General features: G+C 56.6%; 116 protein-coding genes, 2 tRNA genes and 1 other RNA gene (1 of these 119 running past the window's edge). 59 read left to right on the forward strand and 60 right to left on the reverse strand.

From position 1 onward, the window contains the following. Positions 1–1,153, reverse strand: partial view of a class II fumarate hydratase gene (gene fumC / locus AC2FIR_RS05765; protein WP_170615100.1) — the 5' portion only. It extends 242 nt beyond the left edge of the window; the window shows 1,153 of its 1,395 coding nt (coding positions 1–1,153); it begins with the start codon at positions 1,151–1,153; its stop codon lies off the left edge, out of view. Positions 1,154–1,408: 255 nt separating this feature from the next. Here fumC and AC2FIR_RS05770 point away from each other — a divergent pair, with 255 nt between their 5' ends. After that, positions 1,409–1,924 (forward strand): hypothetical protein, encoded by a 516-nt coding sequence (locus tag AC2FIR_RS05770; protein ID WP_496744216.1) that lies wholly within the window; start codon positions 1,409–1,411, stop codon positions 1,922–1,924. A 39-nt stretch (positions 1,925–1,963) separates the two neighbouring features. Here AC2FIR_RS05770 and AC2FIR_RS05775 read toward each other — a convergent pair whose 3' ends face one another. The 9 genes from AC2FIR_RS05775 to AC2FIR_RS05815 form a co-directional block, all read right to left on the reverse strand. Then, the gene (locus AC2FIR_RS05775; protein ID WP_321253078.1) at positions 1,964–2,422 is read right to left on the reverse strand and encodes an SspB family protein; all 459 of its coding nucleotides are present in this window, start codon (positions 2,420–2,422) and stop codon (positions 1,964–1,966) included. 76 nt (positions 2,423–2,498) lie between these two features. Further along, entirely contained in the window at positions 2,499–3,752 is a 1,254-nt protein-coding gene (gene chrA / locus AC2FIR_RS05780) for a chromate efflux transporter (RefSeq protein WP_496744150.1), read from the reverse strand. Further along, positions 3,752–4,564, reverse strand: a complete 813-nt coding sequence (locus AC2FIR_RS05785) for a chromate resistance protein ChrB domain-containing protein (RefSeq protein WP_496744149.1) — start codon at positions 4,562–4,564, stop codon at positions 3,752–3,754. The genes chrA and AC2FIR_RS05785 overlap by 1 nt, the downstream gene beginning before the upstream one ends. 197 nt (positions 4,565–4,761) lie before the next feature. After that, positions 4,762–5,121 (reverse strand): ester cyclase, encoded by a 360-nt coding sequence (locus AC2FIR_RS05790; protein WP_496744147.1) that lies wholly within the window; start codon positions 5,119–5,121, stop codon positions 4,762–4,764. Positions 5,122–5,214: 93 nt separating this feature from the next. Next, positions 5,215–5,561: a transfer-messenger RNA gene (ssrA, locus tag AC2FIR_RS05795) on the reverse strand. Positions 5,562–5,597: 36 nt separating this feature from the next. Then, the gene (locus tag AC2FIR_RS05800; protein WP_496744145.1) at positions 5,598–5,960 is read right to left on the reverse strand and encodes a DUF4345 family protein; all 363 of its coding nucleotides are present in this window, start codon (positions 5,958–5,960) and stop codon (positions 5,598–5,600) included. Between the two features lie 62 nt (positions 5,961–6,022). Then, entirely contained in the window at positions 6,023–6,673 is a 651-nt protein-coding gene (locus AC2FIR_RS05805; RefSeq protein ID WP_170615093.1) for a hypothetical protein, read from the reverse strand. A 13-nt stretch (positions 6,674–6,686) separates the two neighbouring features. Next, complete coding sequence (locus AC2FIR_RS05810; RefSeq protein ID WP_170615092.1) at positions 6,687–8,087, reverse strand: selenium-binding protein SBP56-related protein; 1,401 nt, start codon at positions 8,085–8,087, stop codon at positions 6,687–6,689. A 128-nt stretch (positions 8,088–8,215) separates the two neighbouring features. Next, positions 8,216–8,947, reverse strand: coding sequence for a FadR/GntR family transcriptional regulator (locus AC2FIR_RS05815; protein WP_496744214.1), 732 nt, complete (start codon positions 8,945–8,947; stop codon positions 8,216–8,218). Between the two features lie 86 nt (positions 8,948–9,033). Here AC2FIR_RS05815 and AC2FIR_RS05820 point away from each other — a divergent pair, with 86 nt between their 5' ends. From AC2FIR_RS05820 to AC2FIR_RS05900, 17 genes are all read left to right on the forward strand, one after another. Further along, complete coding sequence (locus AC2FIR_RS05820; protein WP_496762023.1) at positions 9,034–9,837, forward strand: DUF2182 domain-containing protein; 804 nt, start codon at positions 9,034–9,036, stop codon at positions 9,835–9,837. Beyond that, a complete protein-coding gene (locus tag AC2FIR_RS05825) occupies positions 9,830–10,534 on the forward strand; it encodes a DUF1326 domain-containing protein (protein WP_496744143.1) in 705 nt (234 codons plus the stop codon). Before AC2FIR_RS05820 ends, AC2FIR_RS05825 begins: the two co-directional genes overlap by 8 nt. Further along, positions 10,534–11,040, forward strand: coding sequence for a DinB family protein (locus AC2FIR_RS05830; RefSeq protein ID WP_496762077.1), 507 nt, complete (start codon positions 10,534–10,536; stop codon positions 11,038–11,040). The genes AC2FIR_RS05825 and AC2FIR_RS05830 overlap by 1 nt, the downstream gene beginning before the upstream one ends. After that, a complete protein-coding gene (locus AC2FIR_RS05835) occupies positions 11,041–12,144 on the forward strand; it encodes a dimethylsulfoniopropionate demethylase (RefSeq protein ID WP_480910468.1) in 1,104 nt (367 codons plus the stop codon). It abuts the gene before it with no gap. A 95-nt stretch (positions 12,145–12,239) separates the two neighbouring features. After that, complete coding sequence (acuI, locus tag AC2FIR_RS05840; protein ID WP_496744139.1) at positions 12,240–13,235, forward strand: acryloyl-CoA reductase; 996 nt, start codon at positions 12,240–12,242, stop codon at positions 13,233–13,235. Positions 13,236–13,420: 185 nt separating this feature from the next. Then, on the forward strand, positions 13,421–13,984 hold the full coding sequence (gene frr / locus AC2FIR_RS05845) for a ribosome recycling factor (protein WP_170618994.1): 564 nt from the start codon (positions 13,421–13,423) through the stop codon (positions 13,982–13,984). A 9-nt stretch (positions 13,985–13,993) separates the two neighbouring features. Beyond that, on the forward strand, positions 13,994–14,725 hold the full coding sequence (uppS, locus tag AC2FIR_RS05850) for an undecaprenyl pyrophosphate synthase (protein ID WP_170615086.1): 732 nt from the start codon (positions 13,994–13,996) through the stop codon (positions 14,723–14,725). Next, positions 14,722–15,504 carry a phosphatidate cytidylyltransferase gene (locus AC2FIR_RS05855; RefSeq protein ID WP_170824552.1) on the forward strand — a complete coding sequence of 261 codons (783 nt, stop codon included), beginning with the start codon at positions 14,722–14,724 and terminating at the stop codon, positions 15,502–15,504. The genes uppS and AC2FIR_RS05855 overlap by 4 nt, the downstream gene beginning before the upstream one ends. After that, the gene (gene dxr / locus AC2FIR_RS05860; protein ID WP_496744136.1) at positions 15,504–16,676 is read left to right on the forward strand and encodes a 1-deoxy-D-xylulose-5-phosphate reductoisomerase; all 1,173 of its coding nucleotides are present in this window, start codon (positions 15,504–15,506) and stop codon (positions 16,674–16,676) included. Before AC2FIR_RS05855 ends, dxr begins: the two co-directional genes overlap by 1 nt. A 4-nt stretch (positions 16,677–16,680) precedes the next feature. Further along, positions 16,681–18,033: an RIP metalloprotease RseP gene (rseP, locus tag AC2FIR_RS05865; protein ID WP_496744134.1), complete on the forward strand. Its 1,353-nt coding sequence runs from the start codon at positions 16,681–16,683 to the stop codon at positions 18,031–18,033. Positions 18,034–18,379: 346 nt separating this feature from the next. Further along, the gene (gene bamA, locus AC2FIR_RS05870; RefSeq protein WP_170615082.1) at positions 18,380–20,740 is read left to right on the forward strand and encodes an outer membrane protein assembly factor BamA; all 2,361 of its coding nucleotides are present in this window, start codon (positions 18,380–18,382) and stop codon (positions 20,738–20,740) included. A 7-nt stretch (positions 20,741–20,747) separates the two neighbouring features. After that, positions 20,748–21,338 carry an OmpH family outer membrane protein gene (locus AC2FIR_RS05875; RefSeq protein WP_170615081.1) on the forward strand — a complete coding sequence of 197 codons (591 nt, stop codon included), beginning with the start codon at positions 20,748–20,750 and terminating at the stop codon, positions 21,336–21,338. A 72-nt stretch (positions 21,339–21,410) separates the two neighbouring features. Next, positions 21,411–21,884 (forward strand): 3-hydroxyacyl-ACP dehydratase FabZ, encoded by a 474-nt coding sequence (gene fabZ, locus AC2FIR_RS05880; RefSeq protein WP_170615080.1) that lies wholly within the window; start codon positions 21,411–21,413, stop codon positions 21,882–21,884. Next, entirely contained in the window at positions 21,881–22,666 is a 786-nt protein-coding gene (lpxA, locus tag AC2FIR_RS05885; RefSeq protein ID WP_170615079.1) for an acyl-ACP--UDP-N-acetylglucosamine O-acyltransferase, read from the forward strand. The genes fabZ and lpxA overlap by 4 nt, the downstream gene beginning before the upstream one ends. A gap of 4 nt (positions 22,667–22,670) precedes the next feature. After that, positions 22,671–23,465 (forward strand): LpxI family protein, encoded by a 795-nt coding sequence (locus AC2FIR_RS05890; RefSeq protein ID WP_496744132.1) that lies wholly within the window; start codon positions 22,671–22,673, stop codon positions 23,463–23,465. Continuing rightward, positions 23,465–24,631: a lipid-A-disaccharide synthase gene (lpxB, locus tag AC2FIR_RS05895; protein ID WP_496744130.1), complete on the forward strand. Its 1,167-nt coding sequence runs from the start codon at positions 23,465–23,467 to the stop codon at positions 24,629–24,631. The genes AC2FIR_RS05890 and lpxB overlap by 1 nt, the downstream gene beginning before the upstream one ends. Further along, positions 24,624–25,199: a hypothetical protein gene (locus AC2FIR_RS05900; protein WP_480910489.1), complete on the forward strand. Its 576-nt coding sequence runs from the start codon at positions 24,624–24,626 to the stop codon at positions 25,197–25,199. Before lpxB ends, AC2FIR_RS05900 begins: the two co-directional genes overlap by 8 nt. 30 nt (positions 25,200–25,229) lie before the next feature. On the opposite strand, the gene mnmA is transcribed toward AC2FIR_RS05900, so the two are convergent. Then, a complete protein-coding gene (mnmA, locus tag AC2FIR_RS05905; protein WP_480910492.1) occupies positions 25,230–26,375 on the reverse strand; it encodes a tRNA 2-thiouridine(34) synthase MnmA in 1,146 nt (381 codons plus the stop codon). Between the two features lie 129 nt (positions 26,376–26,504). Here mnmA and sciP point away from each other — a divergent pair, with 129 nt between their 5' ends. The 5 genes from sciP to AC2FIR_RS05930 all read left to right on the forward strand — a co-directional run bounded on the left by sciP (position 26,505) and on the right by AC2FIR_RS05930 (position 32,295). Next, positions 26,505–26,798 carry a CtrA inhibitor SciP gene (sciP, locus tag AC2FIR_RS05910; RefSeq protein WP_170619092.1) on the forward strand — a complete coding sequence of 98 codons (294 nt, stop codon included), beginning with the start codon at positions 26,505–26,507 and terminating at the stop codon, positions 26,796–26,798. Between the two features lie 83 nt (positions 26,799–26,881). Next, complete coding sequence (gene ctrA, locus AC2FIR_RS05915; RefSeq protein ID WP_496762027.1) at positions 26,882–27,598, forward strand: response regulator transcription factor CtrA; 717 nt, start codon at positions 26,882–26,884, stop codon at positions 27,596–27,598. 122 nt (positions 27,599–27,720) lie between these two features. Then, positions 27,721–29,973 carry an NAD-dependent DNA ligase LigA gene (gene ligA / locus AC2FIR_RS05920; RefSeq protein WP_496762031.1) on the forward strand — a complete coding sequence of 751 codons (2,253 nt, stop codon included), beginning with the start codon at positions 27,721–27,723 and terminating at the stop codon, positions 29,971–29,973. Next, complete coding sequence (recG, locus tag AC2FIR_RS05925; protein ID WP_496744124.1) at positions 29,970–32,060, forward strand: ATP-dependent DNA helicase RecG; 2,091 nt, start codon at positions 29,970–29,972, stop codon at positions 32,058–32,060. Before ligA ends, recG begins: the two co-directional genes overlap by 4 nt. Before the next feature lie 112 nt (positions 32,061–32,172). Then, entirely contained in the window at positions 32,173–32,295 is a 123-nt protein-coding gene (locus AC2FIR_RS05930; protein ID WP_321253024.1) for a hypothetical protein, read from the forward strand. 186 nt (positions 32,296–32,481) lie between these two features. On the opposite strand, the gene AC2FIR_RS05935 is transcribed toward AC2FIR_RS05930, so the two are convergent. Together AC2FIR_RS05935 and AC2FIR_RS05940 are read right to left on the reverse strand one after the other, a co-directional pair. Next, a complete protein-coding gene (locus AC2FIR_RS05935) occupies positions 32,482–33,120 on the reverse strand; it encodes a MarC family protein (RefSeq protein WP_170615071.1) in 639 nt (212 codons plus the stop codon). Positions 33,121–33,179: 59 nt separating this feature from the next. Further along, positions 33,180–33,632 carry an iron-sulfur cluster assembly scaffold protein gene (locus tag AC2FIR_RS05940; RefSeq protein WP_496744122.1) on the reverse strand — a complete coding sequence of 151 codons (453 nt, stop codon included), beginning with the start codon at positions 33,630–33,632 and terminating at the stop codon, positions 33,180–33,182. Positions 33,633–33,680: 48 nt separating this feature from the next. Here AC2FIR_RS05940 and hisI point away from each other — a divergent pair, with 48 nt between their 5' ends. After that, the gene (hisI, locus tag AC2FIR_RS05945) at positions 33,681–34,070 is read left to right on the forward strand and encodes a phosphoribosyl-AMP cyclohydrolase (protein WP_480910510.1); all 390 of its coding nucleotides are present in this window, start codon (positions 33,681–33,683) and stop codon (positions 34,068–34,070) included. A 6-nt stretch (positions 34,071–34,076) separates the two neighbouring features. Here the strand turns inward: hisI and gluQRS are convergent, their stop codons facing one another. The 4 genes from gluQRS to AC2FIR_RS05965 all read right to left on the reverse strand — a co-directional run bounded on the left by gluQRS (position 34,077) and on the right by AC2FIR_RS05965 (position 38,058). Further along, positions 34,077–34,994, reverse strand: coding sequence for a tRNA glutamyl-Q(34) synthetase GluQRS (gluQRS, locus tag AC2FIR_RS05950; RefSeq protein WP_496744118.1), 918 nt, complete (start codon positions 34,992–34,994; stop codon positions 34,077–34,079). Then, on the reverse strand, positions 34,991–35,605 hold the full coding sequence (locus AC2FIR_RS05955; protein WP_480524043.1) for a class I SAM-dependent DNA methyltransferase: 615 nt from the start codon (positions 35,603–35,605) through the stop codon (positions 34,991–34,993). Before AC2FIR_RS05955 ends, gluQRS begins: the two co-directional genes overlap by 4 nt. 37 nt (positions 35,606–35,642) lie before the next feature. Continuing rightward, on the reverse strand, positions 35,643–36,983 hold the full coding sequence (trmFO, locus tag AC2FIR_RS05960) for a methylenetetrahydrofolate--tRNA-(uracil(54)-C(5))-methyltransferase (FADH(2)-oxidizing) TrmFO (RefSeq protein WP_480910515.1): 1,341 nt from the start codon (positions 36,981–36,983) through the stop codon (positions 35,643–35,645). A gap of 262 nt (positions 36,984–37,245) precedes the next feature. Further along, on the reverse strand, positions 37,246–38,058 hold the full coding sequence (locus AC2FIR_RS05965) for an enoyl-CoA hydratase (RefSeq protein ID WP_480489837.1): 813 nt from the start codon (positions 38,056–38,058) through the stop codon (positions 37,246–37,248). Between the two features lie 30 nt (positions 38,059–38,088). Here AC2FIR_RS05965 and AC2FIR_RS05970 point away from each other — a divergent pair, with 30 nt between their 5' ends. After that, positions 38,089–38,532, forward strand: a complete 444-nt coding sequence (locus AC2FIR_RS05970; RefSeq protein ID WP_170615064.1) for a PaaI family thioesterase — start codon at positions 38,089–38,091, stop codon at positions 38,530–38,532. 59 nt (positions 38,533–38,591) lie between these two features. On the opposite strand, the gene AC2FIR_RS05975 is transcribed toward AC2FIR_RS05970, so the two are convergent. Then, positions 38,592–38,819, reverse strand: a complete 228-nt coding sequence (locus AC2FIR_RS05975; protein WP_170615063.1) for a DUF1127 domain-containing protein — start codon at positions 38,817–38,819, stop codon at positions 38,592–38,594. A gap of 99 nt (positions 38,820–38,918) precedes the next feature. Between AC2FIR_RS05975 and AC2FIR_RS05980 the strand changes: the two genes are divergently transcribed. Further along, the gene (locus AC2FIR_RS05980) at positions 38,919–40,322 is read left to right on the forward strand and encodes an aminotransferase-like domain-containing protein (RefSeq protein WP_170615062.1); all 1,404 of its coding nucleotides are present in this window, start codon (positions 38,919–38,921) and stop codon (positions 40,320–40,322) included. A gap of 3 nt (positions 40,323–40,325) precedes the next feature. On the opposite strand, the gene AC2FIR_RS05985 is transcribed toward AC2FIR_RS05980, so the two are convergent. Continuing rightward, positions 40,326–40,691, reverse strand: a complete 366-nt coding sequence (locus AC2FIR_RS05985) for a nuclear transport factor 2 family protein (protein ID WP_170615061.1) — start codon at positions 40,689–40,691, stop codon at positions 40,326–40,328. Between the two features lie 242 nt (positions 40,692–40,933). On the opposite strand from AC2FIR_RS05985, the gene rplM reads away from it, so the two are divergent. Together rplM and rpsI are read left to right on the forward strand one after the other, a co-directional pair. Beyond that, entirely contained in the window at positions 40,934–41,392 is a 459-nt protein-coding gene (gene rplM, locus AC2FIR_RS05990; protein WP_039536983.1) for a 50S ribosomal protein L13, read from the forward strand. A gap of 6 nt (positions 41,393–41,398) precedes the next feature. Further along, complete coding sequence (gene rpsI / locus AC2FIR_RS05995) at positions 41,399–41,884, forward strand: 30S ribosomal protein S9 (RefSeq protein ID WP_170615060.1); 486 nt, start codon at positions 41,399–41,401, stop codon at positions 41,882–41,884. A gap of 112 nt (positions 41,885–41,996) precedes the next feature. Here rpsI and AC2FIR_RS06000 read toward each other — a convergent pair whose 3' ends face one another. The 9 genes from AC2FIR_RS06000 to AC2FIR_RS06040 all read right to left on the reverse strand — a co-directional run bounded on the left by AC2FIR_RS06000 (position 41,997) and on the right by AC2FIR_RS06040 (position 50,627). Further along, on the reverse strand, positions 41,997–42,668 hold the full coding sequence (locus AC2FIR_RS06000) for a YrbL family protein (RefSeq protein ID WP_496744115.1): 672 nt from the start codon (positions 42,666–42,668) through the stop codon (positions 41,997–41,999). Between the two features lie 134 nt (positions 42,669–42,802). After that, a complete protein-coding gene (locus AC2FIR_RS06005) occupies positions 42,803–43,963 on the reverse strand; it encodes an ABC transporter substrate-binding protein (RefSeq protein WP_170806331.1) in 1,161 nt (386 codons plus the stop codon). A gap of 29 nt (positions 43,964–43,992) precedes the next feature. Then, positions 43,993–45,879, reverse strand: a complete 1,887-nt coding sequence (locus tag AC2FIR_RS06010; protein ID WP_496744113.1) for an AMP-dependent synthetase/ligase — start codon at positions 45,877–45,879, stop codon at positions 43,993–43,995. Positions 45,880–45,883: 4 nt separating this feature from the next. Further along, positions 45,884–46,657: an ABC transporter ATP-binding protein gene (locus AC2FIR_RS06015; protein WP_480910531.1), complete on the reverse strand. Its 774-nt coding sequence runs from the start codon at positions 46,655–46,657 to the stop codon at positions 45,884–45,886. After that, positions 46,654–47,418, reverse strand: a complete 765-nt coding sequence (locus AC2FIR_RS06020; protein WP_496744111.1) for an ABC transporter ATP-binding protein — start codon at positions 47,416–47,418, stop codon at positions 46,654–46,656. Before AC2FIR_RS06020 ends, AC2FIR_RS06015 begins: the two co-directional genes overlap by 4 nt. Beyond that, entirely contained in the window at positions 47,415–48,512 is a 1,098-nt protein-coding gene (locus tag AC2FIR_RS06025) for a branched-chain amino acid ABC transporter permease (protein ID WP_496744109.1), read from the reverse strand. The genes AC2FIR_RS06020 and AC2FIR_RS06025 overlap by 4 nt, the downstream gene beginning before the upstream one ends. A gap of 2 nt (positions 48,513–48,514) precedes the next feature. After that, the gene (locus AC2FIR_RS06030) at positions 48,515–49,390 is read right to left on the reverse strand and encodes a branched-chain amino acid ABC transporter permease (protein ID WP_496744107.1); all 876 of its coding nucleotides are present in this window, start codon (positions 49,388–49,390) and stop codon (positions 48,515–48,517) included. A gap of 272 nt (positions 49,391–49,662) precedes the next feature. Continuing rightward, positions 49,663–50,187 (reverse strand): hypothetical protein, encoded by a 525-nt coding sequence (locus tag AC2FIR_RS06035; RefSeq protein WP_496744105.1) that lies wholly within the window; start codon positions 50,185–50,187, stop codon positions 49,663–49,665. A 350-nt stretch (positions 50,188–50,537) separates the two neighbouring features. Beyond that, positions 50,538–50,627: transfer RNA gene (locus tag AC2FIR_RS06040), tRNA-Ser, on the reverse strand. 123 nt (positions 50,628–50,750) lie between these two features. Here AC2FIR_RS06040 and AC2FIR_RS06045 point away from each other — a divergent pair. From AC2FIR_RS06045 to AC2FIR_RS06085, 9 genes are all read left to right on the forward strand, one after another. Further along, positions 50,751–51,593 (forward strand): DUF2059 domain-containing protein, encoded by an 843-nt coding sequence (locus AC2FIR_RS06045; protein ID WP_496744103.1) that lies wholly within the window; start codon positions 50,751–50,753, stop codon positions 51,591–51,593. Then, complete coding sequence (locus AC2FIR_RS06050) at positions 51,593–52,393, forward strand: DUF2059 domain-containing protein (RefSeq protein ID WP_496744101.1); 801 nt, start codon at positions 51,593–51,595, stop codon at positions 52,391–52,393. The genes AC2FIR_RS06045 and AC2FIR_RS06050 overlap by 1 nt, the downstream gene beginning before the upstream one ends. A gap of 206 nt (positions 52,394–52,599) precedes the next feature. Then, positions 52,600–53,217, forward strand: coding sequence for a 50S ribosomal protein L21 (locus AC2FIR_RS06055; protein WP_321252996.1), 618 nt, complete (start codon positions 52,600–52,602; stop codon positions 53,215–53,217). Between the two features lie 11 nt (positions 53,218–53,228). After that, the gene (gene rpmA, locus AC2FIR_RS06060) at positions 53,229–53,498 is read left to right on the forward strand and encodes a 50S ribosomal protein L27 (RefSeq protein ID WP_010440093.1); all 270 of its coding nucleotides are present in this window, start codon (positions 53,229–53,231) and stop codon (positions 53,496–53,498) included. A 96-nt stretch (positions 53,499–53,594) separates the two neighbouring features. Beyond that, a complete protein-coding gene (locus tag AC2FIR_RS06065; protein WP_170615048.1) occupies positions 53,595–54,203 on the forward strand; it encodes a LysE family translocator in 609 nt (202 codons plus the stop codon). Then, the gene (locus tag AC2FIR_RS06070) at positions 54,200–54,736 is read left to right on the forward strand and encodes a GNAT family N-acetyltransferase (RefSeq protein WP_170615047.1); all 537 of its coding nucleotides are present in this window, start codon (positions 54,200–54,202) and stop codon (positions 54,734–54,736) included. The genes AC2FIR_RS06065 and AC2FIR_RS06070 overlap by 4 nt, the downstream gene beginning before the upstream one ends. A gap of 37 nt (positions 54,737–54,773) precedes the next feature. Then, positions 54,774–55,808, forward strand: coding sequence for a GTPase ObgE (gene obgE / locus AC2FIR_RS06075; protein WP_480910547.1), 1,035 nt, complete (start codon positions 54,774–54,776; stop codon positions 55,806–55,808). After that, positions 55,796–56,902: a glutamate 5-kinase gene (gene proB, locus AC2FIR_RS06080; RefSeq protein ID WP_496744098.1), complete on the forward strand. Its 1,107-nt coding sequence runs from the start codon at positions 55,796–55,798 to the stop codon at positions 56,900–56,902. The genes obgE and proB overlap by 13 nt, the downstream gene beginning before the upstream one ends. A 47-nt stretch (positions 56,903–56,949) precedes the next feature. After that, positions 56,950–58,212, forward strand: coding sequence for a glutamate-5-semialdehyde dehydrogenase (locus AC2FIR_RS06085; protein WP_496744212.1), 1,263 nt, complete (start codon positions 56,950–56,952; stop codon positions 58,210–58,212). On the opposite strand, the gene AC2FIR_RS06090 is transcribed toward AC2FIR_RS06085, so the two are convergent. After that, positions 58,209–58,805 carry a histidine phosphotransferase family protein gene (locus AC2FIR_RS06090; RefSeq protein ID WP_496744096.1) on the reverse strand — a complete coding sequence of 199 codons (597 nt, stop codon included), beginning with the start codon at positions 58,803–58,805 and terminating at the stop codon, positions 58,209–58,211. The two genes, AC2FIR_RS06085 and AC2FIR_RS06090, sit on opposite strands and share 4 nt — an antisense overlap. A 42-nt stretch (positions 58,806–58,847) precedes the next feature. On the opposite strand from AC2FIR_RS06090, the gene AC2FIR_RS06095 reads away from it, so the two are divergent. The 5 genes from AC2FIR_RS06095 to tsf all read left to right on the forward strand — a co-directional run bounded on the left by AC2FIR_RS06095 (position 58,848) and on the right by tsf (position 62,642). Next, positions 58,848–59,030, forward strand: a complete 183-nt coding sequence (locus AC2FIR_RS06095) for a DUF3553 domain-containing protein (RefSeq protein ID WP_496762037.1) — start codon at positions 58,848–58,850, stop codon at positions 59,028–59,030. Between the two features lie 109 nt (positions 59,031–59,139). Beyond that, entirely contained in the window at positions 59,140–59,895 is a 756-nt protein-coding gene (gene olsB, locus AC2FIR_RS06100; RefSeq protein WP_170615041.1) for an L-ornithine N(alpha)-acyltransferase, read from the forward strand. Between the two features lie 4 nt (positions 59,896–59,899). Next, complete coding sequence (olsA, locus tag AC2FIR_RS06105; protein WP_496762039.1) at positions 59,900–60,736, forward strand: lyso-ornithine lipid O-acyltransferase; 837 nt, start codon at positions 59,900–59,902, stop codon at positions 60,734–60,736. A 168-nt stretch (positions 60,737–60,904) separates the two neighbouring features. Next, positions 60,905–61,690, forward strand: coding sequence for a 30S ribosomal protein S2 (gene rpsB / locus AC2FIR_RS06110; protein ID WP_170615039.1), 786 nt, complete (start codon positions 60,905–60,907; stop codon positions 61,688–61,690). A 76-nt stretch (positions 61,691–61,766) separates the two neighbouring features. After that, positions 61,767–62,642, forward strand: a complete 876-nt coding sequence (gene tsf, locus AC2FIR_RS06115) for a translation elongation factor Ts (RefSeq protein ID WP_170615038.1) — start codon at positions 61,767–61,769, stop codon at positions 62,640–62,642. A gap of 384 nt (positions 62,643–63,026) precedes the next feature. Here the strand turns inward: tsf and AC2FIR_RS06120 are convergent, their stop codons facing one another. Together AC2FIR_RS06120 and aroQ are read right to left on the reverse strand one after the other, a co-directional pair. Further along, a complete protein-coding gene (locus AC2FIR_RS06120; RefSeq protein ID WP_170806349.1) occupies positions 63,027–63,782 on the reverse strand; it encodes an autoinducer binding domain-containing protein in 756 nt (251 codons plus the stop codon). Further along, positions 63,779–64,231 carry a type II 3-dehydroquinate dehydratase gene (gene aroQ, locus AC2FIR_RS06125; protein ID WP_496744090.1) on the reverse strand — a complete coding sequence of 151 codons (453 nt, stop codon included), beginning with the start codon at positions 64,229–64,231 and terminating at the stop codon, positions 63,779–63,781. The genes AC2FIR_RS06120 and aroQ overlap by 4 nt, the downstream gene beginning before the upstream one ends. A 175-nt stretch (positions 64,232–64,406) precedes the next feature. Between aroQ and AC2FIR_RS06130 the strand changes: the two genes are divergently transcribed. After that, a complete protein-coding gene (locus tag AC2FIR_RS06130; RefSeq protein ID WP_496744088.1) occupies positions 64,407–65,636 on the forward strand; it encodes a serine hydrolase domain-containing protein in 1,230 nt (409 codons plus the stop codon). Positions 65,637–65,687: 51 nt separating this feature from the next. Next, complete coding sequence (locus AC2FIR_RS06135; protein ID WP_170615034.1) at positions 65,688–66,557, forward strand: acyl-CoA thioesterase; 870 nt, start codon at positions 65,688–65,690, stop codon at positions 66,555–66,557. A gap of 252 nt (positions 66,558–66,809) precedes the next feature. Here AC2FIR_RS06135 and AC2FIR_RS06140 read toward each other — a convergent pair whose 3' ends face one another. From AC2FIR_RS06140 to AC2FIR_RS06190, 11 genes are all read right to left on the reverse strand, one after another. Beyond that, the gene (locus tag AC2FIR_RS06140; RefSeq protein ID WP_480811563.1) at positions 66,810–68,039 is read right to left on the reverse strand and encodes an acyl-CoA dehydrogenase; all 1,230 of its coding nucleotides are present in this window, start codon (positions 68,037–68,039) and stop codon (positions 66,810–66,812) included. Between the two features lie 125 nt (positions 68,040–68,164). Then, positions 68,165–68,854: a phosphate regulon transcriptional regulator PhoB gene (phoB, locus tag AC2FIR_RS06145; protein ID WP_496744085.1), complete on the reverse strand. Its 690-nt coding sequence runs from the start codon at positions 68,852–68,854 to the stop codon at positions 68,165–68,167. A 12-nt stretch (positions 68,855–68,866) separates the two neighbouring features. Further along, positions 68,867–69,568, reverse strand: coding sequence for a phosphate signaling complex protein PhoU (gene phoU, locus AC2FIR_RS06150; protein ID WP_170615031.1), 702 nt, complete (start codon positions 69,566–69,568; stop codon positions 68,867–68,869). Between the two features lie 16 nt (positions 69,569–69,584). After that, a complete protein-coding gene (gene pstB, locus AC2FIR_RS06155; protein ID WP_170677121.1) occupies positions 69,585–70,382 on the reverse strand; it encodes a phosphate ABC transporter ATP-binding protein PstB in 798 nt (265 codons plus the stop codon). A 12-nt stretch (positions 70,383–70,394) separates the two neighbouring features. Beyond that, the gene (gene pstA, locus AC2FIR_RS06160) at positions 70,395–71,756 is read right to left on the reverse strand and encodes a phosphate ABC transporter permease PstA (protein WP_496744083.1); all 1,362 of its coding nucleotides are present in this window, start codon (positions 71,754–71,756) and stop codon (positions 70,395–70,397) included. Further along, positions 71,753–73,225, reverse strand: a complete 1,473-nt coding sequence (gene pstC, locus AC2FIR_RS06165) for a phosphate ABC transporter permease subunit PstC (RefSeq protein WP_496744081.1) — start codon at positions 73,223–73,225, stop codon at positions 71,753–71,755. Before pstC ends, pstA begins: the two co-directional genes overlap by 4 nt. An 83-nt stretch (positions 73,226–73,308) precedes the next feature. Beyond that, positions 73,309–74,349 (reverse strand): substrate-binding domain-containing protein, encoded by a 1,041-nt coding sequence (locus AC2FIR_RS06170; protein ID WP_170615027.1) that lies wholly within the window; start codon positions 74,347–74,349, stop codon positions 73,309–73,311. Positions 74,350–74,531: 182 nt separating this feature from the next. Beyond that, positions 74,532–75,593, reverse strand: a complete 1,062-nt coding sequence (locus tag AC2FIR_RS06175; RefSeq protein WP_496744080.1) for a sensor histidine kinase — start codon at positions 75,591–75,593, stop codon at positions 74,532–74,534. A gap of 34 nt (positions 75,594–75,627) precedes the next feature. Beyond that, positions 75,628–76,152, reverse strand: coding sequence for a gamma carbonic anhydrase family protein (locus AC2FIR_RS06180; RefSeq protein WP_496744079.1), 525 nt, complete (start codon positions 76,150–76,152; stop codon positions 75,628–75,630). Continuing rightward, complete coding sequence (gene gmk / locus AC2FIR_RS06185; RefSeq protein ID WP_170615024.1) at positions 76,149–76,790, reverse strand: guanylate kinase; 642 nt, start codon at positions 76,788–76,790, stop codon at positions 76,149–76,151. The genes AC2FIR_RS06180 and gmk overlap by 4 nt, the downstream gene beginning before the upstream one ends. Before the next feature lie 17 nt (positions 76,791–76,807). Next, complete coding sequence (locus tag AC2FIR_RS06190; protein ID WP_496744077.1) at positions 76,808–77,698, reverse strand: YicC/YloC family endoribonuclease; 891 nt, start codon at positions 77,696–77,698, stop codon at positions 76,808–76,810. Positions 77,699–77,991: 293 nt separating this feature from the next. Here AC2FIR_RS06190 and AC2FIR_RS06195 point away from each other — a divergent pair, with 293 nt between their 5' ends. Beyond that, positions 77,992–78,612: a PAS domain-containing protein gene (locus AC2FIR_RS06195; RefSeq protein WP_496744075.1), complete on the forward strand. Its 621-nt coding sequence runs from the start codon at positions 77,992–77,994 to the stop codon at positions 78,610–78,612. A 66-nt stretch (positions 78,613–78,678) separates the two neighbouring features. On the opposite strand, the gene AC2FIR_RS06200 is transcribed toward AC2FIR_RS06195, so the two are convergent. Beyond that, a complete protein-coding gene (locus tag AC2FIR_RS06200; RefSeq protein WP_496744073.1) occupies positions 78,679–80,049 on the reverse strand; it encodes a class II 3-deoxy-7-phosphoheptulonate synthase in 1,371 nt (456 codons plus the stop codon). A 169-nt stretch (positions 80,050–80,218) separates the two neighbouring features. On the opposite strand from AC2FIR_RS06200, the gene AC2FIR_RS06205 reads away from it, so the two are divergent. Further along, on the forward strand, positions 80,219–81,223 hold the full coding sequence (locus tag AC2FIR_RS06205) for a GlxA family transcriptional regulator (RefSeq protein ID WP_496744072.1): 1,005 nt from the start codon (positions 80,219–80,221) through the stop codon (positions 81,221–81,223). Positions 81,224–81,243: 20 nt separating this feature from the next. On the opposite strand, the gene AC2FIR_RS06210 is transcribed toward AC2FIR_RS06205, so the two are convergent. After that, positions 81,244–82,335: a PQQ-dependent sugar dehydrogenase gene (locus AC2FIR_RS06210; RefSeq protein ID WP_496762079.1), complete on the reverse strand. Its 1,092-nt coding sequence runs from the start codon at positions 82,333–82,335 to the stop codon at positions 81,244–81,246. 163 nt (positions 82,336–82,498) lie between these two features. Here AC2FIR_RS06210 and AC2FIR_RS06215 point away from each other — a divergent pair, with 163 nt between their 5' ends. The 6 genes from AC2FIR_RS06215 (at position 82,499) to AC2FIR_RS06240 (ending at position 88,377) form a co-directional block, all read left to right on the forward strand. Then, complete coding sequence (locus AC2FIR_RS06215; protein WP_170615018.1) at positions 82,499–83,680, forward strand: ABC transporter substrate-binding protein; 1,182 nt, start codon at positions 82,499–82,501, stop codon at positions 83,678–83,680. A 128-nt stretch (positions 83,681–83,808) separates the two neighbouring features. After that, positions 83,809–84,597, forward strand: coding sequence for an ABC transporter ATP-binding protein (locus AC2FIR_RS06220; protein ID WP_480524111.1), 789 nt, complete (start codon positions 83,809–83,811; stop codon positions 84,595–84,597). Continuing rightward, positions 84,594–85,436, forward strand: coding sequence for an ABC transporter ATP-binding protein (locus AC2FIR_RS06225; protein WP_170806362.1), 843 nt, complete (start codon positions 84,594–84,596; stop codon positions 85,434–85,436). Before AC2FIR_RS06220 ends, AC2FIR_RS06225 begins: the two co-directional genes overlap by 4 nt. A 181-nt stretch (positions 85,437–85,617) precedes the next feature. Next, positions 85,618–86,628: a branched-chain amino acid ABC transporter permease gene (locus AC2FIR_RS06230; protein ID WP_170615015.1), complete on the forward strand. Its 1,011-nt coding sequence runs from the start codon at positions 85,618–85,620 to the stop codon at positions 86,626–86,628. Then, positions 86,625–87,938 carry a branched-chain amino acid ABC transporter permease gene (locus tag AC2FIR_RS06235; protein ID WP_496744069.1) on the forward strand — a complete coding sequence of 438 codons (1,314 nt, stop codon included), beginning with the start codon at positions 86,625–86,627 and terminating at the stop codon, positions 87,936–87,938. Before AC2FIR_RS06230 ends, AC2FIR_RS06235 begins: the two co-directional genes overlap by 4 nt. Positions 87,939–88,125: 187 nt before the next feature. Next, positions 88,126–88,377 (forward strand): hypothetical protein, encoded by a 252-nt coding sequence (locus AC2FIR_RS06240; RefSeq protein ID WP_170677152.1) that lies wholly within the window; start codon positions 88,126–88,128, stop codon positions 88,375–88,377. 15 nt (positions 88,378–88,392) lie between these two features. On the opposite strand, the gene AC2FIR_RS06245 is transcribed toward AC2FIR_RS06240, so the two are convergent. Further along, on the reverse strand, positions 88,393–89,940 hold the full coding sequence (locus tag AC2FIR_RS06245; protein WP_496744067.1) for a helicase HerA-like domain-containing protein: 1,548 nt from the start codon (positions 89,938–89,940) through the stop codon (positions 88,393–88,395). Between the two features lie 452 nt (positions 89,941–90,392). On the opposite strand from AC2FIR_RS06245, the gene AC2FIR_RS06250 reads away from it, so the two are divergent. Beyond that, positions 90,393–90,995: an invasion associated locus B family protein gene (locus tag AC2FIR_RS06250; protein ID WP_321252945.1), complete on the forward strand. Its 603-nt coding sequence runs from the start codon at positions 90,393–90,395 to the stop codon at positions 90,993–90,995. Between the two features lie 77 nt (positions 90,996–91,072). Here the strand turns inward: AC2FIR_RS06250 and AC2FIR_RS06255 are convergent, their stop codons facing one another. The 4 genes from AC2FIR_RS06255 to AC2FIR_RS06270 are packed head-to-tail and all read right to left on the reverse strand — an operon-like array spanning position 91,073 to position 95,312. Next, complete coding sequence (locus tag AC2FIR_RS06255; protein WP_480910594.1) at positions 91,073–92,281, reverse strand: beta-ketoacyl-[acyl-carrier-protein] synthase family protein; 1,209 nt, start codon at positions 92,279–92,281, stop codon at positions 91,073–91,075. A gap of 9 nt (positions 92,282–92,290) precedes the next feature. Further along, positions 92,291–92,548, reverse strand: coding sequence for an acyl carrier protein (locus AC2FIR_RS06260; protein ID WP_170806364.1), 258 nt, complete (start codon positions 92,546–92,548; stop codon positions 92,291–92,293). A 32-nt stretch (positions 92,549–92,580) separates the two neighbouring features. After that, entirely contained in the window at positions 92,581–93,672 is a 1,092-nt protein-coding gene (gene lpxD, locus AC2FIR_RS06265) for a UDP-3-O-(3-hydroxymyristoyl)glucosamine N-acyltransferase (RefSeq protein ID WP_496744064.1), read from the reverse strand. Positions 93,673–93,707: 35 nt separating this feature from the next. Further along, entirely contained in the window at positions 93,708–95,312 is a 1,605-nt protein-coding gene (locus AC2FIR_RS06270) for a L,D-transpeptidase family protein (RefSeq protein ID WP_496762044.1), read from the reverse strand. A gap of 356 nt (positions 95,313–95,668) precedes the next feature. On the opposite strand from AC2FIR_RS06270, the gene mepK reads away from it, so the two are divergent. Then, positions 95,669–96,238, forward strand: coding sequence for a peptidoglycan L,D-endopeptidase MepK (gene mepK / locus AC2FIR_RS06275; protein WP_480811577.1), 570 nt, complete (start codon positions 95,669–95,671; stop codon positions 96,236–96,238). A 472-nt stretch (positions 96,239–96,710) separates the two neighbouring features. Here the strand turns inward: mepK and AC2FIR_RS06280 are convergent, their stop codons facing one another. The 11 genes from AC2FIR_RS06280 to iscR form a co-directional block, all read right to left on the reverse strand. After that, a complete protein-coding gene (locus AC2FIR_RS06280; protein ID WP_496762047.1) occupies positions 96,711–97,949 on the reverse strand; it encodes a tyrosine-type recombinase/integrase in 1,239 nt (412 codons plus the stop codon). A 75-nt stretch (positions 97,950–98,024) separates the two neighbouring features. Next, positions 98,025–98,101 (reverse strand) — tRNA-Arg (locus tag AC2FIR_RS06285). Positions 98,102–98,167: 66 nt separating this feature from the next. Then, a complete protein-coding gene (locus AC2FIR_RS06290; RefSeq protein ID WP_170615005.1) occupies positions 98,168–99,388 on the reverse strand; it encodes a cysteine desulfurase in 1,221 nt (406 codons plus the stop codon). Between the two features lie 10 nt (positions 99,389–99,398). Further along, positions 99,399–99,965 carry a Yip1 family protein gene (locus tag AC2FIR_RS06295; RefSeq protein ID WP_480527373.1) on the reverse strand — a complete coding sequence of 189 codons (567 nt, stop codon included), beginning with the start codon at positions 99,963–99,965 and terminating at the stop codon, positions 99,399–99,401. Then, complete coding sequence (locus AC2FIR_RS06300) at positions 99,962–100,447, reverse strand: YIP1 family protein (RefSeq protein WP_480910602.1); 486 nt, start codon at positions 100,445–100,447, stop codon at positions 99,962–99,964. The genes AC2FIR_RS06295 and AC2FIR_RS06300 overlap by 4 nt, the downstream gene beginning before the upstream one ends. Beyond that, positions 100,447–101,727 carry a SufB/SufD family protein gene (locus AC2FIR_RS06305; RefSeq protein ID WP_170615002.1) on the reverse strand — a complete coding sequence of 427 codons (1,281 nt, stop codon included), beginning with the start codon at positions 101,725–101,727 and terminating at the stop codon, positions 100,447–100,449. Before AC2FIR_RS06305 ends, AC2FIR_RS06300 begins: the two co-directional genes overlap by 1 nt. Continuing rightward, entirely contained in the window at positions 101,727–102,482 is a 756-nt protein-coding gene (gene sufC, locus AC2FIR_RS06310; RefSeq protein ID WP_170805685.1) for a Fe-S cluster assembly ATPase SufC, read from the reverse strand. The genes AC2FIR_RS06305 and sufC overlap by 1 nt, the downstream gene beginning before the upstream one ends. Positions 102,483–102,533: 51 nt before the next feature. Next, on the reverse strand, positions 102,534–102,737 hold the full coding sequence (locus AC2FIR_RS06315) for a hypothetical protein (RefSeq protein WP_496744059.1): 204 nt from the start codon (positions 102,735–102,737) through the stop codon (positions 102,534–102,536). Beyond that, positions 102,737–104,257, reverse strand: a complete 1,521-nt coding sequence (gene sufB / locus AC2FIR_RS06320; protein ID WP_496744057.1) for a Fe-S cluster assembly protein SufB — start codon at positions 104,255–104,257, stop codon at positions 102,737–102,739. Before sufB ends, AC2FIR_RS06315 begins: the two co-directional genes overlap by 1 nt. 18 nt (positions 104,258–104,275) lie before the next feature. Next, complete coding sequence (locus tag AC2FIR_RS06325; RefSeq protein WP_496744055.1) at positions 104,276–105,319, reverse strand: cysteine desulfurase family protein; 1,044 nt, start codon at positions 105,317–105,319, stop codon at positions 104,276–104,278. Between the two features lie 59 nt (positions 105,320–105,378). Further along, positions 105,379–105,837, reverse strand: a complete 459-nt coding sequence (gene iscR, locus AC2FIR_RS06330) for a Fe-S cluster assembly transcriptional regulator IscR (protein WP_170614997.1) — start codon at positions 105,835–105,837, stop codon at positions 105,379–105,381. A 177-nt stretch (positions 105,838–106,014) separates the two neighbouring features. On the opposite strand from iscR, the gene AC2FIR_RS06335 reads away from it, so the two are divergent. The 5 genes from AC2FIR_RS06335 (at position 106,015) to typA (ending at position 110,682) form a co-directional block, all read left to right on the forward strand. Further along, positions 106,015–106,668 (forward strand): alpha/beta hydrolase, encoded by a 654-nt coding sequence (locus tag AC2FIR_RS06335; RefSeq protein WP_170614996.1) that lies wholly within the window; start codon positions 106,015–106,017, stop codon positions 106,666–106,668. Then, on the forward strand, positions 106,668–106,913 hold the full coding sequence (locus AC2FIR_RS06340; protein WP_170614995.1) for a hypothetical protein: 246 nt from the start codon (positions 106,668–106,670) through the stop codon (positions 106,911–106,913). Before AC2FIR_RS06335 ends, AC2FIR_RS06340 begins: the two co-directional genes overlap by 1 nt. Then, positions 106,910–108,067, forward strand: coding sequence for an HD domain-containing protein (locus tag AC2FIR_RS06345; RefSeq protein WP_170614994.1), 1,158 nt, complete (start codon positions 106,910–106,912; stop codon positions 108,065–108,067). Before AC2FIR_RS06340 ends, AC2FIR_RS06345 begins: the two co-directional genes overlap by 4 nt. A 385-nt stretch (positions 108,068–108,452) precedes the next feature. After that, on the forward strand, positions 108,453–108,788 hold the full coding sequence (locus AC2FIR_RS06350) for a DMT family transporter (protein WP_321252898.1): 336 nt from the start codon (positions 108,453–108,455) through the stop codon (positions 108,786–108,788). A gap of 76 nt (positions 108,789–108,864) precedes the next feature. Then, positions 108,865–110,682 (forward strand): translational GTPase TypA, encoded by a 1,818-nt coding sequence (typA, locus tag AC2FIR_RS06355; protein WP_170614992.1) that lies wholly within the window; start codon positions 108,865–108,867, stop codon positions 110,680–110,682. Positions 110,683–111,067 lie beyond the last annotated feature (385 nt).

Here is a 111,067-nt window from a genome sequence, read left to right on the forward strand (position 1 = left end):
CGGTAAAGCTGTCGGCGGCGTCGCCGAGCAACTGAATGGATTGCAACAGATTGTAGGACATCATCGGGTTATAGACGTTCAACTCGAAATGACCCTGGCTGCCAGCGAACTTGATCGCGGCGTCGTTACCCATTACATGGGCGGCCACCTGCGTCAGCGCCTCGGCCTGGGTCGGGTTTACCTTGCCCGGCATGATCGACGAACCCGGTTCGTTTTCCGGCAGGATCAGTTCGCCCAGCCCTGACCGGGGGCCAGAACCCAGAAAGCGGATATCGTTGGCGATCTTGTAGCAACTACCGGCAATCGTGGCCAAAGCCCCCGACAGGAACACCATCGCGTCATGCGCGGCAAGTGCCTCGAACTTGTTGGGCGCCGTGACAAAGGGCAGGCCGGTGATTTCGGCCATGTTTGCGGCAACCGCCTGGTCCCAACCGTGCTGTGTGTTCAGACCGGTACCAACAGCGGTACCACCTTGCGCCAATTCATAAATGCCGGGCATTGCGGCATGCACACGGGAAATTCCCTGGCGAATCTGATGGGCGTACCCGCCAAACTCCTGACCCAGGGTCAGGGGCGTCGCATCCTGCGTATGCGTGCGTCCGATCTTGATGATGTCCTTGAATTCCTCGGCCTTCTGCTCAAGCCCGGAAGCCAGTTTTTCAAGGCCCGGCAGCAGGACGTCACGAACGCTCATTGCTGTTGCGATGTGCATCGCAGTGGGGAATGTATCGTTGGATGACTGCCCCATGTTGCAGTGATCGTTCGGATGTACGGGCTCTTTCGAACCGATAACGCCCCCCAGAATCTCGATGGCGCGGTTCGCGATGACCTCGTTCGAGTTCATGTTCGACTGGGTGCCGGATCCGGTTTGCCAAACGACCAGAGGGAAGTTGTCATCAAACCTGCCCTCGATCACTTCTCCGGCCGCCTGAATGACCGCGTCCGCAATTTTCGCATCCAGCTTACCGGTGGCCTTGTTCTGCATCGCGCAAGCTTTTTTGATCACACCCAGTGCGCGAACGATGGCAACTGGCTGCTTTTCCCACCCGATCGGGAAGTTCATTATCGAACGCTGAGTCTGAGCGCCCCAATACTTGTCAGCGGGCACTTCCAACGGGCCAAAACTGTCGGATTCGGTGCGGGTCTGAGACATCTGTCACTCCGTCGTGTATGCAATTGTATGCCGTTTAGCGCCAAGCTGGTTGCAACGCAATCGGCCAGTTGCGCGCACCTTAAACTCAAGGGTGACAAAGGTATAGGCAGAGAGCAGCGACAATTTTGTTGCCAACGGGCGCATCCGTCCCATTGTGCCCGCGTCATGCTGAGCTACAATATAAGCATTATTGCGATGGAGGATCTGATGCACGTTTCCCGCACGACATTTTCCCCGACACTTGTCGCAATAGTGATGTGTGCATTTGCGTGGGTGCTTGTCTCCAGCCATCCCGCGCAGGCGTCCAGCATCGCGCCGTTTTTGGGTGATTATACTGGGTCAGCCAATCTCGTGGACGAAGACGGGAGCGAGACGCCCAGAGACATGAGCGTTTCAATTCACGAAACCGGCAACGGCTTCAATGTGAGCTGGACGACGACCACCTACAAGGCAGATGGGCGTATCAAGGAACAGAAGTTCTCGATCGACTTTCAGCCGTCAAACCGGCCAGACGTGTTTTCTGCAGCGATGAAACGCAACGTGTTCGGGCACGAGGTTCCACTGGACCCCATGAAAGGAGAGCCTTTCGTCTGGGGGCGCATTGATGGCGAAACGCTGACCGTGTTTTCCCTTTTTATCTCGGAAACAGGTGGGTACGAATTGCAGCAATTTGACCGAACACTGGCCGAAGGCGGGTTGAACCTGTCGTTTTCGCGGTTTCGCGATGGGGTAAAATCCCGCTCGGTGGAAACGTTTCTGAAAAAAGAATAACCCCGCTCAAGGCGGGGTCTGTTTCAAGCGGAAGCTTGGTTATTTCCGGAAACTGTCGAGGGAAACCACATCCGCGTCATGCGGCTCATCCGGTTCTTCGACCTCGATGATTTCTTCGATATCTTCGTCCGTTTCTTCCTCGTCTTCCGGACTTTCGAAACGCAGCCCGAATTCGACTGAGGGATCAACAAAAGTCTTGATGGCCGTGTATGGAATATAAAGCGGTTCAGGCGCATCACCAAAATTCAGAGTGATGGAAAACCCTGCATCGCCCACTTCAAGGTTTTCGAACCAATGCTGCATGACGATCGTCATTTCCTGCGGGTAGCGTTGACGCAACCAGTCGGCCAGTTCAACACCATCATGCCGGGTATCGAAGGTGATGAAAAAGTGGTGCGCACCTGGCAGTCCATGTTCCGAAACGCCGGTCAAAACCGTTTTGATCAGACCGCGCATGGCGGTGTGCATCAGGTTTCCATAGTCGATGTCTTGCGACATGTGTCATCCTCAAAAGTGGTAGCGTCTAGCATAGGGGATTTCAAAGGAAACGAAAGGCCGCGTTCCACCTGATTGTTCATAGGAGGTTCAGTAAAATTCCGGCGCAGGCCATCAGAACCAAAGTCGGAACCATCCCGATTTTTAGGCGGAAAATCAACACTCCGGCAGCTAGCGTCAGAATCAAAGCAGCGACGTCCAAAGTCGAGATATCGGGTACGGGAATTGATACAGGACCCAGAGTTTTTTCCGGAACTTGTCCAAATAGAACATTGATGGCGAACCACAAGGATAGGTTGAGAATCACCCCCACAACCGCAGCGGTAATCCCGTGCAGAGCCGCAGACAGGCGCGGGCGGGCTGCCAGGTGATCCAGGAACGGCGCTGCCAGAAAAATCCACAGAAAGCAGGGAACAAACGTGGCCCAAAGGGCCACGGCACCCGCCGCGATAGCCATCGATGCGCCCCCTGACAACTGACCCGTCAACATGGCCACGAATTGAGTCACCAAAATCAATGGGCCCGGTGTCGTTTCAGCCAGCCCAAGCGCATCGATCATCTGGTCCGTGCTGATCCATTGATATGTATCGACGACTGTTTGCGTCATGTATGCCAGAACGGCATAGGCACCACCAAAAGTCACAACTGCGAGGCGCGCAAAGAACCACCCCAGATCGCTGAGAAGTTGCTGCCCCGTCAGGGTCAGAACAGCCAAGGGCCCAAGCCAGAGGGTCAGCCAAATCACCGCAGTTCTGATCGGACGGGACATGGTCAGGGCAGCTGGCGCGGGTGTCGAAGGGTGCTGACCTTTGAAGGTCGCGAAGCCCCAGAGAGCGGCTGCAAATATGATAAGTGGAAACGGCAGGTTAAGTGCAAAAATTGCCAGAAAGCCCAGCAAAGCAAGGATGCGATGTTCGGCATCGGACAGAGCCTTTCGCGACAGGTTTCGCAAAGCCTGCAGTACGATGACGATTACGGTCGCCTTGATGCCCAGAAACCCGGCCTGTACAACCAGAAGTTCTCCAAAGGCGACATAAAGACCAACCAGAACCGCAATGATGATGGCGCCAGGTATGACGAAAAGGCCACCCGCGATCAATCCGCCAAGCACACCGCGCAGGCGCCAGCCGGCATAGGTTGCAAGCTGCATCGCCTCGGGCCCCGGTAGCAACATGCATAAGGACAAAGCGCGCAAATAGCTTTGTTCGTCCAGCCATGGTCTGCGTTCGACCAGTTCCTGATGCATAAGTGAAATCTGTGCTGCGGGACCACCAAACGACAGCAGCCCAATCCGGCCGAAAACCCGGATCAATTCGGAATAGTCGGGTGTCATTATTTTTGCTCGCCGGGCCAGTTATGGCCTTCTTCATACCCGTCCCGGGCCCAACGGTACAGCGCATCATACAGAGCAAGGCCAGCTAACAGGTTCTCATGATCATCCCGGTATTGGCGGGACAGGCCAACGGAAAGAGCGAGCAGACCGCCCGCCTCGGGTGCGAGACCGTGACGATCTGTGTCTGCCGCCCGGACAACAGTCGCCATCCGGTCAAGCGCGGGCATGTGAAGGTCGAACTTGTCCAGCATTGTGTCAAAGGTGCATTTGTCCCCGTCATGGCCCCAGACCGTGTTTTCAATATCAAATGGGGTGGCATTGAATATTCTGGCCGCTTCCTTCACTTCCGACGGCGCGACAAACAGAAAACGCGCATTGGGGTCGACAAAACGCCGGATCAGCCAAGGGCATGCGATGCGGTCTATTTTGGGCCTGTGTCGGGTCACCCAAAGCGTCCGATTGTCAACCAGGGGCGGAATAGCGGAGTAGGGGACGCTTGGCGCCCCCGGCGTATCGCGCCAAGCCTGTATACCGCCCTCCAGAAACTCGGCCTGTTGTCCTTCGCTGCGCAGCCACGAAACTACGCCCTGGCTCAGCTTTTTGCCTTTTTGGCAAATGATTACACTGGAGCGCCCATCGATCGTCGCCATAAGGCCCTGCATGTCTGACGCGGAATGCCGTACTGAACCCGGAATCAGGACCGGATCCGCTGCAAAGTCTTCCTCGAGGCAGATATCCACCAAAACCAGCGCTGTCGGTGTTCCGATCAGTCGCAGCAGTTGTTTGGAGGTGATGGAATTTGGCGCAGCCATGGCATGTCTCCTGTCGCGTTCGGATACATGCGAAACTTGGGCTGACGCCTCACGGGGCGTTCGCAATGTTACCCCATACCCTTTGCTAACGTGGAACGGCTTTCATGGTCAAGGTCGCTGGTTTTGATCAGGCCCAGTCCAGTCGTTGTCCGGTCATGCAGACGGGCAGGGTATCTTCGGGAAACTGTCCAAGCTGTTCAAAAAAAAATAAAGTCGAACTGATTATAAGCTTCGACCATGTACCCGTCTTTGATACGCGCGATGACGCTGCCGCTTGCCTGTAGTGGTGCGCCATTGTCGGCGCGTGTCGTCTGTAGATGGACAATGGCAGAAACCCAATCGCCGTCTTCGATTATCTTCGGCAGGTCGACTTTTATGTCGCCAAGGATATGCCGGAATGCGGTCACCAGATCACGGAAATCGTCAGCGCCGACCTGCATTTCCGGGATCAACCCCTCGGCCAGCGTGTCGGGGGCAAAGAACTGTCCGATGGCTTCTGTGTTGCCGTTTTCCCAAACCTCTGAATACCACTGCCTGAGCAATTCGGAATGTGACATCGCCGCTCTCCCTTCTGATGGAAGTGACGATGGCAAAAAGGAATGAACAATCCCTGAACAAGAGAGTGTTTCTGACCGGACAAATTGCATTGAAATGCAGGTTTCTGTTGCCAGGTACCTGCGAACCCCGCCTTACGCTGCTAGGCGCAAGGACTTAAGTTTCGGTCTTGCTACTGCTTACGCAGCAACTGCAACCGGAGCACGATTGTCGTTTGCAATTGTACTATTTTCGCCGATAACGGTGGCAGACAGCCGAGACAAAGCTAACTCCTTTAGACGTTCGTCGATCCTGTTTCGGCCCCATGTTCCCCAAACGAAGGATATTGGTGGAGCCGCCGGGTACCGCCCCCGGGTCCGATCCGCTTATTACGAGCGCGTTTATGTCCATAGTCCCGAAGGACCCTTCATATATAGGTGACGTTCCGATCGGATGCAAATCCAGAATTTGACAGATTTAATTGTTTCTTTTCAAAATATTAAACTGATTTGTTCATGTTCGCCAGGATCAGCCAGATTGCCAACGCCAGTTCGATTCCGCCGAAAACCATCGCCTTGGCCAGTGGCGGGTTGTCCAGTGCAATCGATACGAACCGGCCCAATGCCGCGCCGGCATAGACCACGCCAAGCATCGTGTAGGCCATTGGGCTATTGAACCACAAAGCAGCAAGGCCGGTGACTACGAACAATCCGCCAACTGAAGCGCGCATCTCGCTCAGGCCCATGGTGCTGTTTGTTGGGGCTAAATCCAGTGAAGCCGCAGTCCAGGCTGGAGCCAGAAAGCCGAAAAGGCCAAAGCCGATTGTCAGTATCGCGGCAAGCGTATTCAGGGTCGGGGTCATTCCGGTCTCATGTCGTTTTTGTTGAAAGGGAGAGTAATGCGCATCTTCGCAAAGGAAAGAACCTAAATTGCCGACCACAGGCCCAGTATCCCCACAAAGATAAGGCTAAGTGCCCAGATGAGTTCAAGGTTGAACCAACTTCGTGACAGGAATTGCAGACCCAACCAGCGATAGACGGCATAGGCCAGAATGCCTCCGCCCAAAACCATCGCTGCTGTGTGAAGCGCGGCAACGGCCAGCACCAGAAGACCGTTGGTCGTCATGATCTCGGAAACCGCACGATGCCCGGCGTCCAGCTCATCCAGATTGCATAGTCCCAGATAGATTGGAACCAACATCAGCGCGGCGCCATGGGCCAGAGCGACAAGAAATGACCACAATGCCAGCTTTCCCGGAGCAACCCGGGACAGGGCGCGGGGGTGGCGACGGACAATCGCGATGTAAAGGCCCATGGCGATAACGATCAGGGCTGCGCCGATCCTAATTTCGCGCTGGTAATCCACCAAAACCGCCATCAGCGCGAACGGCAGCAAGACCCCGAGCATGGCCAGAAAGTGCCCCCCAGCCAAGGCAGTCAGCGCCCGCCAAAGGGCCGATTGCTTCTGCTCCATCAATGCCGCTGAAACGGCCAGCGGCCAGCCCATGCCGGGGTTCAGGCCGTGATATGCACCGCTAAGCACAACGGCCAGCCACAGGCCGGCCGTTGATGTCATCAGGAACTCCAAATCAGACGGACGGGTAGCAGAAACTGTCCGTCGAACAGTCGCCGCCTTCTAGCCGGATCTGGTGGCTGCGATAGCCCTTGGGGAAGTCGACCCAGAACTTCGGGTCCAGTGTCAGGCCGCCATTGTCACCGACATCGGCCTTGACCATGGCTGCGCCGCGTTCGCCCGGATAGAACTGATCATCCCAGGTGGAGTACAGCGAGTTGGTCCAGTAGACGCGTTTGCCATCCCGGCTGATCTCAACCATCTGCGGTCCGTAACCAAAATCATTGCCGTTGGGATGCTTGGTCTTTTTGACGATCCCGCCGATCTCGACCTTGCCGGCCAGGGTCGGGTTCATCGGGTCCGACACATCGTATTGATGCATCTCACCGGTGCCCCAACAGGCGACGTAGAGGTACTTGTCGTCCAGACTCAGATCGATATCCGTGACCAGAGGCGGAACGGCCGAGAACCCCTTGAGAAGATCGGGAAGATCATCGGGATCAGCGGGTTGCGGATCGATTGTGATGGTCTTCTTGGCTTCGAATGTCCCGTCATCGTTGCGCCACCAGGTGAAAATAGCCCCCTGTAAATTCGTGGTATCGACCACAACCCCACAGAAGCCGTGTTGTTTGACCGGATCATGCGCCGGGCGGATTTCCAACGCCATCTGATGGTTTTCACCTAGATCGATGGTTTGGATATTCGTGCGGCTGCGCAGGTTCCAGAAATGGATGCGGTGGCCGTACTTGTTCGACAGCAGATCCTCGGCCACGATCCCGTTTTCAAACTGCGGCGGCAGCGCCCATTCGGAACTGACCATGTAATCGCGCGGCAGGTTCCACCAGAAGTCATAGTGTTTGTCCTGAACCCCGCGTTCGATTTCATATCGGCCTATGATCTCGAAGCTTTCGCAATCCATGATGAAGATACCCGGCGGGCCGTCTGTGCCGTCTTTGCCACCGCCACCCAATGTGCTGACGTAGATGCCTTCGGGGCCGCAGTGAATGGTATGAGGCCGGGAATATCCAGTCTTGGCAAAAACTTCCTCGGGTTCGATGATCTTGTGAATCTTCGCTTCCAGCGGGTTTTTGACATCGATGATGTAAATGCGGCTGGACCGTATGCCGGGAATGATCAGATAGCGGCGTTCTAGAAATGCATGGCCGCTGAGCGGCGACAGCGATGATGAGCAGGCGTTCCAGCCGAAATGGTGAAACTCGTCACCCTTTTCGGGCATGATCACCTCATGAACGATTTTTCCGTAATCCGCCGAAGTCGGATCGACGTTAACGACAGCCAGACCATCCGGTTGCGAAAAGTCGGGGCTAAGCATCAGCGTGAAGGCCAGAGTTTCCGTTGGGCCCTCCATCGCCAGCTTGGCGGATGGGTAAAAGGTTGGGTCCGGTCTTTGGTTCATAACGTCCTCCCGTAAGTAATTGTAATTCAATTTGCATTGAGAGATCCGGTCTTCATGCCGGCTGTCATGCTGCCTGCCCGAGTGTCGTTTTCGTCTGCCTCCTCCGTCAAGCTTTATCTGATGCGAAATCAGGCTGGGTTGCGTCGGCGTTCAGCCACGTCATGGGCCAGTTGCCTCGTGTAGGTTTCCAGTTCGACGAGCGTTCGGTCCACCGCCACCGCATCCCGCGCCTCAATCGAATCGGCGATCCGGTTGTGCAGCGCAATGATCTCTTCCCGGGAGCGGGCGGAGAAGGTGATCATGTTCATCAGCGGCTGCATCGCTTCGACCGCACCCGCCAGCTGGTAGGACAAAACCGGATTGCCTGCGGCGTCGACCAAAGCGCGATGAAAGGCAACATCCGAGGCACAAAAAGCTTCATCCGTCAGCCCGGGTTGTGACTGACGATAGATTTCGGCCCGCATTGTGGTCAGGTGGTCCGGGGTGTGACGCTCTGCCGAAAGGGCGGCACAGGCCCGCTCGAGCGCGTAACGGGCTTCGCAGGCGGTGTCGAAGCTGACAGCATTCATTGACAGCAACAGAGTCGAGGTGGTGACTTGCTGTGAATAGGCGTCCTCAAAGCTCAGTTTGTTGACAAAAGCACCACCTGAAGCGCCACGCTGGGTTCGGATAAGCGATTGCGCGGCGAGCCTTTTGAGCGCCTCGCGCACGGTCGGCCGTGAGACCTCAAACTGTTCCGACAACTCGGCCTCGGACGGCAGGCGCGCATCGACAATCAACTCACCCGAGACAATGGCGTCGCGAATGGCCTGAGCGATCTGTGCCGACAAGTCAGCCGGTTTTTTGGGATCAACTTTCATGTCCGACACGCCAAAACTCAGTTTTTATTTGTCTGACATTTAAAAGTCTGACATTTGAAATGCAAGGACTGAGTCGGGAGGAGCGAGTGAGTCGCGCAGTTTTACGCAGCGGTCTTTGGCTGAGTTTCTACATCACGATCCTCTGGGCGTGGTGGATGATGTTCTCAATGAGCCGCGACATGGACCTCGATCTGATCGGGCGTCCGGGTCCGATGGGCGAGGCGATGCGCGTGATGGACCCGCGCATGGACATGTACATGCCCATGGCGGAGTTTGGTCCTCTGTTCTGGATGTGGGCTATCATGATGGCGGCCATGATGTTGCCGACTTTGGTTCCGACGCTGCGCAGTTACGATGATCTTATCCACAGCGCCAATGGAACGCGTGCCGGTTGGGTCGGCGTTTTGGCTGGGTATTTTCTGGTTTGGGTTGGATTTGCCGCCTTTATCGCCGCGGTTCAGCTTTCGCTGCTTTTTGGCGGCATTGTCGACATGCTCGGTATCGCCAAATCCGGCTATTTCGCCGCTGGACTTATGATCGTTGTGGGCGCTTTTCAGTTCAGTCGCGCCAAAGAGGTGTGTCATGGTGTGTGTCACGCCCCGATGACGTACTTCCTTGGCCACTGGAAGACCGGTTTCCTGGGTGGCTTGCGGATGGGGCTTGGGCTGGGCGCATTTTGTGTTGGCTGTTGCTGGGGCTTCATGGCGCTGGGGTTTGTGGGCGGTGTCATGAGCCTGTTGTGGATGGGTCTGGCGACCCTGTTCATGGTTTTGGAAAAACTACCCCAGATCGGTCACGCGGTCACACGACCGCTGGGGTTCGCATTGATCACGGGTGGCCTTCTTCTGCTCGTGTATCCTATTATTTACGGAGGGGAAGCTTATGGCTAAAAACAGAAAAAAGGATTCCGACAAGCTTCCGATCAGCCAGCGGATCGACAGTCGCATGCCGAACCCCAAACGCCGCGAGATGAGCCCGACGGACTGGTCCATCAAGGGTGAACTGATCCTGAATTGCTCCTGCGATGTGTTTTGCCCCTGCGTCGTCTCGCTGGGCGCGCACCCCCCGACCGAGGGTCACTGCCATGCCTGGATGGGTATCATCATTGATGAGGGGCACTATGAAGGTGAGGACCTGTCGGGCCTGAACGTGGGATTGCTGGTCGATATTCCCGGCCGTATGGGGGAAGGCCAGTGGAAAGTGGCCGCGTATGTGGACGAACGCGCCAACGGCAAGGCGTATAATGGCTTGCTTCAGATATTCAGCGGGCAGGCCGGCGGAACGACCGGGCTTTTTACCATGCTGGTCAGCGAAATCATTGGGGCCGAGCGCGCTCCGGTCGAGATCGAGCGGGACGGAACCAAACGTCGCATCATGATCGGCCGGAAGATTCAGGGTGAAATTGAAATGCTGGCAGGCAAGGACCCCGAGCATCCGGTGATGGTTTCCAACTCGAAGTATTGGATGGGACCGGACATCATTGTCGCGAAGGGAAACAAATCAAAGGTTCGCGATTATGGCCGGGTCTGGGATTTTGGTGGCAAGTCCGCTGAAATCTGCCCCATCGACTGGCATGGGCCCAAATGATGATTACAGGTGCCTATGCGCGTCAAATGGCCAGATACAATAACTGGCAGAACAGCCAGTTAAAAGGATTCCTGCAAGCGCTGCCACAAGAAGAACTGATGCGTGAGCGTGGTGCGTTCTTTGGCTCGATCATGGGAACGGCCAACCATCTTTTGTGGGGTGACTGGATCTGGATTTCGCGCTTTGACAAGGGAACGGGACCGGGTGGCGGGATCCCGGAAAGCACATCTGTCTGCGCTGGTCTGTCCGATTGGCTACCGCTTCGTGAGACTGTTGATGTCCGTATTGCCAAATGGGCCGACGAGTTGGGTGACGACGTCTTGACCGGAGACTTTACCTGGTTTTCAGCCGCAAAAGAAGCTGATGTTACAAAGCCTTACGCGCAATGCGTCATCCACATGTTCAATCACCAGACCCATCATCGGGGACAGTTGCACAAGATGTTGACGGAAGCCGACTCATCCGCGCCGGTCAGTGATCTGGTTTTTCTGCCGGAGGGTGCCTGAATGGCCCTGATTTCACCGTCACGCCGACTGCGCCGAACACCTTTTTCCGAAGGTGTCGAGGAAGCGGGTGTCAAAGCGTACACGGTTTACAACAGGATGTTGTTGCCGACGGTGTTCGAGTCGCTTGAAACGGATTACCGCCATCTCAAGACTCACGTTCAGGTTTGGGATGTTTCTTGCGAGCGTCAGATCGAGGTTCGCGGTCCTGATGCAGCGCGCCTGCTGCAGATGCTCACCCCGCGTGATCTGAGCGGAATGGTGACCGGTCAGTGCTACTATGTTCCGATCGTGAACCAGGCCGGAGGGATGCTGAACGACCCCGTCGCGCTGAAATTGTCCGAAGACCGCTTTTGGATATCGATCGCGGACAGTGACTTGTTGTTCTGGGTCAATGGCTTGGCGAATGGGCTTGCACTGGATGTTCAGGTTTGGGAACCGGATGTCTCGCCTCTGGCGGTTCAAGGCCCAAAATCTGATGAGTTGATGGCGCGTGTTTTCGGCGACGGGATCCGCGACATCCGGTTTTTCCGGTTCGGCCTGTTCCGGTTTCAAGGGCGCGATCTTTTCATCGCGAGGTCCGGATACTCGAAACAGGGCGGGTTCGAGGTTTATGTAGACGGCAGTGATATCGGTATGCCGCTATGGAACGCCCTTTTCAAAGCCGGGGAAGATCTGCATGTGCGCGCCGGTTGCCCAAACCTGATTGAACGCATCGAAGGCGGGCTTTTGTCTTATGGTAACGACATGACCCACGAAAACACCCCGCATGAATGCGGGTTGGGCAAGTTCTGCAATACGGACGTCGTGACGGAATGTGTGGGTCGGGACGCTTTGGTGACGGCCTCCGAGAAGGGTCCCAAACAGCAGATCCGGCCGGTCGCGATTGACGGCGATCCAGTACCCCCGTGCGACCGGGCCTGGCCAACCTTCAGTGAAGGGAAACGGGTCGGGCAGGTCACATCGGCCGTCTGGTCGCCGGATTTCGGAACAAACGTTGCAATCGGAATGGTACACGCCAGCCATTGGGCAGCGGGTACGGAACTGGAAATTCAAACTTCACGGGGCATGCGCAAGGCGGTTGTTCAGGCCAAATTCTGGGCCTGACGGGCAGGGGCTATGCCCTTGTCACTGCACACCACCCCGAAAAATCTTACCAGGTAAATGCGATATCCTGGCTGTGAAAAGGAAAGGAAAGCACGATGTTCAATGCGTTGGTAATGGAGAAAGACGAAGAAAGCGGGTTGGCCAGTGCGTCGATCAAAGAACTGTCGATTGATGATCTGCCCCATGGCGAGGTTACGGTCGCCGTCGAATACTCTACCATAAATTACAAGGACGGTCTGTGCTTGTCGGCCAAAGGCGGCGGGCTGGTCCGCAGCTATCCGCATATTCCGGGCATCGACTACGCAGGAACGGTCGAGACGTCTTCGGACAACAGATACAAACCGGGCGACAAAGTGGTTCTGACCGGTTGGCGCGTGGGCGAGGCCCATTGGGGCGGCTATTCGCAGAAAGCCAACGCACTGGCCGACTGGCTGGTTCCCTTGCCCGATGGGCTGGACGCGCGGCAGGCTATGGCTGTGGGTACAGCTGGTTTCACTGCTATGCTTGCGGTCATGGCGCTGGAGGACCATGGCCTGCAGCCGGGTCAGGGTCCTGTACTGGTCACAGGCGCGGCCGGCGGCGTTGGGTCCGTGGCAACTGCGATACTGGCAAATCTGGGCTATGAAGTTGCCGCAGTAACGGGGCGCGCGGAAGCTGCCGATTATCTGAAATCTCTGGGCGCGACCACGATCGTTCCGCGCGAGGATCTGAACGAGACCACAAAACGCCCGCTGGAAAGCGAGACCTGGGCGGGCTGTATTGATGCGGTAGGCGGTGCGATGCTGGCCCGGGTTCTGGGACAGATGAAATATGGCGCATCGGTTGCCGCGGTTGGTCTGGCCGGTGGGGCGGCCCTGCCTGCGACGGTCATCCCGTTCCTGTTGCGGGGCGTCAACCTGTTGGGCATCGACAGCGTGATGCAGCCTTATGACAACAGGGTGCGCGCGTGGAAACGTATCGCGACAGACCTGCCCATGGAAAAACTGGACGCCATGGTACAGCCTGCATCCCTAAGCGATTTGCCCAAACTTGGCGCGGATATTCTTCAAGGACAGGTTCAGGGCCGTGTTGTCGTTGATGTAAACGCGTGACGCACCCGGTGATTTTCTAACCGGCCAGCGCCAATGCTGGCCGGTTCTTTTGCCGAGGAAACACCTCAAAAATGCCGGAAACACCTCTGGTCATTGGCGCAATTCCGGCTCATCATTGCTATACATCCCATTTGCGATGGCTTAAGACCCATTCCAACAGTACCTGAAAACGGGGAGTGAGCAGCATGTCTGACGATTTTGAACTGGACACTGATGATTTGAAACGCCGCATGGACGGCGCAATGGCAAACCTGAAAACCGAATTTGCATCCCTGCGGACTGGCCGGGCATCAGCTTCGATGCTGGAGCCGATCATGGTAGATGCCTATGGTTCGCTGACCCCGATCAACCAGGTGGGTACCGTCAACGTGCCGGAACCCCGGATGGTCACCGTGAACGTGTGGGACAAGTCCCTTGTCGGCAAAGTGGAAAAAGCCATTCGGGAAAGTGGGTTGGGCATAAATCCTCAACTGAACGGCACCATCATCATGCTGCCGATCCCCGAGTTGAACGAAGAGCGTCGTCGCGAACTGGGCAAGGTTGCAGGGCAATACGCTGAAAGCGCACGGATCTCCATTCGGAACGTGCGCCGGGATGGCATGGACCAGATCAAGAAGGCCAAGTCCGACGGCATGTCTGAAGACGACCAGAAATTCTGGGAGACCGAGGTGCAGGATTTGACCGATGAGATGATTAAATCGGTTGATACCGCACTAGAGACCAAACAGGCAGAAATTATGCAGGTCTGAGCCGGAAGAATGCCCAACGATCCCCGCACTCCTATCGCCGCCGGACCGCGCCATGTCGCCATCATTATGGATGGCAATGGTCGTTGGGCTCAAGCACGTGGCCGGCCTAGGCTGTATGGACATCACGCAGGTGCGCGGCGTGTTCGCGAGGTGGTCGAAGCTTGCCCCGGTCTTGGCGTGAAGTATCTGACCGTATTCGCCTTTTCGACAGAGAATTGGAAACGAACACAGGTTGAAGTCGCCGGACTGATGAGCCTGTTTCGCCGATACATCATCAAAGAAACGCGAACGCTGAAGGAAAACGGTATTCGCGTTCGCTTTATCGGTGACAGGGTGCGTCTGGATTCCAAGCTGACCAGACTGATGGACTCGCTTGAGGAAGAAACCCGAGACAATGACTTGGTCCATCTCACGGTTGCCCTGAACTACGGCGGGCGGGATGAAGTTGCCCGCGCTACGCAACGTCTGGCGCGCGACGTGGCAGCGGGCCGGTTGCGCCCCGAAGATGTGGATGAAGAAACGCTTCCAAGATACTTGGATACGCATGTTCTTCCGGATCCGGACCTTGTAATTCGCACCAGCGGCGAAGCGCGGATTTCGAACTTTCTTCTGTGGCAGTCAGCCTATTCCGAATATGAGTTCATCGACACGCTTTGGCCGGATTTCACAGCAGCTGAACTTGAACATTTGTGTCGGAACTTTGGCTCGCGCGAGCGCCGCTTTGGCGCAGTTCTCGCATGAGCGATGGTCGATGGTCTGACCTGACGGCCCGAATTCTGTCGGCAGCTGTTCTGGTTGCTATCGGTGCTGTGGAAGTGTGGCTTGGCGGATTGTGGTTCGAAGCATTCATCGCTGCGGCCTGCGCCATCATGACCTGGGAACTGGTTCGCATGATTGATCCGGGTCAAACCGGTCTGGCGGTTCAGTTGGGGATTTTGACCGGGGTTGCCGTTGTTCTCAGCTATCACCTGCCTGCGCTTTACACGTTGCCGTTTTTGCTGGCACCTGCGCTGGTCGGGGCAGGGCAGATCAGTCGGGCAAAAGGGCTTTATGCCGCGTTTGCCTTCTGGATCGCTGCTGCTGGCCTGGGTTTCATCTCGATCCGTGAAACCATGGGTTTTGGCTGGATGGTCTGGCTGATCGCCGTTGTCGTCGCAACAGATGTTGCAGGGTATTTTGTTGGCAAAACGTTTGGCGGCCCTAAGTTTTGGCCCAAGGTAAGCCCGAAGAAAACATGGTCCGGTACGGCAGGCGGTTGGGTTGCGGCAGCCATTGTTGGCGGTGTTGTCGCGATGCAGGCCGGGTTTGGTGTGCTGTTTGTGCTGATTTCGGTGCTGGCGTCGATGGCCAGTCAGGCCGGGGATATCGTGGAAAGCGCGGTTAAACGAAAGTTTGGCGTCAAGGACAGCTCGAACCTGATACCCGGGCATGGCGGCTTTCTTGACCGGTTCGATGGAATGATGGGGGCTGCCTTGTTCGTGTTGATCGCAGGGTTGTTCTACGCCCCCGGGGTTATGTAATGCGCAGGATCTCAATTTTTGGCGCGACCGGTTCCATCGGTCAAAACACCATTGACCTGATCGCCCGGAATCCTTCGTCCTACGATGTTGTTGCGCTGACGGGCGGGGCAAACATCCGACAACTGGCCGAAGATGCACGCCGGCTCGGCGCCGATCTGGCCGTGACCGCCCATGAAAACCGGCTTGAGGATTTGCGAGACGCGCTGTCCGGCAGCGGGGTCGCGGTTGCGGCAGGCGAAATAGCACTGGCCGAGGCTGCATCCCGTCCGGCCGACTGGGTAATGTCGGCCATTGTGGGCGCAGCCGGGTTAACTCCGGGCATCGAAGCCCTGAAACAAGGGGCGACGCTGGCCTTGGCAAACAAAGAGACGCTGGTGTGTGCTGGTTCTCTGGTTCTGGAGACTGCGCGCAAACACAACGCGCGCCTGCTGCCTGTGGACAGTGAACATTCGGCCGTGTTTCAGGCGCTGGTCGGAGAAAACATTGAGACCGTCGAACGGGTGATCATTACCGCTAGCGGCGGGGCGTTTCGTGATTGGCCCTTGTCGGACCTGGCCCTCGCGACGGTCGAGCAAGCGTCGAGTCACCCCAATTGGAACATGGGACAACGGATTACCATCGACAGCGCATCAATGTTCAATAAGGCGCTGGAGGTAATTGAAACGAAAGAATTCTTTGGAATAGACCCGGACCAGATCGAAGTTCTGATCCACCCGGAATCGATTGTACATGCACTGGTCGGGTTTAGTGACGGCGCTGTCATGGCCCATATGGGTGCACCGGATATGCGCCATGCCATTGGCTACGCTCTGCACTGGCCCGAAAGGCAGAGCCTGCCGGTCGACCGTCTGAACCTAGCACGGCTTGGGCAGCTTCGGTTTCAGGACCCTGACGAATCGCGGTACCCCGCGTTGCGGCTGGCGCGCGAGGTGATGGCCCGTGGGGGTCTTTCCGGTGCCGTCTTCAACGCGGCCAAAGAACGTGCTCTGGACAGATTTATCGCCAAGGACATCGGATTTCTTGAGATGGGCGATACCGTTGCAGCGGTTCTGGACAGATTTGATACAGAAGATGGCCTTATTGATGCCCCTATGACCCTTGATAATGTGCAAAAAACGGACCATCTGGCACGTCAATGGGTCGACGAAGCCATACTCCAACGAGCAGGATAAACCCTTGGACACTCTTTCCCTGATCCCTCAATTCGGCAGCCTGCTGTACACGATTGTTGCTTTTGTGGTTGCACTGTCCGTCATCGTCGCGGTGCACGAATACGGCCATTATATCGTTGGACGTTGGTCCGGCATTCATGCCGAGGTGTTTTCCATCGGATTCGGGCCTGTCCTGTGGAGCCGCATGGACAAGCGCGGGACAAAATGGCAGATCGCACTGTTGCCGTTCGGCGGTTACGTCAAGTTTCTGGGGGATGCCAACGCTGCTTCGGGCAAGGACGAAGCTGCGATGCACGAAATTACAGAACAAAGCCCTCAAGAAGTACGCCGTACCATGCACGGTGCACCTTTGTGGGCCCGTGCGGCGACCGTCGCGGCGGGGCCCGCGTTCAACTTCGCAATGTCCATCCTGGTTTTCGGGCTGATCTTCTGGTCTCAGGGTGTTTCACGAGAGCCACTAACGGTGGGCAAACTCCAACCATTGCCCGGTTCTGTTCAGGAGTTGCGGGAAGGCGATGAGATCATCGCAATTGCCGGTATTCCTACCCCGGATTTCGACGAGGAAATCTCGTGGACCGAGTTTACCGAGTCTCTGCCGGTTGAACCGAGCCTGGAATACACCATCATCCGGGACGGCGAGACACTGAATGTGTCCGCGCCCTGGCTGTTTCCGCCGCTGATCCAGCAGGTTACACCGCGCAGTGCTGCAATGGACATTCAACTGGCATCGGGCGACGTGATTACGTCGGTGGATGGAGAACCCATTTTTGCCTTCGAGCAATTGAAAGAGCGGGTCGAAGGATCTGACGGGCGTGTGCTGTTGCTGAACGTCTGGCGGGACGGCGCCGATCTGGAATTTGCCTTAGCCCCAAGACGTACGGATGAACCTCAGCCGGACGGCGGATTCGTAACGCATTGGCGTATCGGGATCGTCGGCGGGATGATGCTGGAACCGGCTACTGTTCCGGCGGGTCTATTGGATTCCCTGACAGGTGGGGCGCGTCAGACTTTGCGCGTAATCAACGGTTCTTTGTCTGGCATCTGGCATATGATTACAGGGGCGATCAGCACCTGCAACATGTCCGGTCCTATCGGTATTGCCGAGACATCCGGAGCAATGGCCAGTCAGGGCGCGCAGAGTTTTGTGTTCTTCATCGCGGTTCTGTCGACGGCCGTAGGCCTTCTGAATCTGTTCCCGATCCCGGCATTGGATGGCGGTCATCTGGTGTTCTACGCGTATGAAGCGGTCGCGGGCAAACCGCCAAGCGACGCAGTCTTGCGGATTCTGATGGGAGTAGGGATCAGTTTGATACTTGGGCTGATGCTGTTTTCTGTTAGCAACGACCTGTTCTGCTGAATGTGACGCCCCGCGCACATTGATGCCGCAATCTTGCCCAAATCCATGGCTAAGATTGTTTGGTGTATTGAAAGACAGGCTTAGAGACCGATGCCAAAGACTCTGCAAAAATCCTATCAAGGGTTCAGCGTTCTGTTCATATTGAACTGGGATGTTCTTTTGTGCTTTGGCGCGACAGCTCTGGCGCTTGCAGGTGGGGCATACCTGGCAGGTATGTGATTCTCGCCCAACATGTTGATTGATTTAGACGGCCCGCTGGGCCGTTTTGTGTTTTTGCGCTTTTGACAAGACCCTTCAATCCCGTTACTCAGCATTAAAAGTCTGAAAATTCTGGGTAGTGAAAAAAATGACGGACAGGCGGGGCGTGGGCATATTCTGCGGTGTGAACAAGACTGCAAACAATATTTTGTGGCGCACACTAACGTTTCTTTTTCTTTTTAGTGCAATGAGTTTCGTGGCTGCGCCGCAGACGGCACATGCCCAGAACTTCACGATCAATTCCTTCCAGGTGGAAGGTAACCGACGCATCGAAACCTCGACGATTATCTCGCGGACCGGAATCGAACCGGGTCAAACCGTGACGGCAGGACAGTTGAATGATGCCTATCAGCGATTGCTTGACAGTGGTGTTTTTGAAACAGTCGAACTGACACCGCGCGGGTCGATATTGGTAATCGAGGTTCAGGAATACCCCACGATCAACCAGATCAGCATCGAGGGCAATCGTCGCGTTAAGGACAATGTCCTGATGGATGCGATTTCCTCGCAGCCGCGCAGGGTCTTTACGCCTCAGGTTGCCGAAGCGGACGCGGACCTGATTGCTGATATTTACTCGGCACAGGGTCGCGTTGCTGCAACTGTCATTCCGCGCATTATCCGGCGCAGCGATAACCGTGTCGACTTGGTGTTCGAAATTGCCGAAGGCACAACGATCGAAGTTGAGCGGGTCAGCTTTGTCGGCAACCGCGCATATTCCGACCGGCGCCTGCGCAGGGTTCTAGAGACCAAGCAAGCGAACATCCTGCGGACTTTCCTGCGCGGCGACACGTTTATCGCGGACCGTATCGAATTCGACAAACAGGTTATTCGCGACTTTTACCTGTCGCGGGGCTATGTCGACTTTCGGGTCAACAGCGCAAATGTAGAATTCACCCGCGAACGGGATGCGTTCTTTCTGGTGATGAACATCACCGAAGGCCAGAAGTTCTCGTTTGGAAAAATCACGACTGTCAGCGAAATTCCCGGCGTAGACGCTGCCGCGTACCAGCAAGCCCTGAAAATCAAGCCGGGCGTAACGTATTCGCCTTCTCTGGTCGAAAACTCGATCGCCCGGCAGGAACGGTTGGGTCTGAAGCAGGGCGTTGATTTCCTGCGGGTAGAGCCGCGTGTTACCCGTAACGAGAGAGATCTGACGCTCAACGTCGAATTTGTTCTGACCCGCGGTCCGCGGATTTTTGTCGAACGGATCGACATTGAAGGAAACACGACGACCTTGGACCGTGTGATCCGCCGTCAGTTCGATACCGTCGAAGGTGATCCGTTCAACCCCCGCGAAATTCGCCAGAGCGCCGAGCGTATTCGTGCCCTTGGTTTCTTCGCAACGGCGGATGTGGAACCTCGTGAAGGGTCATCGCCCAGTCAGGTCATCGTTGATGTGGACGTCGAAGAACAGCCAACCGGCTCTCTCAGCCTTGGCGGTAGTTTCTCGGCCGCTGACGGATTTGGTATTGCGATCGGTCTGAACGAATCCAACTTCCTGGGACGCGGACAGAACTTGGGTCTTTCGCTTTCAACCGCGCAGGATTCGGAACAATACGTCATCAACTTTTCCGAACCCTATCTGTTGGGCCGGAAGCTGCGCTTCGATCTAGGCCTTGGTCTTTCGACAACCAATTCGAGCTTTGCAAGCTATGACACCGACACAGTCTTCTTCACCCCGCAAATCAGCTATGCGATTGGCGAACTTTCGTCGCTGAGCCTGCGTTACAGCTGGGACCGCAGTGAAATGACGCAGCAGGACAACCAGATCAACGGTGCCGTGATTGCCTCGGAAATTGCGCAAGGGGAACGCAGCAGCAGTGCCTTGGGTATTTCCTATGTGTATGACAGCCGGCTCGCCGGTCTGAATCCAAACGCTGGTGTCCTGTTTGAGGTCGGTGTGGACGCGGCCGGACTTGGGGGCGACGACAAGTTCATCAAATCGACCGCGCGCGGCATTGCCCAGACACGTGTTCTGAGCGAAGAGGTCGTCCTGCGCGCTTCACTGGAAATGGGCGCATTCCATTGGAGAGGCAACGATTTCAGCCGAACCGTGGATCGCTTTGTTCTTGGCCCAAGTACCTTCCGCGGCTTCGATCCGGCTGGTATCGGCCCGCGCGATCTGTCGAACGGTCAGGATGATGCGATTGGCGGCAACTATTACTGGGTGGCCCGCTTCGAATCTGATTTCCCGCTTGGCCTCCCCGAAGAACTGGGCCTGCGCGGTGGTGTTTTCTACGACGTCGGCAACCTATACAACATCGACAACGTCAATACCGCAGGGGCGAATATCGTCGGTGCTGATGGCTCAATTCGCCATGTTCTGGGCGTGTCAGTTCTTTGGGATACACCGTTTGGCCCATTGCGCTTTAACTTCTCCAAAGCACTCAAAAAGGAAGACTTTGACCAGGAGCGCAGCTTTGACCTGACCATTCAGGCTCAGTTCTGATCCTTTGATGGTCATGCGGTTTATTCCAGACATTCAGGGCCCGGTTCGGGCCCTTTTTGTCATTCTGCTTTTGCTTGGCGGAGTTGCAACGCAAGGTACGGCACAGCAACTGGGTGTGCCGCAATCTGGTGTTTTGACATTGTCCAGCGAACGCCTTTTCGCTGGGTCAGAATTCGGTCAGCGCATCCTGCGCGAAATTGACGCCGAAAGTGCCTTGTTGGCGGAAGAAAACGAACGAATCGTTGCCGAATTGAGCAAGGAAGAAAAGGAACTGACGGAAAGGCGGTCGACGTTGACAGCCGAAGAGTTCCGGCCACTCGCCGAAGCGTTCGATGACAAGGTGCAATCCCACCGCGAAGGACAGCGGGCCAAACTTGATGCGCTCGCCCGCCGGAGCGAAAACTCCCGCAAGCTGTTTTTTGAGATGGTGCAACCGGTTCTGGTCGACCTCTTGCGAGAGACCGGGGCATCGGTAATCCTCGAACAGTCGAATGTTTTGTTCCGTGCGGAATCGTCCGATATCACCAACATGGCCATCCGTCGGATCAATGCGATGATCGGCGATGGTAGAAGATTGGATAACAAGGCAAGCGAATAGGCTTGCTTGCCCTTGTTCGCGGGTCTTGCTAACCACTCGAAAAAGAGAAATCCACGAAGGGACTCGTTTACCATGACGACGGAAACCAAGAGCGCCGACATTCAGTTGATCCAGCGGATCCTTCCGCATCGCTATCCGTTTCTGCTGGTCGACAAGGTGGTAGACATTTCCGGCTATCAGTCCGCGGTCGGCGTCAAGAACGTCACCATGAACGAGCCTCATTTTCAGGGTCATTTCCCTGGAACGCCGATCATGCCGGGGGTGACGATTGTCGAGGCAATGGCCCAGACCGCCGGTGTCATGCTGGGTGTCGGAATGGATGTCATCGACAGCGAGCTGCTGATCTATTTCATGAACATCGACAAGTGCAAATTCCGCCGGAAAGTGGTTCCGGGAGATGTGCTCGAAATGCACGTTGAAACCGTGCGTGGCAAAAAGGGCGGCAAGATCTTCAAATTCAGCGGTCGGGCAACCGTAGATGGCGAGGTTGCGGCCGAGGCTGAGTTTTCCGCCTATGTCGACTGGGACATGGAAAAAACAACATGAGCCGCATCCATCCCAGCGCAATCATCGAAGACGGCGCGCAGATTGGGCAGGACTGTGCCATCGGTCCGTTCTGTTATGTCGGTCCGCAGGTCAAACTGGCAGATCGCGTGGAACTGAAATCGCATGTTGTCGTGACCGGCGATACGTCGGTTGGCGAGGATACCGTTATCTTCAATTTTTCGGTCATCGGTGAGATACCGCAGGATCTGAAGTTCGGTGGCGAAAACACCCGGCTGGAAATTGGTCAGCGGAACCGCATTCGCGAACATGTGACAATCAACACCGGAACAGATGGTGGTGGCGGTGTTACGCGGGTAGGCGACGATTGTCTTTTGATGGCGGGTGTTCATGTGGCGCATGATGTGCAGATCGGCAATCGGGTCATCATGGTCAACCACGCCGGGGCTGCAGGGCATTGCATTGTCGAAGATGACGTAATCGTCGGCGGCATATCCGGTTTGCACCAATGGGTCCGCGTTGGTCGCGGTGCCATTATCGGGGCGCTGACAATGGTCGCCAACGACGTAATTCCATATGGACTTGTTCAGGCACCTCGTGGCGAACTCGACGGGTTGAACCTCGTTGGTTTGAAACGCCGGGGCGTTCCGCGCGAAGATATCGCCGCCTTGCGCGCGGCTTTCCGCGAGCTGTCGAGCGGCGAGGGGACGTTCATGGACCGGGCCCACCGGATCGGCGAAGGCAACAACAGTGAGTATGTGCGGCGCATCGTCGATTTCGTGACCGGACACAGTGACCGTTCATTCCTGACACCGGGGAAGTAGGACCGTGCTGGCTCTGATCGCAGGAACCGGGAAATTGCCGACCGAGGTGTTGAGCCATTTGCCCGAGCGCCCTGTGATCTGTGCGCTCGAGGGCTTTCTGCCTGATGACCTGACGCCAGACATCGTTTTCCCTATAGAGCGGTTCGGCAGTTTCATTGCTGATATTCAAACCCGTGGAGTGACCGAGATTTGCATGGCCGGCGCGGTGCGTCGCCCGAACATTGATCCTTCGCGGATCGATGCGGCGACGATGCCATTGGTTCCGGTTATTCAGAAGGCAATTGTCTCTGGCGACGACGGCGCGTTGCGCGCTGTGATCAGTATTCTGGAAGACAATGGGCTTTCGGTTCGTGCGGCACAGGATCTCGCGCCTGAACTGTTGCCCCCGTTGGGATGTTTGACCGAAACCCAGCCTTCTGATGCGGATCTGGCGGATGCGGACCGCGCTGCCGGGATCGTGCGGGCCATGGGAGCGGCCGACATTGGTCAGGCCTGCGTGGTTTCCAAGGGCCAGGCCCTGGCGGTTGAGGGGGTTTTCGGAACCGCCTGGATGCTGCAATCCCTGACCCAAAGGCCGGATGCGGGTGGCGGCATTCTGTACAAAGCCCCAAAACCCTCTCAGGATCATCGTGTTGATCTGCCTGCGATCGGACCTGATACTGTGTCAGATGCGGTTGCGGCAGGTCTGTCGGGGATCGTTATCGAAAAAGGCGGGGTCATCGTCCTTCAACGCGACCGGGTCGTCGAGGAATGCGACCGGCTGGGTCTTTTCCTTTTCGTTCGTGAGCGGTCGGTCTGATGCGCGTGTTTCTGGTCGCCGGTGAACCCTCGGGCGACCGGTTGGGCGGCGCGTTGATGGAAGGGTTGAAGACGCTTGTCCCGGATGTCGAATTCGACGGGGTAGGCGGCCCTTTGATGCAGGCGCAGGGATTGAACAGCCGATTCCCAATGTCAGAACTGTCTGTCATGGGCCTGGTTGAAGTGCTGCCGAAGTTCTTCCACCTCAAACGCCGCATTGCCGAAACCGCACAAGCGGTTCTGGATACGCAGCCTGATGTGCTGATTACCATCGACAGCCCGGATTTCTCGCTTCGTGTGGCCAAGCTGGTGAAGGCGGGCAGCAACATTCGCACCGTTCACTATGTTGCGCCTAGCGTTTGGGCTTGGCGTCCCGGTCGGGCCGACAAAATGGCCAAGGTCATCGACCACGTTCTGGCCTTGTTGCCGTTCGAGCCGCCATACATGACAAAGACCGGCATGGAATGCGATTTCGTCGGCCATCCAGTCGTCAACGAACCCATTGCTACGGATACGGACATATCGGAATTCCGAAGCGCCTATGATCTGGGAGAAGCACCGATCCTGCTGGCGCTTCCCGGATCACGCCGCGGGGAAGTCGAACGGCTTGCCCCGGTGTTTGGTGAATCCCTGAGTTTGTTTTTGCGCGATCATCCGGACATGCGCGTCGTGGTCCCGGCAGTTGCGCACATCGTCGATACGGTGCGCGATCAGATCCGATCATGGCCGGGCGAACCCGTAGTGATCGACCCACGCGAGCTAGAGGCGGATCAGGCGGCGTCTCACAAACGTGCTGCGTTTTCAGCGGCAGATGTCGCACTGGCCGCGTCTGGCACGGTGTCGCTGGAACTCGCTGCGCAATCCACCCCAATGGTCATCGCCTATAAACTGACCTGGCTGACCCAGAAGATGGCCGAACGCATGGTCAAGCTGGATACGGTGACTTTGGTCAATCTGGTGTCAGACACCCGCACCGTGCCCGAATGCCTTTTGGACGATTGCCGCCCCGACAAGATTGCCGCAGCCTTGTCAAAGGTCATGGAAGTACCAGAGGCTCAGCAGGAGGCCATGGCCCTCACGATGGACCGTCTTGGGCGGGGTGGAGAGGCTCCGGGATTGCGTGCGGCCCGCGCCGTGCTGGCACGGATGCGAAACGGGCATGATTGATCACGCTCTGTTTGCACTGTCTGCGGGAATCGCGCAGGTCTCGACAAATCTGGACAACCTTGCGGTGCTGTTCGGTCTGATCGTTGTCATGGGCCGACGTCGTCCGGTCGTGGGGTTCGCCGTCGCGCAAACCGTCGTTCTTCTACTGGCAACCGCCGTCGCCATCGGGCTGAGCCACAGCACATATCCAACGACTATTGGATACCTTGGCATTGTACCACTTGCATTGGGTATCCGGGGCATCTGGTTGCAGATTTCCGGGCGAGGAAAAACCGACGCCCAGCCGCAAGGGGCCGTGATCTCGGTTGTTCTGTTGTTTCTCAGCCTGTCCATAGACACGTTTGCAGTCATGACACCGCTTCTTGCGGAATCCTCGGCCTCATACAGATGGGCAGGGCTGTTTGGTGCTGTCACCGCCGCTTGTCTACTGACAGGAGTTGCGGCCTGGGGGGCACCTAAGGCCAAATTGTTTGCACCCAGAATGGCCCGGCTGGACCGGATCGCACCCTATATTATGGTCGCGGTCGGTCTGTATATTCTTCTCAATACCGGGACGGATGCCCTTTAGGCCCCAGACAGACTGAGGCCAGAAGCCACGTTAGTATCCCCGCCAGATCCATCCGCCGCCAAAAATGCGGCTTCCATCTGTTTCATAGAACACACAGGCCTGACCGGGCGAGATGCCTTCTTCCGGGGTCAGCAATTCCACCTCGGCGGTCGTGTCCGACAGTGGCCTGACAATCGCTTCGCGCGGTGGGCGGGTCGAACGAACCTTGACCGAGACATGCCATTCTTTTTGTGACGTGAACGGCTGGTCCCCCAGCCAGTTGATCTCGCGTACGGGAACGGTACGTGTGGCCAGCATTTCCTTGGGACCAACAACAACCTGTTTCTTGTCCACGTCCAGTTTGACGACATAAAGCGGTTCGCTCAGCCCACCGATGCCCAGCCCACGCCGCTGGCCAATGGTATAGTGAATGACGCCGTTGTGTTGTGCCAGAACGCGACCGTCCGCATGAACAATTTCACCCGGTTCGGCAGCTCCGGGGCGCAGCTTTTCGATCACGCCGGCATAGTTTCCATCAGGAACAAAACAGATGTCCTGACTGTCAGGTTTATCTGCAACGGACAAGCCATACTGCGCGGCCATCTCGCGGGTTGCGTCCTTGGAAGGCAGGTGCCCCAAAGGGAAACGCAGGAAATCCAGTTGTTCCGGCGTGGTCGAGAACAGGAAATAAGACTGATCGCGGTTTGCATCTTCAGCGCTGTGCAGCTCGGGCCCATTGGGACCAACCTTGCGCTGGATGTAGTGGCCGGTTGCCATGCAGTCGGCCTCGAGATCCTTAGCGGTTTCCAGCAGATCCTTGAATTTCACACGCTCATTGCAACGAATACAGGGAACGGGCGTTGCGCCCGCCAGATAACTGTCAGCGAACTCGTCGATCACTGCGTCTTTGAAGATGTTTTCGTAGTCCAGCACGTAATGCGGGAAGCCCCGCTCTTCGGCCACGCGACGTGCATCGTGAATATCGATACCGGCACAACAGGCACCCTTCTTGGCCAGTGCCGCGCCGTGATCGTAAAGCTGCAGCGTTACGCCCACGACGTCATACCCCTGATCAGCCAGATAGGCGGCCACAACAGAGCTGTCCACACCACCGGACATGGCCACGACCACCCGGGTTTCCGAGGGCGGTTTGGCAAATCCAAGCGAGTTCAGCGGTGTCTCGGTATCGAGGGCCATGGCATTTCCAGTGCGGATTAAGAAAGACCGGCAGAATATAGGAAAATTCTAGACACTCTCAAGGGGCGGTTTCATGTGGCTTTAAGTATGCTGGGCGCAGCTTTGTCGCAGCAGAAAGTGAGGCGAACGATGTATTTGCACAAAGTTGAGGGGCCAAGATCGGTAACCCTGCCGGATGGAACGGTTTTATCACGGGCTGATCTGCCTCCGGCGGAAACGCGCCGCTGGGTCGCCTCGCGCAAGGCAACTGTCGTTCGGGGCGTTGTGTATGGGCTGATTACCCTATCGGACGCAAAGAAACGATATGGAATCAGTGACGAGGAATTCAATGGGTGGGTCGCCGCCGTCGCAGACTACGGGGTGGACGCATTAAAAGTGACAGCGTTAAAAAAATATAGACAACCCAAGGTAGAGCATGAATAAATGATTCAACGGTAACACCGGGTTAACTATTTTTGATCAAGGTTGAATTGAAATTGCAATTTTGACCTGAATTGGAGCAGTGAATGCGTATACTTCTTGTCGAGGATGATCCGACAACGTCCAAAAGCATCGAACTGATGCTGACACATGCCAACCTGAACGTTTACGCAACGGATCTCGGCGAAGAAGGCATCGATCTGACAAAGCTTTATGACTACGACCTGATATTGCTGGACCTCAACTTGCCGGACATGACCGGACATGAAGTGTTGCGGCAATTGCGGATCGCTCGGGTCGAAACTCCGATCCTGATTCTCTCGGGCGCGGACGATACTGAAAGCAAAATCAAAGGGTTCGGTTTTGGTGCCGATGACTATCTGACCAAACCTTTCCATCGTGAAGAGTTGGTTGCCCGTATTCACGCGATCATTCGGCGCTCGAAGGGGCATTCACAGTCCGTCATTCACACCGGGCGTGTCGCGGTCAACCTTGACGCAAAAACTGTTGAGGTCGAGGGGAAAGCGGTTCACCTGACAGGCAAAGAATATCAAATGCTCGAACTGCTGAGCCTTCGAAAGGGAACAACCCTGACAAAGGAGATGTTTCTAAATCATTTATACGGCGGAATGGACGAACCGGAACTTAAGATCATTGATGTCTTCATTTGCAAGCTACGCAAGAAACTGAGCAATGCAACCGGAGGTGAAAATTACATCGATACGGTTTGGGGGCGGGGCTATGTTTTGCGCGATCCGCAAAACGCCAACCTCGATGAAACCCGAATGGCAGTCGGCGCCTGAGCGAAATCTGAAAATGCCGCTGCCGGTTCAGGGCGGCACCCTCACTCACGAACAGCACGACTGGACCTGGCCATGACCTCGCCCTATCACTGAGGTCCAAGATCACGTGACAGGGCGAGGCCATGAGCAACTCCATTTCGGTAACCGACCTGACAGAACAGGAAGCGCAGGAAGAACTGGCGCGCCTTTCTGACCTTTTGCTGCGCGCCAATACCCAATACCACACAGAAGACGCGCCCGAGATTTCGGATGCGGAATACGACCAGCTCAAGCGCAGAAACGCAGAAATCGAGGCGCGTTTTCCGAATCTGAAACGTCCGGACAGCCCAAGCGAACAGGTTGGTGCGCGCGTCGCTGAAGGGTTTTCCAAAGTTGCACATTCTGTGCGGATGATGTCGCTGGGCAATGCCTTTGACGACGAAGACGTCAGGGATTTTGATCGTTCGATCCGGAAATACCTGGGGTTGCGGGATGATGCGCCGCTTGCCTTCACTTCAGAACCGAAGATTGACGGTCTGTCCTTGTCCTTGCGGTATGAGGGTGGAAAATTGGTTCAGGCCGCAACGCGTGGCGACGGTGAGGTGGGCGAGAACGTAACCGAAAACGCGCGCACGATTTCGGACATTCCTCAAACCATTGAAGACGCACCCGAAGTTCTCGAGGTTCGGGGTGAGGTCTACATGTCACACGTCGATTTCGACGACCTGAATGCGCGTCAGTCACAGGCTGGCGACAAAACATTTGCCAATCCCCGCAACGCCGCGGCCGGGTCTTTGCGTCAGTTGGATGCCTCAATTACTCGGACGCGCCCGTTGCGGTTCTTTGCCTATGCCTGGGGCGAATCGTCAGAACCTTTGGCTGACACGCAAATGGTCGCAATTGAACGTCTTGCAGGTTTCGGGTTCGCCACAAATACGCTGACCCGGCTGTGTGAAACAACCGGTCAGATGCTGGACCATTATCGGGACATCGAGGCGCAACGCGCAACGCTTGGCTATGACATCGACGGCGTTGTTTACAAAGTAAACGAGCTGGCGCTTCAGGCTAGGCTTGGGTTCCGGTCGACCACGCCACGCTGGGCGGTGGCCCACAAGTTTCCCGCGGAACTGGCCTGGACCCGGCTTGAGGCCATCGACATTCAGGTCGGCCGTACCGGCGCGCTTAGCCCCGTGGCCCGGCTGCACCCAGTGACGGTTGGCGGGGTCGTCGTCTCCAACGCGACGCTGCACAACGAAGACTACATAGCCGGGCGCGATGCAAAAGGCGGAACAATCCGAGATGGCAAAGATATTCGGGTTGGCGACTGGGTTCAGGTCTATCGGGCAGGCGATGTGATCCCAAAAGTTGCCGACGTGGATCTGTCAAAGCGTCCCGTCGACTCTGTTGTTTTCGAATTTCCAACACGGTGCCCTGAATGCGGAAGCGAAGCGATCCGGGAGGACGGGGATGCGGTTCGCCGCTGCACGGGAGGTTTGATTTGCCCGGCACAGGCCGTTGAAAAGCTGAAGCATTTCGTATCTCGCAAGGCTTTCGATATCGAAGGTCTGGGCGCCAAACAGATCGAAATGTTTCATGACGACCCGACGCTACCGATCAACACGCCTGCGGATATCTTCACTCTGAAAGAGCGTGACGGCAAAAACCTGGCGCGGTTGAAAAACAGGGATGGGTGGGGCGAGACCTCGGCCGGAAATCTGTTTGAAGCGATTGAGGAGAAGCGCACGATCCCGTTGGCGCGACTACTGTTTGCGCTGGGGATACGCCACGTTGGTGAAGTGGGCGCACGGGATCTTGCGTTGTTCTATCGGGATTGGGAAGCGATGGCGCAGGCCATTGATGCAGCCCGGCCGGCTGCCCTGGCCCAACGCGCTGCGGATGAAGCAGAGGAGGCTGAGCGCCAAGCCGCGACAGCCGGCAACCGAAGAGCACGGATCAAGGAGGCGCGCGATGCCGCAATAACCGGGTTGGATATCCCGAAGACGGCTGCACAGGCCTGGTCCGATCTGACCGGCATTGACGGCATCGGTGCGACTTTGGGGCTGTCCCTGTCCGATGCTTTCGCAAACTCGGAAGAGCGTCAGGCGTTTGACGATTTGCGCAGACACCTGACGATCATACCACCGGAGGCCCCGGCATCCGACAGTCCGGTTGCCGGAAAAACGGTTGTATTCACCGGAACGCTTGAAAAGATGACGCGTGCGGAAGCTAAAGCTCGGGCAGAAGCGTTGGGTGCCAAGGTTTCAGGTTCGGTCAGTCAGAAAACCGACCTGCTTGTGGCAGGTCCCGGCGCGGGGTCAAAGGCCAAGAAAGCGGCGGATCTTGGGATTACGACGTTGGATGAAGACGGCTGGCTGCAGCTGATCGGGGATGCATGAGCGGCCGCCCTGAACCCCTGTTCCCACTTTTCGCCCGGCTTGAAACACTTGAAGGTGTGGGTCCGAAAACAGCTCAGTTGTTGGGGCAGATCGGAATCGAGTCACCTCGTGACGTTTTGTTTGCTCTGCCATATGCCGTCATCGACCGGCGGCGGCGTGACACTATTCAGGGTGCAAACCTGCCAACAACACTGACGGTCGAGGTCACGGTCGGCACGCATCGCCCCCCAAGAACGAAAGGCGGCGCGTATCGTATTCACGTCGAGGACAGTCAGGCCGATTTCCAGCTGGTGTTTTTTCACGCGCGTGGCGACTACCTTACAAAAATTCTGCCGCCAGGGGCACGCAGGTTGGTGTCAGGTAAACTGGAGCTGTTCGACGGAATGGCGCAAATGGTACACCCCGATCACGTGGTTTCGCCGGAACAGGCCGGAGAGCTGCCGGAGTTTGAACCTGTCTATCATCTGACCCAAGGCGTGACCCAGAAGACCGCATACAAGGCGGCGCATAGCGCCTTGGCCCGCGCTCCGGATTTGGACGAATGGATCGATCCGGCTCAGGTGGCGCGTCAGAACTGGCAGGGCTGGAAAACGGCCATCCAGTCGGCACATCATCCGCAAGGGGCAGATGACGTAGCAATGTTTGCACCCGCGCGTGAGCGTCTGGCTTATGACGAATTGCTGGCCCATCAGTTGACGCTGGCCCTGGCCCGAAGCCGGGAAAGGAAGTCGCGCGGAATTGTCAGCAGGGCAACCGGCGTTTTGCAATCGAAGGTGCTGTGCACCCTGCCATATCGCCCCACAGGTGCACAATTGCGGGCCATCGAGGAGATTTCCGCCGACATGGCGTCAGCCGCACGAATGAACCGTTTGCTGCAGGGGGATGTTGGCGCCGGCAAAACGTTGGTCGCTTTCATGGCGTTGCTGATCGCGGTCGAGGCGGGCGGGCAGGGCGTCATGATGGCGCCGACCGAGATTCTGGCTCGGCAGCATCTGGAGGGATTGCGCCCACTCGCGGACGAGGCTGGTGTCGTGCTGGAAATCCTGACCGGACGGGACAAGGGCGCTGAACGCAAAGCCAAGCTGGCCGCGCTGAGAAAGGGTGATATTCAGATACTTGTCGGCACACATGCCGTTTTTCAGGGCGATGTGGAATTCAAAGCCCTGCATTTGGCAATCGTGGATGAGCAGCACAGGTTTGGTGTGCGCCAGCGAATGGAATTGTCGGACAAGGGGAAGGGCGCCGATGTCCTTGTCATGACCGCCACGCCTATTCCGCGCAGTCTGGCGCTCGCGCAATACGGAGACATGGATGTCTCGGTGCTGGATGAAAAGCCGCCCGGACGCAAGCCTGTCAAAACAGCCGTTGTCAGCACGCAACGCATGGATGAGGTTGTGGCCCACCTGAGGCACGCCATCGAAGAAGGCAGGCAGTGCTATTGGGTTTGCCCCCTGGTGGACGAATCCGAGGTTTCAGACCTGACTGCTGCCGAGGAACGGTTCAAGCGGCTGCGCGCGATACTGGGGGATGACGTGGTCGGCCTAGTGCATGGACAAATGCCCCCGGCCGAAAAAGACGCCGCGATGGATGCCTTTCAATCTGGCAACACCAAAGTTCTGGTAGCAACGACGGTGATCGAGGTGGGCGTAAACGTTCCAAATGCCACGATCATGGTAATCGAACGCGCCGAGATATTCGGGCTGGCGCAATTGCATCAATTGCGTGGGCGGGTCGGCAGGGGGCAGGACGCATCCACCTGTCTGTTGATGTATCAACCACCGCTGAGCGAAGGTGGGCGCAAACGTCTTGAAGTCTTGCGCGAGACTGAGGACGGGTTTCGCATATCTGAGACCGACCTGCAGATGCGAGGAGCCGGGGATCTGATTGGAACCGCGCAATCCGGTTTGCCGAAGTTCCGTATTGCCGATCTGGAACGTCAGGCCGGATTGATGGCGGTTGCCCAGTCAGACGCCAGGGCATTGCTGTCTGCGGATCCGGATTTGACGTCAGACCGGGGCAAGGCCGCGCGAGTTCTGCTATGGCTGATGAAACAGGATCAGGCCATCCGTTTGATTTCAGTAGGTTAGGTGAGAATTTCCATTTAGTTCACAAATGTTCTCAAAAAGTTCTTTACCGACTCGAAAAAATATGAGAACAAAAGGTCAACAAAGGATTAAAACCCTGACCGGAGGTGAACCCATGCTGACCCAGATCAAATCCGCCATTACCCGCTCGCAAGCCACACTTGTTCAGGATGCGGCGGGCGCGGTGTCACTGGTCGTCATGCTGGTGGTTGCCCTTCACCTTCCCGTGGGTTTCTAAGCCCTTCTGCCTGCGATCTCGTGCCGATTAAGCCGCGCTTGTTTCCCCATTTCAGTCAAGGGTGACCTGCCTGTCCCAATTCCCTTGAGGGGCCATGCCTCGGCCCCACGCGGATATCCGGACCTCCACGAGAAACGCGTTACCTGCCGCCGCCCTTTCCGCCCGGAAGGTGCGGCGGTTTTTTTTTTACAATTGGCCCGTTCTGAAGATTTCCATCAGCGCCGATAGAACTGAATTGACCGCAACCGAGGCCAGGATCATTCCCATGACGCGACTGATGATGGCCGATCCGGAATGCCCGATGACCCGGATGATGGGGTCGGCCAACAACATCAATACCGCGGCAATTGCCAAAACCACCAGCATCACCAGCGCGGTAATTCCCTGATCCGCAAAGCTGTATCGATTGTTGTCGGTTAGAATGACGACAGCCAGCATAGCGCCGGGTGACGCCAAGGACGGCACCGCCAGCGGAAAGATTGCCGGGTTGGGTTTACTTGTGCTGATTGCAGAATCCTCTTCGACCAGGCGCTGATCGGTTTCCGATTTACTTTCCCCGAAAATCATCGTCAGCGCGAACAGGAACAGGATGATCCCCCCGGCCACCTGAAACGAGTTCAGGCCGATATCCAGCGCTTCGATCAGCAATTGACCGAACACAAGAAAAAACAGCAACACACCGGCGCTGATCAACGCAGCGAGTAATGCCGTCTTGCGACGAGCCGAAGCCTCGATGCCCGCCGTGACGGCAACAAAGACTGGAATTGTACCGATCGGGTCGATCACAACCCAAAGGGTCACGAAATGCTCAAGTAAATTATCCAAAACTCTCTCTCCCCAATTTCAGCCCGGAGACTAGAGAGATTTTCGAAAAAATACCACGTTCAGGCGCAGTTGGCCTGTTCTGCTTTTTCCATCGCCTCGGCCGTCGCGTCCAGCGCCAGTAAGATCGAGGCATGCCGGTTCTTGTAATCGCGGGCAGGCATCAGCACCTCAAGCCCGTCAAACGGCGCGTCGGGAGCAGGGCCTGCTTTTTTCAACATTGCCGACAGCTGTTCGCGCGCCAGTTCCACCTGCGCCCGGGTCGCGCCAATAATGGCCTGACCCACAACCGAAGCAGAGGCTTGCCCAAGCGCGCAGGCTTTCACATCCTGTCCAAAATCAGAAATCCGCCCATCGCGCAGTTTGACGTCAACGGTGACAGTGGACCCGCACAACGGAGACCTTTTCTTGACGCTCGCGTCCGGGTGATTCAGCCGGTCCAAATGCGGAATATCCGATGCAAGCGCCAGAATGCGGCCGGAATAGAGCTTGATTAGATCGTTCTCGCCGGACATGGCTTTCCCTCATTGGCTGTTCCCCATACATAGTGGCCAGCCCTCGGGATGCAAAAGGTTTTTGTCATGTCTGAAACACCCGTCTTTGATCCGTCCAACCTGAAATACAACGAATCCGGTCTGGTCCCCGCCATCGCTCAGGATGAGCAGACAGGCGACGTTCTGATGATGGCATGGATGAACGCCGACGCCATTCAGCGCACGCTGGATTCGCACCGCGTCACGTATTGGTCCAGATCCCGTCAGTCCTTCTGGGTCAAGGGTGAAACCTCGGGGAACGTCCAGGAACTGGTGGATTTCCGGGTCGATTGCGACCGGGATTGCCTGTTGGTTCTTGTGCGCCAGACAGGACCGGCTTGTCATACCAACAGGCGCAGTTGTTTCTACACAGCCGTAAGAGATGGTGAGGAAGTCGAATTGATGGCCCCGATGTCGTAGCGGCCGCTATAGCCCAACCATCGCACGGATATCGCCGGGGCTGGCCCCTTCGGCGCGGTATTTGGCGATCGCCCTGGCATCATCACGCTTGGCCAACCGTTTGCCGGTATCATCCCGGATCAGGTGGTGATGGTGGTAGAATGGCGTCGGAAGACCAAGCAGCGCCTGCAGCAGAACATGTATTCGGGTGGCTTCGAACAGGTCCTGTCCGCGAACAACATGCGTGACGCCCTGTGCCGCATCATCCAGAACGACGGAAAGGTGGTATGAGGTTCCCATATCACGCCGGGACAGGACTACATCACCGATGCAGGTTTCCATCTCCTCCGGAGTGAACTCAATCACTCCGGTCTCGCCGTTCGGGCCTTCACCCAATTCCGTGAAACTCGCTACCGATGTCGCCAGTCCTCCTGGTATCGTGCGGTCTTTGAAAAGGCTGGCGGCTTTTTTGGTTGCTGCCGAGATGTCCAGACGAAGCGGGATGTCCGTTGGCCGCCTGTCTCCGCCTGAACCTCGTTCTTTCAGAGTTCCACGACACGTTCCGGGGTAGATGATTCCATCCGGACCATGCAACGGCGCACCTTCTTGTGGGGCGCTGGCGGCAGCCAGAATGTCCCTTCGATTGCACGTACAAGGGTAAAGCAGGCCCTGAACCCAAAGATCATCAAGCGCTTTTTCATAAATCGCCGAACGCGCGGATTGGCGCATGACTGGTTCAGGCCAATGCAGGCCCAGCCATCTCAGGTCCTCATAAATCTGGTCTTCCCATATCAGCCGCGATCTGGAACGGTCGATATCTTCAATGCGTAGAAGAAACTCTCCGCCTTCGGCAATGGCCATTTCGCTGGCAAGCAAGGCAGAGTACGCGTGCCCCAGATGTAAAGGACCTGTGGGTGACGGGGCAAACCGGGTTACAAAAGTCACGTCTTTTCTACAACATACACTTCGGACTTCAGGTCCAGGCCGGGCAAGTGCGGGCCGTATTCGCGGAACAATAGACGCGCCGCGCCCATATCCAGCCAGTCATTCAATCGAACGGTGTAAGTATGATCCGCAAGCGCATGATCGTTAAAAGAAAATGCAAGCAATCCGCCCTTTGGAAGTGCATGCATCAGCATATCCAATGTCTCGGGCGGGGCTGCGCCGATGCCGATCACGCCAATCGCTGTGATTGCCTTGTACTCACCAGCCGTCAAAGGTTTTGAGTTTGTGATGTCGAAGGTCTTCAGGTTGCGATAAACCCCCTTGGCCTTGGCCCCTTCAAGCATCTGCGGCGTCGGGTCAGCACCGTCGACGATCTGAAAACCGGCATCCCTTAATGCGACGCCGGACAGGCCTGTGCCGCACCCGTAATCAAGAATTGGTGTCTGCGCCTCGGGCATTTTGGACCAAAGCGCTTCGGCAACACGTCCCGGCGTGGCATAGCCATTGGCGCCAACCTCGTCATCGTAGGACGGGGCCCATTTCTGATAATGTGCCCGGGTTTCCTGCGGGCTATCCAAATCGTAAGTGTCTTTGAGGTATTTGTCGCTCATACCGGTATGTTAGGCCCGGTTTGCCCGGCGCGTCCAGTCACCAATGCGCAAGCCAGTTCTTCCATTCAGCTTTAGCTCGGTCCGTATAGGCTTTGTAACGGTCCTTTCGCCCGCGCCGTCCGCCTTTAAGGCCGTCAACTGGGCGAAACAGGCCGAAATTTACGTTCATAGGCTGGAAAGTCTTGGCCTCGGCCCCTCCTGTGATGTGATGGATCAGGGCACCCATGGCACTGTCCTGCGGCACTTCAGGTTTGGAAAGACCCATGATTTCAGCGGCGGCCAAACGACCGGCCAACAGACCCATCGCCGCGCTTTCGACATAGCCTTCAACACCCGTGATCTGGCCAGCAAATCGGATATTTGGTTTGGATTTCAGTCGCATCTGCGAATCCAGCAATGTCGGAGAGTTGATAAAGGTATTCCTGTGAATGCCACCCAGACGCGCGAAACTGGCGTTCTCCAGCCCCGGGATCATGCGAAACACCTCGGTCTGGGCCCCGTATTTCATTTTGGTCTGGAAGCCGACGATGTTGAAAAGCGTTCCCAGCGCGTTGTCGCGGCGCAACTGAACCACCGCATGGGGTTTCACGTCCGGTTGATGCGGGTTCGTCAGGCCAACTGGCTTCATGGGCCCGTGCCGCAAGGTTTCACGACCGCGTTCCGACATGACCTCAATCGGCAGGCAGCCATCAAAATACCCTGCGGTTTCACCTTCGTGAAACTCGGTTTTGTCCGCAGCCAGCAACGCGTCGATGAACGCCTCATACTGATCGCGATCCATGGGGCAGTTCAGGTAGGCCGTTCGTTCCTCTTCGGTTTCGCCCTTGTCATAGCGCGACTGCATCCAGGCCCGGCTCATATCGATGCTGTCGGCGTAGACGATCGGTGCGATGGCATCGAAAAAGGCCAGCGACTCGGCTCCGGTCTCTGTGCGGATGGCTTCGCCCAATTCTGGCGATGTTAGCGGCCCGGTCGCAAAGATCCATTGTCCGACATCGGGCAGGGCGGTGATTTCCTCTCCGGTTATTTCGATACGAGGGTGCGCCCGCAATTTGGCGGTGACCGCCTCGGCAAACGGATCGCGATCAACCGCCAGCGCGCCACCGGCGGGCAGCCGATGCGCATCTGCGGTCGTCATGATCAACCCGTTTGCGGCGCGCATTTCCCAGTGCAGCAGACCGACGGCGTTCTGTTCATCGTCATCCGACCGGAAAGAGTTCGAACAAACCATCTCGGCCAGATTTCCAGTCTGATGCGCAAATGTGCCCACCTTGGGCCGCATTTCGTGAATCACGACATCCACGCCAAGCTCCGCAGCCTGCCAGGCCGCCTCGGACCCGGCCATGCCGCCGCCCACGATATGCAGTTTCTGTGTCATAATCTGCCACATAGGGCAGAGTGCTGACCGACGCAACAGAACTGCACGCGTCGAATAAAGTGCGGATTGAGAGGGGGATCTTGGGGTCGCCGCTGCGGGAATGTCTGCGCCGGTGAGAGAGACCAGCTCGGAGGGACCTTCCGCCCACGGCGACCCAAAAGTATCGTTGAGGCCTTAACCTCGACCAAGCTTTGCCACAGTGTCGCCCTTTTGAAAAGTGCAAAAATACGGACAGTGAGGAAAAAAATGTAAAACAATTGCCTCATTGGTGCCAATTTGGCGGCCGTTTTTCGATAAAAGCCGAGATTCCCTCCTCGGTATCCCGATGCAGCATGTTTTCCGCCATTACGTCGCCGGCATAGGAATAGGCCTGCTGGATTGGCATTTCGAGTTGCTGGTAAAACGCCTCTTTCCCAATTTTTACGGCGGTTCCGAGTTTGGTCGCCAGGTGTTCGGCCAAAGACATCGTTTCATGTTCCAACAGCATTTCCGGCACTGCCCGATTCACAAGCCCCAGCTCAGCTGCCCTTTCGGAAGAAATGAAGTCGCCGGTGGTCAGCATCTCGAACGCATGCTTGCGCGGGATGTTCCGGCTAAGCGCAACCATCGGCGTTGAACAGAAAAGCCCGATATTTACCCCATTGACGCCAAACCGCGTGCCTTCGGCCGCAATCGCCAGATCGCAAGTCGCGACAAGCTGGCAGCCCGCGGCGGTCGCGATGCCATGTACCTGCGCGATGACGGGCTGGGGCAGGGACTGGATGGACATCATCATCCGGGCACACCGCGCGAACAGGTCCTGAAAATACCCCCGCCCACGGTCCGGAGCCTGGCGACCGGCGGTCATCTGCTTCAGGTCGTGGCCTGCGCAAAATGCTTTCCCGGCACCGGAAAGGATCACTGCGCGGATCGAGGCATCGGATTTCAGAGCGTCAAGCTCGGCCTGCAGCGCCGCCAGCATTTCGTCGCTCAGGGCATTCAGGCGTTCGGGCGCGTTCATTTTCAGATGTGCGATTGCGCCGGTGTCGTTACGTTCCAGAATTGCCATCTTGCCCTCCTGCTGGCTGTGCGCCAACTCTAGGGCGACAAGGCGAGGAGTGGAAGTATGTCGTTGGCGCTGAACAAAAAGGAACTGTCTGATTATCTGGCGCAGGTCTTTCCGCAGGTTCGCGAGGATTTCATGGTCGAAGAATTGTCTTGCGACTCGGTCAAAATGCGCCTGATTGTTGCTAACCGGCACCTTCGGCCCGGCGGTACCATTTCGGGCCCTTCCATCTTTGCGCTCGCCGATGTCAGTGTCTATGCGATGGTTCTGGCCAGAAAAGGGCGGCAGGCTTTAGCGGTTACGACCAGCGCTTCAATGGATTTCCTGCGCAAACCCGATGGCGGCGCGGACATGATTGCACATTGTAGTTTGCTGAAACTGGGTCGGACATTGGCTGTCGGTGACGTTCTGATGTTTTCAGAAGGCTCGGACAAACCCGCCGCGCGGGCCAGCATGACATATTCTCTTCCGCCGGACGGATCGGCTGCGGCCGCTTTTGGATAAAAAAGGCCGGGGGCATGCCCCGGCCAGGGAAGAGGTCCCAATAATGGGACTGGGGATTTCTAGTTCATCCAGAAATAGCGTTTGGTTTCGCGATAGGCCTGATGCCGGGTCAAACCGACATCCTGCAGCAATTTATCGTCCAGCTTTCCAAGATTGACGCGGCTGCGGCGGCGTTGTTCCCATTTGGTGACCGTCGCTGCAAACCGCACTGCCAGCGCGGCGATCAGCGGCAGCCGGGGGCTGTCGGTCAGCAGCATAAGAGCGGGGTTGTGCATTGCGCGTGTCATGTCATGGTTCCTTTCAAATTGTATTGACACAAAGCGTAAATGTTCGGTACATGTGATTGATACATTCAGGATTGTGTCAAAATCAAAGGAAGAATTGTAATGGATACAATTTGGCCAGAGTCATTGCCCAAATCCAAAGGCCCCAAGTATACATTGGTGGCCGACACAATCCGAAAAGCCATTGATAACAATATTCTGGAAGTTGGTGCGAAACTACCTCCGGTCCGCGAGCTTGCGTATCGACTGCAGATCACGCCCGGCACTGTTGCACGCGCTTATACGATTCTGACGGACGAGGGCTTGCTACACGCCGAGGTCGGGCGTGGTACATTTGTAGCCCCGCCACAATCGCCCATTCTGGACGATGTCTGGGCCAGGCAACTGCATTTGCGGGATGACAAGTACAACGCAAATGTAAGTCTGTTCAGCCCACGCCTGGCCGATGCAGGGCAGGTGGCTTTGATCCGGGAATGCCTCCAGAAGGTGGCTCAGTCCGATCCCGGCCTTTTCCTGAACTACCCAACGCGTGACGCGTACAAGCCGATGCGTCAGGCGGTGGTCAACTGGCTTTCAGATCTGCCGCTGGGCGCATTGACCCATGATGATATTGTACTGACACACGGCGGACAGAACGGGCTGTGCCTGGTGTTTCAGACTATCTTGCGTGGCCCCAAGCCGGTCGTTCTGGTCGAAGACTTGTCTTACGCCGGGTTCCGCCGGGCCGGAGAGTTGATGCGCGCGCAAGTTGTCGGCGTCAAAATGGACCGGTGGGGAATTGATCCGGACGCGATGGAGCATGTTTTGCGCCAGACCCCGGCACAGGCTGTTTGCGTCTCGCCCGAAGTACAAAACCCGACCGGGTCACACACGCCACTGGAACGGCGAAAAGAGGTTGTCGAGGTCGCCCGCCGCTATGACGTTCAGATTATCGAGGACGATTGTTATCGCATGGGGGACGCCCGCGAGCCAAGCTATCGCGCGTTGGCGCCAGAAAGGGGATGGCACGTTTCTTCGATCTCGAAAACTCTGACGCCGGCTCTGCGGGTCGGGTTCGCCATCGCACCAAGGGAGCGTAGCGTGGATCTGCGCCGTTCGGCAGAATACGGATATTTCGGCCTGGCGCAGCCGCTGGCCGAACTGACACGTCTGTTGCTGTCAGATCCCCGGACCCGAAAGGTGACGCAGGATGTGCGCAAACGGATGGGGGAATATGTGCGCGTGGCGGTAAACGCACTGGGCGGCTTCGATCTGAACTGGGCACCGGACGTGCCGTTTGTCTGGCTAAACCTTCCATCGGGGTGGCGCGCCGCAGCCTTCAGCCGCGCGGCGGAGCGTGAAGGAATTCAACTGCGCTCGGCAGATGAATTCGCACTGCGCGATGGTCGCGCCCCGAACGCGGTACGCATTGCCATGAACGGGCACGTGTCACTTGAACGATTTGAAGATGCGATGCACCGCTTACGGGCTCTGCTAGACAACCCACCCGAACAAATCAGTGTCTGATTGCTAAGGCAGAGGCGATGGGTCCCCGAAGAATCCGGCCAAATGCGCAATTTTTCCTTGCGCATCCAGATGAACAAAATCATGTCCCGCAACCATGACCGAGCCATCGGGCGCCACCATGTGCCACGTAAAATGGACCACGTCATGATGTGATGTCGGGCCGCTGGTAATGTCGACGCGGCCATTCGCATCCTTCAGGACATTCCCAATATGCGCGCACAATTCCTTTCGGCCCGAAACATCAGCGGTTGGATCTACATATCGACCATTTTCTGCGAAACACTGCGTCAGCAATTCAAGGCGCTTATTCGCATCAGTTTCCTGCCAGGCAGCTCCATACTTGGCTATTGTCCGGGTCAGTTCCTTCATTCGACTTCTCCGCATCCAAGAGACATGACATACCTGTGACTGTATCAGTGTGGTGAATGATGGCCATTTTGGACCAAGTTTTTTGGGGTAAAATAATACCTATTTTTTAACCTGCTGTAATTACTTAATTAAATCACGTTTGCATGTATTGACCGGGGATTGCAGTAGGTCTAAACCCCATCCATCGAATTCGGGCCGCTCCTCCAGGGGCGGTCTTTCACATCAAACAGGACTATCCTGCCATGAAAACCTTTTCTGCAACACCTGCAGACATCGACAAGAAATGGATCCTGATCGACGCCGAGGGCGTTGTTCTGGGCCGTCTTGCCTCGATCGTCGCCATGCGTCTGCGTGGCAAGCACAAAGCGTCGTTCACCCCGAACATGGACATGGGCGACAACGTCATCGTAATCAACGCTGACAAAATCCAGATGACCGGCAAGAAGCGCGAAGAAAACTTCTACTGGCACACTGGCCACCCGGGCGGCATCAAGTCGCGCACCAAGCAGCAGATCCTCGAGGGTGCACACCCCGAGCGCGTCGTGACCCAGGCGGTCAAGCGCATGCTGCCGGGCAACCGTCTGGCGCGCCAGCAGATGACCAACCTGCGCGTTTATGCCGGTGCTGAGCACCCGCACGAAGCCCAGGCCCCCGAAGTTCTGGACGTCAAGTCCATGAACAAGAAAAACACCCGGAGCTAATGACCGATGGCTGATCAGATCAATACTCTCGAAGAGCTGAGCGCCGTCGCAGGCGTTGAAACCGTGGCCGAAGAAGTCATCGTGCGTGAACCCGTACGTGACGAGCTGGGCCGTTCCTACGCCACCGGCAAGCGTAAAGACGCTGTTGCCCGCGTTTGGATCAAGCCGGGTTCCGGCAAGGTTACCGTGAACGGCAAGGATCAGGACGTCTACTTTGCACGTCCCGTTCTGCAGCTGATCCTGCGCCAGCCGTTCCAGGTTGCCGGCGTGGAAGGTGAGTTCGACGTTGTCGCAACCGTCAAAGGCGGTGGCCTGACCGGTCAGGCCGGTGCGGTCAAGCACGGTATCTCGAAAGCACTGCAGCTGTACGATCCCAGCCTGCGCGGCGCCCTGAAAGCCGCTGGCTTCCTGACCCGCGACAGCCGCGTTGTGGAACGTAAGAAGTTCGGTAAGCGCAAGGCACGCCGTTCGTTCCAGTTCTCGAAGCGTTAATAAGCTACAGAGATTCAGAATTCAGACGGTCGCAAGAAATTGCGACCGTTTTTTTGTTCAGGCGCTTGCGCCAGTTGCAGGTGACAAACCGCTGGTTTCGTCTGAACGCAGGTTAATGTTCAGCTTTGCTTTGTTGCACCGCTGCTTCGGCGAGGCCCATGAACCTTTGCCTAATCTGATCAAGTTTGCGCTTGTTCATACGGCGCGACCAGCGTCGTATGGGTATCATCTGCTTGCTGCCAAAACTGTCGATCCATACCCATCGCCCGGACCCGTCAGAGTACGACTGATAGACAATATTTCCAGCATTCTTGTTGCTGATAAGGACCTGTTCTTCGACCAACATGTCAAAGTGTTTGTTCAATGAATCCAGATGCTCCTGCGTGAGACGCCCGCTTTGGGCCAGCTCCTTAAGGCTGGGTGACAATTGGCCGTCCGGTTCCGAGATGCGCTCGTACATCAGCGCAAGACCCAGATTGGTTTGGATCACGCCGCGGACTTCACAGACTGGAATAGGTTCGTCTCGGTTCTGATAGCGAACCATCAGGTCAAAGGACTCATGAAATTCGCGCAAGAACCCTTTGAACACAGTAGACCGGCGAAAAAGACGGTCGAACCACGTGTCCGTCACTAGGTTGGCGTTTTCGTCCTGGGTATGCGGTTGCGGAATTTTCAGAAGCGTGTCCGGCGAGTCAGGGTGTTGATAAACAAACTGACGGTTTCCCTGCGCTATGACTTCGCAGTTTTGCAGGTTCAGCCGATTTTCGATTCGAGATGTAGCCATACCGCCAGATAATAACAGTTTCGTGACAGCGCAAGCTTAGCGGGTGCCGAGATCAGCGCCATGCATCCAATACGCAAGACCCGCCCAAGAGGGCGGGTCGTTGTCGTTAAATTCTGGTAAGGAGTTTCCCTGAGCTATTCCTCATAGACCAGTTTCCAGGCTCCGTTTTCAACCACGTTGACATAGACTGAATCGGCGCCCTGATGATCATCGGGGCCGAATGACATGTGATTCCCGATCAACTCGTCCTGATAGTCCAACGTTTCCATCGCGGCGATGAAGCTGTCGTGCGTCAGATCAGGGCCTGCGGCCTCAAGCGCCATGACCATCATTTCCGCCGCTGAATACCCCAGCATCGCAAAGCCCACCGGGTCTTCGCCTGTAGCCGTTTTGTATTCTTCAATGAAGGCTGCGGGCGCAGGTTCATCTGCCCGCGCCCACAAGTCCTGCCAGGAGGCTGCGGCGTAAAAGCCTTCGGTCACGCCGCCGGGCACCTGGGCGACCACGGTCAGGAAGCTGGCCGACGTGCCGAGGAATTTCATATCCTCAAGGCCCATCTTCTTGGCAGTGCCCACAACGGTAATCGCCTGCCTTACCCCAAGCGCTATCGTCACGATATCGCATCCTTCATCCCGCAATTTGCTGAGCGAGCCGACGAAATCCGTCTCATCCGGCTTGTGCGTGGTCTCGGCGGCAAAGCTGATGCCTGCTTCTTCGGCACCTGCCTTCGTTCCTTCAAGGATTTCTTCCCCGAAATCTGTCGGCAGATACATGCTGCACACCGCCTGAGACCCGAACTGATCGGCCAAATACTTCACACCAACACGGCTTTGATCGAAGTAGGTCGAGAAGGACGTGAATTTGTTGCGCATGGGCTCCTGCAACATCTGACGCGCGGCTGTCAGAGGGGCAACGTTGGGAATCCCCTTTGGATCCAACAGCTTGAACCCTGCCAAGTTCATTGGCGTTCCCAGCGATTGCAACATGGCAAAGACCTTGTCGCGATTCAGCAGTTTGTTGTAGCCCTGCATGGCGCGTGGCATCTGATAGCCGTTGTCTTCGACGACAAAGCGGATAGTCCGGCCATGAACGCCACCTTCGGCGTTCACGCGGTCAAAGACCACATTTGCGCCCTTCGTGGCAGGAACACCAACTGCAGCGAAAATCCCGCTCAGATCATTGACCGAACCGATGACGATTTCACTATCTGTGACGCCCTGCGTTTCGGCCATCGCCAGATTCGGCGAAACCGACAGGGCGGCGAATGCTGCCAGTCCTTTCATCACGTTCTTCATGTTCATCCTCCCTTTGGGGTACACCATGTCTATTCGTACATATTTTCAATGAGATGTGCGTACTTCTTTTCAACAAAACTCCGTTTGAGTTTCATCGTGGCGGTCAGTTCGTCATCATCGGCAGTTAGCAGAACGTCGATGAGGCGAAAGTCCTTGATCTGCTCGACGCGGGCGAGGTCGTCGTTGACCGACGATACTTCAGCGCCGATCAGATCCCTTATTTCGGGAGCTGCACACAGGGACGCAAAGCTTGAAAACGGGATTTTCCGGCCTTGCGCGTATTTTTCTACGTTTTCCTGATCAATCATGATCAGGGCGGTCAGATACTTGCGCTGATCCCCGATGATGACCGCGTCCGAAATGTAGTGGCTGAACTTCAGGCGGCTTTCAATCTCGGCCGGGGTGACGTTCTTGCCGCCAGCAGTGATTATGATGTCTTTCAGGCGTCCCGTGATGGACACAAAGCCATCTTCGTCGATGCGGCCCATATCGCCTGTCTTAAGCCAGCCGTCGGCCGTAAATGTCTCGGCCGTTTTTGCGTTGTTGCGCCAGTAACCCTGGAAGATGTTTAACCCTTTGATCTGAATTTCGCCTTCGTCCGAAATCCGGATGTCATTGTTTGCTACGGCCTTGCCAATTGAACCGATCTTGTTGTCTGTCAGCGTGTTGACGGACGCCAGCCCGGCTGTTTCCGTCATGCCGAACCCTTCGATCAACGGCACGCCGATGGCCCAGTACCATTTCAGCAGCTCTTGCGAAATCGGCGCTGCCCCTGTGCCACCGCGCCGAATTCGATCCAGCCCCAGCATACGCCTGAGATTTCGCAGCACCAGCCTGTCCCACAGCCAAAAGCGCGCGGAAACACCCATCGGAATAGGCCTGTCGGAAAGCAGGTACTCAGCGCGGCGGTAGCCGACCTTCAGGGCCATTCCATAGGCTGCGCGCCCTATCGGCGTAGCCTCCTGCGCCATGATCTGAACGTGTGAGAAGATCTTCTCCCATACCCGCGGAACCGCCGTGAAGGTTGTGGGTGAAACTTCCTGCAGGTTGGCAAAAACCGTCTCCGGGCTTTCCGCGAAGTTCACCGTGCACTTCGCGGCCAGAGGGAAGAATACCGATACATCCCGTTCCAGAATGTGACACAGAGGCAGGAAACAAAGCTGTTCGTCACTGGCCATGGTCGGCATCGAATGCGCTCCGGCTTCGATGGCGGCCAGAATGTTCTCGTGACTCAGCATTGCGCCTTTCGGCATTCCGGTGGTGCCGGACGTGTAGACCAGCAATGCCGTATCCGGAGGAGAGGCTTTGGCAATTTCTGCCGAAAACCGATCCGGTTCTTCTACAGCGGCCTGTCTCCCGATCTCATACAGGTCATCGACCATCAGGCAATGTGGATGATCCAGATCGTGCAGGCCTTCGTCCTCAAGGATGATGACCTTCAAAAGACCGGGGACGTCGCCTTGTATCTCGAGATACTTGTCCAGATGCTCTTCGTTTTCGACAATCAGAAATCGGCTGCCGCTGTCATTTATCAAATAGTTCAACTGCTTGGCCGAGTCAGTTGTATAAACCCCCGAAGCGATGCCACCGACGGCCTGAATGCCCATGTCGAACCAGGCCCATTCTTTGCGGTCCTCGGAAAGGATGGAAACGACCTCGCCCCGTTGCAGGCCAAGTTTCCGCAGTCCAAGCCCGATCCATTCGGCATGTTTCCAGTAGTCATTCCACGAGTAGGACTTCCAGATACCATAGTCCTTTTCGCGGTGTGCCGTCCGGCTGCCCAGTTCCAAACAGCGTTTTCGGAACAACTGACCGATGGTGATGCAACCATCCACACAAACCGGGCGCTGACCTGGCATCGCATTGTACTGAACACCGTTGATCGCAGTCTGTGGGGGCAGGGGGCTGATATTCATCCGCCTACCTCCACGTCTTTCTGCGTTTCCAACGGCGGTTTTCGCGCGCACCGTCCTCTTGCACGCCCAGATAGAAATCTCGGATATCGTCGGATTTCATCAGATCGCCGGAAGGCCCGTCCATGACGATGCGGCCGACTTCCATCACATATCCATAATGTGCCAGTTCCAGCGCTGCGTTTGCGTTCTGTTCAACCAGCATCATTGTCATGTTCTGTTCTTCGTTCAGACGTTTCAGGATGCCAAAAATCTCCTGCACCAAAATGGGTGATAGCCCCAGCGACGGCTCATCCAACAGCATGATCTTCGGGTTCGCCATCAGCCCGCGCCCGATTGCCAGCATTTGCTGTTGCCCCCCCGAAAGCGTCCCGGCCTCCTGATGCCGCCTTTCTTTCAGGATCGGGAAATAGGAAAAAGCCAGTTCCCGGTCCTGTTCGATACGTGTCCTGTCGGTCGAGGTATAGGCCCCAAGGCTCAGGTTCTCGTCCACTGTCAGCAACGGAAAAACTTCGCGCCCTTCAGGGACGTGCACAATTCCTTTCCGAACAACGATGTGCGGCTCGGCCCCCTGAATGTCGCAACCTTCAAAGCTGATCTGCCCCTTTTCCGGGTCCATTACACCCGAGATCGTTTTCATCAGGGTCGTTTTGCCAGCACCATTCGCGCCCAGGATGGAAACGATCTGACCCTCGTGTACCTCCAAAGATACACCGCGTATAGCCATGATAGGGCCGTAGAAGCTTTCTACATTGCGGATGGTCAGGATCGGTTCGCTCATGAAGCCTTCCCCAGGTACGCTTCGATAACGGCCGGATGCGACTGAACTTCTGCCGGTGTTCCCAAGGCCAGCCGGGCACCATCCGCCATGGCCAGAACCCGATCTGACACGCCGGACACCAACCCCATATCATGTTCCACCATCAGCACAGTGATTCCCATTTGCCGCCTGACATCGTCGATCCACCATCGCATGTCAGTTGTCTCTTCAACGGAAAGACCCGAGGCCGGTTCGTCCAGCATCAAAAGGCCGGGTTCGGTGGCCAATGCCCGCGCTACCTCGACGACTTTGCGGACACCGTAGGGCAGGCCCGATATCATCTTGTCGCGAAAGGCCTGCAAGTCGAGGAATTCAATGATCTCTTCAACCTTCTCACGGTTTTCAATCTCCTGTCTTTTTGCGGACGGTGTGAACAGGACCTGAGAAAGCAAATTAGCTTTACGATGCCGATGCCGCCCGACCAGCAGGTTTTGCAGGACCGTGGCATGCTCGAACAGCTCGATATTCTGGAATGTGCGCGCAACACCAAAATCGGCAACGCCAGAGGGTTTAACCCTCAGCAGATCATGTCCGTCGAATGTGATGGACCCGGAAACTGGATCATAAAACCGGGATATCAGGTTGAAAACGGTAGATTTTCCCGCACCATTCGGACCAACGATTGCGAAAACCTCACCCTTTTCAACTGAAAACGACAAGTCATTTACGGCCGTCAGTCCGCCAAATTTCAGGGTGACGTGTTCGAAGTTCAGAAAACTCATCTCAGACGCTCCGTTCTGAGATAGGATTTCTGCCTTTTGAACATATCTTTTCGGTAGAAGGGAAACAGCTCCAACCATGTGCGTATTTTCAGCCAACGGCCGTAAATGCCCATCGGCTCAAATAGAATGAACCCGATCAGGATCATCCCGAAAATACCAAACTCCAGTCCCGGAATGGCAACCGTGTTCCCGCCGATCAAGGTCCCGACGTATTCCTTTGAAATGGAGAGAAATTGCGGCAGGAATCCAATGACAATCGCGCCCAGAAAGGCACCGTGGATTGACCCAAGCCCGCCGATCACAATCATCATCAGCAACTGAATCGAAATCAGGACGCTGAAAGTCTCGTTATTAAATGCGCCGGCAAACATGCCCATCAGCGCGCCAGCCCAGCCCGTGACCATGCAGGACAAGGCGAACGAGATCATTTTGGTTCGGGCAATATCCACGCCCATGGCCTGTGCGGATACCTCGGAATCCCGCACGGCGATAAAACTGCGCCCCAAAGGCGAGCGCAGAAGGTTGATATAGCCCAATGTGACAACAACCGAAATTGACAGAACCAGCCAGTAGAACCAGGACGGCGTCGCCCAGCGATCCACCAGATGTCCGAAAATCTCGACCCCGCCCAAATACTTACCCGAGACACCTCCGGTAATGGGTTCGGCCAGCACTATTATGTCGTCCATGAGAATAGACAAGGCCATCGTGAAGATCGCCAGGTAAATCCCATGCAACCGCAGGGCAGGGATGGTAACAGTTACTCCGGCGATGCCGGTCAGAACCCCGGCCAGTGGAAACGCGACCACAAAGGGAATTCCAGCCTCGATCAGAATGACATTGGCGTAACATCCAACGGCCAGAAAGGCAGCGTGACCCAGGCTGACCTGACCGGTGTGGCCGGTCAGCAGCATCAATCCCAGTCCTGCGACCGCCCAGATCAGAACGTTTGTCAGTTCACCAAGAAAGAAGTCGTCCAGCCACCAGGGTGCGGCAGCGGCGATGGCAAGCAAGGCCAGGTACAATCCTAAATGGTACCCGTCTTTCCACGGTCTGATGTCCTGCATGTAACTTGTTTTGAAAACAACCCGCATGATCAGACCTTCTTGATACGTACTTGGCTGAACAATCCGTTGGGTCGGAAAACCAGCACGGCCAGAAGCAAGGCATAAGGGGCGATCTGGCTGTAACCCGCCGCGATGTAACGGCTTGCAAACGGTTCGATGACCCCAACAATCAACCCACCCGCCAAAGCGCCGGGTAAGCTTCCGAAGCCGCCGATAACCGCAGCCGCGAATGCCTTGATACCAAGCAATCCTGTTGTCGGGTCGACCGACCCCTTGGCGGCGAACAGAACACCCGCAATAGCTGCGACAACACCTGCCAGTGCCCATACAAAGCCCTGAACGCGCCGCACCGGGATGCCCATGTAATAAGCCGCCAGTTGGTTCTGCGAAGCCCCCTGCATCGCCAGCCCGAGCTTTGTTCTGTTGAAAAACGCGTAAAGACCCCATGTCAGAACAAAAGTGACGCCAATGACGGCCACGTCTTCCATCCCCAGAACCAGTCCGCCGAACCGGACGTCCTTGCCCGCCAGAGGGTTTTGCAGAGTTTGCGGCTCGTGCCCCCAGATCAAACCGGCGGCGAACCGGATGACAAAGCCCAGAGCAATTGTCAGGATTACAACGGCAGTCTGACTTTCACCAAACAGGCGTCGGATAATCAGGCGCTCGAGCAGATAGCCCAAAGCGCCCATCACCGCGAAGGAAATTGGCAGAGCAAGCCAGAAAGGCAGTCCCATATATTCGGTATTCGTCAGGCCGATGGTCACGAACGCCCCAAGCATCATGAAATCGCCCTGTGCGAAATTCACGGCCTCCGTTGCTTTGTAGATCAGCACAAAGCCAAGCGCGATCAGACCGTAGACACATCCGTTTGCCAACCCGCTGACCAGCAACTGCGCGTTGTCCAAAATCACCTCCCACGTCCGGTATGTCCGGCATCATTGGTGCCCGGTCGTTCGAAGGACGCCGCGGCTTGAGATTACTATGGCGCGATAATCACCGTTTCGTCACTCTTTTTTCGCGGCCCCAGTAGGTTGACGGCAAAACTTCCCGAGATAAGCCTTTCTGAAATTTCATTTTTCCAGCGCTCATCCTTCGCAGAGGGCCTTGGGCAAATGCGAACAAGTGCATTGTTGGATAATGCAAGACGGGGCCGGTCCGGAAACCGGCCCCATCAGAATTATTGCTGCGTGAACAGCTGCTGCAGTTCCTGAATTTTCAAAGCAATCGTTTCCGGCGAAGCCTTGATTTCATCCAGAATCTTGATCGCCTGTGTCTTGACGTCTTGTGTCAGAGTGCTTTCCTGAACCGCTGCAACCATCTTGTCATAGTCAAAGTTCTGCAGGGTCAATGCGCCTTCTTCGATCCAGGACGAAAGCAACTCTTGGCCTTCGCTGCTCAGCGATGCGACTTGCTCGCCGGCCTGATCGGCCAGGTCTGTTGCGGTCTGTCCGGCCTGCTCGGCAAGCTCTGCCGCCTGATCCGAAATGGATGAGGCGGCTTCACTGGCCTGCTCCGTTGCGTTCTGCAGCGCTTCGTTGGCGGCATCCTGCACGGCGGATGCAGCTTCGCTGGCCGCGTCGGCTGCATCCTCGGCGGCCGATTGCAATTGTTCTGCCGGAGTCGGCTCGGGTTGGTTCAGGATGTAATAGGCGCCTGCGCCAATGGCGGCGATGGCGATTCCGATAATTAGAGTGCGCGACATGAGTGTCTCCTTCAAATCTACTCGGTCGAGATGGGTCAAATCTACCCTTGGGCAAAGGGGGAAATCTCTGGATTTCTTTGCAAATTCGGATCTTGGGCCACAGCACGCTGATCCGACCGTGCAACAGCGGCAAGAATGTGCCGCCACGTTGGTCCTGGGTGTTGGCTTTCTTGAAAAAGACCGATCCGGTGATTGACGTCGGGCTGTTTAGAAAGAAACACTCTCATGTTTTTCAGGCAATGATTTTGTCTTCTTTCAACCGCGTACAGGCGAATGTTAACGCGAAAAAAGCCACAACACGCCGATGCACCAACCTCCGAAGCCGGCTCAAACAATACTTGTGGGGAGTATGGCGGAGAGACAGGGATTCGAACCCTGGGTGGGCTTGCACCCACAACGGTTTTCGAGACCGCCCCGTTCGACCACTCCGGCACCTCTCCGCGGGGGTCTGTGAGGGGGGGATTTAGTGAGGAACGCGCAGGGGTGCAAGCGGAAAATTCCCGAATTTCGAATTGGACTGATTTTCCATTGCCTGTCATTCTAAATCACCTAGGCTCTTACTCATGATGAAGCTTGTTCGAAACGTCCTTCTGTCCGTGCTGATGCCGTTGATTGCGGTGGCAGCTATGGCGCAATCGCCTTCTGCTGCCAGCAGGGACCGGATTGAGGCCTTCCTGACAACGACCGGGTTTGATGTTGCGCTGGAAAGTATAGCTCTGACGTCGGCGTCAGCCCCCAAAATGCTTGGTATCGATCCTGAGGGGTTCGGATCGGACTGGACGCGCCTGGCGGAAGAAGTTTTTGACCTCAAGGATATGCACGAAATCGCCGTATCAATCCTTGAACAGACGTTGAGCGACGACTCGTTGAACCACGCCGTAGAGTTTTATGCGTCGGACCTCGGCCAACGGCTTGTCGAGGCTGAAAATGCCTCTCATCTGTACGAAGACGAGGACGACAAACAAAAACATGGGCAGGAGATCATTTCAGAGCTTGTCAAAGACGGCTCGCACAGGGTCGAAACCCTGAAGCGCATGAATCGTGCCGTCGATTCAAGTGGAACCGCCCTTCGTGCGCTGCAGGAAGTGCAACTGCGCTTTCTTTTGGCGGCCAGCGCGTCTGGAGTTATCGACCTGCAGTTCAGCGCCGATGAATTGCGGGAAATGCTGCGCCGTAACGAAAGTGGGATGCGTCAGGCGATGCAATTGTCGGCTCTGGCAGGCGCCGCATATACTTATCAGGACTTCTCGGACGAGGATGTCGAAGCCTACACAAAAGCTCTGGAGCATCCGCAAATGCAGGAAGTTTATGAGCTGCTGAATGCAATCCAATACGAAATCATGGCCATGAAATTCGAAATTCTGGCGGCCCGGATGGCAGAATTGCATCCAGCTCAGGATATCTGATGCGTCTTGTTATTGGATTACTTATTGGACTGTTTGCATGCGGAACGGTCGCTGCATCCGAAAAGGTGGATCAACTTGCCGAGGCATTGCAGCTGAGCCAAATCATGGAGATCCTTCGGAAGGAAGGTCAGGCGCACCGGCAGGAACTGGATGAAACCCATCTGGACCAAAAGGGCGGCTCATTCCTGGAAGCGCAAGTCGAGGATATTTACGACACCGTCTGGATGCAGTCCCAGATAACCTCGGCCCTGACCGAGAATCTGACCAGCGTTCAGATGGATCAGGCTATTCTGTTTTTCGAAAGCGCTGTCGGCAAAACTGTGGTGTCACTGGAAAACTCGGCGCGGGCTGCAATCTCGGACGAAACGATCGAGGAGATGGCCCGGCACGCGTATGAAAATGAGCCCCGCGACGACAAGTTCTTCAAGCTGGTGGATGAGTACATTCAGGTCAATGACCTGATCAATCAGAACGTTCAGAACTCTCTCAGCGCTGATTTCTTTTTCTTTCGTGGTCTTGATCTGGAAGAAAGCCAGGATGACGCCGAACTCTGGGCCCAGCTATTGGCGCAGACAACGGAAAGAACTGAGGACGCTACCGTTTGGCTGTATTCCTTCCTTCTTCTGGCCTATCAACCCCTGACCGAGGCGCAAATGCGAGAGAACATCGCCTTTTCCCGTACAGACACAGGCCGAGCCCTGAACAAGGCGCTGTTTACGGGCTTTGACCAAATGTTTGACGAGATTTCGTATCAACTGGGCAGGGCGGTTGCGCACTCGATGAGGGCATCTGATCTTTAGCACCGCATTGGTGTTGACTTTCTCGGGCAATCTATGGATAAGCGCGCATCCCGGCCGGAATCTCCGCGCCGGGTCTCGTTATTATTTGACCTCAGGGTTTTGCCCTAGGTCGTCACACAGCCCGAAAAGGGCGCGCTGTTCGAGGTGGCTTCGGCCAAAACGCCCACAAGGGGACCACAGAACGCGGTATGGAAAAGGAAAGACGCATGTTTGCGGTCCTCAAGACTGGCGGCAAGCAGTACAAAGTTCAGGCGGGCGACGTGCTCCGCGTTGAAAAACTGGCTGCCGACGCAGGTGAAAAAGTTCAATTCAACGATGTTCTGATGCTGGGCGGCGACGCTCCGGTTGTCGGCGCACCGTTCATCGAAGGCGCAGGCGTTCAGGCCGAAGTGATCGAACAGGTCAAAGGTGACAAGGTCATCAAGTTCGTCAAACGCCGCCGTAAGCACAGCTCGAAGCGTACTGTTGGCCACCGTCAGAAACTGACTCTGGTCAAAATCACCGACATCCTGGCGTCGGGCGCTGACAAGTCGGGCATCAAAGCTGCAACCGGTTCCGTTCCGGCTGGTGAAGCTGCTCCGGCGGCAAAAAAGCCTGCCAAGAAAGCTGAAGCCAAAGCAGAGGCACCCGTTGCGGCTGCTGCCGCTGACGATCTGACCCAGCTGAACGGTGTTGGTCCTGCCGCTGCCAAAAAGCTGGCCGAGGCCGGTATCGAGAGCTTTGCCGCTCTGGCCGCCTTGTCGGACGAGCAGATTGCTGCTATCGAAACGGTCAAAGTGAAACCCGAATGGGTTGAGCAGGCCAAAGAGCTGGCCAAAGGCTAAGGAGAGAGAGAATGGCACATAAAAAAGCTGGCGGTTCCTCCCGTAACGGTCGCGACTCAGCAGGTCGTCGCCTTGGCGTGAAACTCTATGGTGGTCAGGCCGCCATTGCAGGCAACATCATCGTGCGTCAGCGCGGCACCAAGTTCTGGCCGGGCGAAGGCGTAGGCATGGGCAAAGATCACACCATCTTTGCAACTGTCGATGGCGCCGTGAAGTTCCACAAGGGCCTCAAGAACCGCACCTTTATTTCGGTCCTGCCAGTGGCGGAGGCCGCAGAGTAAGCCGAAACCCAGAAGGTTTAATAAAAAATTCATGGGGGACCGGCAGAAAATGCCGGTCCCTTTTTCGTTTTAACGCAGTCGTGATCACAAGAACCGATGACAGTCGCCACCACCAGTTTCTTGATCTTTGCCGCCAGTCAGGTCGGTACGCCGGGACCGGCCAACATGGTCCTGCTCGGAACCGGTGCGCGTTATGGCTTTCGGGCGGCGTTGCCGTTTGTGGCCGGCGTCATCTTGGGCAAACAACTGATCATTTGGCCCGTGGGTTTTGGACTGCTGCAATTGGCTGAACAGGCGCCCCTGGTGTTTTCAGTCCTGAAATACGCTTCAGCGGCCTATATTTGCTGGCTTGCGTGGAAAATTGCGAACTTGCGTCTGTCGCGCGGTACCACGCGTGAAGCCGCTCCGGGGTTCTGGGCGGGGCTGATTGTTCACCCGCTGAATCCCAAGGCCTGGGCGATGATCGTCGCCGGGTTTACTGGTTTTGTTGCTGCCGGAACGTCGAGTTTTGACGCGACGCTCACGATCGCTCTCTGCTTATTGTCCTGCCAGGTGATTTTGCACCCGATTTGGACATTTGCCGGAGATAGAATTGCCCATGCGGTTGAAGGTCGCCCGGTGGAAAAATATCTGATGTGGACGTTGGCGAGTTTGACAGTTGCGTCCGTATTTTTTGTGTTGTTCGGAGGAGGAACGAACTCATGAAGCTTGAGACAATAATCAATCAGCCGGTCATTGAAACCGAGCGGTTCGATCTGCGCCCGCTGCGCAGGTCGGATATGGGTCTCATCGAGTATTATGCAGGCGAAAAACGCGTGGCGCGCATGACGACGTCGATCCCGCACCCATTGCCGCCCGGCTCGGTCGAGGCATTTGTGACCCGCTCAATGGCCGACGACCGCGACGAGGATGTCTGGGCCATGGACGCCACCAAGGATGGCGGGCCTGAGCTGATCGGTGTGATCTCACTGATGCGGCTGGATCGCAATCAGTCCGAGGTCGGATATTGGGTCGCGCCCCTGTATTGGAACACTGGAATTGCCTCTCAGGCCGTCGAGGCCCTGGTCAATGCCAACCCGCTCGAGAACGCCACCATGTTCGCCAGCGTGTTTCAGGACAATCCGGCTTCGGCCCGAGTGCTGACACATTGCGGGTTCCAGTATCTGGGTGATGCGGAAAGCTATTCGGTAGCGCGCGACGCGAATGTGCCCACCTGGACATACAGCAAAAAACTCTGACTTGTGGCCGATGGGGCCTTTGCAGTAGGGGACAGTCATGAAATTTCTCGATCTTGCAAAGGTCTACATCCGGTCCGGGGCCGGCGGTGGCGGGTGCGTCAGCTTTCGGCGCGAAAAGTACATTGAATACGGCGGTCCCGATGGCGGAGACGGCGGTAAAGGCGGGTCTGTCTGGGCCGAGGTCGTGGACGGGCTCAACACCCTGATCGATTTTCGCTATCAGCAGCATTTCTTTGCCAAGAACGGCCAGCCCGGACGCGGGCAGCAGCGCACCGGCAAAGATGGCGACGACATCGTTTTGCGCGTGCCCGTCGGTACCGAGATTCTGGACGAAGATGAAGAAACGGTCATCTGCGACCTGACCGAGGTTGGCCAGCGCGTACTGTTGGCCAAGGGCGGCAATGGTGGCTTTGGCAACCTGCACTTCAAGTCGGCGACAAACCAGGCGCCACGACGGGCGAACCCGGGGCAGGCGGGTATCGACCGCACAATCTGGTTGCGGCTGAAACTGATCGCCGATGTGGGGTTGCTTGGGATGCCCAACGCCGGCAAGTCGACCTTTCTGGCGGCAACGTCGAACGCGCGCCCAAAGATCGCCGACTACCCCTTCACGACACTGCACCCGAACCTGGGGGTTGTGGGCGTCGACAATGTGGAATTCGTCGTTGCCGATATTCCTGGCCTGATCGAAGGTGCCCATGAAGGGCGCGGGATTGGCGACCGCTTTCTGGGCCATGTCGAACGGTGCGCGGTTCTGCTGCATCTGGTTGACGGAACCTCGGAAACTGTGGCCGAGGACTATCGCACCATCATTCACGAACTCGAGGCGTATGGTGGCAAACTGGCGGAAAAGCCGCGCATCACCGTGCTGAACAAGGTCGACGCGCTGGATGTCGACGAAACAGAAATGGTCAAGGCCGAACTGGAAGAGGCGGTTGGCGGCCCCGTCATGACCATGTCGGGCGTCGCGCATCTGGGTGTGACCGAGGTGCTCCGCGCCCTTAGAACGCAGATCGACGAAGACCGCCTGCGCCAAAAGCCCAACGAGGAGGCACAAGCTTGGCAACCCTGACCACTGCAAAACGTTTGGTTGTCAAAATCGGGTCCGCGTTGCTGGTGGACCGCGAGACGGGCCTGCTTCGATCCGAGTGGCTACTCTCTCTGGCCGAGGATGTGGTCTGGCTCAAGAATCAGGGGACGGATGTCATTCTGGTGTCCTCGGGCTCAATCGCTCTGGGGCGTGGCGTGTTGGGCCTGCCTATGGCCAACCTGCCATTAGAGCAGTCGCAGGCCGCTGCTGCTGTCGGTCAGATTCGGCTGGCCCGTGCGTATGAAGAAGTACTTGCGCCTCATGACATCAAAACCGCTCAGGTTCTGGTGACGCTGGAAGACAGCGCAAACCGGCGCCGTTACCTGAACTCGCGGGCGACGCTTGAGACGCTGTTGAGCCTGGGCGTGGTCCCGATCGTCAATGAAAACGATACCGTTGCAACGGACGAAATTCGCTATGGTGACAACGACCGTCTGGCCGCACAGATTGCTGTGACGGTTGGGGCCGACCAGCTGATCCTGTTGTCTGATGTTGACGGGTTCTACACCGGAAATCCCAACGACGACCCGAAGGCGACCCGCTATGACGTGATCGAACAGATCACGCCCGAGATTGAGGCCATGGCAGGCGATGCGGGTTCCGGGCTGTCAAAGGGCGGTATGAAGACTAAACTTTTGGCTGGCAAGATGGCAATCGCCGCCGGCTGCGATATGGCGATTACCGAAGGTTCCCCGCTGAACCCGCTGAAAACGCTTGAGAACGGCGCAAATTGTACATGGTTCACGGCGACATTGGATCCGCACGCCGCGCGCAAACGCTGGATTTCGGCGATGAAGCCGCGCGGAGAAATCAAAGTGGACGAGGGGGCAGCGCGTGCGCTGGCCAACGGCAAAAGCCTGCTGCCAGCAGGTGTTATCGAAGTAACCGGTGATTTCGGGCGTGGCGATCCCGTAGCGATTCTGGATCCCGTGGCGCGTCGTCTGGCGCAGGGCCTAAGCCGTTACACTGCGCAGGAAGCCGATGCGATAAAGGGGCGCAAATCTTCGGAAATCGAGGCGACACTCGGTTACCCGGGCAGGGCCGCCCTGATCCATCGCGACGATCTGGCACTATGATGACGTTCCCCGAAACGCAGAACACTCGGACCCGAAAGGCACATAACATGAAGGATTTCGACACCATTCCCGCCCTGATGACCGATCTCGGGAAACGTGCCAAGGAAGCGTCGAACGCGCTTGGGTTTGCCAGCGCCGAACGTAAACACGCTGCGCTGATTGCAGCCGCCGATGCGGTTTGGGAAAACCGCGCGCAAATCATTGAGGCCAACCGGAAAGACCTGGAGTTTGGTCGCGAAAAGGGCCTGAGCGCCGCCATGATGGACCGCCTGATGCTGGATGAGGACCGTGTCCGCGGCATGGTCGACGGTTTGCGCGCCGTCGCTGAACAGCCAGATCCCGTGGGCGAAGTTCTGTCTGAATGGGATATGGCGTCGGGTCTGAATATTCAGCGTGTGCGCACACCGCTTGGCGTGATCGGTGTGATCTATGAAAGCCGGCCAAACGTAACCGCCGATGCCGGTGCACTTTGCCTGAAATCCGGCAATGCCGTGATTCTTCGGGGCGGTTCCGAGAGCTTTCACTCGTCGACAGCGATCCACGCCTGCCTTGTTGAGGGTCTTAAAGCCGCCAACCTGCCCGAGGACGCGATACAGTTGATCCCGACCCGGGATCGGGCTGCGGTTCAGGAACTGTTGACCATGACCGATTACGTGGATGTCATCGTCCCCCGCGGCGGCAAGGGTCTTGTAGGGCTGGTGCAACGCGAAGCACGTGTGCCTGTTTTTGCGCATCTCGAAGGCATCGTTCACATCTACGTGGACAAGGCTGCCGATCCCCAAAAAACGCTGGATGTGGTCCTGAACGCCAAGACGCGACGCACCGGCATTTGTGGCGCTGCAGAATGTCTTCTTGTTCACGAGGACGTTGCGAAGACACTGGGACGCGACGTTGTATCCGCCTTGATGGCGGCCGGTGTCGAAGTCCATGCCGAGGGCGATCTGGCCATCGAAGGCACAATCGCCGCGACCGATGAGGATTGGGGCAAGGAGTTCCTCGACAGCATTATCGCGGCAAAACCGGTTGCCGACATCGACGCGGCCATCGCGCATATCCGGGCCAATGGCTCAAACCATACCGATTGCATCATGACCGAGGACGCCGACGCAGCCGCGCGTTTTTTCGAGCGGTTGGACAGTGCTATTCTGATGCACAATGCCTCAACTCAGTTTGCCGACGGCGGGGAATTCGGAATGGGCGCTGAGATCGGGATTGCCACCGGCAAGATGCATGCACGCGGCCCGGTGGGGGCAGCGCAATTGACCAGCTTCAAGTATCTTGTGCGCGGGAACGGGACGACCCGAACCTAAAAGCGCAAAGCAACCCGGGTTGCGGAAGTTTCAACCGCAATCCGCCGTCCCATGGCCGCCGAAGTCTCATGCAGCAGGGCAAACTGCACCTGAGCTGGTGTTATCTTGCCGGGAAACCGACCGGTCGCGACGTGCTTCCACAGATCGCAATCGATATTCAGTTTGTCCGCGTTCCCGGCCACGGTCCATTTCCCGTCATGCAGGGAAATCTCGACCTCGCCTCCCATAGGCATTGCACTTTCGCAGCACATCAATGCCAGAAAGGTGAGTTTCACCTGATTGCGGGGTGCGGGTTCGCCCAGAGTCCAATTGATCCGAACGCGGCCTGCGCGTTCGATATCCCGTAACAGATCTGCAATTTCGGTTCGTCCAAGCGGCTGGTCGCCCGCAGCGCCGAACGCCACGCGGAAAAAGCGAATTCTGGCACCGGCGCTGCCGACGCTGCCGGAAATCAACTCCATCTCAGGACCTTGCACGCTGCCAACCATCTCAAGCAGTTCCAGCCCGTTGGTGATCGCACCTATAGGGCTGATCAGATCGTGACAGATCCGGGAACCGATCAACTCGGCCAGGTTGACGTCCGTGCCGCCCATGCGTACCTCCTGCTGTATCTGCCGCCGGACCGGAGCCACCGCATGACAGACCTCAATGCTATTCTTGCACCGGGCATGTATGTCCGCCACCCGGATTTCCCCGATTGGGGCGTCGGACAGGTTCAGTCCAACATCGCAGGCAAGATCACCGTGAACTTTCGCGAGCAGGGGAAAGTGGTGATTGACGGGACACGTATTGCCCTGGTGCCGGTCTTTAATCTCTGAAACTGGTTTAGGAAAAGTTAACGGAACCTGCCAGAGCAGCGCATGTTGCTAAGCCGCAATAAACTGCTGTATCAGGCGGACCAGTACCAAAAAGGATCAAACATCGCACATGCCCGACGCAGGCCCATCTTTCACAGTCAAACTTGCCGAAAACGAGGCGGAGCTTCGGGCGGCGCAGCGGCTACGCTATGACGTGTTCGTGCGCGAGTTGGGCGGCGGTGGGCGGATGGTTGACCATGATGCCGGTTTGGAGCAGGACAGCTTCGATCCGCATTTCGATCACATGCTGGCTTATGACGATACGACGGGCGAGGTGATTGGTGTCTATCGGTTGTTGCCCGGTGATCGGGCCGCTGAACTGGGGCAGTTCTACTCGGAAGATGAATATGATCTGACTGTCCTGAAAGAAAGCGGGCGCAAGCTGCTGGAACTTGGGCGATCGTGCCTGCACCCCGATTATCGGGGCGGCACGGCGATGTATTACATCTGGAATGGACTTGCGAAATACGTTGAAGACCGCAACATCGAAGTTCTGTTTGGTGTCGCCAGTTTTCACGGCACGGATGTTCAGGCACTTGCTCAACCCCTGTCGATGCTGCATCACAACCATCTGGCACCACCTGATCTGCGGGTACGTACCCAGCCAGGTGTCTTTCAGGACATGAACCTTGTCGCCCCCGAGGATCTGGATCGGCGTGCTGCCATGGTGCAGGTGCCATCACTCATCAAAGCGTACCTGAGGCTGGGCGGATTTGTGGGCGAGGGGGCCTTTATTGATCATGCCTTCAACACCACCGATGTCTGCCTGATCCTGGACACAGCCCGCATGAACCAGCGTCAAAAGCGCATCTACAGCGGGGCGTAATCCTGTGAACGACCCGCTTTGGAATAGCGAGAATGCGCCGGATCCCATCCGATTGGGTCTGGGCGGTTGGCTTCTGGTGATCCTGCGCGGGCTGCCTTTGGCGGTTTTGGTGTTTGGTGGTCTGATCATCCTTTTGGCCCTTCGCCTGATCGAACGGCCACTTTACGACGTTCGAAGGCCGGTTACACCTTTCATCACACAGTTCGTCTGCAGGAATGCATTTCGAATACTCGGAATGGGGTATAGAACCTCAGGCGAATTGATGCGGGAACAAGGCGCGGTTGTGGCAAATCACACATCTTGGCTGGACATTTTCGCACTCAATGCGCGCAAGCGCGTCTACTTTGTTTCTAAGGCCGAAGTTGCCAAATGGCCCTGCATTGGGTGGCTGGCCCGCGCAACCGGCACCGTGTTCATTGAACGTGACCGAAAGAAAGCCCGCGAGCAGACCAAGGTGTTCGAAACCCGACTGAAAGCCGGGCACAAGCTGTTGTTTTTCCCCGAAGGCACCTCGACTGATGGTTTGCGTGTTTTGCCATTTAAAACAACACTTTTCGAGGCGTTCTTTACCAGAGAATTGCGAGAGTTCATGTATGTCCAGCCGGTCACGGTGGTTTTCCATGAACCCGATGGGCGGCCTGCGCGGTTTTATGGCTGGTGGGGCGACATGGATTTCGGACCGCACCTTCTCAAGACACTCGGCGCACACAAGCAAGGCTCGGTTGAGTTGATCTATCACGCCCCCGCAAAAGTCAGCGACTTTGAGAACCGCAAGGCTTTGGCTGCACATTGCGAGGAGGCGGTTCGGCACGCACATAGCCTGGCGCGGCTCGAAAAATAAGGGCGAAAGACCCTTGCGCTGCCACTCAACCTGCCGTATACGCGCGCCATTCAAACCCGCAGGCGGGGTTTGGCCTTTTTGAGGGAGACATCCTCATCAAGACCGCCGGTTGGAGCATCCGCTTCTTTCACCCCCGCCGAGGCGTAAACCGGAAAAGGAAAGTAAAGCATGGCTCTTCCCGAGTTCACCATGCGTCAGCTGCTGGAAGCTGGCGTTCACTTTGGTCACCAGACACAGCGTTGGAATCCCCGCATGGGCCCGTTCATCTACGGCTCGCGCAATGGCATCCACATCATGGACCTGACCCAGACCGTTCCGATGCTGGATCAGGCTCTGCAGGCTGTTCGTGACACCGTCGCAAAAGGTGGCCGCGTTCTGTTCGTTGGCACCAAGCGTCAGGCTGCTCAGCCGATCGCTGAAGCCGCTGAAAAGTCGGCGCAGTACTACATGAACCACCGCTGGCTTGGCGGCACCCTGACCAACTGGAAAACCGTTTCCCAGTCGATCAACCGTCTGAACCAGATCGACGAAGCAATGGAATCGGGCGCCGAAGGCCTGACCAAGAAAGAGCGTCTGGGCATGGAGCGTGACCAGTCCAAGCTGCAGGCTTCGCTGGGCGGTATCCGCGAGATGGGCGGCGTTCCTGATCTGCTGTTCGTCATCGACGTCAAGAAAGAAGCACTGGCCATCGCCGAAGCCAACAAGCTGGGTATCCCGGTTGTGGCAGTTGTCGACACCAACTGCTCGCCCGACGGCGTTGACTACATCATCCCCGGCAACGACGACGCTGCACGCGCAATCGCTCTGTACTGCGATCTGGCCGCACGCGCCGCACTGGACGGCATGACCGCTCAGATGGGTGCTGCGGGCGTTGACCTGGGTGCGTTCGAAGAAGCTCCGGTTGAAGAAGCCGTTGCTGAAGAGGCCGAAGCAGAAGCACCTGCTGAAGCGTAAGCTTCCCGTCACCAAAATGACATATGGGGCAGGGTAGACCTGCCCCAATTCCGTTTGAATTGAGGAGAGCCAAAAGATGGCAATCACAGCAGCAATGGTTAAAGAACTGCGCGACTCGACCGGCGCAGGCATGATGGACGCAAAAAAAGCGCTGACCGAAACCGGCGGCAACATGGACGAAGCCGTTGACTGGCTGCGCACCAAGGGCCTGGCCAAAGCGGCTAAGAAATCTGGCCGTACCGCGGCAGAAGGTCTGGTTGCAGTTCACGTGGACGGTGGCACTGGTGTCGCTGTCGAAGTGAACTCGGAAACCGACTTCGTTGCGAAGAATGGCGAGTTCCAGGAAATGGTCGGCAAAATCGCCTACGCCGCCGAAGGCGTGGACAATGTCGAGGCGCTGCTGGCTGCTGATCTGGGCGGCAAGACCGTTGCCGACACGCTAACCGACAAGATCGCCACCATCGGAGAAAACATGTCGGTTCGCCGCATGGCCAAACTGTCGGGCGACACCGTTGTGTCTTACGTGCACAACGCTGCCACCAATGGCATGGGCAAAATCGGCGTTCTGGTTGCTCTGACCGGTGGTGACGAAGCAATCGGCAAACAGGTTGCAATGCACATCGCAGCTGTAAACCCGGCGGCCCTGTCCGAAGATGATATGGACCCGGCTGTTGTCGAGAAGGAAAAGCAGGTTCAGATGGACATCGCCCGCGAATCCGGCAAGCCCGAGCAGGTGATCGAAAAGATGATCGTAGGCCGCATGAAGAAATTCGTCGCGGAATCGACTCTGCTGAACCAGCAGTTCGTTGTGAACCCTGACCTGACTGTTGAAGCCGCTGCCAAAGAAGCTGGCGCGACCATCACCGGCTTCGTCCGTCTGGAAGTGGGTGAAGGCATCGTTGTCGAAAAAGAAGACTTCGCAGCCGAAGTGGCCAAGGCTGCTCAGGGCTGAGAATGCGGGGTATCAACAGATACCCCCACTAAGAAATAGGAACCGGTTACGTGAAAGCGTGACCGGTTTTTTTGTATTCCGGATGCACGTACGCAGAACGCTGCCGACTACCGCAAAATTGGAGAAAAGGTTGATTGAGGGGCCCCGCATGATGGGGATGGTCGAGGCCCCCCAAAATTTCCGACTCAACTACGTGGACTAATAGACGCATTTGAGTCAGAGCGACCGGAGAGCCCTGGTATTGCAAAGATCCGATCAATTGTTCCCTGGCTAAAGCCACCACTCACGGAACACTCTCACTTTGCAACTTATGGTAAGGATTCGGAAAGTCATGATTTCCTTACCTAAGGTAAATTGACGCAGTTTAGCGTCAAAATTGACGCGTTATGCCTCCATAACGAACATCTGGTTCTGCAGCGAAGCTTTCAGGACAGCCTGCGCTGTTGTTTCAACTGCAAGTGACTCGCGCGCGAGCCTGAGGTGCTTTTCTACCGTCGCTGAAGTCAGCCCCATGAGCAGAGCAATATCCTGCGTTGTCTTGCCATCGCCGACCCATTGCAGCGCCTCACGCTGGCGCTTTGTCAGGGCCCGGTTGGGGGCGTGATAGGGCAGTGTCAGGATCTTCAGATGGGCGACATTGTTCATCAGCAGAATGTCTTCGCCATGCTCTTCCCATATCGCGTCAACATCATCCTGGCTCAGATCACTTCCGGCCGCCAGTGAGATTGCGCCCTTGGTGCGCATCGACACCGAATTGAAGCTGACAGTATATCCGGCAACAACGCCCATGGACTTGTTGAAATCCAGAACCTGCTTCTCCTGAGGAGACAACGAACCGTTGCTCTGCGAAGATTGTGCCAGATTCCAACTTTGCGCACCCTCATTGTTCAGCGCCCATTTCAACATTGGCGCATGGAAATACAGTCCACCCTGCAAAAACCCATCCAAATACGCCCGGCCATGGTTTGTGAGGATGACAAAGTCTTCGGGATCTCCCAGCGACGTTTCTGTCCGGAACAACGTGTAACCGTACAAAAGACGCTCGAACCCGAACTCAGCCATTTGACGGCAATGCGCATCCCATAGCTCTTCCAGAGTTTTCGTATAGCTCAGGAAATGAAGATATTCTTTCAGGTTCACGCCGCGCCACCTCCGTCATTGAGATGCGAAGCCAACGCATCCAAAGCCAGCACATAGCTTTGCGCCCCAAATCCGCAAATCTGCCCAAGCGCGGCTCGGGCGATGTAGGACTTGTGGCGGAAGGATTCTCGCGCATGAATGTTTGACAGGTGGACCTCAATCGTCGGCAGCTCGACCGACGAAATCGCGTCCAGCAATGCAATTGAAGTGTGCGTATAGGCGCCGGCGTTCAGTACCAGCCCATCATAAACCCCACGCGCCGTGTGGATGGCGTCAACAAGCGCGCCTTCGTGGTTGGACTGAAGATGTGATACTGACAGCCCAATCGACTTTCCATGCGCTAAGCACAGATCTTCGACGTCTTTCAAAGTGACGCTGCCATAAATCTCAGGTTGCCGCGTACCCAGCAAATTGAGGTTTGGCCCATTTAATACCAGAATTTTGCGCATTATTTTGCTGTCCCCATAACAGTTTGATAAACGTGAAATGGGGAAGATGTCTACATGCCATTGTTGTATTAAAATATGTAATAACTCCGTTACGATACATACAAAACGGCGGCCGACACCTGCACTGGCTGGTTGGAGCAGCGAAATCCGCAATACAACACAGGTTTGGAAACACATGGCACGTCAGTCGACACTTGACCCTGACAGGACGCAACACATCCGCCACTGGATGCAACGCTATGTAGATCAGCGCAAATACGCAGGTTCTTCGTTGTTGCTGATCCAGGGCGGTAGAGAGGCGTTTTTCCATACCTGCGGGCATCGGGATCTTGCGCGCGAACTGCCTTTTGAACGTGACACAGTGGTTCGAATTTATTCGATGACCAAGCCGATCACGTCCGTCGCCATCATGATGTTGGTTGAACGCGGTTTGTTTCCTCTGAACGCGCTGGTATCTGACTTTTTGCCCGAGTTCGCGGATATGCAGGCGCTTGTGTCTGACGCAACAAGGATTGATCAGACAGAACCTGCCACGACCCCGACGGTGCACCAGCTACTGACACACACAAGTGGCCTAAGCTATTCATTCAATCCCGGAATACTGCCGGAAGCCATGGAAGCGCAGGAACTATTTTTCAAGCCGGATCAGGGCGTTCTGGCGGACAACGTAACAAAACTCGCAACCCTTCCACTGGCGTTCCAACCAGGGACCAGGTGGGAATACTCCGTCGCGACGGACGTTCTTGGCCGGATCATTGAAATCGTATCCGGACAGTCCCTGACCGGGTTCCTTCTGCAGAATGTTTTTGAGCCACTGGGCATGACAAAGACCGGTTTTTCAGTCCCACATGGAGCATCCAGCAGATTTGCGTCGCTTTACACGCCCTTGGCTGGCGATGCCATGGCGCTCAATTCCGCCGATGTCGGGGAAAACAGCCTGCGGCTTGTAGACGAAGCCGGGAAATCTCCGTTTGAACGCGCGACGATGTATTCCGGAGGCGGCGGTCTGGTAAGCACGATCGATGACTATGCCCGTTTCGCGGAAATGCTGCGAAATCGGGGGCAGGGGAACGGCCACCGCCTGTTGGGCCCCAGGACCGTTGAGTTTATGATGCATAACCATTTGCCGGATGAAATCGCATCGATGGGCCCGCGCAGTTTTGCGGAACAACCAATGGAGGGAATGGGGTTTGGACTTGCGGGCGCTGTTGTTATCCAGCCAGGTCGCACCCGGGTGGCCGGGTCCCAAGGGGATTTCAGTTGGGGCGGAATGGCTTCTACGTTTTTCTGGATCGATTACCAGAACGATCTGACTTCGGTGTTCTTCACGCAGTTGTCTCCGTCCAGTTCGTACCCGTCCCGGGCCGAGCTAAAATCACTGGTTTTGGGTACAATCATTGAATGACCGGTCGGCGACTGTTACTTCGCCTGAAGAAATACACCAGTGAGACACAATATGACCGAAGCCGAGCGTATCCTTCTTGATCTTCTCAACGTTGAAAGGCTTGAACAAGACCTGTTTCGGGGCACCGGATCCGGAGGGGAAACCCCGACAAGAGTTTTCGGCGGTCAGGTCATAGCCCAAGCCCTGGCCGCGGCTTACAGGACAGTGGACGACCGGCTATGCCATTCGCTTCATGCGTATTTCATTCGACCCGGAAATCCTGATATTCCGATAATATATCAAGTGGATAGAGCGCGAGATGGAGGTTCTTTTACGACTCGCCGGGTTGTTGCGATCCAGAACGGCAAACAAATCCTGAACTTGTCGGCGTCTTTTCATATTCAGGATGATGGATGGGACCACCAACATCCCATGCCAGAGTCGAATTCACCGAACTCGTATCCCGCGCGATCAGAGTTGTATCACAAGTTGCTGGATCAAGTTCCGAAACGGCTGCATGGCGAACTGCTTCGGGAACGTCCGATCGAAGTTCGCGAAGTCAATCACCACAGCCCGATCCATCCGGTGAAATCCGATGACCGCAACCAAATCTGGTTTCGCATGTCAGCAGCGGCTGACACTGATCCAATCACACAACATCTGTTGTTGGCCTACGCGTCAGACATGTACCTGATGACGTCAGGGATGCGGCCGCACGGCCTGAGCTGGTATACTGGCGAAGTCAACAGCGCCAGCCTGGATCATGCGTTGTGGTTCCATGCACCGGTTCACTTCGAGAACTGGCATCTGTATTCGATGGATTCACCTTGGACAGGCCGTGGTCGCAGTTTTAACCGCGGTTCGATCTTTTCTCAGAATGGCGAACTTGTGGCGTCTGTCGCACAGGAAGGCCTGATGCGGAAGGCCGTCAAACAGGGTTAGAGATCTCTTCTAACCGATTGTTATGATGTTAGACTACTTTTGATTAGCAACGTGTCACCAAGAACGTGTCACCAGGAACGCGAAGGAGGCTTTTTACCATAATACCGATTATGCGTACTAACGTATCTTGTGAAATTGACGGTCAAGCTGACGGCAACTCACAAACCTCTGAATAAAATCTTACCAACGACAACCACCCGGCTGCCAAAATAGCAGCCGAGTGGCAGAATGTTCACCGTCGAAATCCGGCGCTTAGAAAAACGCCTGCAAGCCGGTTTGCGCCCGCCCCAGGATCAATGCATGGACATCGTGAGTGCCTTCATAGGTATTCACGGTCTCCAGATTGACCATGTGGCGGATAACGTGAAACTCCAGAGAGATCCCGTTGCCACCGTGCATGTCGCGTGCCAGACGCGCGATATCCAGAGCTTTGCCACAATTGTTGCGCTTCACGATCGAAATCATTTCCGGCGCAGCTTCGGCCTGATCCATCAGGCGTCCGACCCGCAGGCTGGCCTGCAGCCCCAGCGCGATTTCGGTTTGCATGTCGGCCAGTTTGCGCTGGAACAATTGCGTTTGCGCCAAGGGACGATTGAATTGCTTGCGGTCCAGTCCATACTGGCGTGCGCCATGCCAGCAGCATTCCGCTGCCCCCATGACCCCCCAGCTGATGCCGTATCTTGCGCGGTTCAGACAGCCGAATGGACCTTTCAGACCCTGAACATGGGGCAGCAATGCGTCTTCACCAACCTCTACGCCATCCAGAACGATTTCACCGGTGATTGATGCGCGCAGACTCAGCTTGTTCTGAATCTTAGGGGCGCTTAGACCCTTGAGGCCTTTTTCAAGCACAAAACCGCGAATTTTGCCGTCATGCGCATCGGATTTGGCCCAGACAACAAACACATCCGCGATCGGTGCATTGGAAATCCACATCTTGCTGCCGTTCAACCGATAGCCACCATCGATCTTTTCAGCGCGGGTCTTCATACCCGCCGGATCCGAACCCGCGTCTGCTTCGGTCAGACCGAAACAACCAATCCACTCTCCGCTGGCCAGCTTGGGCAGGTATTTTTGCCGCTGTTCTTCACTGCCATAGGCATAGATCGGATACATCACCAGTGAGCTTTGCACCGACATCATCGATCGATAGCCGGAATCCACACGCTCGACTTCACGCGCCACCAGCCCGTACGAGACATAGCCGGCACCGATCCCGCCATATTCTTCGGGAATCGTGGTGCCCAGCAAACCCATTTCGCCCATCTCGCGAAAGATCTCGGGGTCTGTCTTTTCCTCCTCGAACGCCTGCGTAATCCGGGGTTGCAGCTTTTCCTGAGCATAAGCACGGGCGCTGTCCGCAATCATGCGTTCGTCTTCGTTCAGCTGATCAGACAGGCGAAAAGGATCATCCCAGGCAAATTTACCAAGATCCGGGGTATCCTTGGCGCGCAAGGTGGGTTTGGGGGTCGGGGCGTTCATGATCATTCTCCGCTCAGTCGGCTTCGCGGCAAAATAACCCGGAGCGCTGGCAAAAGACAGCAAGAGTTTAGCAATCACCCATGAGTGAATCGCATAGTTTCTGACCGGGCCGCCCTGCCCCTTGTTCAGCCCAAGGCGTAGCCAGCACCACGTACCGTGCGCACCGGATCGTCGCCCCCATGCTGTGTCAAAGCCTTGCGCAGGCGTCCGATATGCACGTCAACTGTTCTGGTATCGACATAAATGTCCCGCCCCCAGACCCGGTCCAGCAATTGCTCGCGGCTCCAGACCCGGCCTGGCTTTTCCATGAAAGTGCTGAGCAGGCGAAACTCGGTCGGGCCAAGTTTCAGCGGTTTGCTGTCGCGGCTGACTTTGTGTGTCTCGGAGTCCAGAACGATATCGTCATACTCCAGCCGCAGACCAACTGTCGCCGGACGCACACGCCGCAGTTGGGATCGCACCCGTGCCATGAGTTCGACGACTGAATAGGGTTTGACCACATAGTCATCCGCGCCGGTTTCCAACCCGCGCACCTTGTCCACCTCTTCCGTACGGGCCGAAAGCATGATGATCGGAATGGAGCGCGTATCCGACCGGGTTTTCAGACGCCGACAGACTTCGATCCCGCTGAGGTTTGGCATCATCCAGTCTAGCACGATGATGTCCGGGCTATCCTCATCGACCAGCAGCAGGGCTTCGTCACCGTTGGCGGCTTTTGAGACGCGAAACCCTTCTGCTTCAAGATTGTAGGCCAGCACTTCGCGCTGCGCCGGTTCATCCTCGACAACCAGAACTGTGGGCTGATCAGCGGACATGATCGCGATCTCCTAGACGGTTTGCGAGGTGATATCAGCCTTGGGCCGCGCCTCGGAGGGTCGTTCACCGGTCACGAGATAAACAACCTGCTCAGCGATTGCAGTGACATGGTCGCCCATACGCTCGATGTTCTTGGCGATGAAATGCAAATGCATGCACGACGAAATATTGCGCGGATCCTCGGCCATGAACGTCAGGAATTCGCGGAACAGACCGTTATACATCTGGTCCACCTCTTCGTCCCGTTCGATCACGTCAGCCGCCAGTTCGGCATCGCGCTGGATATAGGCATCCAGCGCGTCCCGCAGCATACGCTCGACCTCGCGCGCCATACGGCGCAGAGCCGCAGCGCTTCCGTTGATCTCGCCTGCGTTGACCAAAACCGTGGTACGCTTGGCAATGTTCTTGGAATAATCGCCAATGCGTTCCAGGTTGGCCGAAACCTTCAGGACCGACAACACCAGCCTCAGATCGCCGGCCGTCGGGGACCGCAGCGCAATCAGACGCGCGGTTTCTTCGTTGATCAGTTCTTCAAGCGCGTCAATGGCCTTGTCGCCCTGCCGGACTTGCTGCGCCAGTTCCTCGTCGCGCGTCTCAAGCGAGCGGGCCGAGCTCATGATTGCGGCCTCGACCAGACCGCCCATCTTCATGATGTGGGCCTGGATCGTTTCAAGGTCGCGGTCGAATGCGGATGCAATATGTTGTTCGGTCATATCTGGTTACCTGTACTCAGCCGATCCGGCCTGTAATGTAGCTTTCCGTGCGGGGATCCACCGGGTTGGTGAAGATCTGGCCGGTTTCGCCAAACTCGACCAGGTTCCCCAAATGGAAGAAAGCGGTCTTCTGGCTTACACGAGCGGCCTGCTGCATCGAGTGGGTCACGATCACCACAGAATATTGCGCGCGCAGCTCATCGATCAGTTCCTCGACTTGCGCCGTTGCAATCGGGTCCAGCGCCGAACAGGGTTCGTCCATCAGCAGAACCTCGGGCTCGGTCGCGACGGCGCGGGCGATGCACAGGCGTTGCTGCTGACCACCGGAAAGACCTGTGCCTGGGGCATCCAGCCGGTCCTTGACCTCATCCCAGATCGCACCCCGGCGCAAGGATTTCTCAACGATCTCATCCAGTTCTGCCTTGTTCTTGGCAAGGCCGTGGATGCGAGGACCGTAAGCGACATTGTCGTAGATCGACTTGGGGAACGGGTTGGGCTTCTGGAACACCATCCCCACTTTGGCGCGCAGCTGCACCGGGTCGACACGCTTGTCATAGATGTCTTCGCCGTCCAGCAGGATGTCTCCTTCGACCCGGCAGATGTCAATGGTGTCGTTCATCCGGTTCAGGCAGCGCAGGAAGGTGGATTTGCCGCACCCCGACGGGCCGATGAAGGCCGTCACCTTCTTGTCTTCGATCTCCACGTTCACGTCCTTGATGGCGTGGGCATCGCCGTAATAGACCTGAACGTTTTTCGCGGCGATCTTGATTTCTTCGGAGTCCACGGTTCTCTCCACTCGTGTCATGTCGTTCATTATTGCCTCCACTTACCAGCGGCGTTCAAAGCGGCGGCGCAGGATGACCGCAATCGTGTTCATTGTGACGAGGAAGATCAACAGAATGATGATGCCCCCCCATGCGCGTTCGTAAAAGGCCGGGTCGGCGCGCTTGGACCATTCGTAGATCTGCGCCGGCATGGCCGAGTTCGGGGACAGGAAGCCCGCAACGATGCCGTCGGGCGGGTTCGAGGCGATAAAGCCCACCATTCCGATCAGCAACAGCGGAGCCGTTTCACCCAGCGCCTGCGCCAGACCAATGATGGTTCCGGTCAGAATACCGGGTGCGGCCAAGGGCAGAACATGGTGGAACACCGCCTGCATTTTCGAGGCCCCTACCCCAAGCGCTGCATCGCGGATCGACGGCGGCACGGCCTTCAGTGATGCTCGGGTCGATATGATGATCGTCGGCAAGGTCATCAGCGTCAGCACCAGACCGCCGACCAGCGGAGCGGACGTTGGCAGGTGCATGTAGTTGATGAACACGGCCAGACCCAGGATACCGAACACGATGGACGGAACGGCAGCAAGGTTCGAGATATTCACCTCGATAATATCGGTCAGCCGGTTCTGCGGTGCGAATTCCTCAAGATAGATCGAGGCTGCAACACCAATCGGCAATGCCAGCGCCAGCACGACGAACATCATGAACAGCGAACCCAGCATTGAGACGCCGATCCCTGCCGCCTCGGGCCGTTGGTCGGACGCATCAGCACCAAGGATGAAGTCGGGGTTGAACGCCTTGTACAGAACACCGGCATCCCGCAACTGGTCAACGAAATCAAGTTGTTCGACCGAGATGCTCTTGTCGTTGGCAATCGAGTCGCGGGTTACTCGATCTTTCATGTAACCATCAACGCGGCTGTTGGTCAGAAACCGGAAGCTGACCGTATTGCCGATCTCATCAGGATTGGCGATGACGTAGTTCCGCAATTCCGCCTGCGCAGCTTTGGACAGGATACCGCCCATCTGTTTAGGTGTCAGTTCAGTCTGGATGCCCAGTTTTGCAACTTCGGATTCCAGCGCAGACGCGATCAGAGGCGCATAACCAAAGGTCGACACCTTCTTGATGTCCTCAATATTGCGGTTGCCCTTCTTGTCCAACTTGTCGGCCTTCAGGTCGACATCCAGCTCAAGATAGGTTTGCTGAAATGCCCCGGTGCCGGCGGTTACGATATTCGTAACCAGAACGACCAGCATCAGCAGCCCGATACCGATGGCGGCGATACCGTACATCTTGAACCGGCTTTCAGCCGCATTGCGCCGCTTGGTGCGCGCGTCCTTTTCGAACAGCGATCCGCCCTTGGTTTTCGCGGTCGGAGCAGCGCCAGGTGTTTGGGAAATATCGGTCATTCGTACTGCTCCCGGTATTTGCGTACGATGTAGAGGGCGAGGATATTCAGGCCCAGCGTGATCACAAAGAGTGTCAGACCCAGCGCGAACGCGACCAGCGTTTCAGGGCTGGCAAAGTCGGTATCACCTGTCAACTGGCTGACGATCCGCGTGGTGATGGTGGTCATCGCTTCGAATGGGTTGCCCGAGAACTTTGCAATCGCACCAGCGGCCATCACAACGATCATCGTTTCACCAATCGCACGGCTGGCGGCCAGCAGAATTGCCCCGACGATGCCCGGCAGCGCTGCGGGCAGGATCACATTTCGCACGGTTTCCGAATGCGTGGCCCCAAGGCCGAGAGAACCGTCACGCATGGATTGCGGTACAGCGTTGATGATGTCGTCCGACAGCGAGGACACGAACGGAATCAGCATGATCCCCATCACCAGACCGGCCGTCAGAACCGCGTTGGAACTGGCCATCCAGCCCACCCCCAAAGCGCCACCATCACCAAAAAGGGAAACAAGCGCGGGACCAACCGTCAGCAAGGCAAACAAACCGTAAACGATGGTCGGGATACCGGCCAGAATTTCGAGCAGAGGTTTGGCAATCGACCGGGTCGCACCGGATGCATATTCCGACAGGTAAATTGCGGCGAACAGACCGATCGGCACAGCAACCAGCAGCGCAATCAGCGAGATGTATAGCGTGCCCCAGAGCAGCGGCAGAATCGACAGCTCACTTCCGCCACGGAAGTTGGGGGCCCAGGTGGTTCCCAGGAAAAAGTCTTTCCAGGAATGCAGCTGGAAGAAGTTCATGGTCTCGAACAACATCGACAGAACGATGCCGACGGTTGTCAGGATTGCAATCGACGCGGCGAGCAGCAACAGCGCCAGAACCCCCTGCTCGACCACATTGCGAGCCCGGAAATCCTTGTGCGTTCTGATATAGGCAAAAGCGGCACCAAACAGAGCAATCGCCAGTACGACGACCTGCATTGCCACCTTCCCGGTTGACGTCATGCTGCGATACTTCTGCGCTGCCACCAAAATTGGCTGTGTGATGTCTTGCGTCAGAACCTGGCCGGACTCTTTCAGCGTTTTGGTCAGGGTTTCGATATCGGCACTGCCATCCCGGGCCTGCGCCTCAGCCATCGCGCCACTGGCCACAGCGCCATCCAGTCCATATGCGACCCGGCGGACCTCGCTCATGACCAAGCCGCGATCCGAACCCTCGGGGATCGCTTGATCAGGAATAAGGCCGGAAACAGTGCTGTTCACGATCATCGGCTGCACCAGAAGCCAGATGATCAGCACACCCAATGCCGGAACCAAAGCTGTCAGAGCAACGTTGTAGCCATAGTATGATGGCAGAGAATGCAAATCACGGGCCTCTCCAGCCGCGCTCGCCAATGCACGGGACCGGCCCGCGAAAAATCCAATCACTGCCAGTGCAAGCAGGATAACCAACAGCCAGGATAGCGCCATGAGAACTCCGTAAGGATGGCAGAGTAGGAGTCAAAAGGAACCGGGACGCGAAGAAAACGCCCCGGTTCCGTTCATATGAATATTTAGGAACCGCCGCCCAGAACAGTTTCGTTGGCTACGGTTTCCTGTACCTTGACCAGCTCGGGGTCGGATACCAGGCCGTATTCTGCCAGTGGGCCATCGGGGCCTGCGATCTCGTCAGCGACGAAGAACTCGGCATATTCTTTCAGGCCGGGGATCACGCCGATATGGGCCTTCTTCACGTAGAAGAAAAGCGGGCGCGAAACAGGGTATTCGCCAGATGCGATCGACTCAGTCGAAGGAACGATGCCGGACATAGTCGCGACCTGCAGCTTGTCGGTGTTGTTCTCATAGAACGCCAGACCAAAGACGCCGATGCCGTCCTTGTTGCTTTCGATACGGGCCAGAGTTTCGGTGTAGTCGCCGTCGATGTCGACCGAAACGCCGTCGGTACGCAGCGCGATACAGGCTTTTTCAGCTGCTTTCTTGTCGTCGCCGTTGGCAGCCTTGTAAACGTCAAAGTCGCCCAGATGCTCACAACCGGCCAGGATCACCTTGTCTTCGAACACTTCACGGGTGCCGTGCTTGGTGCCCGGGATGAAGGCTGCGATCGGCTGTGCCGGGAAGTTAGGGTTCACGTCGGCCCAGGTTTTGTTCGGGTTGTCGACCAGTTCGCCGTCGACGACGATTTGAGCGGACAGGGCTCTGTACCAGTCTTCCGGCGTGAACTCGAACGAGTTGCCGTTGATGTCGGATGCGAAAACGATGCCGTCATAACCGATCTGAACTTCGATGATGTCCGTCACGCCGTTCTCAGCGCAGGCTTTGATCTCTTTTTCGCGGATGGCACGCGAAGCGTTCGCAACGTCGATGGTGTTTTCGCCTACACCTTCACAAAAACGCTTCAGACCCGCCGAGGAACCGCCCGATTCAACAACCGGTGTCGGGAAGTCAAAGTTTTCACCGAAGGCTTCAGCAACGATCGAAGCGTAAGGCAGCACGGTTGACGAACCGGCAACCTGTACCTGATCACGCGCAGCAGCAGTAGTCGCCGAAACGGCCGCGATGGCCAGTGCAGAAGCCGACAGTTTTACAAAGGACATTTCAGTCTCCTTGACAAAGATATGTAGTGATCATCCCCATGATGATCTTGGGCGAACCTCTAAGAGGCGCGCGTAAGCCTTTTGTGACAGGTGTGTAACAGTTTCATGACAAGCCGGAGGAAAGTTGCATAACTTTGCGCAAAGCTGTCATGCCGTCGACGCAAGGCTTCCGTGAGCAGGTTTCAGGTTTCGCTGTGCCCGACGGGAAGGATCACAGTGAACGTTGTGCCCTGCCCCAATTCGCTTTCCACGCGCAACCGGCCGCGATGCCGGTTGACGATGTGTTTTACAATCGCCAGCCCAAGTCCCGTCCCCCCCAACTGACGTGACCGGTGGCTGTCGGCCCGATAAAACCGTTCCGTAAGCCGGGGCAAATGTACTGAGTCGATACCTGGCCCCTTGTCCGCCACCTGAACACGCACAGAAGGGCCACGTACGGTCGCGTCACGCTCCAAAAGCTCAAGCGTGACATCAACGACGCCGCCGCTGCTGCCGTATTTGATGGCGTTCTCGATAAGGTTGGTGAAGACCTGACGCAGTTGATCGGCATCACCCGGCAGCGACACGGAATCTGGCGGCGCGTTCAGAGACAAAGCGACTTGCACATCCTCTGCAAGCGGGCGCAGCGTGTTTATCGTTGATTGCAACAGCCCCGTCAGGTCCACTGCTTCCTTTGGCCGGATACGTTCCTCGCTCTCGACCCGGTTTAGTGACAACAGATCGCCCACCAGACGGTTCATCCGGTTCGCCTCATCCATCATGATCTGCAGGAACCGGTCACGCGCGGCCTCATCCTTTCGGGCCGGGCCACGCAGTGTTTCAATGAACCCCATCAAGGCGGTCAAGGGGGTGCGCAACTCGTGACTGACATTGGCTACAAAGTCCCGCCGCATCTGGCTTGCCTGTTCCAGATGGCTCACGTCCTGAAAGATGGCCAAAACTGCCCCGCCCGAAACGGCACCGACCCCGTTTACGTATCTGCACTGGACCTCGAACGTGGTGTCCTGTGCACCGTCGTTGGACAGGTGTTTTGTCTTTGCGGCCCCTTTCGTGCTCAGGCTTTGCTCCATCGCTTCGATAACCTGAGGCTGCCGCAGGATGGTTGCGAAATGCCGGCCATGAATGTTGCGGCCCAACAGAGTTATGGCATCAGTGTTGGCGGCAACGATCCGCTCTGTCTGGTCGACCATCAATGCTGGCATGGGAATGGCCGAAACAAATTCGTTTAGCTGATTTTCTGCCATTGCTGCAGCCTTTCTACTTGTCTCGTCAAAAGGCCTATGAAATCGGCTTCAGGGATTCACGAAATCTCCGCATATTTTCCTGATAGTGCTGCGCGCTGAGTGTAAGCCGCTGCGCCGTCGCCTCATCCACCTGGCGCACGACCTTTCCGGGCGATCCCATGACCAGGGAATTGTCCGGAATCTCCTTGTTTTCGGTGATCAGCGCCCCGGCCCCGATCAGGCAGTTCTTGCCGATCCTGGCCCCGTTCAGAACGATGGCACCCATCCCGATCAAGGTATTCTCACCGATTGTGCAGCCGTGCAGCATGACCTTGTGGCCAATGGTGCAATTGGCCCCTATGGTCAGCGGGAAACCGGCGTCGATATGCAAGACGCAGTTTTCCTGCACATTGCTGCCCGCACCTACGCGAATTTCCTCGTGATCGGCGCGGATGGTGCAGCCGAACCAGACCGAGGCGCCTTGCTCCAGCACGACCTTCCCAATCAAATTGGCGTCGGGCGCAACCCAGGTATCCTTGTGAAGTTGCGGTTTGTGTTCGCCCAGTGCGTAGATGGTCATGACAAACCCTCGAACTCACTTTGCAATGTCCGCACATGATCCTGCAACGCGGGTTGCTGAATGCGGCGCATTCGCTCGGCGCTGACGATGGTTTTCAGCTTTTCTTCGGTTGCATTCAGATCGTCATTGATCAGCACGTAATCGTAATACCCCCAATGGCTGATTTCGTCCCAGCTTTTGAGCATCCGTTTGGCGATCACTTCTTCACTGTCTTGCCCCCGGCTTTCCAACCTGCGTCGCAATTCCGGAATCGAAGGCGGAAGAATAAAGATCGAAAGCGCATGTTTGCCCAGATCCGAGTTCCGGATCTGCACCTCACCCTGCCAGTCGACATCGAACAGGACATCCTTGCCACTGTTGATCGACTCGCGAACCGGACCTGCGGGAGAACCATAGAAGTTTCCGAAAACATGCGCGTGTTCCAGCATCTGACCGTCTGAAACCTGCTGACGGAACGTGTCTTCGCTTAGAAAATAGTAATCGCGCCCGTGTTCTTCGCCCGGTCGCGGCGCGCGGGTTGTTGCCGAAACTGAAAACTCCAGCTCTGTGTCCCAACTCATCAACCGTTTGGCCAGCGTGGATTTGCCCGCGCCCGATGGCGAGGACAAAATGATAAGAAGGCCTCGTCTATCCGCCATATCCTTACGCTCCGATCTTATTCCACGTTTTGCACTTGTTCGCGCATCTGATCTATCACAGCCTTAAGTTCCAGACCTACGGCAGTAAGCTCCGCGCTTTGCGCCTTGGAACACAAGGTGTTGGCCTCGCGATTGAATTCCTGCATCAGGAAGTCCAGCTTGCGTCCTACCGCCCCGTCCTGCGCCAGCAAAGTGCGGGCGGCGGTCACGTGAGCACCCAGTCTGTCAATCTCTTCGGTGATGTCCGCCTTAACGGCGATCAGCGCAAGCTCTTGCGCGACGCGGTCCGGGTCCGCACCCTGAGCGTTGTCCAGAACGCGGGCCAGGTTCTCCTTCAACGCCTCGGCAGCCTTGCCTTTGCGCTTTTCGGCCAACTCAGCCGCCTGATCTGTCAGCGCCGCGACCTGATCCAGTTGCCCGTCAAGTATACCGGCCAATGCTTTTCCCTCGGCTCGCCGCATGTCGATAAAGGCGCCCAGAAGTGCAGGAAATTCAGACTGAAGATGTGCGACCAAAGGCGCGGCATCGTCCGTATCATTGCCCGCTTCCATCATGCCTTTCAACGCAAGCAAATCTGCGGCACAGGATGGCGCAAGCGTCAAGCCCCGCTCTGCAGCCATGTTTTCTGTTCGAGCCAGCGCATCCAATGCCGATTCCATCGCGGTTTCATTCAGCACAAGATCTGGTGCCGTTTCTTCGCAGCTCAGCCGCAACGACAAAGTCACATTGCCGCGGCTAAGAGATTTGGACAGTTCTCCCCGCAAGGCGGCTTCCAATCCGGTCAGCCAATCCGGCAGACGCAGGCGCATGTCCAGACCCTTGCCATTCACGCTGCGGAGCTCCCACGTCCAGCTATGCGGCCCGAAAGCCCCCTTACTCGAGGCAAATCCGGTCATGGATCTGATCATGCCTGCCCTTTCTGTCGATGCCATTTCCTGCGTGCTTGCCGCACCTAATGCCATAGACCGCCACAGGGCAAGACCTTGCTGTGATTGCGTGAACTCCCGGAAGTTAACCATTCATTAAAGAATTCCTCCAAAATTGAGTTAACCCGTGCCAATCTTCCTTTAATGGTTGTTGGAACGCCTATGGCCGTAATGCGTAGCATTTTATGAAAATGGCGTTTGATTGGTACGGGGTGACGAAAGTGAAATCTCTTTTCGGGAATGGTTCCGGGTCCAAATTTGGAAAGATCGTTGCAATGGATCGTTTTGACAGTGGGCGCAGTCTTACTCCGATCCGTCAGGCCGAAGCCTACTGGACGGCTCTTTTAACCGGTGACGGCGTTCCGATGCGGTCACAGATCGACCCGCGCGGGCTTGAGAACATTCTGGAATACACCTTTGTTCTTGAACGTATCGCCACAGGTCTGGCGCGGTTCCGCCTTGCAGGCAGCCATCAGACCAAACTGGCTGGCATGGAAGTCCGCGGCATGCCCCTGACTGCATTCTTCGAGGCCTCTGCGAGGCGGCAGATTACCGAAGTTCTGGAACGGGTTTTTTCGGAACCCGCGCTGGCAGAGATGGACCTGATCTCAAAAGGACGTTTGGGCAGCGCGCGTTTGCAGGCACGCATGATCCTTTTGCCACTGAGAAGCGATCTGGGCGATGTCAGCCGGATACTGGGCGTGATGGTCAGCGACGGCACCATTGGTGCCACACCCAGACGTTTTGCGATCAAGGAAAGTCGGATCCGCGCTGTTTCCGAAATCCAAGCCCCCCAAAACGTACAGAAACAATTGGCCGAGGGGTTTGCCGAGAAACAAGAAGGGTTCAAACACCCCGCCTCTCATTTGCGGCTTGTCGTTTCGCGAAAGGATTGAACTAATCCGATCAAATGAAAACGGCGGGCACCATGGCCCACCGTTCTGCTTTTCTGGGAAGCACTATCAGCTGGCTTCGCGCTTAACGCGGTCGCGGCGGAGGTTGGTCAGTTCCTCAGCGACCAGAAACGCCAGCTCCAGCGACTGGGACGCGTTCAGGCGTGGGTCGCAGGCGGTATGATAGCGATCCGACAGGTCTTCTTCGGTCACGGCCCGCACGCCACCGGTGCATTCGGTCACGTCCAAACCTGTCATCTCGAAATGAACGCCGCCGGGGATGGTGCCCTCGGCCTGATGCACACCGAAGAAGTCGCGCACTTCGCGCAGGACCGAGTCGAACGGGCGGGTCTTGTAGCCCGTGGCCGACTTGATCGTATTGCCGTGCATCGGATCGCAGACCCAGGTCACCTTGGCGCCCTCTTCCTTGACGGCCTTGACCAGGCGCGGCAGATGCTCGCCCGCGTTACCCGCACCAAAGCGTGCAATCAGGGTCAGGCGGCCTTCTTCATTCTCCGGGTTCAGCTTCGACATCAGAACCTTGAGGTCTTCGGCCGTTGTGGTCGGGCCGCATTTCAACCCGATCGGATTCTGAACGCCACGGCAGAACTCGACATGCGCACCGTCAGGCTGACGGGTGCGGTCGCCGATCCAGATCATGTGCCCGGAGCCAGCCAGCCAGTTGCCGGACGTGGAATCAAGACGCGTCAGGGCCTCTTCATATTCCAGCAGCAGCCCTTCGTGGCTGGTGTAGAACTCAACCGTCGAAAACTCATGCGTTGTATCCGCCGTGATCCCGGCTGCGCCCATGAAATCGATGGTGTCCTGAATACGATCCGCGATCTCGGAATATTTCTGGACATCCTGTTTGTCGGTGAAGCCCAGAGTCCAGGAATGGACACGGCTCATGTCCGCGAATCCACCGGTCGAAAATGCGCGCAACAGGTTCAGCGTGGCCGCCGCCTGCGTGTAGGCCTGAAGCATCTTGTCCGGATTCGGAATCCGCGCCTCGGGCGTGAAGGCCAGTTCATTGATGATGTCACCACGGTAGCTAGGCAGTTCGACGCCATTCACCACCTCGGTCGGGGCGCTGCGCGGCTTGGCGAACTGGCCGGCCATGCGGCCGACCTTGACCACCGGCACCTTGGCGCCATAGGTCAGCACCATCGCCATCTGCAGCATCACCTTGAAGGTGTCGCGGATCGCGTCCGCGCTGAATTGTTCAAAACTTTCAGCACAATCCCCGCCCTGCAGCAGGAAGGCTTCGCCGCGACCGGCGGCACCCAGATGTTGCTTGAGACGCCGCGCTTCACCGGCAAAAACCAGCGGGGGATACTGTGAAAGCTGGTCCTCGACCTTGGCCAGGGCGGCCGCGTCGGTATAGTCTGGCATCTGAACCCGTGGCTTGTTGCGCCAGTCCGTTTTTTGCCATTCTGTCATAGCTTTGATCTCCGCTGAAGTAGTCAGGTCGCCTCTATACAAAATGTATTGAAGAGTGACCATATCCCATTTGCGCCCCTTGACGCCGCAAACAAGCTTTGGTCATGGTGACTGATAAAGCTGACGCCGGGAAAACGATCACCCGGCGCCGAATCAAGGACATCACGCCATGAAAGAGCAACGCCAAGTTGTCACGGTGCCAGACACTGCGTCCAATCCGCAAAACTTCGTTTTCGTTTTGCTGGACAAATTCTCACTTTTGTCCTTTGCGTCCGCGCTGGACAGCCTGCGGATCGCCAACCGCATGGCCGGTCGCCAGCTTTATACGTGGTCACTGGTGGGCGAAGGCGGTGACACCGTCAGTTGTTCCGCCGGAACAACCTTCAAACTGGACGCCGATATGATCGAACTGCGGCGCGACGAGGTTGTCCTGATTTGCGGCGGTGTCGATGTTCAGACCGCAACCACGAAAAAAGTGCTGAACTGGTTGCGTCGTGAGGCGCGCCGAGGGCTCAAGGTGGGCGGGCTGTGTACAGCGGCTTACACGATGGCAAAGGCCGGTCTTCTGGACGGAAAACGGGCGACGATCCACTGGGAAAACTCCGACAGTTTCATCGAGGAGTTCGATGAAGTGGAACTGACCAAATCGGTGTTCCTGATCGACGGCAATCGAATGACGACCGCAGGCGGCACTTCGTCCATCGACCTGATGCTCAAGCTGATCGCAGATGAATTCGGTGAGGATCTGGCAAACGCCGTGGCCGACCAGATGATCTATTCATCGATCCGCACAGATCAGGATACGCAGCGGCTGTCGACCCCGACACGGATCGGTGTGCGGCATCCCAAGCTGAGTCAGGTCATTCTGATGATGGAAAAGAACATCGAAGAGCCGATTTCGCCTTCGATTCTGGCGAAAGAAGTCGGCATGTCGACCCGCCAGCTGGAGCGTTTGTTCCGTCGCTACCTGAGCCGATCACCCAAGCGGTATTATATGGAACTGCGTCTTCACAAGGCCCGCAACCTGCTGATGCAGACGGATATGAGCGTCATCAACGTGGCACTCGCCTGCGGCTTTGCCAGCCCTTCGCATTTCTCGAAATGCTACCGGGCGCATTACAACACGACCCCTTATCGTGAGCGCGGAACGCAAAGCGGGCGGTTGTCGGTCTAAGGACCGCGCGGTTGGCGCTCTCAGCGTGACATCCTGTAGACCGCGCCCTGCCCTACGGAAATGAACCAAATTGCCCCATCGGGACCTTCGACAATGTCCCGCACACGCTCGGTCATGGGGCCTTTGATTTGTTCCACCTCGCGCAGCGGAGAACCTGCCAACCGCGCGATATAGTCAAACTTGAGCGACCCGACAAAGATATCCCCCTTCCACTTGGGCACCATTTTGCCGGAATAGACCAGCAATCCCGAAGGGGCGATGGAGGGGTCCCAGTAATGTTCGGGCTGCTTCATGCCCGGCTTTGACGTGCCTTCACCGATCTTCTGACCGGAATAGTGCACACCGTACGAGATAACCGGCCAACCGTAATTGGCGCCGGGCTGGACCAGATTGACCTCGTCACCACCCTTGGCCCCATGTTCCGACACCCACAAACGGCCCCGGGCGTCCAGCCCTGCGCCCTGCGGGTTTCGATGGCCATAAGACCAGATTTCAGGCCGTATAGCGGATTGACCCACGAAGGGATTGTCTGCGGGAACCGAGCCATCGCGGTTGATCCGAATGACCGTTCCAAGATGATTGGACCTGTCCTGGCCCGCAGGACGGTCCCCACGCTCGCCCAGTGTCACGAACAATCTGCCATCCGTTGCTTCGACCACGCGCGAGCCGAAATGGCGGCCACCTGATCCGCCTGGAATAGCCTCGAAAATGACGCGGGCATTGGTGAGGTTTTTTCCGTCTTCCGCAAGGCGCGCCACCGCGACTGCAGTGCCGGCACCACCCTGTTGAGCTTTGGAGAAGGTAAGAAATATCTCTCTGCTACGCGCGAAATCACTGGCGATTGTGACATCCAGCAAACCGCCCTGCCCCGATGCGACCACGGCAGGCACGCCCGAGACCAGATGTTTTCCGTCCCCGTCGAAGTACAAAAGATCGCCGTCTCGCTCCGTCACAAGAAATATGTCGTCGGAGATTATCCCGATCGCCCACGGCGTATCCAGCCCGGTGGCCATTTCCTCGACACTTACCGGGCCTTGCGAGGTTTGCAGTTCATCCGCCCATGCGGTCACAGCAATCCCCAGCATCGAAAGAATCGCGCAAACCCTGATCATCATTACCCTCCTGCTTTGGCCAGACGCCCAAGTTTTGGTTAAACCCAACAAAACAAATAGAGTTAGGACAAGCAAAAGCACTTTTTCGTTAGGACTTCCCTTTTTCGCATTGCTTGCCTAGGGTCATGGCCGGACGTTAACGTTCCAATATGGGAGTAACCTTATGAAAAAGCTGCTAACAGCAACTGCAGCAACCGCTTTGCTGGCCGGCACCGCCATGGCCGAAGATGTCAAACTTGGCATCCTGTTTGGCTTCACCGGCCCGATTGAATCTCTGGCACCGGCGATGGGGTCCGGCGCAGAAATGGCGATGGCCGAAGTCACGGAATCCGGCAAACTTCTGGATGGCGCAACCGTCACCGGAACCCGGGCCGATACCGGCTGCATCGACAACGGTCTGGCCACCTCGAACGGCGAACGCATGATTGCCGATGGCGTTGCCGGCATCATCGGCGGCGACTGCTCGGGCGTGACCGGCGCGATCCTGCAGAACGTCGCAATCCCGAACGGCATGGTCATGATCTCGCCGTCGGCAACGTCGCCCGGTTTGTCGACCATGGAAGACAACGGCCTGTTCTTCCGCACCGCCCCTTCGGATGCGCGCGAAGGTCAGGTGATGGCAGACATTCTGAAAGACCGCGGCATCAACTCGATCGCTCTGACTTACACCAACAACGACTACGGCAAGGGTCTGGCGGACGCGATCCAGACTTCGTTCGAAGCAGCTGGCGGTGAAATCACCATAGTTGCGGCGCACGAAGACGGTAAAGCCGACTATTCGGCCGAAGTTGGCGCTCTGGCGTCAGCAGGTGGCGATATTCTGGTGGTTGCCGGTTATCTGGACCAGGGCGGTCTGGGCATCATCCAGTCGGCACTGGACAGCGGTGCATTCGACACATTCGGCCTGCCAGGCGGCATGATCGGTGACTCGCTGCCCGCAAATGTCGGACCAGACCTGAACGGCTCGTTCGGTCAGATCGCCGGTTCGGGTGGTGAAGGTGCCGAGAAGTACTTTGCCATGGCCGAGGCCGGTGGCTTCGACGGCTCGTCGCCTTATTCGCCTGAATCCTATGACGCCGCCGCGTTGTTCATGCTGGCCATGCAGGCCGCAGGGTCGACCAACCCGGCGGACTACGGCGCCAAGATCATGGACGTCGCCAACGCTCCGGGTGAAAAGATCTATCCGGGTGAACTGGCCAAGGGTCTGGAACTGCTGGCCGCAGGTCAGGACATCGACTATGTCGGCGCTTCGGGCGTGGAACTGATCGGCCCCGGCGAGAGCGCTGGTTCTTACCGCGAGATCGAAGTGACCGACGGCGAAAACAAAACAGTCAACTTCCGTTGACGCCTCAGCACAAGTTATAAATCGAGCAGCCCGGGCCTTGTGTCCGGGCTGTTTCAATGACAAAAGACCGCACCTCTTCTCTGGGGATGGGACAACAAGAACGCCGAACAGGGCGGCAAGGGGATAATATGATCGTCGTCGAAGACGTGCATAAGCATTTCGGCGGGTTTCATGCGGTGGATGGGGCATCGCTGGAAATCCAAAAGGGTTCAATCACCGGTCTGATCGGGCCGAACGGGGCCGGAAAAACCACTCTGTTCAACGTGATCGCCGGGGTACTGCCCCCCACAAGCGGAAAAGTGTTCATGGACGGCGAGGACATCACGGGCCTGCCTCCGCATGAGCTGTTTCACAAGGGCTTGCTGCGCACCTTCCAGATCGCGCACGAATTCTCATCGATGAGCTGCCGCGAAAACCTGATGATGGTTCCCGGTGCCCAATCAGGGGAATCGCTGTGGAACACGTGGTTCGGCCGCAAACGCATCGCAGATGAGGAACGCGCTTTGCGCGCGAAAGCCGACGAGGTTCTGGAGTTCCTGACCATCGAACATCTGGCCGATCACAAGGCGGGTCAGGTCTCTGGCGGTCAGAAGAAACTGCTGGAACTGGGGCGCACCATGATGGTCGACGCCAAGATCGTGTTCCTGGACGAGGTCGGCGCGGGCGTGAACCGCACCCTGCTGATGACCATCGCTGACACGATCCTGCGTCTGAACAAAGAGCGCGGCTATACGTTTGTCGTCATCGAGCATGACATGGATTTCATTGGCAAGATCTGTGACCCGGTCATCTGCATGGCCGAGGGCAAGGTGCTGGCCGAAGGTACGCTGGACGAAATCAAGGCCAATGAGCACGTGATCGAAGCCTATCTGGGCACCGGTTTGAAAAACAAGGACAAGCTGGAGGCCCAAACATGACCGCTGGCACGAGCGACAATCCCTATCAGGATGACCACGGCAACAAGGACGCCTCGATCACCAACACCCGCGGTGCCGGCACCATGACGCCTGCACACAGTAAAAGCGGCGAAACCCACAGGGTCGAAGGTGGTCCCTTTCTGATCGGCGACACGATGACGGGCGGCTACGGCAAGGGCCCGGATATTCTGCATGACTGCACCATCGCCGTCGACAAGGGCGAAATCGCCGTGATCGTTGGCCCGAACGGCGCTGGCAAATCGACCGCGATGAAGGCCGTTTTCGGAATGCTGGACGTCCGGTCCGGTTCGGTGCGACTGGACGGCGAGGACATCACCAACCTCACTCCGCAGGACCGTGTGATCCGGGGGATGGGGTTTGTGCCGCAGACCTCGAACATCTTCACTTCCATGACGGTGGAAGAGAACCTTGAGATGGGTGCCTTCATCCGCCGCGACGACATCAGCCAAACGATGGAGCAAGTTTATGACCTGTTCCCCATCCTGCGCGACAAACGCAATCAGGCCGCCGGAGAGCTGTCAGGCGGCCAACGTCAACAGGTCGCCGTGGGCCGCGCGCTGATGACCCAACCCAAGGTGCTGATGCTGGACGAACCAACCGCCGGTGTCTCGCCCATCGTGATGGATGAGTTGTTTGACCGGATCATTGAGGTCTCGCGAACCGGCCTGCCGATCCTGATGGTGGAACAGAACGCCCGTCAGGCGCTTGAAATCGCAGACAAGGGTTATGTGCTGGTTCAGGGGCGGAATGCCTATACTGGCACGGGCAAGGAACTGCTGGCCGATCCGGAAGTTCGCAAGAGTTTTTTGGGGGGGTGAGAATGCGACGACTACACTCCGCTGCCATCGCCAATCTGCTAGCACTACAGTCTTTGAAAGCTCAGACAACATCGATCTCGGAGAATGGATCTTCAGTCCGTTCTCGTAACACCTCTACCGTCGGAGAGTTCGTAATCTCCCAATGGCATGGAAAATGCTCGTCATTCGGAGGAGCAAATTAATGGACTTCCTCAACGCCTTTGTGGCGCTCTCCAACTTCGTCCTTGTTCCCGCAATCGCCTATGGCAGCCAGTTGGCGCTGGGCGCGTTGGGGGTGACGCTGATCTATGGCATCCTGCGGTTCTCGAACTTTGCCCACGGCGACACGATGGCCTTTGGCGCGATGATCGCCGTGCTGGTCACTTGGGGCCTGCAGGCCGCCGGGGTCAGTTTCGGGCCGCTGCCGACCGCCTTGTTAGCCCTGCCCTTTGCCATTCTGGGCTGTATCGTTCTGGTACTGATCACGGACAGGCTGGTCTATCGGTTCTATAGGGAACAAAAGGCCAAGCCGGTCATTCTGGTGATCGTATCGATGGGCGTGATGTTCATCATGAACGGGCTTGTGCGGTTCATCATCGGGCCGGATGACCAAAGGTTCTCGGACGGCGCGAGGTTCATTGTTTCGGCGCGGGATTTCAAGGCGATGACCGGCCTGCAAGAAGGGCTGGCGATCAAGACCTCTCAGGGCATTACCGTGATCGTGGCGGTTGTTGCCGTGGCGCTGCTGTTCTGGTTCCTGAACAAGACCCGCACCGGTAAATCGATGCGGGCCTATTCGGACAACGAGGATCTGGCTTTGCTGTCAGGCATCAACCCCGAACGTGTTGTGATGATCACCTGGATCATCGTGGCTGCGCTGGCAACCACGGCCGGTGTGCTTTACGGCCTCGACAAAAGCTTCAAGCCCTTTGTCTATTTCCAGCTTCTGCTGCCGATCTTTGCCTCGGCCATTGTAGGCGGGCTTGGCAACCCTCTGGGCGCCATCGCGGGCGGGTTCATCATCGCGTTTTCCGAAGTGACGATCACTTACGCGTGGAAAAAGGTACTGACCTATCTGGCGCCGGAAAGTCTGGAGCCGTCAGGCTTGGTCCAGTTCCTGTCCACCGATTACAAATTCGCCGTCAGCTTTGCGATCCTGCTGATTGTGCTGCTGTTTAAGCCCACGGGTCTGTTCAAGGGGAAAGTGATATGAGCGAGCCCGTCAAAAACACACTGCTATTTGTTGTCGTTGGCGCTCTGATCCTGCTGACCGGGTTCACGCAAAGCTGGAACGCGGCGATCCTGATCCTGAACATGGGCCTGATCTCGGCCATCATGTCCATTGGGGTGAACCTGCAATGGGGCTTTGCGGGCCTCTTCAATGTCGGCGTCATGGGCTTTGTCGCGCTGGGGGGGCTGGCTGTTGTGCTGGTTTCGACCGCGCCAACGCCGGGAGCCTGGTCCGGTGGTGGCTTTGGTGTGATCCTCGCGCTGTTGCTGGGGGCCGCAACCGTCGTTGCGGCCGTGATGGTTGCGCAGAAGATGCCCAAGGGGCGCACACAGACCCTGGCAATCATTGGTATTCTGGTCGTTGGTTTCTTTATCTACCGCGCCATCTTCGATCCCAACGTTGCCGCAATCGAGGCGATTGACCCTGCCGTTGCAGGCAATATCGGCGGTCTGAACTTGCCCGTGCTGCTGGCCTGGCCTGCTGGTGGACTGCTGGCCGCAGGTGCGGCTTGGCTGATCGGCAAGACCGCGCTGGGTTTGCGCTCGGACTATCTGGCAATTGCGACGCTCGGTATCGCCGAGATCATCATTGCGATCATGAAGAACGAGGACTGGCTGGCGCGTGGGGTCAAGAACGTCTACGGCATTCCCCGCCCTTCCCCTGTGGTCGGGTATGAGGTCGACCTACAAAATGACCCCGGCTTCGTTGCCCGTGCCGAATGGTTCGGACTGGACCCTGTGACGGCTTCAACACTGTCCGTTAAACTTGGCTATTCCTTGCTGTTCCTAATTGTCCTTTTGGTTCTGCTGTGGATGGCGCAGATGGCATTGAAAAGCCCGTGGGGTCGCATGATGCGCGCCATTCGCGACAACGAGGTCGCCGCCGAGGCGATGGGCAAAGACGTCACCCGCCGCCACCTGGAGATCTTCGTTCTGGGATCGGCCATTTGTGGCATAGCGGGCGCGATGATGACCACGCTGGACGGGCAACTGACGCCAGGCACCTACAACCCGCTGCGGTTCACCTTCCTTGTCTGGGTCATGGTGATCGTGGGCGGATCGGGCAACAACTTTGGCGCCGTCCTTGGTGCGTTCCTGATCTGGTTCCTTTGGGTTCAGGTAGAGCCCATCGGTCTGTGGCTGATGAATCTGATCACTGCGGGTATGCCTGACGGAAGTGCACTCAAAGCGCACCTGATCGACAGCGCCGCGCATATGCGGTTGTTTACCATGGGATTGATTCTATTGATTGTTCTTAGATTCAGCCCGCGTGGTTTGATCCCCGAAAAATAATTTCAAACTTCTTACAATTGAGTGAACCGCGCCGGCTGGCCGGCGCGGTTTGTTGCATCGATAGGAAAAACTGACTAGACGGGTATATCAGCCAGATGGTTTCTGGCTGTTGTTCGGCACTCACTCACACCTAAACCGCCGATCTGTAACGATTCTGTATGTTAACCTAGAAAAGTTGTGTTCCACCATGAAAGCACCAACCACCAAAGCAGCCCTGGTTCTGCCTGTTCTCGCGGCTATGACAGCCTGCGTTCCGTCCCCAGAAAGCCTTGAAACAACACCTGTCCAGGTCCAAACACCAAAAGGGGTTGTGACCTGCCAGCTCTATACTCTGAACCGGGTCATTTGGGATCGGGCCATCGATTATCCGGCAACCAAGATGTCAGTCGCCGAGGCGGACGCATACTGCCGACAGGAAGGTCAGCGCCGCCTCAATTAGAAACGGCGCATTCACTCAGCGATTGCGAAACAACCCGCCAAGTATGCCACGCACGATGCGACGGCCGGTCGTCCCTTTCAGTTCCTTGATCACCGCCTGACTCATGGCTGATGCAAACGTGTCCTGTTTCCGCGAAACGCGGGAAGAGGATCGGCTGACGCGCTGCCCTGAATACCTGCGGGCCGCGGCAAACTCGCGCTCGGCAGGTGTCTGTGTTTCAAACAGCTCTTCTGCCTCGGCAGCTTCGGCTTCCTTTGCTGCTGCGTCGGCCCGGGCCTGAAGTATTTCAAACGCCGACTTTCGATCAACGGGCTGATCGTATTTTGCCCGCATCCTCGACGCATCAAGGATCGCCTGCCGTTCGCTTTGCGTGATCGGGCCAAGCTGGGACCCCGGTGGCCGGATCAATGTGCGCTCGACGATCCCGGGTATGCCCTTCTTCTGCAGCATTGACGTTACCGCCTCACCCACACCGACCTCTCGGATGGCTTCCTCGGTATCGAACTCGGGATTCTCACGATAGGTTTCCGCAGCCAACCGCAGGTTCTTGCGATCCCGCGCCGTGAAAGCCCGCAAAGCATGCTGAATGCGGTTGCCCAACTGGCCCAGAATATCCTCGGGTATGTCGGCCGGGTTTTGGGATATGAAATACACACCGATCCCCTTTGACCGGATCAGGCGCGCGACCTGTTCAACTTTGTCCACCAGAACCTTCGGGGCATCATCGAACAGCAGATGGGCTTCGTCGAAAAAGAAAACCAGTTTGGGTTTCTCGGGGTCGCCCACTTCGGGCAGTTCTTCGAACAGCTCGCTCAGCAGCCACAGCAGGAACGTTGCGTATAGTCGAGGCGCGCCCATCAACTTGTCCGAGGCCAGAATATTCACCATCCCCTGCCCGTTCTGATCGGTTCGCATCAGATCCGCCAGATCCAGCGCTGGCTCTCCGAACAGTTTGGTTCCGCCCTGGTTTTCAAGAACCAGCAAACGGCGCTGAATCGCCCCGATCGACGCTGTCGATACATTGCCGTATCGCAGGGACAGCTGTGCGCGGTTTTCACCGATCCAGACCAGCAGAGCCTGCAGGTCCTTGAGGTCCAGCAGCGGCATACCTTCTTCGTCGGCCACACGAAATGCGATGTTCAGGATTCCTTCCTGTGCCTCGCTCAGTTCCATCAGACGCGACAACAGCAAGGGACCCATCTCGGTGACGGTGGTTCGGACCGGATGTCCCTGCTCGCCAAACAGGTCCCAGAACGTCACCGGACAGGCAGCGTAGGCGAAATCAGTCAGCCCGATGCGTTGCGCGCGATCCTGAAAAGCCTGATGCAATTTGTGATCCGGGCTTCCTGACAAGGCCAGACCAGACAGGTCACCTTTGATATCTGACAGAAACACAGGCACGCCCGCCTTAGAGAAACCTTCGGCCAGAATTTGTAGCGTAACGGTCTTGCCTGTCCCGGTGGCCCCGGCGATCAAACCGTGTCGGTTGGCATATTTCAGCGTCAGACCCTGCGGTTCAGCGTAATCCTTGCCACCGCCACCCAGGAAAATACTGTTGTTCATGAATTATTCGCCTTGCTTATCACCGATCCCACGACAGCATACAAAGTTAACCTTTGACTGCGATAGTTTATTTGCCGCCTCATGGGCGAAGGCTCCGGGGTGGCAGACTTCCTCCCTGTCGACTGGCCGTGCCTTCGGGCACGGCATTTTTGTTTTCGGCCCGCATTAAAATGAACTGGTCAGTATATTAAAAATTCAGGTTAGCAGTTGACCCGTGCGCCCCCCTTTCGTAACGTCTGCGCATAAATAAGTCGGCCAGTCCGACGGGGAGAAAATTCTAGGAAGGGAGCCGCTCCACCGGCTCCCTTTTTCATTGGCCCGGACTTTGTAAATAACAGAACAAATGGGCAAGAATCCGTTCACATCCTTCCAATAATGCAGCTTAGTGACTGACACCCTGTTTTAACGATGATAGACCGGGCAAAAAGCTCAATCACGCAACCGAGGCACTCATGATCAAGAACATCCTGTCTTTCAGCCTTGTTTCCGCGGCACTCTGGTGCAGCACCGCAGCCGCGCAGGAAACATCTCAGGACGACCAAACTCCGGCAGAGACACCGCAGACGGAAGCGGCTTCCGATCTGGACTTGGGCGAAACCGGTCCGCGCGTAGGTGAACAATACGTTAAAGAGGAAAGCGGCGACTGGGAAATCAGATGCCTCAAAACAGAAGCAGGTAAGGACCCCTGCTTGCTGCGGCAGACGCTGTCCGGGCAAGAAGGCCAGCCAATTGCGGAGATATCGGTCAACAAATTGCCCGAAGGTGTCGCAGCAGTTGCAGGCGCAACAGTCATTGTACCGCTCGAAATCATGTTGCAAGCGCAACTGGCTTTGTCGATCGATGGCGCTCCGGGGAAACGTTATGACTACCACCATTGCAACCCCATCGGCTGCGTGGCCCAGCTTGGGTTCACTCAAGGCGATGTCGATGCCATGAAGGCCGGCAGCACGGCCAAAATGTCTGTCGTCTCGGTTCTGGCACCCAACCAACTTCTTGAGATTGAGATTTCTCTGGCAGGGTTCACTGCAGGATTCGACAAGTTGGAAATCAACTGAACATCATCCGGACCAACAATCAAAGACGCCGCCGAATAATCTTCGGCGGCGTTTTTGGTTTGTAAGCTATTTTGGCTTCAGATCCGCTTCAATGCCAGGACTGCATTCAATCCGCCAAAGGCAAACGCGTTGCTGAGTGCAACGTCAACTTTTGCTTCGCGCGCAATATTTGGGACCACATCCAGCGCACATTCCGGATCAGGCTCCTCATAGCCGATTGTCGGGGCAACTATCCCGTCCCGCAAAGCCATGATGCAGGCCAGCAGTTCCACCGCTCCGGTCCCGCCGATCAGATGTCCATGCATGGACTTTGTGGACGAGATCATAAGATCATCCGCATGCGGTCCAAAAACGTCCGCGACCGCTGCACATTCAGTTTTGTCGTTGGCGGCGGTGCCGGTCCCATGGGCGTTAATGTAGCCCACTTCGCTCGCGTTCAGCTTTGCATCAGCCAGGGCCCCGGCCATCGCACGGGATGCCCCCTGTTTGCTGGGCATGACAATATCGGATGCATCAGACGACATTGCAAAACCCACAACCTCGCACAGGATGTCAGCGCCGCGCGCACGCGCATGCTCATATTCTTCAAACACGAACACGCCGGCGCCCTCGCCCTGGACCATACCGTTTCGATTGGCACTGAACGGTCGACATGCGTCCTTGGACATAACGCGCAGGCCTTCCCAGGCCTTTACGCCCCCGAAACACAACATGGATTCCGAACCGCCAGTGATCATCGTGGGCGCAGCCCCGCTGCGAACCATTTGGAAAGCCTGTGCCATAGCATGATTTGACGAGGCGCACGCCGTCGAAACGGTAAAGCTCGGGCCTTTGAGGTTATGCTCCATTGACACATGGCTGGCGGCTGCGTTGTTCATCAACTTGGGAACAACAAAAGGATGAACGCGGTTCTTGCCGTCTTCGTAGACCGACCGGTAATTGTCGTCCCATGTGGAAACACCGCCACCGGCCGTTCCCAGAACGACACCGGAACGCGCCGCAATATCGCCGTGAAATTCGATCCCGGACTGATCAATGGCCTCTTTGGCAGCCATCAATGTGAATTGGGTAAACCGATCATAGAGCGACATTTGCTGGCGATTGAACCGGCCTTCGGCCTCGAACCCCCTGACCTGCCCACCGATCTTGATAGCCAAACGATCGACATCGCGAAACTCAAGTTCAGAGATGCCGCAGCGGCCTTCGCGCATGGCCTCTAGTGTATCGGGAACGGAATGGCCCAGCGAGTTGATCGTGCCCGCCCCGGTAATGACAACGCGTTTCATGAGGCTCAGTCAGACCTTTTCCGACACAAGCTTTTCGATACCTGAAATGATAGCTGCAACATTTGAGATGTCGAAATCGCTGGCCGTCGGTTCGTTGGCATTGAACGGCACCGAGATGTCGAACTCTTCCTCGATGGCAAAGATGCTTTCAACCAGGCCCAGACTGTCGATACCCAGGTCCTCGAGCGTACTTTCGGGCGTCACATCCGAAGGCTCCAGCACGGCTTGCTCAGCAATGATGGAGATGACGCGGTCGGTGATGCTCATATCGGTCCTCTGATTATCACGGTGGTTGTGATTTAATCGCTCGAAGACTGTTTGAAAACAGCCTTTTTCAGCGCCTCTACGTCACGCGCCATGCGCGGCAAGCGGCGTTGGGCCTTGTAGATATCGGTATGAGATTCCATTTTTATGCCCGGATAGCCCATAATTACCCGCCCGGCCGGAACATTGGACAGGATCTTGGTGCCCCCGCCGGCAATCACGCCATCCCCGATGAAAATGTTGTCCACGACGCCGGTCTGGCCACCCAGAACAACATGATTTCCGATCTCAACGGACCCCGAAACACCGGTCTGCCCGCATAACAGGCAGTCCTGCCCAACGCGCGTGTTGTGTCCCACGTGGACCAGGTTATCCAGCTTGGAACCCGAGCCGATCACGGTGTTGCGTATGGTGCCGTTGTCAACGGTGCAGTTCGCGCCGACCTCAACATCATCGCCGATTTCCACCGCGCCCAGCGAATGGATCCTCAGCCAGTTCTGGGCCTTGGCATCCCCCGCATCTCCCATCGTTTTGCGAACGTTTTCCACGCCAGACACTTCCGGAGTGACAAAGCTGAACCCGTCGCTGCCAATGCGCGCACCCGGTTGCGCGACAAAGCGGTCACCGATCTTTGCACGTGCACCGATGCTGACCATTTCTCGCAGAACCGCAGATTCTCCCAGAACGGCGTCCATGCCGACAACGCAATGCGCGCCGATAACCGAACCGGCCCCAATGCGAGCCCGCGCACCAATGACCGTAAGTGGGCCAATCGAAACGTTTTCGGCAATCGTTGCGGTCGAGTCGACTACGGCCGAAGGGTGAATACCCGGAGCGACCCCCTGGCCTCGGTCCAGCATCGCCGTAATTCCTGCCATCGCCATCCGCGGGCGCGGCACAAAGATAGCGGCCTGCAAGCCCATCCCCTGCCAGTCCGCGCCTTCCCACACAACCGCAGCCTTTGCCGACCCACCGGACAATGCGTCGGCGTATTTGGGCGACATGGCCATGGCCAGATCATCTGCGCCTGCATCGCCCGGTTCGGCGGCACGATAGACGATCAGGCTGGTATCGCCCTGGCATTCAGCGTCCAGCGCTTCGGCGATTTGCTTGATTGTGAATTGCATAGAGGGCTTCCTTGTATCAGGACTTGCCCCAGTGATTACCCCTGAACGTCCGGCAGGACCACCCCTGCCTTTTGCAGAGCCTCCCAGATCTTGCGATCGCGGTCGTAGACATCCCGGCGGTACTGAACTTCACCCTTTGGACCGACATACGCCGTCCGATAGATGATGTGAACAGGAACCGACTGCGCGAGGTCTACCTTTGTTTCCTTGCCGGTATTCAGAACCCTGTGAAAAAAGGCCTTGGGGTCTTCTTCCTGCCGGGCAAGCAAGGCATAGGCAAACTCAAACGGCTGCGCCAGACGGATACAACCGTGCGAGAAAGCGCGAACTTCGCGGGCAAACAGGTTTTTGTGCGGCGTATCATGCAGATAGATGTTGTGCTTGTTTGGGAACATGAACTTCACCAGGCCCAACGCATTGCTTTTGCTGGGTGGTTGCCGCATCGCGAACGGAAAATCCCGTGCAGTGAATTGCGTAAAGTCCACGGCTCCACGATTGACCTGACGGCCACTTCGATCCGTGATCTGGATGTGACCGACCGCATTTGGGTTGGACTGAAGTTTTGGCAAATATTCCTTTGTGATAATCGAGCGTGGTACGTACCAACTCGGGTTGATCACCATGTGTTCCATCATGTCCGAGAATTCGGGACTGCGCCGATCATGGGTGTTCTTGCCAATGACGGCTCGCGTCTCAAACGATACCCGACCTTCATCCACGATCTTCGCCGAGAAGTCCGCCTGATTCACCAAGATATGACGCGCGCCTCGTGAGTGTGGCAACCAACGCTCCCGCTCAAGCGCGACGTAGACAGCCTTGAGCCTGTCGCTGGCCGGACGGTTGATTTCGGTCAGGGTTCCATTTCCGGCAACGCCATCCGATTCAAGCCCATGGGCAGTCTGAAACGCCCGCACGGTCTCCAGCATTGCGGCATCAAATTCCGGGCTGGCGGTTGGTCTCAGGTAACCCATAGCCACCAAACGGTCACGCAGCCGAATGACATTGGGTCCGGTATCACCGTATTCGAGTATTGCAACCGGTACAGTCGGCCCCCAACCGCCCTGCTCAACCAGGTTTTCAAGGACCATTTTCTGTTTCAGCAAAGACCGGTATTGCAGGGACTCTGGCACCAGTTGTTCTATGTACGTCGCCCCTGTGGCTGATGCGACACCTTGCAAATGTTCCTGCGGCGACCTGCGATCGACTTCGCGCACCAAACCATCGTCAATCTGTGAAGGGCTCAACACGCCCGAGTACATATCCGTAGCATAACGCAGGAAAACCCGGCTCAAATCCGCTTCGACTGAACCCAAGTCCCTCTGGGAACGGGCAGCGCGCATCTGGTCCAGCAGAGCCTGGACATCATAACGCGCATCCGGCAACCCGTGGAACGCGGCATTGGACAGGGCCTTAATCAAAGCGGCCCGGCGTTCAGCATGCTGCTCGGTCTGCCCGACCCAGATCGGCGAAAACCCGTTTTTTTTGTAGTATTCAGCCAGCGAAGACCCCGAATCCAGCGACTCGGCAACCGCCATGCGGAAGGCGGTCGGTGGGTTTGTCTCGGAATCGGCAAAGGCCGCTGTTGCTGCGAAACAGGCGGTCGCGAGGATACTGGTACAGGTCCGGAAAACAGAAAACATGAGATGGCCTTGGTTATTCAATGCTTTGCGCCGATACGTTCGGCGCCGAACCAGTATGATTGGCAGACTGCCCGATTGTCTATTCACAAATACATCAAATCAGCGCTTCTAACGTCTGCTGATGCGTGATTGCATCGCCTTGGAAAGTGATTTCCCTAACCTTCTGTAATTTATGCATCACTGCATCAGTTGCGCAAAAACCTGCCGATATTTCCTCCTTGAATTGGTGTATCCGAAAGATTTCTTGGCGGACGAATCCGTCTGTGTCATAACTTCCGCATCTGGGATGGGAAAAAATTAATACGGCGCACGTAACATCGTGTGCAGGCAGGAACTAGTACGGGACGAAAAACGAAATGACCAAGAGCAGTGCTTCGGGCTTGACCCGGCGTGCCCTATTGGGTGCGTTCGCGGCCACAGCGGTAGTAGCCGCACCGACCTATTCCAATGCAGCAGGATTCCTTCGCGGCGGCGGTGATATTCGCCGCATTCGCATGTATTCCGGGCGCACCGGTGAACGCATCGACATGATTTACTGGGTTGACGGCAATTACATCAAAGACGCCGTCAAGGAAGTGAACCACTTCATGCGCGACTGGCGTACCGATCAGTCCAAATCCATGGACCTGCGCACGATTGACATCATGGCCGCATCTCACAACCTGCTGGATGTCAACGAACCCTATATGCTGTTGTCCGGCTACCGGTCCCCTCAGACTAACGCGATGCTGCGATCGAAATCCCGCCGCGTTGCCAAGAACTCCTTGCACATGAAGGGCCAGGCCGCTGACTTGCGGTTGTCTTCACGCTCGGTTTCGCAGATGGCCAAAGCCGCCATTTCCTGCCGCGCAGGGGGCGTCGGTAAATACCACCGCTCGAATTTTGTCCACATGGACTGCGGTGAAGTCCGCAGCTGGGGCGGATAACCACCGCGTACAATTTCGAAGTGAGGAGCGCCTTTGGGCGCTCTTTTTTTGTAGATGAAGGCACGAACACGTTGGGAGTTCGGACAAAGCAATAGCTGCGGAAAGGCTATACGCCCATGAACCCGGAACATCTAATTTAGTGATGTGGCGCACCTGAGATGGCTCTCGTGCAAATCCAACCACCCCCAAGCCCCTTATTTTATTGGGTAAGTCACCCTACGTGTGTTTCCAGTCTTAGTTGTAGTGAGATGGCAGGGCTTAGGTCCTGTCAGATCATCGCGACGTGCATCTGCACTAGGGCGTTATCAATTGAAAAGACACCTTGCACACAGTGTAGGGCCTAAGACGCCACTTCGGGCAGGCCTTAGGTGCCACTGAGTGAACACCGAGAGATATATGAGAAACGGAGGGCGTTCACGAAACGCCTTGGATACACCGCACGTGCCCGTCTGGGACACGAAAGGATTAACCGTCAACTAGCCCCTTGGGCAGACCGACCGGACCACTGGGCAAGCATGAGAGTGCGCCCTGAAGTGGTTGCTACGGTCAACACAGTGCGGGAACGCATGTCTTCAGTGATGGTTCGCAGGTGTTTGATTAATGCCTGAGATGCACTGTCAGCCCCCCTAGAGCGCCCGTATGCTGGATATAGGGGGTCACCACCAGAGGCACCCTTGCGGCTCTCCATGGACTCCTCAACGGCTCTCAGAGCGCGGCCCTTAAGGGGCACCCTGCGGATTGAGACCTTAGTCTTGATAGGGCGTATGGAGTTGGGCTTGATGTCGATGAAGGGGATAGCAGCATCAAGGTGGACATCGTCTATCGTGAGACCAGTTATCTCAGCCAGACGACAGCCAGTGTCGAGGAGTATGTCCCAGATCAAGAGCAGATCGGGGGACCGTGTGTGGTCCCTCAGTCGGACACTCATGGCCTCCATTTGGCCCATGCTGAGGGGCAACCTCTTGTCTTCCTCTAAGGTTTCCCCTTGGTGGACCTCAAGGCCTTGGTAGGGGTTCGAGGCTTGGTTGATAAGGTCGAACTCCTTGATGCCAACATTGACCATGGCAGAGACAATACGCAATTCCCTCTTCACAGATGAGGGGGACAGCAGCTTGTCTGGTGTGGTGTGCATCTTAAGCATCTGGTCCCGGAGGTGGCGGGCTTGTTCCCTCTTCAGGTCGGTCAGCTTTATCTGGTCGAGTGGACCAAGGACATCTTCAATCCGTCTACAGGTTCGGTCCAACTGTTGCTGGGCAGACCTCTTTCCCCTCACCTTCTCTGTCTCATAGATAGCCTTCGCATCTGCCAAGGTGACAGCCGGAGGTGCAGCCTCAGGGTCTCTGATGGCCTTGAGCAGCATGGGGTCAGACCCTAGCTTGTACATCTCATCCGCGAGGACATCCCTCAGGTCCTCATCAGGAAGCTCATCAACAAGCCTCTCAGCCTCTGTGAGAGCGCGGTACCACCTCTCCCTAGGGGGCACCTCCTCCGACCCTGTAGCCTGTCTTCTGGCAGCCCTGACGGTGTCCTCATAGTCCCTCAGTATGGCGGCATGTTCACGGAGCAGAGCAGGCCCTTCATCCTTCACGGCAAAGCGCACCTGAAAGTATTCCCGCCCGGTGACCTGAGCGACGTCCTTAGGCAGCCTACGCTTGAACCGGAAGCCTTCCTTGAGTTTGTCGAGGTATTTGATCTTCATCACGATAGCCATGGGGTACGCAAGCTCCTGCAAATGTGGTACAAAAGCGGCTGTTTTCCCCAATAAACCTTAGAAATATGGAGGTGTTGGCGCACCTGAGAGGATTCGAACCTCTGGCCTCTGCCTTCGGAGGGCAGCGCTCTATCCAGCTGAGCTACAGGTGCCTTGGCCGTTAGCTAACCTTGTTCCGTTCCGGGTGCAACTGCAAATCTGTCGCCCGACATCAGGTTTCACGCGAACAGATCGTGGGCCAGTTCCAGTGCATCGATCAGTGTGTCGACCTCGTCAGTGGTATTGTAAAGCCCGAAGCTGGCGCGGCATGTGGCCGTTACCCCCAGATGATCCATCAACGGACCGGCGCAGTGATGACCGGCGCGAACGGCGACGCCTTTTTTGTCCAGAATGGTCGACACATCATGCGCGTGCCCTGCCCCGTCCAGTGTAAAACTGAAAATAGCGGCCTTGTCCGGGCGTGTGCCCTGCACCTGTACCCAGTTCAGGCCGGTCAGACGCTGCATGGCATAGTCCCGCAAGGCGGATTCGTGGGCGGCAATGTTCTCCATCCCCAGATCCATCATATAATCCAACGCCACACCCAGCCCGATTGTCTGAACGATCCCGGGTGTACCAGCCTCGAACTTCATAGGCGGATCGTTATAGATCACCTGATCTTTGCTGACCTCTTTGATCATGTCGCCGCCGCCGATAAAGGGGCGCATTTCGACCATGCGGTCGGACGTGATGTAGATCGCACCTGAACCGGAGGGGCCGTACAGCTTGTGCCCCGTAATGGCATAGAAATCACAGCCAATATCCTGAACGTTGACAGGCATGTGCACGGCACCCTGACTGCCATCCACCAGAATAGGCACACCTTTTGCGTGGGCTCCTTTTGTGATCGCCTTCACGTCAACGACCGTTCCCAGCACGTTCGAGCATTGCGTTACTGCGACCAGTTTTGTGCGCGGTGTGATGGCGTCAATCACGGCCTGCGGGTCCAGTCCGCCGTCCGGGTCCACATCAACCCACTTCAGGACCACGCCCTGACGTTCCCGCAGGAAATGCCATGGAACGATATTGGCGTGATGCTCCATGACACTCAGAACGATTTCATCCCCGGCTTTCAGGCGCGGCATGGCCCAGCCATAGGCGACAAGGTTGATGCCTTCGGTTGTGCCGGAGTTCAGAACGATTTCATTCTCGTTCGCCACACCCAGAAACCGGGCAACCGTGCCGCGGACGGCCTCATACTTTTCCGTTGCAAGGTTGGACAGATAGTGCAGACCGCGATGCACGTTCGAGTATTCCTCGGCATAGGCGCGGGTAACTGCATCAATCACCACCTGTGGCTTCTGCGCCGAGGCACCATTGTCCAGATAAGTCAGGGGTTTCCCATTCACCTCTCGCGACAGGATGGGAAAATCAGAGCGGATTCTCTGAACATCATACATGGTCATATTCCTATACGGGCCCGCTTGGGGTCAGGAGGAGGACAAAAGGTATCGCAATCAGCGCGGCCAGCAAGATCAGGCCAAACGCCTTTCCCAAGGATGCGAACTGATGCGCCTCGTTTAGGAAATGCAGGGTGATATAAAAACTGACCAACGCCGTTGCCAGCAACATTGGAACCATCAGGAACGGCAGTGTCATTGCAATGACCAGCGTAGCCAGCAAGGCAAGTATCTGGAGGAACTGCAGCCAGATCATCAGAACCATGATGTCTTCAAACGTCGCGCGTCCGCCCAGAAGTCGTCCGACAAACAGAAATGACGCGACGCTCAGCAGCATTGCACCCGCTGACGTTACCAGATTCATGAGGACCGGACCGGGTGCCTGCGCCACATCCGGGCCAGACAGCCACACAAAGTAGTCAAGGCCGAACTGCACAATGGAGTTGAGCACGACAGCCAGAAAAAACGCCAGCCACAGGATCTCGCGCCCTGGGCGTAGTTTCATCAGGCGTCGGGCTGCCTCGGCCGGGCTGACCAAAGTCATCACCGCGAGGTTCCCCAGAAAACTCAGATTCATGTCTCAGGCCTCTGTGCTTGTCTGAGGCCTGACAACCAGAACCAGACAAAGACTGCAACCCAAAGTAGCCCAACTACGGACAAGGTCGGCCCCGGACCGATAAATCCGGCCACCAATCCGTTCAAAAGAACCAACGGCGCGGACGACAGCAAAGCCCAGAACAAAGCCAACCGCGCGCCGTAGGCGGAACCGTTCCCACCCATAAGCCGTGCAGCCCAATGAGACACAAGGGCCACAAAATACAGAAGCAATGGCAGGATGATAACCGACCCCAACAAGGCGCCGCCCAGCAGCATGTTCAGCTCGACACCTTCCAGGTGCGCGCGCCGGGCCATTCCAGGCATCTGCGCGACAAAGGCGATTGTGCAGAAGGCCATGACAAAAGCCAGCGCCCGGTCTTCCCGTGGCCCCATATTCAGAAGCCGGCGCATGACACGCCCCGGCCCCCTGTACGTGGCCACGATATCCGTCGTCACAGGCATCAGCTGCGACGCGCCAGCCAGCCTTCCAGACGGGTCACGATGGCTTGGGCAAGCACCTCGTTTTCAATCTCGTCCACCGCTTCGGCCAGAAAGGCCAGCGTCAGCATGTTCGTGGCGTCTTTGAGCGATACCCCACGCGACCGCAGATAAAACAAGGCCGTTTCGTCAATCGCACCCGATGTGGACCCGTGCGAACAGGCCACATCATCGGCGTAGATTTCCAGTTCGGGCTTGGCCAGAAACTGGCTGTCATCATCCAGCAGCAAGGACTGGCTGATTTGATAGCCGTCAGTTTTCTGAGCACCCGCTTTCACAAGGATTTTGCCCTGGAACACGCCTGTTGCGCCATTCCGCAGAACTTTCTTGAAGACCTGGCGGCTTTCACAATTTACCGCGTCGTGGGTTACGAACACCGTGTCGTCGTGATGGAAATTACCATCTCCGACGCAGGCACCCGCCACATGAGCAACTGCGTCATCGCCAGTCAGCTCGACCACCTGCTCGTTTCGCGTCAGAACTCCGTTCACCGTTAGAGTAAAGGATTTGTAAACCGACTCGTGACCCAAACGCGTGAACATATGCGTGGCTGCGCGGCGCTCATGATCCCGACCCTGCGCGCGCACGTGATGCAGCGTGCCGCCGTCGGCGATGTCGATCTCCATGCATTTGTTAAACCGTGAAGCCGCCGGGCCGTTTTCCAGAATGGTCACCTCGGCCCCGCTTTCGACGCGCACGATGTGATGCAACATGGCGTCCGAGGTTTCAGAGGCATGCTGATAGATCAGGCTGATTGGCTTGCTGGGCGTGCCAGTCACGTGAATCGCAACACCATCGGCCGCAAAGGCCGTATTCAGCGCCGCCAGAGGTCGCTGAACCGGGGTCTGCCCGCGCGCTTCAAGAACGCCGTACAACTCCTTGGCCCAATGGATATCTTTGCAGCAGATGTCTTCGATCCGATCGATCGTCACACCTTCAAGCGTCAGGTCATCGGAATCTTCAGGGCTGAACACACCGTCGATGAACACAATTTTCAAACGGTCGAGATCATGGAACAGCAACGGCTCGTCGGACCGGAACAGAGCGGCCTGAGGGGCCTCGGGCGAAATCAGCGTGTCCGGGCGGGTATATTTCCAATACTCATCGCGCCGTCCCGGCAGGCCCATTTCCAGAACTCGCGCCAGCGCATCTTCGCGGGCGGCACGCGTGCATCCGGCGTCGGGCATGACCAAACTGGCCAGCCGCGCCTCGGTCGCGGTTTGTTTAACTTCGGGCAGCCCCATCAGTTCACCTCGGCCAGAATGTCGGCATAGCCGTTGTTTTCAACTTCCAGCGCCAGTTCCGGGCCACCGGTTTTGACGATCCGACCGTCTGCCATGATGTGCACGACGTCGGGTTTGATATGGTCCAGCAGACGCTGATAGTGCGTAATCACCAGGAAGCCACGCCCTTCGTCGCGCAGAGCGTTCACACCTTCGGCCACCAGTTTCATCGCATCCACGTCCAGACCCGAGTCCGTTTCGTCCAGGATGCACATCTTAGGCTCCAGCATCGCCATCTGCAGAATTTCGTTCCGCTTCTTCTCACCACCCGAGAAGCCGACGTTCACCGGACGCTTGAGCATATCCGCGTCGATCTTCAGCGATTTCGCCTTGGCGCGAACTTCTTTCAGGAAGTCGGCGGCCGACAGTTCGTCTTCCCCGCGCGCCTTGCGCTGAGCGTTTACGGCAGTGCGCAGGAACGTCATGTTGCCCACACCGGGGATTTCGACGGGGTACTGGAACGCCAGAAAGATACCCGCAGCGGCACGCTCTTCCGGTTCCATTTCCAGAAGATCCTCGCCGTCCAGGGTGGCCGAGCCTTCGGTAACTTCATAGCCATCGCGGCCCGAGAGTACGTAGCTGAGTGTCGACTTGCCCGAGCCGTTCGGCCCCATGATCGCATGCACTTTACCGGCCTCGACGGTCAGGTCGACGCCTTTGAGGATTTGCTTCTCTTCTTCCTCAAGTTTCACGTGCAGGTTTTTGATTTCCAGCATTTTTTGTCCTTTTGCGTACCGCAAGGGGCATTCGATAGCCCCAGTCAATGTCTATCCCAGCATCCGGCGCATGAGGCGTGCAGCAACCCATCCAAGGATCGCTCCTCCACTGACTGCCCAGACCGGGTTGTTGAAGTCCATATGATTGATGTTGACGTAGGCAACGCCCAGCAACCCGCCCAAAACCGGGAGTGCGTAACCCAACAAGGTCAACACATCATCCTTTCGGATGGTCTTGCCAGGCTTACGCGCCATCAGCCAACCGAGCCTTCCAGAGAAATGGCAACCAGCTGTTGCGCTTCCATCGCGAATTCCATCGGCAGCGCCTGAAGCACGTCCTTGCAGAATCCGTTAACGACCAGCGCCACGGCCTCTTCCTCGTCCATACCGCGCTGGCGGCAGTAGAACAGCTGGTCGTCGTCCACCTTGGACGTCGTTGCTTCGTGTTCAACCCGGCTCGAGTTGTTCTTGACCTCGATATACGGCACCGTGTGGGCTCCGCACTTGTCGCCGATCAGCAAACTGTCGCACTGGGTATAGTTGCGGCTGTCCTTGGCTTTGGGGTGCATCGACACCAGCCCGCGATAGGTGTTCTGAGCCTTACCCGCACTGATCCCCTTGGACACAATCCGCGACTTGGTGTTCTTGCCCAGATGAACCATCTTGGTACCGGTATCGGCCTGCTGATAGTTGTTGGTGATGGCGATCGAGTAGAACTCGCCCTGACTGTCATCACCGCGCAGGATGCAGGACGGATACTTCCAGGTCACGGCAGAACCGGTCTCGACCTGCGTCCACATCACCTTGGACCTGTCGCCCCGGCAATCGGCACGCTTGGTCACAAAGTTGTAAATGCCGCCCTTGCCGTTCTCGTCCCCGGGGAACCAGTTCTGGACGGTCGAGTATTTCACCTCGGCATCTTCTTCGACGATAATTTCGACCACGGCTGCGTGCAGCTGCGCAGTGTCGCGCTGCGGCGCAGTGCAGCCTTCCAGGTAGGACACATACGAGCCCTTGTCGGCGATGATCAGGGTCCGCTCGAACTGACCGGTGTTTTCCGCGTTGATGCGGAAATAGGTGCTCAGCTCCATCGGGCAGCGCACGCCCGGCGGAATGTAAACGAACGATCCGTCCGAGAACACGGCAGAGTTCAGAGTGGCATAAAAGTTGTCAGATACCGGAACCACGGTGCCGAGGTATTTTTTGACAAGTTCGGGATGCTCTTTGATCGCCTCTGAAATCGAACAGAAGATCACACCGGCCTTTTTCAGTTCCGCCTGAAAGGTCGTGCCGACAGAAACCGAGTCAAAAACCGCGTCCACCGCGACTTTGCGGCCCTCTGCAGGGGCGTCTTCCGCGCCTTCAACGCCAGCCAGAATCATCTGTTCTTTCAGTGGGATACCCAGCTTTTCGTATGTGGCCAGCAGCTTAGGGTCGACGTCATCCAGCGACTTGGGCTTCTCCTCCATCGACTTGGGGCGGGCATAGTAATACTGATTCTGAAAATCGATCTCGGGATAATTGACCATCGCCCAGGTCGGTTCGTCCATCTGGGTCCAGCGGTCAAACGCGGCCAGGCGCCATTCGGTCATCCATTCCGGCTCTTCATTCTTTTCTGAGATCAGGCGGACGATATCCGGGTTCACGCCCTTGGGCGCGTATTCCATTTCGATTTCGGTTTCCCAGCCGTACTTGTAGGTTCCGACCTCACGCACCGCATCCACGGTTTCCTGATCAACGCCTTCTTTTACCTGGGTCTGGTCCAAAGCGGCCATATGACACCCTCCGTCAGATCACGCGGCACGCGCGCGATGCTTTTTCTCTTTTTCAAGCCACGTTTCGGCGAAACGCAGCACATCTTCTTCACTCGTCCGAGGACCCAGCGACACGCGGATCGCGCTTGCGGCCGTCACCTCGTCATATCCCATGGCGGTCAATACGGTGCTGGCCCGAACCTTTCCGCTTGAACAGGCCGAACCCGCGCTGACCGCAAATCCTGACAGATCCATCTGCATGACTTGCGTTTCGCCCTTCCAACCGGGCGACGCGAAACACAATGTGTTTGGAAGGCGCTCATGACCTTTTCCGACAAAAATAGTCGATTTGGAGCCGGCCTCAAGAGCGTTTTCTAGAATATTTCTAAATTCTGCGATTTCATCCCAAACGCCATTGGCCAGGTCCTGCGCGGCTGCTTCAGCTGCAGCCCCGAACCCTGCAATTCCTATGACATTTTCCGTCCCGGACCGACGCCCCATTTCCTGCCCGCCGCCCTTGATCTGGGCCGGCAGATCTGTTCCGCGTTGCATCACAACCGCGCCAACCCCTTTGGGCCCACCCATCTTATGGGCCGAGATCAGGGCCATCTGCACATTCAGCCAGTTGAATGCCACGGGAAGTTTGCCAAAAGCTTGCGTGGCATCCGTTACGGCCAGCCCTGCGGGCAAGGATTGCACGACACCGGTTTCAGAATTGGCCAGCTGCAAGCATGAGTTCTCGGGTTCAAGCACTTTAACTTCACCTGAAGGAAGAACCGACAAATCTTCAACGATCCATGATCTTACGGCATCATGTTCAACTGCTGATCCGTGCAGTCCGCGCCCCGACAACGCCAAAGCAGCGCCTTCTGTGGAGCCAGAAGTAAACACGATGTCGGCCCCATCAGCCCCAAATGCGGCTGCCACCTGAGCGCGTGCGCGTTCAACAAGCGCCTTAGCGGCACGTCCTTCCGCGTGGACAGATGACGGGTTTCCGCAGGCATCCATCGCCGCGATCATCGCGTCGCGCGCCTCGGGCTGCAACGGCGTGGTAGCGTTATGGTCCAGATAAATGCGATTCATAGATGCATCTTTTCCAAGTTAGAAGCACAAGCCGTTTTGCCGCCCGAGATACTCATTTTTTATTCGTCCACAACCGCAAACAGACTGGGAACCGCCGGGCACGGCGCCAGATCGTTCTTGATGACATCCGAGAGACGCGTCTGATGCAGAAACACATAGACATTCGCGCTGAGACTTTCCCACAGGCGGTTGGTCAGGGATTGGGCCCGGCTTCCCGATGAAGCCCCCGAAGCGCCCGCGCCCTTTTGCAGAGCATCCAGGGACTCATCCACTGCGGCCAGAATTTCGACAACGCGGATTTCTGACGCAGGGCGTGCCAGTCGGTAACCGCCCCCCGGTCCGCGAACCGAAGCCACCAGTTCTGCGCGCCGGAGTTTGACGAACAACTGTTCAAGATATGGCAGGGAAATGTCTTGCCGTTCAGAGATTTCACCCAGTGTCACAAGCCCGTCTGTCGGTTGCAAAGCGATATCAGCCAGAGCAACCATTGCGTAGCGGCCTTTGGTCGACAGCTTCATTCACTTTCCTTCGTGGCAAGTTCAGTGCGAAATCATTGACGCCGCCGCTACCAATGCGTATCTCCGTCAGGCAGCGTCATACGCAATGCAACGTAATTAGAACCGTTCTAAGGTGTCCGACGATAACCGTCAAGTATTTCCGGCCGCCAGTAGTACAAAGACAGGACTAAAGCACATATGCCCGAGGTGATCTTTCCCGGACCAGAAGGCCGCCTGGAAGGCCGCTACCACCCGCAAAAGGAAAAAGACGCACCGATCGCCATCGTGTTGCACCCGCATCCTCAATTTGGCGGGACCATGAACAACAAGGTGGTCTATAACCTGCACTACGCGTTCTATAACATGGGCTTCACCGTGTTGCGGTTCAATTTCCGCGGCGTCGGCCGCAGCCAGGGTGAATACGATCAGGGCGTGGGTGAACTGAGCGATGCGGCATCCGCGCTGGATTACCTGCAATCGATGAACAACAACTCCAAGCATTGCTGGGTTGCTGGGTTTTCATTCGGCGCATGGATCGGAATGCAACTGCTAATGCGTCGCCCGGAAATCACCGGTTTCATCAGCGTGTCGCCCCCGGCGAACATGTATGACTTTTCATTCCTGGCGCCCTGCCCGTCTTCGGGCCTGATCATCAACGGCACCTCGGACAGGGTCGCACCGCCGGCCGATACCACTTCGCTTGTCAGCAAGCTGCACGAACAAAAAGGTATCACCATCACGCATACCGAGGTGGAAGGCGCAGACCACTTCTTCCAGGACCGCCATATGGATACGCTGATCGATACCACAACCGACTACGTAAAGCGCCGCCTGACCGAGAACACCCGCTGATGTCGGACACCATCGGCACTCTGGCGGCAAGGCTGGCCGAAGATACGTTGAAGGTTATGGATGAAACCGGCAATGACCGGTTCTTTGTGGAAGTTGGCGAGGTTCTTGCGGCGGCTTCCCAATCATTGGAAGAGGCGTTCCTGACCGAAATCCGGGTCCGCATGGCCGAGCGAAAGGCGCGACAATTCCTGGTCAAACACCTGTCCGCACATCGCTCGAAACTCAAGGCTATTGAAAAACAATGACTGACAGACTGTCCGCACAGATCGCGTTTCTGAAACAAGCGGACAGGCTGAAATCAGTTGATCGGGCAAATACACTGCTGGATCAGTCCCGGCACGAAAACTCAGCGGAACACAGCTGGCATCTGGCATTGTGGGCTTTGGTGATGGTGCCCTTGGCTGAGGAAGATGTCGATATTGATCGCGTCATCCGAATGCTTCTGCTGCACGATCTGGTCGAAATCATCGTTGGCGATCATCCGATCCATCTGGCGACAGATTGGTCAGCGGTGGAGCAGGCAGAACGGGCTGCCGCCGAAACGCTTTTTGGCTTGCTACCGTTCGATCAGACCTCGGAGTTCTTGTCCCTTTGGGCAGAGTTCGAGGCCGATGCGACACCTGATGCCCGTTTCGCCAAAATCCTTGATCGGTGCCAGCCGATGTTTCAGGTGCTCTGCGCACCAAATCCTGACCCCGAACACCTGACCGTTGTGCAGAACAATCTGGATGGTGGACGCGCTGCCTATCTCGAAACCGCATTTCCGTTTGCGTACCGACGGTCCCGGGCAATGCTGGATGGCGCAGACTTGCAAGAAACCGATCCTTTCTGGGACCGACTGCCGTTTCTGGCCGAAACAGATCAGTTGAAAACCGTATACCGTGCCTCGCGTCTTTTGTACGATCCAAGGTTCGAAAACTCGGCCGAGCATTCCTGGCATATCATGCTCTATGCCTGGGTCCTGTCGGAATACTCGGATCCATCTGTGTCAATCGATCGGGTTCTGCGCATGCTGTTACTGCATGATATCGTCGAAATCGACGCCGGTGATCACCCGATCCACGGGCAGGTCGATCACGCCGCGCAGGCCGCCGAGGAAGAAGCCGCAGCCGAACGTCTGTTCGGACTTTTGCCGGCGACACAACGGCAAATGTTCCATTCATTGTGGCGAGAATTTGAAGCGGCGCAAAGCCCGGACGCCCAGTTCGCAAAAGCGGTTGACCGGTTTCAGGCACCTGTTGGAAATCTGGAAACCCAAGGCGGCACCTGGGCCGACTACAACGTCACTTTTGGGCAAATCGAAAAGCGGGTGGGGGTTCCCATTCAACGCGGGGCTCCACGGCTTTGGGGCTGGCTCAGACCCAGAATAGCCGAGTTTTTCGAAGTTACGGCCGGATAAGGGTGCATCAAAAAGAAAAAGGGGCAGAAGCCCCTTTTTCTGGCGTTTCGCGGACACTTAAACCTGTGTACCCTTTAACCGTTCAACAACCTGGGCTGCATCACTGTCGACGGACCCCCCGTCTGCAAGCCACCCTAGCGCCGCTACCAACACCGATAAAATAATGACGGTTCTTGCAAAATTCGTCATGACAAACTCTTCAAACTACTAAACTTAATACAAAAGCTGACATATCACATTCAGACTTCTGCAAATAGTCTGGTAATCCTGACCTTTGGTCACCTTTCGACGTCTACTGTCGTTGCCCCGCATGACAGAATATCCTTGCCGTTTGACAGGTTTTTATGCTCAAGCACACCTGAACATTCGTTGTGAGAGTTTTCCATTGCCCAAAGCCTATCTCTTCCTTCTTGTAGCCGTTTTGTCCGAAACGATCGGAACCACAGCATTGCAGGCCAGCCAGCAGTTTACACGCTTCTGGCCGTCGGTTCTGGTTGTTGTGGGGTATGGGTTCGCCTTTTACTTCATGGCACTGACACTGAAATTCATGCCGGTTGGCGTCGTTTACGCAATCTGGTCCGGGCTTGGAATATTTTTGATAGCCATCATTGGATTCGTGGTGTTCGGCCAAAGGCTGGACTGGCCAGCCGTGATCGGATTGACCTTTATTCTATCCGGAATCCTGATCATTCATCTGTTTTCCAAGACCGCAGGCCACTGAACGCGCGTTAGGGCTGGTATATTTTGTCGCGCCGCGTTATGCGCGCGACAACTTCCAGTTCAAAGGCTGACCTCTCATGGACCTGCGCAATATCGCAATCATCGCTCACGTTGACCACGGCAAGACGACCCTGGTGGATGAGCTGCTCAAACAATCCGGTGCATTCCGGGAAAACCAGGCCGTAGCCGAACGCGCCATGGACAGCAACGACCTGGAACGCGAACGTGGCATCACCATTCTGGCCAAGGCAACCTCGGTCGAATGGAAAGGCACGCGCATCAACATCGTCGACACCCCGGGCCACGCCGATTTCGGTGGCGAGGTTGAGCGTATCCTCAGCATGGTGGATGGCGTCGTCTTGCTGGTTGACGCTGCCGAAGGACCGATGCCGCAGACCAAGTTCGTGACTTCCAAGGCGCTGGCGCTGGGACTGCGTCCCATTGTGGTTCTGAACAAGGTTGATAAGCCGGATGCAGAACCCGACCGGGCTCTGGATGAATGCTTCGACCTGTTTGCCAACCTTGGCGCCGACGATGACCAGCTGGATTTCCCGGCCATGTATGCCTCGGGCCGTTCGGGCTGGGCCGACATGGAACTGGACGGGCCGCGCAAGGACCTGACCGCCCTGTTCGATCTTATCGTTGATCACGTCCCTGCCCCAAAGCAGGCAGAGAAGAAAAACGAACCCTTCCGCATGCTCGCCACCACATTGGGCAGCGACCCCTTCATCGGCCGCATCCTGACCGGTCGCGTGGAAAGTGGCACCCTGAAGGCGGGCGACAGCCTCAAGGCGCTCAGCCGGGACGGTAAATTGATCGAGAACTTCCGCGCGTCCAAAATTCTCGCCTTCCGCGGCCTGAGCCAGCAGCCGATCGATGTGGCCGAAGCCGGCGACATTGTCACCATCGCAGGTATGAGCAAGGCCACCGTGGCGGACTCGCTGGTGTCGCCTCAGGTTGACGAGGCCCTGCCCGCACAACCGATCGACCCGCCGACCATCACAGTGACCTTCGGGATCAACGATTCTCCGCTTGCCGGACGCGACGGGAAAAAGGTCCAGTCTCGAGTGATCCGGGACCGTCTTATGAAAGAAGCCGAGTCCAACGTTGCCATTCGCGTCACCGACACGCCCGGCGGCGAAGCATTCGAGGTCGCAGGCCGCGGCGAATTGCAGATGGGCGTTCTGATTGAGAACATGCGACGTGAAGGGTTCGAACTCAGCATCTCGCGCCCGCAGGTTCTTTTCCGCGAGGAAAACGGACAACGGCTGGAGCCGGTTGAAGAAGTCACCATCGATGTGGATGACGAATATTCCGGAGCCGTAATCGAAAAGGTAACAGGTGCACGTAAAGGTGAACTGGTCGAGATGCGCCCTGCTGGTGCAGGCAAAACCCGCATCATTGCTCATGTCCCCTCTCGTGGTCTCATCGGGTATCATGGCGAATTCCTGACCGACACGCGTGGAACCGGCGTTTTGAACCGCGTCTTCCATGGTTGGGCGGCACACAAAGGCCCTATCCCGGGCCGGCGCGCCGGTGTTCTGATCTCGATGGAAAACGGCCAGGCAGTCGCCTATGCGCTGTGGAACCTCGAAGAGCGTGGCCGCATGTTCGTTGCTCCTCAGACCGACGTGTATCAGGGCATGGTGATCGGTGAGCATTCGCGCGATAACGACCTGGAAGTGAACCCTCTGAAAGGCAAGAAGCTGACCAACGTGCGCGCCAGCGGTTCGGACGACGCCGTGCGTCTGACGCCGCATGTACAGTTTTCTCTGGAAGAGGCGATTGCCTATATCGACGATGACGAACTGGTCGAAGTCACCCCCAACGCGGTCCGCCTGCGTAAGCGTTTTCTGGACCCGCATGAGCGTAAACGTATGGCAAAATCAGCCTGATCAACTGCAGGCTGCACATGTCCGACACGGAAACAATGGCGATTGTGTGGCATTTTTGCTTCCAACAAAGATTAAAACTAAAAAGCGGAAACTTGGGCAAATTGCCCGGTTTCCTTTGAAAAGAATAACGACTCTCCCTTAAATTGCATTAATTCGCAATCGCTCCCCCAAACTACATCTTGTGGTTTGGTTTTTATCAAGGTGTATTTGCGTCAATTGTGTGATGCTCTTCATACGCGCCTTGAACTAGACGGTGCTTATGATCGGCATGGTTGAGTAAAAAGTACCAAGGAGTGCAACATGGGAACCCTGTCCCGCAACTTTCCGATTTACCTCGTGGCGACTGCTTTCTTAGTCGTTTCGGCTGACGTGTCTTTCGCTGCCG

Source organism: Ruegeria sp. CDSB136, from assembly GCF_059610965.1.

What these genes read in the sequence shown, in the direction of transcription:
- AC2FIR_RS06035 (WP_496744105.1), bottom strand. Translation starts at nt 50,187, where the DNA reads ATGTCGCGCACTCTAATTATCGGAATCGCCATCGCCGCCATTGGCGCA.
- AC2FIR_RS06235 (WP_496744069.1), top strand. Translation starts at nt 86,625, where the DNA reads ATGAGCGAGCCCGTCAAAAACACACTGCTATTTGTTGTCGTTGGCGCT.
- AC2FIR_RS06085 (WP_496744212.1), top strand. Translation starts at nt 56,950, where the DNA reads ATGAAGGATTTCGACACCATTCCCGCCCTGATGACCGATCTCGGGAAA.
- sciP (WP_170619092.1), top strand. Translation starts at nt 26,505, where the DNA reads ATGTATTTGCACAAAGTTGAGGGGCCAAGATCGGTAACCCTGCCGGAT.
- AC2FIR_RS06305 (WP_170615002.1), bottom strand. Translation starts at nt 101,727, where the DNA reads ATGGGGCTGCCCGAAGTTAAACAAACCGCGACCGAGGCGCGGCTGGCC.
- AC2FIR_RS06005 (WP_170806331.1), bottom strand. Translation starts at nt 43,963, where the DNA reads ATGAAGAACGTGATGAAAGGACTGGCAGCATTCGCCGCCCTGTCGGTT.
- lpxD (WP_496744064.1), bottom strand. Translation starts at nt 93,672, where the DNA reads ATGCAATTCACAATCAAGCAAATCGCCGAAGCGCTGGACGCTGAATGC.
- AC2FIR_RS06050 (WP_496744101.1), top strand. Translation starts at nt 51,593, where the DNA reads ATGCGTCTTGTTATTGGATTACTTATTGGACTGTTTGCATGCGGAACG.
- AC2FIR_RS06240 (WP_170677152.1), top strand. Translation starts at nt 88,126, where the DNA reads ATGAAAGCACCAACCACCAAAGCAGCCCTGGTTCTGCCTGTTCTCGCG.
- phoU (WP_170615031.1), bottom strand. Translation starts at nt 69,568, where the DNA reads ATGACCGAACAACATATTGCATCCGCATTCGACCGCGACCTTGAAACG.
- AC2FIR_RS06200 (WP_496744073.1), bottom strand. Translation starts at nt 80,049, where the DNA reads ATGACAGAATGGCAAAAAACGGACTGGCGCAACAAGCCACGGGTTCAG.
- AC2FIR_RS05830 (WP_496762077.1), top strand. Translation starts at nt 10,534, where the DNA reads ATGATTACAGGTGCCTATGCGCGTCAAATGGCCAGATACAATAACTGG.
- AC2FIR_RS06140 (WP_480811563.1), bottom strand. Translation starts at nt 68,039, where the DNA reads ATGAACGCCCCGACCCCCAAACCCACCTTGCGCGCCAAGGATACCCCG.
- ctrA (WP_496762027.1), top strand. Translation starts at nt 26,882, where the DNA reads ATGCGTATACTTCTTGTCGAGGATGATCCGACAACGTCCAAAAGCATC.
- AC2FIR_RS06175 (WP_496744080.1), bottom strand. Translation starts at nt 75,593, where the DNA reads ATGGCAGAAAATCAGCTAAACGAATTTGTTTCGGCCATTCCCATGCCA.
- bamA (WP_170615082.1), top strand. Translation starts at nt 18,380, where the DNA reads ATGACGGACAGGCGGGGCGTGGGCATATTCTGCGGTGTGAACAAGACT.
- lpxA (WP_170615079.1), top strand. Translation starts at nt 21,881, where the DNA reads ATGAGCCGCATCCATCCCAGCGCAATCATCGAAGACGGCGCGCAGATT.
- AC2FIR_RS06250 (WP_321252945.1), top strand. Translation starts at nt 90,393, where the DNA reads ATGATCAAGAACATCCTGTCTTTCAGCCTTGTTTCCGCGGCACTCTGG.
- gmk (WP_170615024.1), bottom strand. Translation starts at nt 76,790, where the DNA reads ATGGCGGATAGACGAGGCCTTCTTATCATTTTGTCCTCGCCATCGGGC.
- rpsI (WP_170615060.1), top strand. Translation starts at nt 41,399, where the DNA reads ATGGCTGATCAGATCAATACTCTCGAAGAGCTGAGCGCCGTCGCAGGC.
- AC2FIR_RS06280 (WP_496762047.1), bottom strand. Translation starts at nt 97,949, where the DNA reads ATGGCTATCGTGATGAAGATCAAATACCTCGACAAACTCAAGGAAGGC.
- pstC (WP_496744081.1), bottom strand. Translation starts at nt 73,225, where the DNA reads ATGGCGCTATCCTGGCTGTTGGTTATCCTGCTTGCACTGGCAGTGATT.
- AC2FIR_RS05800 (WP_496744145.1), bottom strand. Translation starts at nt 5,960, where the DNA reads ATGACCCCGACCCTGAATACGCTTGCCGCGATACTGACAATCGGCTTT.
- aroQ (WP_496744090.1), bottom strand. Translation starts at nt 64,231, where the DNA reads ATGCGCAAAATTCTGGTATTAAATGGGCCAAACCTCAATTTGCTGGGT.
- AC2FIR_RS05855 (WP_170824552.1), top strand. Translation starts at nt 14,722, where the DNA reads ATGAGCGATGGTCGATGGTCTGACCTGACGGCCCGAATTCTGTCGGCA.
- AC2FIR_RS06130 (WP_496744088.1), top strand. Translation starts at nt 64,407, where the DNA reads ATGGCACGTCAGTCGACACTTGACCCTGACAGGACGCAACACATCCGC.
- AC2FIR_RS06230 (WP_170615015.1), top strand. Translation starts at nt 85,618, where the DNA reads ATGGACTTCCTCAACGCCTTTGTGGCGCTCTCCAACTTCGTCCTTGTT.
- iscR (WP_170614997.1), bottom strand. Translation starts at nt 105,837, where the DNA reads ATGAAGCTGTCGACCAAAGGCCGCTACGCAATGGTTGCTCTGGCTGAT.
- AC2FIR_RS06300 (WP_480910602.1), bottom strand. Translation starts at nt 100,447, where the DNA reads ATGCCTGTGACGACGGATATCGTGGCCACGTACAGGGGGCCGGGGCGT.
- AC2FIR_RS06260 (WP_170806364.1), bottom strand. Translation starts at nt 92,548, where the DNA reads ATGAGCATCACCGACCGCGTCATCTCCATCATTGCTGAGCAAGCCGTG.
- dxr (WP_496744136.1), top strand. Translation starts at nt 15,504, where the DNA reads ATGCGCAGGATCTCAATTTTTGGCGCGACCGGTTCCATCGGTCAAAAC.
- AC2FIR_RS06340 (WP_170614995.1), top strand. Translation starts at nt 106,668, where the DNA reads ATGTCGGACACCATCGGCACTCTGGCGGCAAGGCTGGCCGAAGATACG.
- AC2FIR_RS06335 (WP_170614996.1), top strand. Translation starts at nt 106,015, where the DNA reads ATGCCCGAGGTGATCTTTCCCGGACCAGAAGGCCGCCTGGAAGGCCGC.
- AC2FIR_RS05930 (WP_321253024.1), top strand. Translation starts at nt 32,173, where the DNA reads ATGCTGACCCAGATCAAATCCGCCATTACCCGCTCGCAAGCCACACTT.
- uppS (WP_170615086.1), top strand. Translation starts at nt 13,994, where the DNA reads ATGCCCAACGATCCCCGCACTCCTATCGCCGCCGGACCGCGCCATGTC.
- sufC (WP_170805685.1), bottom strand. Translation starts at nt 102,482, where the DNA reads ATGCTGGAAATCAAAAACCTGCACGTGAAACTTGAGGAAGAAGAGAAG.
- frr (WP_170618994.1), top strand. Translation starts at nt 13,421, where the DNA reads ATGTCTGACGATTTTGAACTGGACACTGATGATTTGAAACGCCGCATG.
- hisI (WP_480910510.1), top strand. Translation starts at nt 33,681, where the DNA reads ATGCAAAAGGTTTTTGTCATGTCTGAAACACCCGTCTTTGATCCGTCC.
- AC2FIR_RS06020 (WP_496744111.1), bottom strand. Translation starts at nt 47,418, where the DNA reads ATGAGTTTTCTGAACTTCGAACACGTCACCCTGAAATTTGGCGGACTG.
- mepK (WP_480811577.1), top strand. Translation starts at nt 95,669, where the DNA reads ATGACCAAGAGCAGTGCTTCGGGCTTGACCCGGCGTGCCCTATTGGGT.
- fabZ (WP_170615080.1), top strand. Translation starts at nt 21,411, where the DNA reads ATGACGACGGAAACCAAGAGCGCCGACATTCAGTTGATCCAGCGGATC.
- AC2FIR_RS06290 (WP_170615005.1), bottom strand. Translation starts at nt 99,388, where the DNA reads ATGTATGATGTTCAGAGAATCCGCTCTGATTTTCCCATCCTGTCGCGA.
- AC2FIR_RS06220 (WP_480524111.1), top strand. Translation starts at nt 83,809, where the DNA reads ATGATCGTCGTCGAAGACGTGCATAAGCATTTCGGCGGGTTTCATGCG.
- AC2FIR_RS06090 (WP_496744096.1), bottom strand. Translation starts at nt 58,805, where the DNA reads ATGGGCGGCACGGACGTCAACCTGGCCGAGTTGATCGGTTCCCGGATC.
- AC2FIR_RS05955 (WP_480524043.1), bottom strand. Translation starts at nt 35,605, where the DNA reads ATGAGCGACAAATACCTCAAAGACACTTACGATTTGGATAGCCCGCAG.
- AC2FIR_RS06210 (WP_496762079.1), bottom strand. Translation starts at nt 82,335, where the DNA reads ATGATCAGGGTTTGCGCGATTCTTTCGATGCTGGGGATTGCTGTGACC.
- AC2FIR_RS06070 (WP_170615047.1), top strand. Translation starts at nt 54,200, where the DNA reads ATGAAGCTTGAGACAATAATCAATCAGCCGGTCATTGAAACCGAGCGG.
- rpmA (WP_010440093.1), top strand. Translation starts at nt 53,229, where the DNA reads ATGGCACATAAAAAAGCTGGCGGTTCCTCCCGTAACGGTCGCGACTCA.
- ligA (WP_496762031.1), top strand. Translation starts at nt 27,721, where the DNA reads ATGAGCAACTCCATTTCGGTAACCGACCTGACAGAACAGGAAGCGCAG.
- AC2FIR_RS06170 (WP_170615027.1), bottom strand. Translation starts at nt 74,349, where the DNA reads ATGTCCTTTGTAAAACTGTCGGCTTCTGCACTGGCCATCGCGGCCGTT.
- AC2FIR_RS05775 (WP_321253078.1), bottom strand. Translation starts at nt 2,422, where the DNA reads ATGTCGCAAGACATCGACTATGGAAACCTGATGCACACCGCCATGCGC.
- acuI (WP_496744139.1), top strand. Translation starts at nt 12,240, where the DNA reads ATGTTCAATGCGTTGGTAATGGAGAAAGACGAAGAAAGCGGGTTGGCC.
- pstA (WP_496744083.1), bottom strand. Translation starts at nt 71,756, where the DNA reads ATGACCGATATTTCCCAAACACCTGGCGCTGCTCCGACCGCGAAAACC.
- AC2FIR_RS05790 (WP_496744147.1), bottom strand. Translation starts at nt 5,121, where the DNA reads ATGTCACATTCCGAATTGCTCAGGCAGTGGTATTCAGAGGTTTGGGAA.
- rplM (WP_039536983.1), top strand. Translation starts at nt 40,934, where the DNA reads ATGAAAACCTTTTCTGCAACACCTGCAGACATCGACAAGAAATGGATC.
- AC2FIR_RS06345 (WP_170614994.1), top strand. Translation starts at nt 106,910, where the DNA reads ATGACTGACAGACTGTCCGCACAGATCGCGTTTCTGAAACAAGCGGAC.
- AC2FIR_RS05940 (WP_496744122.1), bottom strand. Translation starts at nt 33,632, where the DNA reads ATGTCCGGCGAGAACGATCTAATCAAGCTCTATTCCGGCCGCATTCTG.
- AC2FIR_RS05980 (WP_170615062.1), top strand. Translation starts at nt 38,919, where the DNA reads ATGGATACAATTTGGCCAGAGTCATTGCCCAAATCCAAAGGCCCCAAG.
- pstB (WP_170677121.1), bottom strand. Translation starts at nt 70,382, where the DNA reads ATGAACGACATGACACGAGTGGAGAGAACCGTGGACTCCGAAGAAATC.
- AC2FIR_RS05810 (WP_170615092.1), bottom strand. Translation starts at nt 8,087, where the DNA reads ATGAACCAAAGACCGGACCCAACCTTTTACCCATCCGCCAAGCTGGCG.
- AC2FIR_RS06195 (WP_496744075.1), top strand. Translation starts at nt 77,992, where the DNA reads ATGGATCGTTTTGACAGTGGGCGCAGTCTTACTCCGATCCGTCAGGCC.
- AC2FIR_RS06180 (WP_496744079.1), bottom strand. Translation starts at nt 76,152, where the DNA reads ATGACCATCTACGCACTGGGCGAACACAAACCGCAACTTCACAAGGAT.
- AC2FIR_RS06095 (WP_496762037.1), top strand. Translation starts at nt 58,848, where the DNA reads ATGACAGACCTCAATGCTATTCTTGCACCGGGCATGTATGTCCGCCAC.
- AC2FIR_RS06190 (WP_496744077.1), bottom strand. Translation starts at nt 77,698, where the DNA reads ATGATCAGATCCATGACCGGATTTGCCTCGAGTAAGGGGGCTTTCGGG.
- olsB (WP_170615041.1), top strand. Translation starts at nt 59,140, where the DNA reads ATGCCCGACGCAGGCCCATCTTTCACAGTCAAACTTGCCGAAAACGAG.
- AC2FIR_RS06135 (WP_170615034.1), top strand. Translation starts at nt 65,688, where the DNA reads ATGACCGAAGCCGAGCGTATCCTTCTTGATCTTCTCAACGTTGAAAGG.
- AC2FIR_RS05970 (WP_170615064.1), top strand. Translation starts at nt 38,089, where the DNA reads ATGTCGTTGGCGCTGAACAAAAAGGAACTGTCTGATTATCTGGCGCAG.
- AC2FIR_RS06205 (WP_496744072.1), top strand. Translation starts at nt 80,219, where the DNA reads ATGAAAGAGCAACGCCAAGTTGTCACGGTGCCAGACACTGCGTCCAAT.
- AC2FIR_RS06255 (WP_480910594.1), bottom strand. Translation starts at nt 92,281, where the DNA reads ATGAAACGCGTTGTCATTACCGGGGCGGGCACGATCAACTCGCTGGGC.
- typA (WP_170614992.1), top strand. Translation starts at nt 108,865, where the DNA reads ATGGACCTGCGCAATATCGCAATCATCGCTCACGTTGACCACGGCAAG.
- AC2FIR_RS06055 (WP_321252996.1), top strand. Translation starts at nt 52,600, where the DNA reads ATGTTTGCGGTCCTCAAGACTGGCGGCAAGCAGTACAAAGTTCAGGCG.
- AC2FIR_RS05875 (WP_170615081.1), top strand. Translation starts at nt 20,748, where the DNA reads ATGGTCATGCGGTTTATTCCAGACATTCAGGGCCCGGTTCGGGCCCTT.
- AC2FIR_RS06065 (WP_170615048.1), top strand. Translation starts at nt 53,595, where the DNA reads ATGACAGTCGCCACCACCAGTTTCTTGATCTTTGCCGCCAGTCAGGTC.
- AC2FIR_RS06245 (WP_496744067.1), bottom strand. Translation starts at nt 89,940, where the DNA reads ATGAACAACAGTATTTTCCTGGGTGGCGGTGGCAAGGATTACGCTGAA.
- recG (WP_496744124.1), top strand. Translation starts at nt 29,970, where the DNA reads ATGAGCGGCCGCCCTGAACCCCTGTTCCCACTTTTCGCCCGGCTTGAA.
- mnmA (WP_480910492.1), bottom strand. Translation starts at nt 26,375, where the DNA reads ATGGCCCTCGATACCGAGACACCGCTGAACTCGCTTGGATTTGCCAAA.
- AC2FIR_RS05900 (WP_480910489.1), top strand. Translation starts at nt 24,624, where the DNA reads ATGATTGATCACGCTCTGTTTGCACTGTCTGCGGGAATCGCGCAGGTC.
- obgE (WP_480910547.1), top strand. Translation starts at nt 54,774, where the DNA reads ATGAAATTTCTCGATCTTGCAAAGGTCTACATCCGGTCCGGGGCCGGC.
- AC2FIR_RS06295 (WP_480527373.1), bottom strand. Translation starts at nt 99,965, where the DNA reads ATGAATCTGAGTTTTCTGGGGAACCTCGCGGTGATGACTTTGGTCAGC.
- AC2FIR_RS06010 (WP_496744113.1), bottom strand. Translation starts at nt 45,879, where the DNA reads ATGAATATCAGCCCCCTGCCCCCACAGACTGCGATCAACGGTGTTCAG.
- chrA (WP_496744150.1), bottom strand. Translation starts at nt 3,752, where the DNA reads ATGACACCCGACTATTCCGAATTGATCCGGGTTTTCGGCCGGATTGGG.
- AC2FIR_RS05825 (WP_496744143.1), top strand. Translation starts at nt 9,830, where the DNA reads ATGGCTAAAAACAGAAAAAAGGATTCCGACAAGCTTCCGATCAGCCAG.
- AC2FIR_RS05785 (WP_496744149.1), bottom strand. Translation starts at nt 4,564, where the DNA reads ATGGCTGCGCCAAATTCCATCACCTCCAAACAACTGCTGCGACTGATC.
- rpsB (WP_170615039.1), top strand. Translation starts at nt 60,905, where the DNA reads ATGGCTCTTCCCGAGTTCACCATGCGTCAGCTGCTGGAAGCTGGCGTT.
- AC2FIR_RS06000 (WP_496744115.1), bottom strand. Translation starts at nt 42,668, where the DNA reads ATGGCTACATCTCGAATCGAAAATCGGCTGAACCTGCAAAACTGCGAA.
- AC2FIR_RS06270 (WP_496762044.1), bottom strand. Translation starts at nt 95,312, where the DNA reads ATGTTTTCTGTTTTCCGGACCTGTACCAGTATCCTCGCGACCGCCTGT.
- AC2FIR_RS05985 (WP_170615061.1), bottom strand. Translation starts at nt 40,691, where the DNA reads ATGAAGGAACTGACCCGGACAATAGCCAAGTATGGAGCTGCCTGGCAG.
- AC2FIR_RS06215 (WP_170615018.1), top strand. Translation starts at nt 82,499, where the DNA reads ATGAAAAAGCTGCTAACAGCAACTGCAGCAACCGCTTTGCTGGCCGGC.
- AC2FIR_RS06315 (WP_496744059.1), bottom strand. Translation starts at nt 102,737, where the DNA reads ATGGCGCGTAAGCCTGGCAAGACCATCCGAAAGGATGATGTGTTGACC.
- AC2FIR_RS05835 (WP_480910468.1), top strand. Translation starts at nt 11,041, where the DNA reads ATGGCCCTGATTTCACCGTCACGCCGACTGCGCCGAACACCTTTTTCC.
- lpxB (WP_496744130.1), top strand. Translation starts at nt 23,465, where the DNA reads ATGCGCGTGTTTCTGGTCGCCGGTGAACCCTCGGGCGACCGGTTGGGC.
- sufB (WP_496744057.1), bottom strand. Translation starts at nt 104,257, where the DNA reads ATGGCCGCTTTGGACCAGACCCAGGTAAAAGAAGGCGTTGATCAGGAA.
- AC2FIR_RS06025 (WP_496744109.1), bottom strand. Translation starts at nt 48,512, where the DNA reads ATGCGGGTTGTTTTCAAAACAAGTTACATGCAGGACATCAGACCGTGG.
- AC2FIR_RS06015 (WP_480910531.1), bottom strand. Translation starts at nt 46,657, where the DNA reads ATGAGCGAACCGATCCTGACCATCCGCAATGTAGAAAGCTTCTACGGC.
- AC2FIR_RS06325 (WP_496744055.1), bottom strand. Translation starts at nt 105,319, where the DNA reads ATGAATCGCATTTATCTGGACCATAACGCTACCACGCCGTTGCAGCCC.
- AC2FIR_RS05815 (WP_496744214.1), bottom strand. Translation starts at nt 8,947, where the DNA reads ATGAAAGTTGATCCCAAAAAACCGGCTGACTTGTCGGCACAGATCGCT.
- AC2FIR_RS06045 (WP_496744103.1), top strand. Translation starts at nt 50,751, where the DNA reads ATGATGAAGCTTGTTCGAAACGTCCTTCTGTCCGTGCTGATGCCGTTG.
- AC2FIR_RS05975 (WP_170615063.1), bottom strand. Translation starts at nt 38,819, where the DNA reads ATGACACGCGCAATGCACAACCCCGCTCTTATGCTGCTGACCGACAGC.
- trmFO (WP_480910515.1), bottom strand. Translation starts at nt 36,983, where the DNA reads ATGACACAGAAACTGCATATCGTGGGCGGCGGCATGGCCGGGTCCGAG.
- AC2FIR_RS05770 (WP_496744216.1), top strand. Translation starts at nt 1,409, where the DNA reads ATGTGTGCATTTGCGTGGGTGCTTGTCTCCAGCCATCCCGCGCAGGCG.
- phoB (WP_496744085.1), bottom strand. Translation starts at nt 68,854, where the DNA reads ATGTCCGCTGATCAGCCCACAGTTCTGGTTGTCGAGGATGAACCGGCG.
- tsf (WP_170615038.1), top strand. Translation starts at nt 61,767, where the DNA reads ATGGCAATCACAGCAGCAATGGTTAAAGAACTGCGCGACTCGACCGGC.
- AC2FIR_RS05805 (WP_170615093.1), bottom strand. Translation starts at nt 6,673, where the DNA reads ATGACATCAACGGCCGGCCTGTGGCTGGCCGTTGTGCTTAGCGGTGCA.
- AC2FIR_RS06225 (WP_170806362.1), top strand. Translation starts at nt 84,594, where the DNA reads ATGACCGCTGGCACGAGCGACAATCCCTATCAGGATGACCACGGCAAC.